Below are 115,343 nucleotides of genomic sequence, written 5' to 3'. Positions count from 1 at the left end.
GATGGCGAGTGACGATGCATATCTGGAGAAGGCCATCGAAGGATTCGCTATGTTCGCCTTCAATCAGGGAGAGGTATGTACCTGCCCAAGTCGGGCGCTGGTTCAGGAATCGATTTATGAGCGTTTCATGGAGCGTGCTCTGAAGCGAGTAGCGGCGATTCGGGGAGGCAATCCTCTGGATGAAAAGACGCAAATAGGCGCCCAGGTATCAAAGGGACAATTGGAAGCCATTCTGAATTATATTGATATCGGCAAACGTGAAGGCGCTAATTTGCTACTGGGCGGTAAAGTGCGCCGTCAGACCGGAGCGCTGGAAGGGGGCTTTTATCTGGAGCCGACGGTCATGAGTGGTCACAATAAAATGCGAATCTTTCAGGAGGAAATCTTTGGCCCCGTGCTTGCGGTGACGACTTTTAAAACGCCGGAAGAGGCCCTGGCTATCGCCAATGACACGCAATATGGTTTGGGGGCCGGTGTCTGGAGCCGGAACGGCGCTCTGGCTTATCGCATGGGGCGTGGTATTCAGGCCGGGAGAGTCTGGACTAACTGCTACCATGCTTATCCTGCCCATGCCGCCTTCGGTGGATATAAACAATCCGGTATTGGCCGGGAGACTCATAAAATGATGCTGGAGCACTATCAACAGACCAAATGCCTGCTGGTAAGTTACTCAGAAAAGCCGCAGGGGCTCTTTTAAAACAGCCGGTCCTGTTACGCTCGGGCGACTTCCAGCCGTTCCGGGCGTTTTTTTACATTAAGGGAAGAAAAATCGCCAGCACGACTACCGGGATCAATAACGCTCTCCGTCACTGTGAGTATGTTACAGGCAATCCAGAAACGGAGAGATAAGGATGATGAACCGTTTTATTTTCGCCGATGCGGCAAAGTGCATCGGTTGCCGGACCTGTGAAGTGGCCTGTGCGGTGGCTCACCGGGCGGAGCACAGCGTACAGGGATTAACTGCACAGACGCTGCTGTCGCGCATTCAGGTGGTGAAAGAAGGGAAGGTGTCTGTGGCGCTGGCCTGTCGTCAGTGCGAAGCGGCGCCTTGTGCCGGCGCTTGCCCCACCGGCGCTTTGTGGCGCGAAGGCGGCGCAATCCGTATGCGTGATGCGGATTGCATTGGCTGTAAGCACTGCATGGTAGTTTGCCCGTTCGGCGCCATTAATATCGTGGCAGCCCCGGCAGGTGAGGGGATGCAGATAGTGAAGTGCGATCTGTGCCACGAACGGGCAGGCGGCCCGGCCTGCGTTAGCGTCTGCCCTACCGGGGCGCTCGGCTGTCTGGATGACCGGGCGTTAACCGCCGCTGGCGTACGCAAACGACAGCGAACGGCCTGCGTGCCGTTGGCTATGGAGTAGCTTCGCGCCAGGCTCGCTCGACCTCTTCCGCCAGAATCTCAACCCCTTTCTCAATCTGTGCCGGTTCCGGCACATAGTTCATTCGCATGCACTGATGAGTATGGGGCCAGGGTTTATCCAGCCCGGGGAAGAAGTGGTTACCCGGCACCATCAGCACCCCGCGTTTCTTCAGGCGCTGGTAAAGCTGTTCGGTGGTGATGGGCAGATCTTTAAACCAGAGCCACAGGAAGATGGCGCCTTCCGGTTTATGGATAAGACAGCGTTCCGGCGACAGCCAGCGGCGCAGAATCGCGATGGTCTCTTCGACCCGCTGCTGGTAGAAGGGCTTAATCACCGTTTCTGACAGGCGCAGCAGATCGTTACGCTTAATCATTTCGCAGGCGATAGCCGGGCCAACTCCGCCCGGGGCCAGGCTGATAATGCCGTTCATGTTGCTGATGGCGCTAATCAGCGCTTCGTTGGCGATGATAATACCGCAGCGGCTTCCCGGCAGGCCGAGCTTGGAAAGGCTCATGCACAGAATGATATTGGGATTCCACAGTGGACGTGCCTCGCTGAAGATGATCCCCGGGAAGGGCAGGCCGTAAGCATTATCGATGACCAGCGGCACATTGTGCTGATTAGCCATAACGTCCAGCTTGCGCAGCTCTTCGTCGGTAATCACGTTGCCCGTGGGGTTGGTGGGGCGAGATACGCAAATCATCCCGGTATCTTCGCCGATATGCAGATGTTCAAAATCGACGTGATATTTAAACTGGCCGTCTGGCAGCAGTTCGATATTGGGGCGGTTAGAGACGAACAGACCGTCTTCCAGTCCGGATTCGGCATAGCCGATATATTCCGGCGCCAGCGGGAACAGAACCTTCTTCACGCTGCCGTCTGCCCGACGGCCAGCGAACAGGTTGAATAAGTAGAAAAACGCGCTCTGACTGCCATTTGTCAGTGCAATATTCTGCGGCCCGATATCCCAACCTTCGCTTTCTCTCAGCATCGACGCCAGGGTTTTCAGCAGTTCATCCTTCCCCTGAGGCCCGTCGTAATTGCACAGCGAGCGGGTCAATTGACCACTGGCGAGCATCTCGTCCAGCAGTCCCTGGAAGTAGTCATTCATCGCCGGGATTTGTGCCGGGTTACCACCGCCAAGCATGATGGCGCCGGGGGTTTTTAAGCCGTCGTTGAGATCTTCCATCAGGCGGGTAATGGCGGAGGGACGGGTAAATTTGTTGCCGAAAAGTGAAAACGTCATAGCGGTCAGTCAGTCGAAAGCCAGGGGAAGGAGCTAACCATAGCGCCAGAGTTCTCGCTCTGCAAACTGTGCGCTGCCGTATGGTCTGGTGTATTATGCTTTTTAATTTGCTTTTTTTGGATTAAAAGACTGATTTTGTCGTTTGGATATAGAAAGAGGAAGATTGAGTCGCTGCATGCGGTCACGATTTTTCTGGGATTTTAATTATTGAAATAACGGGAAAATAATCAAAATTAGCAATCTCGTACCCCATTATGGCGCTAATTTCGTGACACTGATTCGGATTTGGTTTATTCATTTAGTGTCCCGAAGCCGGTACTTTGATATACTTCTTCGGGTTTATTCCTGAATTTTACTTTTTAATAACAAAGGATGTATGACGCTGTCGCATCCGACCAGGAGACATAATGATATCGTCACGCTACCGACGCGTCGGGGCTGCGGTAATCCTGTCTCTCGCGTGGGGGTTTGCCGGCAACGCGCTGGCGAGCAAGCAAGAGACAGGAATAACGAGTCATAAAGCCCAGACTACACAAAGTAAGTTACTGACAAAAAATAATAAAGAGTATTCTCGCAATAGTGAAAGCGGACCACTTCCTGATTTGCGAAAATACCCTTCCGGAACGGCCAGGAAAAAGGCTTTTATCCGGACGGTGATGCCTTCTATCAAGCACCAGAATGCGGCGATTACCGCAGACCGTAACTGGTTGGTGCAAAAGCGTTACGACGGCCGTTGGTCGCCTTCCGAGAAGGCGCGACTGAAGGCGCTGGCGTCACGCTATAAGGTGTCCTGGAGCGGGAATACCCGTTCAGTGCCCTGGAACACGCTTCTGGAGCGCGTAGACATTATTCCCAGCAGCATGGTGGTGACCATGGCGGCGGTCGAGAGCGGGTGGGGAACCTCCAAACTGGCTCGCGCCAACACTAACCTGTTTGGAATGAAGTGCTCCAGCCGTAGCTGTAATCGCAGTGCGGGGAAGATTGGCGGATACCAGCACTTTGACTCGGTAAAGGAGTCTGTGACGGCTTACGTGAACAACCTGAACACGCATCCGGCTTACAAATCCTTCCGGCAGTCGCGTGCTCAGTTGCGCAAGTCGGATACGGAACTGACGGCGAGCAACATGATCCACAAGTTGAAGGGCTATTCCACCAAAGGAAAGAGCTACAACAACTACCTGTTCTCTCTGTATCAGAGCAACCAGCATCTGCTGACCGCATCAAACTGATACCGGTAGCCTGACAGGCAAAGCCCCCGCTTGCGGGGGCTTTGCCGTTTAGCGCCCTGCGCTATGTTTCGCCGCGCACACCCACCTCGTTATGGCGTTCCCGATAGTCCCGGGGCGTGGTCTGATATTCCTTACGGAACACCGAATAGAAATACTGTAGCGACGGATAGCCGCACATCCGTGAAATCTCATTAATCGACAGCGAAGTGGCGACCAGCAGGCTACGGGCCTTCTCCAGCTTTTCGGCATGGATCACGGCGTGGATGGTTTCGCCTGCCTCCTCCTTAAAGCGCTTTTCCAGATTGGAGCGCGAGATACCCACGGCATCCAGCACCTGTTCGACCTTAATGCCCTTGCAGGCGTGGTTGCGGATGTAGTGCATGGCCTGAATGACGGCGGGATCGTGCAGCGAACGATAGTCGGTGGAACGACGCTCCACCACCCGGGTGGGGGGCACCAGTATTCGCTGTAACGGCGGCTGTTCGCCTGCCAGCAGGCGATGCAGCAGGCTGGCGGCCTGGTAGCCCATCTGGCGGGCCCCCTGGGCAACGGAAGAGAGCGCCACCCGGGAAAGATAGCGGCTCAGCTCTTCGTTATCGATGCCGATGACGCACAGTTTTTCAGGCACCGGGATGTGCAGGTGATCGCATACCTGTAGCAGGTGGCGCGCCCGGGCATCGGTCACGGCGATGATGCCGGTCTGGGGCGGTAGCGTTTGCACCCAGTCCGCCAGCCGGTTCTGGGCGTACTGCCAGTTCTCCGGGGCTGTCTCCTGGCCCTGGTAAACCACGCCGCGATACTGTTCCCGCTCCATTAGCTGGCGAAAAGCGAGTTCCCGTTCTTCCGCCCAGCGTTTGCCGCTGCTGGCGGGCAGTCCGTAGAAGGCGAAGCGATGCAGCCCTTTTTCTTTCAGATGTAGAAAGGCGCGCTCGATCAGGGCGAAGTTGTCAGTCGCGATATAATGCACCTGTGGATAGAGTGCGGGATCGTGGTAAGAACCTCCCACACCGATGATGGGCACGTTGGTGCCACTGAGCAGGGTTTCAATTTCTTTATCATCAAAGTCGGCGATAACGCCGTCTCCCAGCCACTGGCTGATGTTATCGAGACGAGTACGGAAATCCTCTTCGATGAAAATATCCCACTCGGACTGAGACGCCTGCAAATATTCGCCTACCCCTTCCACCACCTGGCGGTCGTAGGCCTTGTTGGCATTGAATAACAGCGTAATGCGGTGACGTTTCTCAAACATATTTTTCTGTTACCTGGATGAATCTCCCTTTTCAATACCATAAACGGGCCTCCTGGAGGGAAACCATGGTCTGGAATTGCGATCGCGGCCGACAATCCTGTTTTTTATTTTTGAGTTACGTTTTTTGGTTTTATTTTTCCTCTGCGCAAACCGGCGATAAAACGTGCGGATTCGCGGTGCAGTAAGGCTTTTTGGGATCTGGCGCACGTTTGTGTATTCTCTTAATCGCGGTGTGAAATAACGTAATTGAGCCGGAAAAGCGGAAAATCCAGGATAAATAAACCATCACTACCTGATGCTGTTATTTTGAATCTGGAGCCGACTATGGAAGCTTATTTCGATAAACTCGACCGCGTACGTTACGAAGGGCCGAAAACCACCAATCCGCTGGCATTCCGCCACTACAATCCGGATGAGCTGGTACTGGGTAAGCGCATGGAAGATCACCTGCGCTTCGCCGCCTGCTACTGGCACACCTTCTGCTGGAACGGTAACGATATGTTTGGCGTGGGCGCGTTCGAACGCCCCTGGCAGCAGTCGGGCGATGCGCTGGCGCTTGCCGAGCGCAAGGCGGATGTCGCCTTTGAGTTTTTCCATAAGCTGAACGTACCTTACTACTGCTTCCACGATGTGGATGTCTCCCCCGAAGGCGGCTCGCTGCGTGAATACCGCAATAACTTCGCGCATATGGTTGAGGTTCTGGCCGCGAAGCAGCAGCAGAGCGGTGTAAAGCTGTTGTGGGGCACCGCCAACTGCTTTACTAACCCGCGCTACGGCGCCGGTGCCGCCACCAACCCGGACCCGGAAGTTTTCGCCTGGGCGGCGACCCAGGTCGTTAGCGCTATGGAAGCGACTCATAAACTCGGCGGTGAGAACTACGTGCTGTGGGGGGGCCGCGAAGGCTACGAAACCCTGCTGAACACTGACCTGCGTCAGGAGCGCGAGCAGATCGGCCGCTTTATGCAGATGGTGGTAGAGCACAAACACAAGATTGGTTTCCAGGGCACCCTGTTGATTGAGCCCAAGCCGCAGGAGCCGACCAAGCATCAGTATGACTATGATGCCGCCACGGTTTACGGCTTCCTGAAGCAGTTTGGTCTGGAAAAAGAGATCAAACTGAACATTGAAGCGAACCATGCCACTCTGGCTGGCCACTCTTTCCATCACGAAATCGCTACGGCTATCGCGCTGGGGCTGTTCGGCTCGGTGGATGCTAACCGCGGTGACCCGCAGCTGGGCTGGGATACCGACCAGTTCCCGAACAGCGTGGAAGAGAACGCGCTGGTGATGCATGAAATCCTTAAAGCGGGCGGCTTCACGACTGGCGGCCTGAACTTCGACGCCAAAGTACGCCGTCAGAGCACCGATCCTTATGACCTGTTCTATGGCCATATCGGCGCGATGGACACCATGGCGCTGGCGCTGAAAATTGCGGCAGGTATGGTGGAAGACGGTGAGCTGGATCGGCGGGTCGCGCAGCGCTATGCCGGGTGGAACGGCGAGCTGGGTCAGCAAATTCTGAAAGGACAGATGAATCTGGCGCAGGTGGCGGAATATGCGCAGCAGCACAATCTGGCGCCGCACCATAAGAGCGGTCACCAGGAGCAGCTTGAAAACCTGGTCAATCACTATATCTTTGATAAGTAAGGTTAGCGCGCCAGGGGAAACCCTGGCGCAGTACTAAGGAGCGCCTTATATGTATATCGGGATCGATCTGGGTACCTCCGGGGTGAAGGCGATTTTGCTGGGGGAAGAGGGCGAAGTCCTGGCATCCTGCACCCAGAAGCTAACGGTGTCGCGCCCCCACCCGCTCTGGTCTGAACAGGATCCGCAAGAGTGGTGGCAGGTCACCGATGCCGCTATGCGCGGACTGGCCAGTCAGCATTCGCTGACGGGCGTGAAAGCTATCGGGCTGTCCGGGCAGATGCACGGCGCCACGCTACTGGATAAACAGCAGCAGGTGCTGCGACCGGCGATTCTGTGGAACGACGGTCGCTGCGCCAAAGAGTGTGGCTGGCTGGAATCCCAGGTGCCTGCTTCGCGGCGTATTACCGGCAACCTGATTATGCCTGGCTTTACTGCGCCCAAGCTGGTGTGGGTCGCTCGTCATGAACCGGATATTTTCCGGCAACTGGATAAAGTTCTGCTGCCGAAGGATTATCTGCGGCTGCGGATGACCGGCGAATTCGCCAGCGATATGTCGGATGCGGCGGGCACCATGTGGCTCGATGTCGCAAAACGCGACTGGAGTGACGAAATGCTGGCGGCCTGTGATATGAACAGGTCGCAGATGCCCGCACTGTTCGAAGGTTGTGACGTCACCGGCTATCTGCGTAAAGCGGTGGCCGAGGCCTGGGGAATGGGCTGCGTGCCGGTGGTGGCTGGTGGCGGGGATAATGCCGCAGGCGCCGTGGGCGTAGGAATGGCCGATGCCGGCCAGGCCATGCTGTCGCTGGGCACCTCCGGGGTCTATTTCGCCGTCAGCGATGGGTTTCTGAGTAAACCGGAGCGGGCGGTGCACAGCTTCTGCCATGCGCTGCCTCAGCGCTGGCATCTGATGTCGGTGATGCTGAGCGCGGCCTCCTGTCTGGACTGGGCCGCGCGGCTGACGGGGATGGAAAACGTACCGGCCCTGCTGGCGGCGGCTCAGAAAGCAGACGAGCAGGCGGGGGATCTCTGGTTTCTGCCTTATCTGTCCGGTGAACGGACGCCGCATAACAATCCCGAAGCCAAAGGCGTATTCTTTGGTTTGACCCATCAGCACGGTCCGGCGGAGCTGGCGCGTGCGGTGCTGGAAGGCGTGGGTTATGGTCTGGCGGAAGGTATGGACGTGGTGCACGAATGTGGCGTGACTCCGCAGAGCGTCACGCTAATCGGCGGCGGCGCTCGTAGCCCGTACTGGCGCCAGATGCTGGCGGATATCAGCGGTCAGGTGCTGGATTATCGCACTGGCGGCGACGTGGGCCCTGCGCTGGGCGCTGCCCGGCTGGCGCAGATAGCGCTGTCCCCCGAACGCCCGCTCAGCGAACTGCTACCGCAACTGGCGCTGGAGCAGCGTCATGAACCGGATACGGCGCGCCATCAGCGCTATATCGAGCAGCGTAAGGTCTTTAGCGAGTTGTATCACCGCCTGGAACCGCTGATGTTGGGGGAATGATACCTCCGAGTCAGGTGAATACTCCCTCTCCCTGGGGGAGAGGGCCGGGGTGAGGGGGCGTTTTTACTAGCAGACGTATCGGCGGCTATCGATGCGCCGTAACCCCATCGCCAGTAGCACGCTGCCGCACAGCGTGGCGGCGAATATCCAGATGATATCCAGCGCTGGCCACTGCTTCATATCCAGATGATGGGTGCGCAGGAAGTGGATAAACAACGCATGGAAACCGTAGATGCCCAGCGAGTGGCGGGAGATAAACGCCAGCCCGGGCAGCGGACGGGCGTTGAGCCACTGTTTGGCCATCAACAGCGCGCAGAGCGCCGCCAGGAAGACCAGCGGCCCACAGTACAGGTACCAGGTGTCGGCGAAGTCCCCGCGCGCCAGCAATTCGCGCCAGGTTCCCCAGGCGATCGCCGCCACGCAGCCCACAAAACCGACAGCGGCAAGGGAAGCGGTACGCCCCTTGCCGGTCTCCATCATGCCGATAGCACGCCCCAGCACGCCATACAGCACGTAATAGAAGGTATCGCCGCTGATATAGAGATCGACCGGCAGCCATTGCAGCCTGGCGATGTTCTGCGCCGGCGTATTGGGGTTGGCGATAATACCCAGTACCAGCAGGAGGGGAATCAGCATCTTAACGGCGGGCTTTTTTACCTCGATCAGCGGTGACAGCAGGTAGACGGCAAACAGCGCGAAGAAAAACCACAGGTGATAGAACACCGGCTTCTGGAACAGGTTTGTCAGTGAAAGTCCTGGGCTGATGGGGGTTAACAGCCAGATATAGAGCAGCGCCACTGCGCTATAAAACAGCAGGCATAGCGTGATGCGTAGAAAGTGGCGCCCCTGGGCGCTGCGCTCGCCAAAGAACAGGTAGCCGGAGATCATAAAGAACAGCGGAACGCTGACCCGGGAGGCTGCATCAAGCAGGTTCGCCAGCCACCAGTTGGCGGTACTAATCATATCGGGGTTAGTGACATACCAGGTTGTGGTATGAATAATGATGACCATCAGGCAGGCAATACCACGCAGGTTATCAATCCAGTTTATCTTTTGCGGCATTCAGATCCTCTGTTCTATCTTTTTAGCTGTGCAGTGTGACTGCCGGAAGGGCAGATTGACTTCCCGGAACTGTCTGAGTTTTTAGGTTTATCTTGCTCAGGTTTGCCGGGCTTTGCAAAATGCGAATCCGCCGCCGGGCGACCAGGACGGAAAAAGGGATAAAGAATGGGCAAAAATGAGATCCGGGTAGTGGTTCTGACACTGATGCTGGTGGGGTGCAGTGTGCCTCAGCATGAACATGAGGAGGGGCGTACCCAGTATGCTCAGAAGGCGCGGATCGATTCGGCGCGGTCGGTGACCATGGAACAGCAGTGCCGGGATAAAGCCGCTCATCAGTACAATACGCGACCGGCCCGGATTCAGCTTGAAGGGGTTGACGCGTTTCAGGGCAGTTACGAATTGCGTGGCGCGACCGGCAGCCAGGAGCAGTTCACCTGTACTTTCGAAACAGATGGCCAGTTTCTGCACCTCTCCATGCGCTAGAGGATAATTTGTGAACAGCTTAACGATTTTAAGTATTCTTGTATGGTAGTTATATTATTCCATACCATTTTCGATTAAAACATTATTCGGGGGCAGTAAAACGGAGTGATGCATTATTAATGCTACGTTTTATGACTTCCAGTCATATTATTTCTGGCGCAAGGGCAGGTGCTGTTATTCAACGTAGGCGAACCTGGTATTCAAATTAAATAATTACTCATCTGATTTACCCATTATTTACTGGCATTTCTATGCCTGCCGGCACTTGCATGATGGATTATGTAAGAAAAAAAGAGGGAAAAAGTATGTTAAAGCGAATCGGGCGTGGTTCCCGCGCGGTGATGCTGGCGGCATTAATGGTGGCTTCCACAACGGCCATTGCGGGCCACACGTTGAATGTCAGTACTTCTCTGTCGCCTGACGATCCGGTGTTTAAAGGACTACAGCAGTTTAAAAAATCGGTGGAGTCACGCAGCGACGGTAAAATAAAAATTCGTCTTTTCTCCAGCGGTCAGTTGGGCGCCGATAATGAATTGTTACAGCACGCTCAGTCAGGCAGTAACGTTGGCGTTGTGGTTGATGGAGCGCGTCTCTCCTCTTTTGTGCCTGAACTGGCATTATTACCAGCCCCCTATATATTCCCTGATTATGCTGCCCAGAAGAAATTTGTCAGCAGCGACATTTTCCTGGGATGGCAGCAAAAACTCACCGAAAAATCTGGCCTGACGGCGCTGTCGTTTAACTGGTATCAGGGCGTGAGAATGCTGGTGACCCAGAAGAAAGTGACCACGCCAGCCGATCTGCATGGCGTGAAAGTGCGAGCGCTGGAAGCACCGGTCACTATCGAAGCGATAAAATGCCTGGGCGGTGAACCTACGCCCCTTTCCTGGTCTGAAATCTATTCTTCTATTCAGACCGGTATTGTGAATGCCGCCGAAGCGCAGCCTACGGCAATTTATGGCAGTAAGCTGTTTGAAATTACCAAATACATCACGAAGACCAACCATATCTACCTGACCACCGGCATCATTGTCTCCCGGAAATGGCTGGATACACTGCCGCCGGATCTCCAAAACCTGCTACGTGAAGAAGCGCAGAAACAGGGGGAAGTTGCCTCACAGAATGTACTGGCTGCGGAAGAAAGCCTGTTGCAGGAGATGGCTAAACAGGGCGTTACCGTGGAAGAGGTCGATCGGGCGCCGTTCCAGCAGGCTTGCGCCTATGTGCCCGGCAAACTGAACCTGCAAACCGCCTGGCAGCAGATCCAGGACGTTATCAACGAGTAATCCTACAGACATTCGAAGGGCTGCACCGTCGGCCCTTCGCCACCGTTGAGGTTTATCATGCTGTTGTTCCGTCAAATTGAGCTGGCGCTGACGCGTATTGGCCTGGCTGCTATCGTGGTGATTATTCTGGCGGGGGGCGTAGGCCGTGCGTTGGGGCATCCCCTGATCTGGTCGCTGGAGGTTGCGATGGTGATTTTTGCCTGGGTCAGCGTACTGGCTATCGATTATGCATTGCAGACCCGTCGCCATATTGGGATCGACGCCGTCGTGAATCTGATGCCGCCCCAGGGGCGTCGTCTTTGCGAATGGTTTAATGAATTACTGATTCTGGCCTTTCTGGGGTGTGGCGTCTGGTTCGGTTGGTCATTTACCTCCATGACCTCATCCGGCGTCTTGCCGGTCACGGAAATTTCCGTTGCCTGGCTGAACGGCGCCGTTCCCACGGGCTGTATGCTGATGTTCATTACCAGCGCGTTACACCTTCTTCGCGGCTGTCCGCGGCCACAGGGACAGGGAGATGCCTCATGATTATTGTTACCGCGATGGTATTCCTGCTGTTGCTGGTGATCGGTATGCCCGTCGGGTTTGTGATTGCTATCTCCAGCCTTTGCTACTTCTTTTTTGCCGACTTCCTGCCAATTGGTATCGCCTTTCAGAAGTTTACTGCGCCGACCCAGTCGTTTCCGATTATGGCGACGCCGCTATTCCTTCTGGTGGGCAATTTGCTGAATAAGACCGGCGTTACTCACCGGCTGCTGGATTTTGCTCGGGTGCTGTCGGGCTGGATGGTAGGGGGGCTGGCGCAGATTAATGTGCTGCTGGCCTGCCTGCTGGGCGGCGTTTCTGGTTCGGCAACCGCAGATGCGGCGATGCAGGCCAAAGTGCTGGGGCTGCCGATGATCGCCCGGGGCTACCCAAAGGCTTTCAGCGCGGTGGTGATCGCCTTTAGTTCGCTGATTACGGCCACCATTCCGCCCAGTATTCTGCTGATTCTCTACGGTTTTGTGGGGAACGTTTCGATCGGTAAGTTGTTTATTGCCGGTATCGTGCCGGGGTTGCTGCTGACCACCATTCTGATGGTCACTAATTTCCTGCTGGCGCGCCGCATGGGCATCCGGCCGGAAACGGAAAAGACGCCGACCCGCTACGAAGTGTGGCGCAGCTTCCGTGAGGGCTTCTGGGCGCTGATGTTTCCCGTGGTGCTGATTCTGGTGATCCGTATGGGCTTTTTCACTACCACCGAAGCGGGCGCTTTTATCGTGCTCTATGCGTTTGTTATTGGCCGCTATATCTACAAAGAGCTGGATAACCACGCGCTGTGGGAAGTGCTGAAAGAGACGGTGAACGACATTGGCGTGGTGATGCTGCTGATTATGTCGGCGGCGATTTTGGGCCATGTCACTATCATCGATCAGATTCCACAAACCCTGGCGGAAATGCTTACTAGCGTGACGGAAAACCGTTATGGCATTCTGATTCTGCTGCTCGCCTTTATCACCGTGGCCGGGATGATTTTTGACGGAAGCGTCATTATCCTGCTGCTGACGCCCATTTTGCTGCCCATCGCTATGCAGGCGGGGTTTGACCCGGTGCATTTCGGGCTGATCTTCGTGGTGCTGACGCTGTTGGGGGCTAATACGCTGCCGGTGGGGATCTGCATGTATACGGTATGCGGCATCCTGAACTGTAGCTCGGTGGCCTTTGTTAAAGCTTCTGTTCCCTATCTGGTGGCGTTCTTCCTGTTTATCGCCTTACTGGTTATCTTTCCGGGGTTGGTGTTGTTCCTGCCCTCCGTGCTGATGTAAACCTGACCGGGGCTTGCCCCCGGCTCAGAACATGCTGCGATTGGTGGCGATTCGGGCTGTATATCTGACGGTCAAAGGGTATACTGATCGTTTCCCAAATCCATCACTCGTATCGCACACGACATATTATGCAAAAGTTTGATACCAGGACCTTTCAGGGCCTGATCCTGACCTTACAGGATTACTGGGCCACGCAGGGCTGCACCATTGTTCAACCTCTGGACATGGAAGTCGGCGCTGGCACCTCTCACCCAATGACCTGCCTGCGCGCGCTGGGTCCGGAACCTATCGCTGCCGCCTACGTTCAGCCTTCCCGCCGTCCGACCGATGGCCGCTACGGCGAAAACCCGAACCGTTTACAGCACTACTACCAGTTTCAGGTCATTATCAAGCCTTCTCCGGATAATCTTCAGGAGCTCTACCTGGGCTCGCTGAAGGCGCTGGGCCTGGATCCGACCATTCATGATATCCGCTTCGTGGAAGATAACTGGGAAAACCCGACGCTGGGCGCCTGGGGTCTTGGCTGGGAAGTGTGGCTGAATGGGATGGAAGTAACGCAGTTCACCTACTTCCAGCAGGTGGGCGGCCTGGAGTGTAAGCCGGTAACTGGCGAGATCACCTACGGCCTGGAGCGTCTGGCCATGTACATCCAGGGCGTGGACAGCGTATACGACCTGGTCTGGAGCGACGGCCCGCTGGGTAAAACCACCTACGGCGATGTTTTCCACCAGAACGAAGTGGAGCAGTCCACCTATAACTTCGAATACGCCGATGTCGACTTCCTCTTCACCTGCTTTGAGCAGTATGAAAAAGAGGCGCAGCAGCTACTGGCTCTTGAGAAGCCGCTGCCGCTGCCGGCCTATGAACGAATTCTGAAAGCCGCGCACAGCTTTAACCTGCTGGATGCCCGCAAGGCTATCTCCGTGACTGAACGCCAGCGCTATATTCTGCGTATCCGTACGCTGACTAAAGCGGTGGCGGAAGCCTACTACGCTTCTCGCGAAGCGCTGGGCTTCCCGATGTGCAACAACAATAAGAAGTAAGGGGCGCGCATGTCTGAGAAAACTTTTTTGGTGGAGATCGGCACTGAAGAGCTGCCGCCGAAAGCGCTGCGCAGCCTGGCCGAAGCCTTTGCTGCCCGCTTCACCGCAGAACTGGACGCGGCCTCTCTTGCTCACGGTAAGGTTGAGTGGTTTGCCGCGCCGCGCCGTCTGGCGCTGAAAGTAGCGACACTCGCCGCCGCTCAGGCGGATCGTACTGTCGAAAAACGCGGTCCTGCGGTAGCGCAGGCTTTTGATGCCGACGGTAATCCGAGCAAAGCGGCCGAAGGTTGGGCGCGCGGCTGCGGTATTCAGGTTTCTGAAGCTGAGCGGATGGTGACGGATAAAGGCGAATGGCTGCTGTATCGCGCTCACGTCAAGGGCGAGAGCGTGGAAGCGCTGTTGCCGGATATGGTCAACCACGCGTTAGCGAAACTGCCGATCCCGAAACTGATGCGCTGGGGCGATAGCGACGAGCACTTCGTGCGTCCGGTTCACACCGTGACCCTGCTGCTGGGCGACCAGGTAGTACCGGCTAAAGTGCTGGGAATTGAATCCGATCGCGTTATTCGCGGTCACCGCTTTATGGGTGAGCCGTCGTTGACCATCGACAATGCCGATCAGTACCCGCAAATCCTGCTGGAGCGCGGTAAGGTGATTGCCGACTACGACACCCGTAAGGCGAAGATCAAAGCCGATGCCGAAGCAGCGGCGCGCCAGATTGGCGGCAATGCCGACCTTAGCGACAGCCTGCTGGACGAAGTGACCTCGCTGGTGGAATGGCCGGTGGTACTGACCGCGAAGTTCGAAGAGAAATTCCTGGCGGTGCCTGCCGAAGCGCTGGTCTACACCATGAAAGGCGACCAGAAATACTTCCCGGTGTATGACGACGCGGGCAAGCTGCTGCCAAACTTTATCTTTGTGGCTAACATCGACTCCAAAGATCCGCAGCAGATTATTTCCGGTAACGAGAAGGTGGTGCGTCCGCGTCTGGCCGATGCCGAATTCTTCTTCAACAGCGACCGTAAAAAGCGCCTGGAAGACAACCTGCCGCGTCTGGAAACGGTCCTGTTCCAGAAGCAACTGGGCTCCCTGCGCGATAAAACCGATCGCATTGAGGCGCTGTCTGGCTGGATCGCCCGGGAAATCGGCGCTGACGTCACTCACGCTACCCGTGCCGGTCTGCTTTCCAAATGCGACCTGATGACCAATATGGTGTTCGAATTCACCGACACTCAGGGCGTGATGGGGATGCACTACGCGCGCCACGACGGTGAAGCGGAAGATGTGGCCGTTGCCCTGAATGAGCAGTACATGCCGCGTTTTGCCGGTGATGACCTGCCATCCAGTCTGGTCTCCTGCGCGGTGGCGATCGCCGACAAAATGGATACCCTGGCGGGTATCTTCGGTATTGGTCAGCACCCGAAAGGCGACAAAGACCCGTTTGCGCTGCGCCGTGCCGCGCTGGGCGTGCTGCGTATTATCGTCGAGAAACAGCTGCCGCTGGATCTCCAGACCCTGACCGAAGAGGCGGTACGTCTGTACGGCGATAAGCTGACCAACGCAAAAGTGACTGATGACGTTATCGACTTTATGCTGGGTCGCTTCCGCGCATGGTATCAGGAAGAAGGACATGCCGTGGATACCATCCAGGCGGTGCTGGCGCGTCGTCCGACCCGCCCGGCTGATTTTGATGCCCGGGTGAAGGCGGTCTCTCACTTCCGCACCCTGGATGATGCCGAAGCGCTGGCGGCGGCTAACAAGCGTGTTTCCAATATTCTGGCGAAGAGTGACGAGCCGCTGAACGATGAGGTGCTGGCCTCGGCGTTGAAAGAGGACGAAGAGATTCGCCTGGCGCTCCAGGTGCGGGTACTGGGAGACAAACTGGCGCCGCTGTATCAGGAGGGGCGTTATCAGGAAGCGCTGGTAGAGCTGGCCGCGCTGCGCGAGCCGGTAGACGCCTTCTTCGATAAAGTGATGGTGATGGCGGAAGATAAAGATCTGCGCATCAACCGTCTGACTCTGCTGGCGAAGCTGCGCGAGCTGTTCCTGCAGGTAGCGGATATCTCCGTACTGCAGTAAGCCCTGTGGTTTGCTGATGAAACGCTCCCCTTGGGGAGCGTTTTTTTATGTTGCGTTGGGTTCTGCCCGCTTCCACGTCAGGTAAGGGATCACCTCTTTGCCGCCTGAAAGTATCGGCGTTGGACTACTTAATTTCAGTAGCGCGCCTTCGAACAGGAAGGCTCGCTGCTGAGTCTGACCGGTCCAGTTCGGATAAAGCGAAACAAACATGCTGTGGGACAGGGTTTGTTGGGCTTCATCGGTATAAAAGCGCCCGGAATAGGCGATATAGGTGCTTCCTTCTTCCGTAAACTCCTGCGGTGAGGCAGAAAACCAGTCGCCGGATGCAAACGGCGTTCGGTTCGGTTTCATCAACTGGGCAGACATATAGCCATCGGGCGTATACAGAATCAGCCCCATAGGAGCGTCTCCCATCGGATACACATCCGGTGATCCATCGAGCGGTTTTTCCACATAGGAGACTAACTGCCAGGCGCCCGTCAGCTTCTCTTTTAACGTCATCGTCATATCGGATTACCTTTCACGTTGGGAACACAGGCGGCAGATCATTCCGCGCATTACCTGGTGAAGAGAACGTTATGACGATCAAGTGTAATAGAGTTATCTCGTTCCGCTATTGGAAGCCGCGGCGGCCACCGACTCCCGCACAATCAGCTCACCTTCAAAACGCGCTGGCGTGCCGAGCTCACCGCCTTCCAGCATAAAAATCAGCTTATTAATCGTCTCCTGAATCATTTCACGAATCGGTAGCCGGACGCTGGAAAGCGAAGGAACCACCCAGGGGGCGGTGGGAATGTCGTCGAAACCGATAACCGACACCTGTTCCGGCACGGCGATGCCGGCTTCGTGAAGCTGCTTCAGCGCACCGATGGCCATATTATCGTTACTGGCGACCAGCGCGCTGAAAGCGACGCCATCCTGCAGTAGCGACGCTACGGCCTGAGCGCCGCAGGCGGGCGTCCACTTACCTTCCCGCACCCGGGTCTGACTGGCCGGAATGCCGTGCTGCGCCAGCGCCGCCTGATAGCCCGCCAGGCGATCGCGGCCGGTCGGGGAATCCAGCGCGCCGGTGACAAACGCAATATCACGGTGGCCCAGCTCAATCAGGCGGACAACGGCGTCACGAGCGGCGCTGAGCTGATCGGAATAGATACAGTGGCTGGGGTGTTTACGCAGGCGGCGATTAAGCACCATCACTGGCACCCGCTGCTCATCAATAATCGCATCCATCTCATCAGGGCTCAGGAAGCGGGGATAAATCATGATGGCGTCGCAGCGCAGATCCAGCAGATGCTGTAGCGCTTCCCGCTCCTGGGCCGCGCTGTGTTTGCCGTCCGCCAGCAGAAGCCGTCGGCCGCAGGCTTCGGTCATTTGTGCCGCCTGGGAAAGCAGGTCGCTAAAGTAGCTGCCGTGATACAGCGTGTTGGTCATCACCAGTCCCAGGGTTTGCGACTTGCGGGTGGCGAGTTGCCTGGCCAGCAGATTGGGGCGGTAGCCACTCTCTTCGATGGCCCGGAACACCCGCGCCCTGGTCTCTTCGCCGACGTAACCATTGCCGGACAGCACCCGTGAGACGGTGGCTTTGGATACGCCCGCCCTTTTTGCCACCTCAAGCATGGTTGTCATCTGTGTCTGCCGTCCCGTTTTGACCCACGATGGCAACAGTTTACTTCAGCGTTCACGCTTTTTCAGCCGCCTCCAGGGGGCGTTTTTCACTGCTAATAGTGATGATTATCTCAAATTTAAAATTACGTCATCGGAAATATGTTGCGATCACAATTTGATCTATCCATGATTTTGTGAAACCGGTTTCCTATGGTGTTTCATCGGATGATAGCGATTGGGGCACCGCGACTCAGCGCATTAAGCCGTGCGCAACTGTACCCAAAATAACAATGAGATAAGAGTCCATGGCAAAAAACTATGCGGCAGTATCCGGCGCCATCCTGAATGCGCTGGGCGGGGCTGACAATATCGAGGCGCTTACCCACTGTATGACGCGACTGCGATTTGTGGTGAAAGACCAGGGGCGGGTCGATGAACAGGCGCTACAGGCCATTGATGGCGTGTTGGGCGTGGTGCGTGCCGATAGCCAGTGCCAGGTGATTATCGGTAACACGGTGGGGCAGGCGTATGCGGAAGTGATGAAGCGGTTACCGTCGCTGGCGACGCCGAATGAAGCACCGACTTCGCCAACGCGAGGCGGTTTCAGCCTGCGGCGCATCGGCGCCGGTATCCTGGATGCGCTGATCGGCACCATGTCGCCGCTGATCCCGGCCATTATCGGCGGTTCGATGGTTAAGCTGCTGGCGATGATGCTGGAGATGGGCGGGGTACTGGAAAAGGGCGCATCGACGCTGATTATCCTCAACGCCATTGGCGATGGCGCTTTCTTCTTCCTGCCGGTGATGGTCGCGGCCTCGGCGGCCGTGAAATTCAAAACCAATATGTCGCTGGCCATCGCCATCGCCGGGGTGTTAATCCACCCGAACTTTATCGATCTGATGGCTAAAGCCGCCGAAGGGCAACCGGTGGAGTTCGTCGGCCTGCCGGTGACGGCGGTGAAATATACCTACACGGTGATTCCGGCGCTGTGTATGACCTGGATTCTGTCGTGGATTGAGCGCGGTATCGATCGCATTACGCCTGCGGTGACCAAAAACTTCCTGAAACCGATGCTGATCGTACTGACAGCGGCGCCGATCGCGATCCTGCTGATCGGCCCGTTGGGGATCTGGATCGGTAGCGGCATCTCCGCGCTGGTTTATACCATTCACGGTTATCTGGGCTGGCTCTCCGTCGCCATTATGGGGGCGCTGTGGCCGCTGCTGGTGATGACCGGCATGCACCGGGTATTCACCCCCACCATTATTCAGACCATTGCCGAAACCGGTAAAGAGGGGATGGTGATGCCGTCTGAGATTGGCGCCAACCTGTCGCTGGGCGGCTCTTCGCTGGCCGTGGCGGTGCGCACCAAAAATCCGGCATTACGTCAGACGGCGCTTGCCGCCGCGGCATCCGCCATCGTGGCTGGGATTTCCGAACCGGCCCTGTACGGCGTGGCGGTGCGTCTGAAACGCCCGCTGATTGCCAGCCTGATCAGCGGCTTTATCTGCGGAGCCGTGGCGGGTATTGCGGGACTTGCCAGCCATTCCATGGCTTCGCCCGGCCTGTTTACCAGCGTGCAGTTTATCGACCCCGGCAACCCGATGAGCATTGTCTGGATCGCGGGCATTATGGTGCTGTCGGTGGTGCTCTCTTTCATTCTTACCCTGATGCTTGGCTTTGAGGATATTCCCGTAGAGCCTCAGCAAAGCCCGGCCAGCGCGACCCGTGCAGGTTCGGCCCAGGCGACTCATTAACGATTAACGAGGTACAGATTTGATGTCAGAAACGGCATTCCCGGACGATTTTTTGTGGGGCGGCGCCCTTGCGGCGAACCAGGCGGAAGGCGCCTGGCAGGAGGGAGGAAAGGGGCTGGCGACGGTCGATATGCTGCCCCATGGTCCACACCGTATGCCGATTAAACTGGGGCTGGAGCGGCGCACGGCGCTGCGCGATGATGAGTTCTACCCCAGCCATCAGGCCATCGATTTTTATCACCGCTATAAAGAGGATATTGCGCTGATGGCGGAGATGGGGTTTCGGGTGTTCCGTACCTCCATCGCCTGGAGCCGTATCTATCCGAACGGTGATGAGAGTGCGCCGAACGAGGCCGGAATCGCCTTTTATCGCGACCTGTTTCAGGAGTGCCGGCGCCATAACATCGAACCGCTGGTAACGCTCTGTCATTTCGATGTGCCGATGCATCTGGTCACTGAGTACGGTTCATGGCGCAGCCGTGAAATGGTGACCTTCTTTACCCGTTACGCCCGCACCTGCTTTGAAGTCTTCGATGGTCTGGTGAAATACTGGTTGACGTTTAATGAGATCAACATCCTGCTGCACAGCCCGTTTTCCGGCGCCGGTCTGGCGTTTGAAGAGGGGGAAAACCCGGAGCAGGTGAAGTACCAGGCGGCACACCACGAGCTACTGGCAAGCGCCCTGGCGACCCGCATCGCCCATGAGGTAAACCCGGAAAACCAGGTGGGCTGCATGCTGGCGGGCGGCAATTTCTATCCTTACTCCTGTAAGCCGGAAGATGTCTGGGCGGCGTTGGAAAAAGATCGCGAAAATCTGTTTTTTATCGATGTTCAGGCGCGCGGTGCCTATCCGGCCTGGACGGCGAGGATGTTTAAAGAGAAGGGCATCTGTGTGCGGATGGAGCCCGGCGATGCGGAGATTCTGCGCCACACCGTCGATTTTGTATCGTTCAGCTACTACGCTTCGCGCTGCGCCTCTGCCGATATGAACGATAACAACAGCAGCGCGGCAAATGTGGTGAAATCCCTGAAAAACCCCTGGATTCAGCAGAGTCAGTGGGGCTGGGGTATCGATCCGCTGGGGCTGCGCATCACCATGAATATGATGTATGACCGCTACCAGAAGCCGCTGTTCCTGGTGGAAAACGGCCTGGGCGCCCGGGATGAGCCCGATGCTCAGGGGGAGATCAACGACGATTACCGCATCGGCTATCTGCGTGAACACATCCGGGCCATGGCCCAGGCCATAGAAGATGGCATACCGCTGATGGGTTACACCACCTGGGGTTGCATCGATCTGGTTTCCGCCTCGACCGGTGAAATGAGCAAGCGCTACGGCCTGGTGTATGTCGATCGCGATGACCAGGGGGGCGGCACCCTGGCGCGGCGACGTAAGAAATCGTTCTGGTGGTACAAGCAGGTGATCGCCAGCAACGGACGCGATCTGGGTTGATCCAGGCCATGCATCCGAAGCTGATTACTGCGAAGCTTTGCTGGCGTTCACCAGACCGCCCGTGTCCTGGCGGGCGGTCCTCAGGCTTGCCTGGTATTTCACCAACAGCGCCAGCGTAGAGAACAAGGCGGGGATCGCCAGCATCATAAAGATGGTGCGGAATGAGAGCTCGGCCTGCATCAGGAAGGCGCCGCTGAAGGCGCCCAGAATGCCGCCGAAGCGTCCCAACCCCAGCATCCAGGAAACGCCGGTGGCGCGCCCGCGGGTCGGATAGAAGCCCGCCGCCAGCGCAGGCATCGAAGACTGGGCGCCGTTCATAATGGTTCCGGCAATAAACACAGCGATGCCCATCAGTACCAGACTGCTGGTGGCAAAGCCGATCAGGCAGACAAAAAGGCCGGTCAGCAGATAGCTGACTGCCACCACTTTATTGGGCTCCAGGCGATCCATCAGCGCGCCAATAATCAACACTCCAATACCACCACCAAGCGGGAACAGCGCCGTTATCACTGAAGCCTGGGCCAGAGTGGCGCCGGTTTCGCGAATCAGCAGCGGTAGCCAACTGGTGAGCAGATAGAAGATCAGCAGCCCCATAAAGTAGGTGAAGCACAGCATCAGGGTGCCGACGATATAGCGCCGCGAGAAAATCACGCCGATGGCCGAGGTTTGCTGAGGCTTATCCGGCTCGTCCAACACCAGGCGCGCCCCTTCGGGCAGGGGGGCAATGCGCCTCATGATGGCGGCTATTTGCGGCTGGGGTTTGTTATGCACTACCAGATAGCGGGCCGATTCCGGTAGCCAGATAGCCAGTACCAGCGCCAGTATTAACGGCATCACGCCGCCCAGAATCAGTACGCTCTGCCAGCCAAAATGAGGGATTAGCCATGCCGAAATAAATCCCCCCATTGATGAGCCAATGGGAAAACCGACGAACATCAGATTCACCAGCAGCGCCCGCCGACGCTGCGGCGCATATTCGGACATCAGCGTGGCGGCATTGGGCATAGCGGCGCCCAGCCCTAATCCGGTCAGAAAACGCAGTAGCGCCAGCATGTTCAGACTGGTGGCGAAGGCGCTTAGCAGGCTGAAGCTACCGAAGGTGATAATCGACAGAATCAGCACCTTTTTACGGCCGATACGGTCGGCCATGGGGCCGGCGGTCAGGGCGCCGACCGCCAGACCCACCAGCGCGGCGCTCATCACCGGGCCGAGATCGGCTTTATTCACGCCCCATTCCTGAACCAGGTCGGAGGCAATAAAACCAATAATCGCCGTGTCGAAGCCGTCCATGGCAACGGTAATAAAGCAGAGAACAAGAATCAGCCACTGATATTTCGAAATACGGTGGTTATTTATCAGTGTCTGAATATCTACGGTTGTTGGTTGCGTCATAGGGACAATTCCTGCGGAATACCGGCGGGGCGTTTGATAATTCGCGCCGCCGCGTCAGTTGGGCGATGTTCGAACACTTTTCCGTTAATCGGCTTTTTAATTAAACAGAGCCCGGATGGAGCAGCAACCGGGAGGGCAGCGTTAGCGTGCGATAATCGGACGTTCCCGGGAAAAGCAGCAGGGTAAAAATTATTTTTTTAATAAAAATCAAAAAGTTAATTATTGTTTTTCTGCGCCAGAATTTCATCGGTTTTGTGATTTAAATAACAACTGGTTAACATGGCAGAGATCCACAGAAAAAGCGGTATCCGGGCTATGCTGTGACTGCGTGTTAGACTATTCTTGTGGTCATCAGGCGATAGCTAAAAATAACCAGGAGTTAAAAAGATGGTGACAGGTAAGTCCTGCTCCCGTTGGTTCGCGCCACTGGCGGCACTATTAATGGTCGTTAGTCTGAGTGGCTGCTTCGACAAAGAAGGGGATCAGCGTAAAGCGTTTATCGATTTTCTGCAGAATACTGTGATGCGTAGCGGCGAGCGTCTGCCGACGCTGACCACGGATCAGAAGAAGCAGTTCGGTCCGTTTACATCCGACTATGCGATTCTGTACGGCTTCTCCCGTCAGGTAAACCAGGCGGTGGATAACGGTATTAAGCCGGTGGTAGACAGCGTTAACGCCATTCGCGTACCTCAGGACTATGTGACTCAGCGCGAAGCGCTGCGCCAGGCTAACGGCAACCTTGGCGTCGTCGGGCAGCAGGTACAGAACGCAAAGGCGCAGGCCGACAGCGCCCGCTCTAATCTGAATCAGGCAGAAGAGCTGAAGAAGGTCTATGACCAGGCCTATCAGAAGGTCGTCACCCAGCCAGCGAATGCGCTGCAACCGCTGATTCCAGCGGCGCAAACCTTTACTCAGCAGCTTGTGCAGGTGGGTGATTTTATTCAACAGCAGGGCGATAAAGTGGGCTTTGCCGCCAACGGCATTCAGTTCCCCACCAGCCAGCAGGCCAGTCAGTACAACAGTCTGATAGCCCCCCTGGCGTCGCAGCATCAGGCATTCAGCCAGGCGTGGAACACGGCGTCTAACGCGATGCAGTAATGCTGGAACGATAATCCTGAAAGGCCGCTTACGCGGCCTTTTTTCATGACTAAAACATCGTTACCAGTTCTTCGATAACGTTATAGTCATCGTCCACCAGGTGTAAGGTCTGCCACTTATCGAAGGTCAGGCAGGGGTGAGAGGTGCCAAACACCAGAATATCGCCCACCTGCACGTCGCTGTCCGCCGCCAGGGTTAACATACAGTGTTGATCCATAATGCCGACGCTGGCGATCTCCCCACTCTTCAGCGCCAGCGCCTGTCCGTCACGATAGTGGGCGATGGGCTGCGGCAGACCGGCGTCGAAGGCGCTATCGCGCTTACCAAAGTTAACAATGGCGCGCCCGGGCTCTGGCACCGACTGAACAATAGCAATCAGCTCCAGCGCCGGGGTTAAATCCCCCCCCAGGTCACAGGCGACACTGTCGCGCGCCATTAGCTGCTGCTGGGCTTCATCATAGATTCCCAGGTCATGGGTGATGTAGCAGCCCGGACGAATGACGATGCGGCACTGCGGCGGCTTTTGGGCCGTGGTCCAGACATTGCACACCACGTCGTACCAGACACTGCCAGCACCGGTCAGAATAAACTCGCCGTCGACCTGGGGCGCCATCTGGCAGGCCAGCGCAGCGGCATTCTGCAACAGCGCTTCCACCTGAGGCTGCGGATTATCGCCGTGCAGTACGCCTTCATACAGCTCAAGCCCGCGCAGGCGCAGCCCCGGCATTTCGCTAACGGCCTGGGTGAGCGCCAGCGCTTCATCGGGCGTGCGACAGCCGCAGCGCCCGCCCTCCACACCGAGTTCAACCAGAACGTCCAGCGTCTGCCCGTAAGCGGTAAAAAAATGGGATAGCGCCCGGGCGTTGGTCAGACTGTCGATGCAGCACATGAAGTCCACGTCGTGGTAGTGCGCTTTCAGGCGGGATATCAGCTGCATATTGGCCTTACCAACCAGTTGATTCACCATCAGCACCCGATGGATGCCGCTGGCCATCGCCACGCTGGCCTGCCAGGCGCTGCCTACGCCAATCCCCCAGGCGCCCGCTTGCTGTTGGGCCTGAAATATCCATGGCGTCATCGTGGTTTTGCCGTGAGGCACCAGTGAAACGCCCCGCGTATCCGCATATTGCTGCATCCAGCGAATGTTATTTTCGAGGGCGGATTTTTTAATGACGGCGGCTGGCAGGCAGACATCTTCCGCCAGGATATTCGCCGGGGTGTTCATCACGGCGGATTTGTGAGGGACTAACGTATCGGGATGGTATTTCATAACTTTTTTCCTTCGTTTTCTTATAGCGAAAACAGTTGGGTATCATTTTTATATCATTGAAATATAGCCATTAAAGTTATGCTTTGTTGTTTTTATGCATAAAAGTATCAATAAATCATAACCTTTTTGCGTAGTCTTCCACTGTTTTTACCGCTTGTAAATGGTTTACTTTTTCACCATGAACTAAGGGGTGAAAGCATGAAGGTTGACTGGTTGTTTAAAAATGTCACGGTGATTGATGGAAGCGGCGGCCCGCAGTACCGCGCCGATGTCGCGGTAACAGGCGATCGCATTGTCGATATCGCGCCCGGGCTGGATGTTGAAGCCCATCAGGTTATCGAAGGTACAGGAAAAGTGCTGTCACCGGGGTTTATCGATGTTCACACCCATGACGATACCAATGTGATCCGCATTCCCGAATATTTGCCGAAAATAAGCCAGGGTGTTACGACGGTGATTGTCGGCAACTGCGGTATCAGTGCCGCAACGGCGAGTATAAAAGACGAAGTGCCGGACCCTATGAACCTGCTGGGTGAGCGCGAACACTTTATTTATCCCACCGTTAGCGACTATGCCCATGCGGTTGAAGCGGCTCGTCCGGCGCTGAATGTGGGAACCCTGATCGGTCATACTACACTGCGCAATAACCATATGGATTCGCTGTTCCGTGAGGCAACCGCGCAGGAGATTGCTGCCATGCGCGCGCAGCTGCGGGAAGGGCTGGAACAGGGAGCGCTGGGGCTGAGCACCGGCCTGGCGTATGCCAGCGCGTACCAGTCCAGCACCGAAGAGGTGATGGCGCTGGCGGAGGAGCTGGCAGCCTGGAAGGGAGTCTACACCACCCATCTGCGTTCTGAATTTGAACCCATTCTTGAAGCGCTTGATGAGGCATTTCGTATTGGCCGCCACGCGAAGGTGCCGGTGGTGGTATCGCACCATAAATGCGCCGGGGCGAAGAACTGGGGACGAACCCGCGAGACGCTGGCGTTCTTCGACAAAATGCGTCAGCGCCAGGATATAGGCTGTGACTGCTACCCTTATTCCGCCAGCTCTTCTACGCTGGACTTAAAACAGGTCACGGATGAGTTCGATATCATCATTACCTGGTCGGAGCCACATCCGGGGCAGGCAGGCAAGAGCCTGCAGCAGATTGCGGACGACTGGCAGATGAGCATGCACGATGCGGCGCAGCAGTTGATGCCCGCTGGGGCCATTTACTACAACATGGACGAGCAGGATGTCCGTCGGGTGATGCGTTATCCGGTGACCATGATAGGTTCGGACGGTCTGCCCAACGACCCGATGCCGCATCCCCGGCTGTGGGGCGCCTTCCCCAGAGTGCTTGGGCACTACTGCCGTGACGAGCAGCTATTCCCATTGACCACGGCGGTTCATAAGATGACGGGGCTGTCGGCAGCGCGTTTTCAACTGTCGCAGCGCGGCCTGGTCAAAACAGGCTACTATGCCGATCTGGTGTTGTTCGATCCTCAGACCATTCGGGACGTCGCCAGCTTCGACGATCCCCAACGGCCTGCCGAAGGCATTGAGGCAGTGATGGTTAATGGCGCGATGAGTTACGGGAAAGATCAATCAATTAGTGGGCGGGCAGGCCGTTTTCTGCGTCGCCACAGTGTGGAATAAAGGAGTGATGAATGAGCATTAAACGTTATGGCGCAGAGGGCGGTACGGGAACCGGCGGTCAGCGTCTGCCCTTTTCTCGCGCGGTAGAAGCCGGGGGCTGGCTGTATGTCTCCGGCCAGACGCCGATGAAGGATGGCGAAGTGGTTGAGGGCGGCATTGTCGAACAGTCACGACTGGCGATTCAGAACTGCCTGGATATCATGGCTGAGGCAGGCTACGCCCTTACGGATGTGGTGCATGTTTCCGTGATTCTGACTGACGCACGCTATTTCCAGTCTTTCAATAAAGTGTTTAGTGAAATTTTTGGCGATCACCCCCCGGCGAGAATTTGCTGCGTGGCGGATTTAGTGGTTGACTGCAAGGTGGAAGTCGATGTGACCTGCTATAACGCAGCGCGCGTCTGATCGTCATTAAAAAATAAAAAAGTAAAAAAATGAGTGTTGAATTTATTCAACACTCAGGAACCCCTTACCCTATTTTTAGCTAAGCGGCAGGATGTGAGTCATGAACAGTCCTATCTTTTTAGTCGGCTTTATTATTTATGCCATCGCCATGATCTGGCTTGGCTGGTATGTGTCACGGAATCAGAAAAGCGGGGAAGATTTTCTGTTGGGCGGGCGCTCCCTGCCGCTGTTTTTAACCCTTGGCTCCACGGTAGCGACCATGGTTGGTACCGGCTCCAGTATGGGGGCGGTGGGCTTTGGCTACAGCAACGGTTGGGCTGGCATGCTTTATGGTCTGGGGGGCGCAGTTGGCATTTTGCTGGTGGCCTGGTTGTTTGCGCCGGTGCGTAAATTACGCTTTATGACTATGAGTGAGGAGCTCTCTTATTATACTGGTGGCAGCCATTTAATTAAGAATATCGTTGGCCTGATGATATTTATTGCCTCTATTGGCTGGCTCGGAGCCCATATTCTTGGCGGCAGCTTATATCTGGCCTGGGCTACGGGTTTAAATCTGACGGTAGCGAAACTGATTATCGCTCTGGCATTTGCGATTTATGTCATCATCGGCGGTTATTCCGCAGTGGTATGGACCGATACTATCCAGGCGTTGATTCTGTTTTTTGGTTTTATCCTGATGGCGATTCTGGCGGTGGTACATGCCGGGGGCTGGGGAGCTATCGAACAGGCGATGGACCCTGCGGCGCTCAGTCTGTTTGCCATTGATAAGATGGGAGCAATCCCGGCGCTCTCGCTGGCGATGGTGATTGGCGTGGGGGTACTGGCGACGCCGTCTTACCGTCAGCGTATCTATTCCGGTAAGGATGTCTCTTCGGTGCGCCGTTCCTTCGTGTACACCGGTGTGCTGTATCTGTTCTTCTCCATACTGCCTGCGATTATTGGCATGGCGGCATTTGCCATGAACCCGGAACTGGCGAACAGCAACTATGCCTTCCTGTTTGCCACCAGCTTCCTGCCCCCTTTTCTGGGAATGATTGTACTGATTGCCGGGTTATCCGCCACCATGTCGTCTGCCAGTTCCGATGCCATTGCCGCAGTCGCCATCATGATGCGCGATCTCTACACCATGGTCACCGGAAGAATGCCGCCGGAAAATAAGGCAATACGCCTTTCACGTCTGATGCTGACGCTGGTGATTGGGCTGGCTTTAATCTTTGCCCTGACCTCGGATGACATCATTAGCTACATCACCAGGATGATCTCCATGCTGATGTCTGGCCTGTTTGTCTGCTCCATCCTGGGTCGCTTCTGGCGGCGTTTTAACTGGCAGGGGGCGCTGACGGCGCTGTTGGGCGGAATGCTAACCTCCATCGTCATTCTGGCGCGCGCCGACTGGCTGGCATTCTGGGGCAATCCCTGTATTCCTTCCGTGCTGGTGAGCCTGGTGTCCGCCGTGTTTGTTACGGCAATGACGCCTGCTAACAAACTCAGCCGCGAACAGGCGCTGGAGGCGATCACCCGCGAGCGCGAAGATCGGGGTGGATCGCTGGCAGTGGCGAAAACAACGCGTAACGCGGGGTGAGGGCGATGGCTGAAGAATATATTGCCGTTGACTGGGGCTCTACCCATCTGCGGGCCTGGCATATCCGCGGTGGGGAGTTCGTTAATACGCTGGCGCTTCCCTGCGGCGTAACCCGCATGGGCCAGGAGACGGCGGAAGAGATATTCCAGCGCCATCTGGCGCCCTGGCGTGGCAACGACGCCATACCGGTCGTGATGGCTGGCATGATTGGCAGTGAATCGGGCTGGCTGCCGGTGCCTTACCTGCCGTGTCCGGCAACGCTGGAAGCGCCAGGCGAACAGCGTTGTGCCGTGGCTAAAGGTGTGTGGATCGTGCCTGGCCTGAAAAGCGCCCGGCACGGGGTGTACAACGTGATGCGTGGGGAAGAGACCCAGTTGCTGGGCGCGTATGAACTGGCGCCTGCAAGCTGCTATGTGATGCCGGGCACCCACTGTAAATGGGTGCCGGTCGCAGAGCGTCAGGTGGCGGGTTTCGACACGGTCATGACCGGCGAACTGCACCATCTGCTGCTCACCCATTCCCTGGTGGGGCAGTCGCTTCCCGCGCAGAAAGAGGATGAACAGGCTTTTCACCGGGGCCTGGAAACGGGACTGGAGGCGCCCTCGGTACTGCCGCGCCTGTTTGAAACACGGGCGGCCTGGCTTCTGGGGGCGCTGGCGCGTGAATCGGTCAGTGATTACCTGTCGGGGCTATTGATTGGCGCCGAGGTGGCGGCGCAAAGCGCGCAACTGCGGCCGGAATCGGTGGTGGTGGTGGGTAGCGAAGCCCTGGTGGCGCGCTATCTTAAGGCGTTTTCCCTGGCCGGCATTACCGCATCTGCCTGTGATGGCGAGCGTGCATTTGTACGGGGGATTGGGAGGATAATGGATGCAGGAAAATAAACTGGTCGCGATTTTGCGGGGGATTCAGCCGACAGAGGTGGACGATCACGCAGTCGCGCTGTGCGATGCCGGGTTCCGTTATATTGAGATTCCACTTAATTCCCCTGACTGGCAGCAGAGTATCCGGCAGACGGTCGAGCGTTTTGGCGAACGGGCGATGATTGGCGCCGGTACTGTGCTTAACGTCGAACAGGTAGACAGACTGGCGGAGATGGGCGCCAGGCTGGTGGTCACGCCCAATACCCAGCCTGCGGTCATTCGCAGCGCGGTACGCCAGGGAATGCAGGTATGTGCCGGTTGCGCGACGGCGACCGAGGCCTTTAACGCGCTGGATGCCGGTGCGCACTGGCTGAAGATTTTTCCTTCATCGGCATTTGGGCCCGCCTATATTCGTGCGCTGAAGGCGGTGCTGCCGCCAGCGGTGCCGGTGCTGGCGGTTGGGGGGATCACGCCGGAAAACCTGGGCGACTATCTGCAGGCCGGATGTGCAGGGGCGGGGTTAGGCAACGATCTCTACCGCCCCGGGCAGAGTGCGGCAGATACCGCCGCCCGGGCGCGGCGTTTTATCGCAGCCCTGGAGGCGGCGTCTTAATCCCCCAGCGGCTGGCGATCGCCACCGCTGCTACGCTGGCCGTCCAGCGCCAGTTTAATTCGCCGCAGACGGTCTTTCGCCTGCGGCTTATTGGCCATGGCCAGTTCGGTCGCCAGCACGTCTACCATCGCTAGCATGGCATAGCGCGAAGTACTGGGTTTGAAAATGTAGTCGTTTTCCTGCACCACCAGCGGCAGTACCAGATCTGACTGCTTCGCCAGCGGCGTCTCCCTGGGCGTAATTGCTACCACTTTGGCCCCGTACTGTTGGGCGATGGCGGCGCTGTCGATAAGTTCCTGAGTGTAGCCTCCCAGCGACAGCGCAATCACCACATCCCGGGGCGCCACCGCGGCGCACATCATGCGTACCAGCATCCCGTCGCTCTGGTTGACGACCGGCAGCCCCAGCCTGAATAACCGGTGTTGCAGCTCCAGAGCGCAGATCGTCGAGCCGCCGCCCATGCCGATCGCCAGAATCTGGCGGGCGCGACTCATCCATCCCACGGCCTTACTCAGCGTTTCGCTATTCAGCGCCCGTCGGTTGATGTCCAGCACGCTGATGATCGATTCGTAAATGCCCTGCACGCCCTCCAGATCCGGCACATCCAGGATAAAGCGTTGCCCCACCGCCAGGGACTGAGCCAGCCGCATTTTCAGTTCGCGAACGTCCCTGCAACCCAGCGTTCGGGCAAAGCGCGTGACTGAGGCCTGGCTACTGTCAGTCAGGCGGGCAAGTTCGGCAATGGGCAGTTCCGCCGCTGCCGCGACATCGTCCAGAATAAAGCGGGCAATGCGCTTTTCAGTGGCGGTCAGCGACATAAAGCGGTCGGTGATACAGGAGATAATATCGATTGTATAAGATGCCATATTCTGTCGCGTTGAATTATCCATACCTGATACTTTGTATCATATTTTTTAACGGCAGGGTGGAAGGTGGGGATTCAGATACAAAAAAGCCCAACCGTGAAGTTGGGCTTTTTTATCCGGACTCAGAGTTGGTGCTCTGGTCGGAATGAGGCAATCTTTACCTGACAGTAGAGTAAACCGCCGTGACAGGCAGCGTAAGAGTAAGCGGTGGTCTCCTCACTCCATGTTATGGAGAAACGGGTGGTGGATATCGCCATCATCGTTCTGAAAGTGCTGCTGGTGCTTTTAGAGCTGATTCGCTATCTCCTGCCTTAACCGGCAGACGGCAGTGGAAACGTAACTAAGGCCGGGGCGCCACCCCGGCCTTTAATCGGTTACGACTTCAGTACCTGAGGATTAACGCAGTTTTGCTCCACCTTACCGGTCAGGGCGGCGATAAGGTTATCCACGGCGCAGGCGGCCATGTTGTAGCGGGTTTCAAAGGTGGCGGAGCCGATATGGGGCAGGGCGACCACGTTGGACATCTCCAGCAGCGGGGAGTCCACGGGCAGCGGCTCCTGTTCGAAAACGTCCAGCCCGGCACCGTGAATCTGACCTGCCTGAAGTGCTGCGATCAGCGCCTTTTCATCGACGACCGGACCGCGACCGCCGTTGATCAGAATGGCGGAAGCTTTCATCTTCGCCAACTGCGGCGCACTAATCAGATGGTGAGTTTCGTCGGTTAGCGGCAGCACCAGACAGACAAAATCCGACTCCGCCAGCAGCGTATCCAGGGAGCAGTGGCGGGCGTTAAAGCGCGCTTCGGCTTCCTGGTGGCGGCTGCGGGCGTGGTAGAGAATCGGCATACCGAAGCCCAGGTTAGCGCGCTGCGCCAGCGCCATACCGATGCGTCCCATACCGACAATGCCCATCGTTTTATGATGTACATCCACCCCGAACCAGTCCGGCGTGATACCGGAACGCCATTCGCCTCGCTTCACTCGTTGTGCAACGTCCACGGCGCGCCGCGCCGTAGTCAGCACCAGGGTCATCAGCGTATCGGCCACCGTTTCGGTAAGCACGGTAGGCGTGTGCATCAGCACAATGCCGCGTTCGGTAAGCGCCGGAACATCGTAGTTGTTATAGCCCACGGAAACGGTGGAAGCCGCGCGCAACGCGGGCATCTTTTCCAGCAGCTCGCGATTCACCGTCTGGCTGGAGCCCAGCATTCCCTCGGCATGCGCAAAAGCATCGGCGTTCTGGCTAACGGTTTGCGGGCTGAGATCCTTCACCTGCACCAGGTTGAAATGGGTCTCCAGCCGTTGTGTCAGGTCATCAGGTAGCGCTTTGTAGAGGATGACGGACGGCTTCATTGTTGATCTCTCCTTCATTCTTCAGGGCTATGCGTGGCTATGAGCGCCCGGCGTAATGGATTTCTGATTGTCTGCGGGTTTCACAATCAGAGTAAGCCACACAGAGGCAAAGAGCGCCACCCCCATAAACACGTAAGAGGCCGCCGGGCTGCCGGTTGCGCCGTTGAGGTAGCCGACGAACCAGGAGCCGAAGAAAGAGCCCAGCGCACCCATGCTGTTGATGAGCGCCATGGCGCCGCCTGCGACATTTTTCGGCAGCATTTCGGGAATGATGGCGAAGAACGGACCGTAAGGGGCATACATGGCGGCACCGGCGATCACCAGCAGAGACCAGGAGACCCAGAAGTGGTTTGCGCCCACCGCCCAGGAGGCGATAAACGCCAGCCCGCCAATCAGCAGCAGCGGCCAGACGAAGATCTTACGGCGCTGCATTTTGTCCGAAGCCCAGGAAACCACAATCATGGCGATAGTCGCGGCCAGATAAGGCACGGCTGAAAGCCAGCCCACTTCCACCATATCCATACCGGTGGCGCTGCCGCTGCGGATAATCGAAGGCAGCCACAGCACAAAGCCGTAAACGCCAATGCTCCAGGCGAAATATTGCAGGCACAGCAGCACCACGTTACGCGAACGGAAGGCTTCGCCATAGTTGCGCACCGCTTTAATCCCTTCCTGCTCTTTATCCAGTTGCGCCTGCAGTGCGGCTTTTTCACTTTCCGCCAGCCAGCCCACCTGCGACGGTTTATCTTTCACCAGTACCCACCAGCAGAAGGCCCAGATAACGGCCGGAATCCCTTCCAGAATAAACATTTCCCGCCAGCCGAAAGCGTTGATCAGGTAACCGGAAACGACGGACATCCAGAGCACGGTGACCGGATTCCCGAGGATCAGGAAGGTATTGGCGCGCGAGCGTTCCGATTTGGTAAACCAGTTACTGATGTAGATAAGCATGGCGGGCATCACCGCTGCTTCCACCACCCCAAGAATAAAGCGGATGGCCGCCAGCGCCGGGATATTGCTGATAACGCCGGTCAGCGAGGCGCAGCCGCCCCATAGAATCAGACAGACGAAGATCAGTTTGCGCACGCTACGGCGTTCGGCGTAGATAGCCCCCGGGATCTGGAAGAAGAAGTAACCCAGGAAGAATAGGGCGCCCAGCAGTGAGGAGATCCCTTTGGTGATGCCGAGATCTTCATTGATCCCTGCGGCGGAGGCGAAGCTGAAGTTTGCGCGATCGAGGTACGCCAGGCTGTACGTGATAAACACGATAGGCATGATGTACCACCAGCGTTTTACTGCATTAGTTGGACTTTTCATCGTTCTGTCCTCTGGTTGAGGCTAGCGCGCAGGGGTTGTAGGGTTAGAGGCCGATGCGCGATATTCTGGTGTTGAACTCTTTTTCACTATTCCGGAGTCGAGGCCGTTATTCGTCCAGCCCATCCCGGGTGGGTAAGCCTTCACTGTCACCACTGACCTGAATGGCCAAAGCGCCAATGTGATTACCGCGGCGGCACGCCTGCGCCAGGGATTTCCCTTCCAGCAGCGCGCTGATTGCGCCAACCGCGAAGCCGTCTCCGGCGCCTACGGTATCGACCACATTGTCCACTTTCACTGCCGCCACCGCGCCGCATTCTCCCTCTGCGGTTTTGTACCAGGCGCCGTCGGAGCCGGTCTTGATAATGACTGCCTTCACGCCGCGCTCCAGCCAGAAGTCGGCGATGCCCTGGGGCGTTTTGCGGCCGGTCAGAATCATGCCTTCCCTGAGTCCCGGAAGAACCCAGTCCGCCTGGCAGGCCAGATGGTTGAGCTTCTGCACCATTTCCGCCTCGCTTTTCCACAGCACCGGACGCAGGTTGGGATCGAACGAGATGGTTTTGCCGTTGGCCTTCATGGCCGCCGCGGCGTGGTTAAGCAGCGCCAGCGAGCTTTCGGAAAGCGCAGCGGCAACGCCGCTCAGGTGCAGATGGCGGGCGTTGTTAAACAGTGAAGGCGAATAATCCTCCACCGACAGATGGCTGGCTGCGGAGCCCTTACGGAAATACTCCACGCTGGGATCGGTTCCATCCTCGACTTTCGATTTAAGCTGAAAACCGGTGGGATACCTGGCATCAATGGAAACGCCGCGGGTATCGATCCCTTCCTGTTTCAGGACGTTAAGAACAAAGCGACCAAAGGAATCATCGCCCACCCGGCTGACCCAACTGACGTCGAAGCCCAGTCTGGCAAAGCCGGTGGCGACGTTCAGTTCCGCCCCGGCCGCTCGTTTAATAAAACTTTCGCAGTCGGCCAGATCGCCGGTTTCGCGTGCGACGAACATCGCCATCGCTTCGCCAATTGTGATGACATCGGGCATCCCTTACTCCTCGCGTAGCAGGTTGACGTAGTGGCGGGTGACGGCGGTCAGGTCGCGGCCCTCCAGCGGGAATTCAATGCCGCGCGGCACGTCCGTCGGCAGAAGGTTAAGCAGCGCCGCCCAGCGTTCACCGGCTTCATCCGGGGGCAGCGCCCGCCAGCCGTGATTGCCGGGCGCGGCGGCCTTCACATGAACGTAACCAACGGCCGGGGCAAGCTGGCGCGCTGCCTGTTCCGGAGATTCGTCCACCCACAGCCAGTTGCCCATATCAAAGGTGAGACTGACCGGTAGCTGATGCTGGCGGCAGGCATCGCGAAAACGCGCCATCGGCGCCAGGCGGCCGCCGGGAGTCTGGTCGTTTTCCACTACCAGTGCGACGGGGCTTTCCGCCAGCCACTGGCGCAGCCGATTGGCCGGAAAATTCTCCTGAAAATGGCCCAGCGAAAGCTTCAGCCAGCGGGCATTCAGACGGTGAGCTTCCAGCAGCAGTTCCGGGATTTGCGGATTCAGGCTGCCATCCAGCAGGCACAGCGTTTCGGGGGCCGAATAGCAGGCCATCAGGCCGTTGACGGCAATGGCATCCGCCAGTGAGGTCAGGTGGTCTGGCTGCGTGGAGGTAAGCAGTTCACGGCGGATTTCCACACCGTCGGCGCCGGCTTCGGCAATGATGGGCAGGACAGCGGATTGACCGCCCAACGCCTGGATACGGTCACGTCCATAGGCGGCGGTGACCACGATAATTTTTCTCTCCATCGGATTCTCCGGAGCGGCAACATCTTCTTTACACTTACGGTAAATGGAACCGGTTCCATCGAGAAGTCCTGGAGTGATAATTTATGATCGTCGTCACGAACATCGGGGTTAACGACGGGTGGAGCCCCTGACGATCAGTTCACCGGAAAATACCTGTTCGTGCACCGGATCGCTGACCCCTTCAATGCGCTTAACCACCTGTTCCAGCGCGGCATAGCCAATCTGCCAGGTGGGCTGTTTCAGCGTGGTGATGCCAACGCCTGCCAGCTCCGCCCACTCCAGTTCATCGAAGCCCAGCAGGCCGATATCGCTGCCCCAGTTAAGGCCCAGGCGTTTCAGAGAGCGGGCCACCTGAAGCGTCAGCGCGCCGTTGGCGGAGATAAGCGCTTTGCGCATGCCGCGACAGCGGCTGTTGAACTGATGCAGCAGGGCATCGAGCTGCGCGTTTTCATGCAGGGGAACTTCGGCGTTTTCCGCCACGATGCCCGGATAGCGGGAGAGAGTATGGCGGAAAGCGCGCAGCCGTTCACGGCGGGTGTTGACGGAACCCAGCGGCTCGCTAAGAAACAGAATGGCTTCGAATCCCTGCTCCACCAGATGTTCGGTGGCGGTACTGGCGGCCTGGGCGTTATCCAGCCCCACCACATCGCAGGCGAAGTCCGGTATCTTACGGTCGATAAGCACCATTGGTAGGGCTGACTGCTGCATGCGGTTGAGTCCCTCCTCACGCATACCGACGGCGTTCACCACAATCCCTTCCACCTGATAGCTGCGTAACAGATCGAGGTAATGCAGCTCCTGGTCTACTTCGTTATTGGTGTTACAGACCAGCGGCGTAAAGCCCCGCTCGCGGCAGGCGGCCTCAATACCGCTGAGCACGTCCACCGAGTAGGGATTGGTTATATCGGCGATGATAAGCCCAATCAACCGGGTACGACCGCGCTTCAGGCCCCGGGCCATTAAACTGGGGCGATAATCGAGATCGGCAATGGCCTGTTCAATACGGGCAAGAAGGGGATCGGAGAGCAGATGCTGTTCGCCGTTAAGATAGCGCGAAACGCTGGTTTTACCGGTGTTAGCCGCTTTTGCGACATCGCTGATGGTCGCTCGAGTTGATTTTTTCATCGCCGATTCCTTCGCTGAAGTGACAACACCTTAGCGCGAAAATCGGCGATGGCAAGTGGCCGGAGTTACTGCATCGGGCTTAAGGTAATCTCGACGCGGCGGTTCTGCGCCTTGCCCTGCTCGGTGCTGTTGCTGGCGATGGGGTTGGCCGGACCCATACCGCTGGTGCGAATGCGGTTAGCCTCTACGCCCTGGGTGATCAGTGAGCTGGCGACGGAGTCAGCGCGTTGTTGTGACAGGCGCATGTTCAGATCCTGCCCGCCGGTGCTGTCGGTATAACCCACCACATTAACGGCGGTCTTGTTGTACTCCTTGAGCACCATCGCCACGCCGGTCAGGGTATTGGCACCCGCCGGTTTCAGCGTTGCGCTGCTGCTATCGAAGGTGACGTTGTTCGGCATGTTGAGGATGATGTTATCGCCGTTGCGTGTGACGCTAACGCCGGTGCCTTTCATCTTGTCGCGCAGTTTGGCCTCCTGTACATCCATGTAATAACCCGCGCCGCCGCCTAATGCGGCACCTGCCGCAGCGCCAATCAGCGCGCCTTTGCCGCGATCCTTTTTCGAAGACGAGAGTACGCCTACGCCTGCGCCGACCAGCGAGCCAATACCTGCGCCAATGCCGGATTTACCCGCTTCTCGTTCGCCGGTGTAAGGGTTTGTTGTGCAGCCGGAAACCGCCAGAGCGCCGCTGACCAGAGCAGCAATATAAATAACACTACGTTTTTTCATTTTATTATTTCCTTCGTCCTTCTTTATTATGCCCCTATGGGCGTCGCGGGAGATTATGCCGTTTGATGACGCAAAACATTCCAGGCCAAATTCTGAATTTTGTGACAATTATTAACAGCATCAGAAAGAGCCCAGACATCCGGGAGCACAGACTTTGACCACTTCAACAAAAACGATTCTGACCGCGGCCCACTGGGGGCCCATGTTGGTTGAGACCGACGGTGAGCAGGTATTTTCCTCCACGGGGGCCCTGGCTTCGGTACATCCGAACTCGTTACAGAGCGCGGTGCGTGACCAGGTTCACAGTAAAACCCGCGTGCGTTGGCCGATGGTCCGTAAGGGATTCCTGACATCACCGGATAAACCGCAGGGCGTGCGCGGGCAGGATGAGTATGTGCGCGTAAGCTGGGAAGAAGCGCTGGATCTTATCCACGCGCAGCATCAACGCATTCGTGCCAGCCATGGCCCCGCCGCGATTTTCGCAGGCTCTTATGGCTGGCGATCTAACGGCATCCTGCACAAAGCGGCCACGCTACTACAGCGCTATATGAGTCAGGCGGGGGGCTATACCGGCCATCTGGGCGATTATTCCACCGGCGCGGCCCAGGTGATTATGCCCTACGTGGTGGGCAGCAATGAGGTATATCAACAGCAGACCAGTTGGCCGCTGGTGCTGGAGCACAGTGAGGTGGTGGTGCTCTGGAGCGCTAACCCGCTAAATACGTTGAAGATTGCCTGGAATGCATCAGACGAGCAGGGCATCGGCTTCTTCGAACAGCTTAAACAGAGCGGTAAGCGCCTGATTTGTATCGATCCCATGCGTTCGGAAACGGCGGCCTTCCTGGGGGATAGCGCCGAATGGGTAGCCCCACATATGGGCAGTGATGTGGCGCTGATGCTGGGTATTGCCCATACCCTGGTGGAAAACGGCTGGCACGACAGGGCGTTCCTGGACTCATGCACCCATGGTTATGACATCTTTGAGCGCTACCTGACAGGCAGGGATGACGGCGTGGCGAAAAATGCGGAGTGGGCGGCGGCCATCTGTGGTGTATCTGGCGATAAAATTCGTGAACTGGCAGATATCTTTCGCCATCATCGCACTATGTTAATGGCTGGCTGGGGCATGCAGCGCCAGCAGTATGGCGAACAGAAGCACTGGATGCTGATTACTCTGGCCGCCATGCTGGGCCAGATTGGGCTGCCCGGCGGCGGTTTTGGACTGTCGTACCACTTTGCGAACGGCGGTAACCCCACGCGTCGGGCCGCTGTACCGGCTTCGATGCAGGGCCGCGTGGCCGGGGGTAGCGATGCCGTGGAGCGCATTCCGGTAGCGCGTATTGTCGAAGCGTTGGAGAACCCCGGCGGCGTCTATCAGCATAACGGTGAAACGCGTCAGTTCCCCGATATCCGCATGGTCTGGTGGGCCGGTGGCGGTAACTTTACGCATCATCAGGATACCAACCGCCTGATTGCCGCCTGGCAGAAGCCGGAGCTGGTGGTGATCTCAGAATGTTTCTGGACGGCGGCGGCGAAGCACGCCGATATTGTGCTGCCGATTACCACTTCGTTTGAACGCAACGATCTGACCATGACCGGTGATTACAGTCAGCAGCATCTGGTGCCGATGAAGCAGGTCGTGGCGCCGCAATTCGGCGCGCGTAACGATTTCGATGTCTTCGCCTCTCTGGCCGAACGGCTGGAGCAGGGCGGTCGCGAGCGCTTTACCGAAGGGCGGGATGAAATGGCCTGGCTGAACTATTTCTACGACGTTGCACGTAAGCAGGGTGAAGCCCGCGGCGTTGCGCTGCCGGAATTCTCCGCATTCTGGGCGGCGAATCAGATTGTCGAGATGCCGGAAGATGAAAACAACGCCCGGTTTGTGCGCTTTGGCGACTTTCGGGCCGATCCCCAGGGTCATCCACTGAAGACGCCCAGCGGCAAAATCGAGATCTATTCTGAACGCATTGCCGCTTACGGTTACGCCGACTGCCCGCCTCATCCCCGCTGGCTGGCGCCGGATGAATGGCATGGCAACGCCCGGGAAGGGCAGCTTCAGTTGCTCTCTTCCCACCCCGCGCACCGGCTGCACAGCCAGTTGAACTACGCGCAGCTACGTGAACGTTATGCGGTGGCGGGGCGTGAGCCAGTCACGCTGCATCCTATTGATGCGGCAGCGCGCGGTATTGCCGATGGCGATGTGGTGCGGGTCTGGAACCAGCGCGGCCAGGTGCTGGCTGGCGCGCAGGTCACGGCGGATATTAAGCCGGGCGTCATCTGTATTCACGAGGGAGGATGGCCGGATCTGGCGCCGGAAGCCGGCAATCTTTGCCGACACGGCGCGGTCAACGTGCTGACCCTGGATATTCCTACCTCGCGGCTGGCGAACGGCTGTGCGGCTAATTCATCGCTGGTCTGGCTGGAAAAATATCAGGGGCCTGAGATGCCGGTCAGGGCGTTTGATCCGCCTGCCACTGCATAATCCAGGTGTGGTGGCGGGTGTCGCGCTGCCAGGCAGATTCCACCACGCGAAACCCCTGGGCCTGATAGAAAGCAACGGCTCGGGTGTTTTGCTGGTACACCTCCAGGCTCAGTCGCGGGTAGCGGCTCTGGGCATGGCGCAGTAGCGCGCCGCCAATGCCCCGGCGGGCGCATTCGGGGGCGACAAACAGCGCGCCGACGAAACGTTCATTCATCACGCTGACGAAGCCGCGCAGTGCGCCATCATCCCACACCCAGCTCCGGGCGTGGGGCAGATAGTCGTCGCGCACTGCGGGCAGGCTCTCGTGCCAGTAGCTGGCCGGGATAAAGGGGTGAGCCAGGGTGGTGCTCTCCAGCCATAGCGTCAGTAGCGGCGAAATATCCGCCTGAGGCACCAGGGGGCGAATCACACCTTCGATTCCGGATGGCAAAAGCAACTGGTCAGGTGGTCGTTAACCAGACCGCAGGCCTGCATAAAGGAGTAGCAGATGGTGGAGCCCACAAACTTGAAGCCGCGTTTTTTCAGTGCTTTCGACAGCGCATCGGAGGCCGGTGTGGTGACCGGAACCTCATCCAGGCTGGCGGCGTGGTTGATGATGGGCTGTCCGTCAACAAAGGACCAGACGAACTGCACAAAATCTTCGCCGTCCTGCTCCATGGCCAGCAGTGATCGGGCGTTACCGATAATCGCGGTCACTTTCCCCCGGTGGCGAATAATTCCCGGATCCTGTAACAGTCTTTCTATGTCATCGGGCGTCATTTGAGCGACCACTTCGGGGTTGAAGTGGTGGAAGGCCCGGCGGTAGTTTTCCCGCTTTTTCAGCACTGTTATCCATGACAGCCCCGCCTGCTGGCCTTCCAGGCAGATCATTTCAAACAGCTTCTGCCGATCTGTTTCCGGCATGCCCCACTCATTGTCGTGATAGGCAAGATAGAGCGGGTCCTGAGTCACCCATCCACAGCGTTGCATTGATTGCTCCTTAATCAGACCGGCGGAATCGCCAGTGGCGATAATAGCGCTTTTCGGCTGTAGCCGGTCAGGCATGACCAAAATTTGCAGCCCGGATCGCGGTGGGCGGGTAGCAGGAAAAATAAGTTAGTGCTTACTATCGTTTTGGCGAATTTCGCCGGGTGTGGTGGGAACCCGCTATTCCTGTGGTTTGCGCTCTGACACTGTGCGTCATGTGTTAACAATGGCGGAGATATGTTAATCATCAGATACTGATTTGTAATCGTTAAGGCCTTGTATAGCAAGGCATTAAAGAGAAGTGACTGCTTACTTTTTTGGTGGGTGGACAGGTGGCGCTGTCATTCATTCCCGTCCTGTGGCATTTCATTCCGCCTGAGCGGCATTTCATTCCTTTTTCCCCCTGGTCGTATTACGTGACGGATAAGGTAGCTGGCAGAGATTGACGATTTCATTTGTTGACCAGGACTTCTGCTATGAACATGACTACAACGAATCGTACCCGCTGGTTAACCCTTATCGGTACCATCATCACGCAGTTTGCGCTGGGCTCTGTCTATACCTGGAGCCTGTTTAATGGCCCGCTGGCGAATAAGTTGGGCGAACCGGTGAGCCAGGTGGCCTTTTCCTTCGGCCTGCTCAGCCTGGCGCTGGCGCTCTCCTCTTCGGTAGCGGGTAAGCTGCAGGACCGCTTCGGCGTGCGCCGGGTTTCTGTCGCTGCGGGTCTGATGCTGGGCGTGGGGCTGTGCCTGACCGCCTGGTCCAGTAACCTGATGCTCCTCTGGCTGTGCGCCGGGGTACTGGTGGGGCTGGCGGACGGGGCCGGATATCTGATGACGCTGTCGAACTGCGTTAAATGGTTCCCGGAGCGCAAGGGGCTGATTTCCGCCTTTGCCATTGGCTCCTACGGGCTGGGCAGCCTGGGCTTTAAATTTATCAACAGCCACCTGCTGGCGGCTTACGGCCTGGAAAACACCTTTATTATCTGGGGCGCGATGGCGCTGGCGATGGTACTGGCGGGCTCTGTCCTGATGAGCGATGCGCCGCAGCAGGAAGTCACCGCGGCCGATGGCAGTGCCGAACAGGATTTCACGCTGGCCGAATCCATGCGCAAACCGCAGTACTGGATGCTGGCGCTGATGTTTCTGACCGCCTGCATGAGCGGTCTGTATGTAATCGGCGTTGCCAAGGATATCGCCCAGGGGATGGTACACCTGGATGCGATGACTGCAGCCAGCGCTGTGACCGTTATCTCCATTGCCAACCTTGGCGGTCGCCTGGTGCTGGGGGTGCTGTCGGACAAAATAGCGCGTATCCGGGTGATTACCCTCGGGCAGGTGATTTCGCTGGTGGGGATGGCCGCGCTGCTGTTCGCGCCGCTAAACGCCATGACCTTTTTCGCGGCGATTGCCTGCGTAGCCTTTAACTTCGGCGGCACTATCACCGTCTATCCGTCACTGGTCAGCGAATTCTTCGGGTTGAATAACCTGACTAAAAACTACGGCGTGATCTACCTGGGCTTCGGTATCGGCAGCATCTGCGGTTCGATTATCGCGTCGCTGTTTGGCGGCTTCTATATCACCTTCTGCGTTATCTTCGCCCTGTTGATTCTGTCGCTGGCGTTCTCCACCACTATTCGTCAGCCGGGCAGCGAGCACCTGAAAGAGGTTCACGCCTGAGGTGCCAGATAGTGCGTTGCTCGTTTATCAAACCAGGCCGCCGGGACGTTATACGGCGGCCTCATTAATTGGGTAATCCCCTGTTCCACCACCTGCTGCGCCTGCTGGCGTAGTCGGGCATCCCCCAGCGTCATACTGTCCAACTGTAGTCGCTTTTCCAGCAGGTAAACCCGCGCGAAGTCGGGATCGAAATGTAATAGTTCCCGGGTGTTGTCGATAATGTCGGCCAGCTTAATGGTCTGGGCGCGGGAACAGGCGTGGGCGGTATGCTGAAAGTGCAGGCGCTTACGCTGGGCGCGGTTCATCTCTTCCGGTGTAGGCGGATTGGTCAGCATTTCTACCAGACGCGCCACTTCGGGGCCGAAATGGCTTTCGATATCGGCCAGGGTGGTATCGGTATCTTCTACGGTATCGTGCAGCCAGGCGGCGGCCAACGCGGGCTCATCTTCGGGCAGTACCAGACGTACCTGTTCCACCACCGCTGCGGGGTGGATGATATAGGGATCGTTGGTATATTTACGCCGTTGATCCTGGGCTGCATGGGCCCTTGTTGCAAAGCGGCGAGCGCGTTCTTCCAGTGACAGCATCCGTTTTCCTCCCGTGAAACCTGAGCCACTTACTCTGATGTTTTCCCATAACCTCTTATAACGCGTCCAGTTTTACCGAAAAAATTAAGCATATTCGCTCAGAATAGTCAGATACAGAATTGTCTAATTTTTATCCATTGCGAAACACCTTAAAGTATGTGCGACTTTTATTTTTCCACCTGCCTGGATTGTTGCAGATTAATCCTGTTTTACTTCGTGGGTATTCCCCTCAGAACTCTGGCGCGTTTTCAGGGTCAGATAAGTGTTTTAAGACCTTTTTATTTTTGCCGGGGCGGCTTGCATGAAATTTATAAAATCGATAACTCAGCAGAAACTCTGCTTTCTGTTGGCTATCTATATCGGCCTCTTTCTGAATGCATCGGTATTTTATCGGCGCTTCAGTCTGTTCGCACAGGACTTCACGCTGCTCGATGGCGTGACCGCCGTGGTAGAAGTGGCGGCGACAGTTCTGGTCACCTTCTTTTTGTTCCGGATTATTTCACTGTTTGGCCGTCGGCTCTGGCAGGTACTGGCCTCTTTTGTTGTGCTCTGTTCGGTGGGCGCCAGCTATTACATGACATTTTTAAATGTCGTGATTGGCTATGGCATTGTTGCCTCGGTAATGACGACGGATATCGATCTTTCGAAAGAAGTGGTCGGTAAAAATTTCATTATCTGGATGGTACTGGTCAGCGCGCTGCCGCTGCTGCTTATCTGGAGTAATCGCTGCCGTTTTACTCTGCTTCATCAACTGCGTACTCCCGGGCTGCGTCTGAAGAACCTGGCCGTGGTGGTTGTCGCCGGTCTGCTGGTTTGGGCGCCGCTGCGTTTTATTGATATCCAGATGAAAGAGATTGAAGAGGCCACCCGGGTTGATATGCCGAGCTACGGCGGCGTGGTGGCTAACTCTTATCTGCCTTCGAACTGGGTTGCGGCGCTGGGTCTCTACGCCTGGGCGCAGGTAGATGAATCAGCGGATCACAATTCGCTGATGAACCCGGCGCAGAAGTTCAAATATGAGGCGCCGAAGGGCATCGACGATACCTATGTGGTGTTTATTATCGGTGAAACCACCCGTTGGGATCATATGGGGGTGCTAGGCTATGAGCGTGATACCACGCCGAATCTCTCGCGCGAGAAGAACCTGGCGGCCTTTCGCGGTGAGTCTTGCGATACCGCAACCAAGCTTTCGCTACGCTGTATGTTCGTGCGGGAAGGGGGGGCGGAAGATAATCCGCAGCGTACCCTGAAAGAGCAGAACATTTTTGCGGTGCTGCGTCAGTTGGGTTTCAGCAGCGATCTGTTTGCGATGCAGAGTGAACTCTGGTTTTACAGTAACACCATGGCAGAAAATATTGCCTATCGTGAGATCATCGGCGCCCGCCATCAGGGCAAACGGGTGGACGATATGCTGCTGCTGGATGAGGTGAAAGATTCGCTGGCGAAACATCCTAAGGGGAAACACCTGGTGATTCTGCATACCAAGGGTTCTCACTTCTCCTACGCCCAGCGCTACACTCGTGATTACGCGAAGTGGAAGCCGGAGTGTATTGGCGGGGATAGGGACTGTAGTCAGGCAGAGCTGATCAACGCTTACGATAACTCCATCCTCTATGTGGACAGTTTTATCGATAAGGTTTATGACCAGTTCCGTGATAAGAAGGCGCTGATCTTCTATGCGTCGGATCACGGTGAGTCCATTAACGAACACGAGCGTCTGCACGGTACGCCGCGTGAAATGGCGCCGCCGGAGCAGTTCCGGGTGCCGCTGCTGGTCTGGGCTTCTGATAAGTATCTGGAGGATCCTGAGCGCGCCCGCGGCTTTGCGCATATGCAGGAAGAGGCAAAACGCGGCGTGAAGCATCGCCACGTGGAGCTGTACGACTCTATCCTGGGCTGTCTGGGCTACACATCGCCGGATGGCGGGATTCACGAGCAGAATAACTGGTGCCACATTCCGGACGCTTCGGCGGCGAAAGCAGTGGATTGATGGGATTTCAGGCGATCGATTCTCTTTTTCTTAAAAAGGATTGACGCCACAACAGGGGGGCAGTAATATGCGCCCCGCATTCGGTGATTGGCGCAGCCTGGTAGCGCACTTCGTTCGGGACGAAGGGGTCGGAGGTTCGAATCCTCTATCACCGACCAAATTCAGAAAAACCCAACCGTAAGGTTGGGTTTTTTGCTTTGTAAGGCAAGAGAGGATGAGAACCTCCGGGGGCAGAGGTTCGACTCGAGCGGAGCGAGAGAACGTTGCATAGCAACGGCCCGCAGGGCGAGCCACGGAGTGGCGAGTCATCCTCTATCACCGACCAAATTCAGAAAAACCCAACCGTAAGGTTGGGTTTTTTGCTTTCCGGGGCCCCTCAACGCCAACCGTTTGTCGGTGGCCCCCTCTCCCTTAGGGAGAGGGACGGGGTGAGGGTCCGACTCACCTTTTTTCTTCAATACCGCCATAGCATTTTCTTCTAAAACCGGAAGATTGTTCGCTATAAACCCACCATAAGCACATTGTCTGGGACAAATTTCACAGAAAAACGAACCTCATTGATGACTGATTCTTAACCTGTATTCAGCGTATTATTCTAATTAACTGGCGGTAGCATAATTTTCTGTACTGTGAATCGAGGCACAGGCTTTTTTTAAGCGTTGTTTCGTATGGCACACAATTTTGACAAAACCCCGACGACTATATTGACCTTTAGTCTGTCAGTTGACAGATTGTAGTGCGAGAAAGGGGGTAAACAGGTTCTTTGTCTGGATAACCGGGCCATAACCTCAGGGATTACCTCACTTATATTCCGAACGGGCCGGGTAAAAAATAAAAAAGGTCCGACGTTAATCCCTAAATAACGCAGGTTTTATTAACGTAGTCTGGCCTGACTCAGTGCATATACCCGTCATACTTCAAGCTGCGGATGCGTTGGCTGCACTCGCTCACCCCGGTTACATAGTACGGCTATGCTCCCGGGGATTCACGAGCCTGCCGCCTTTCTGCAACTCGAATTATTTAGGGTATAGACGACGATGTTGTCGGCGCTTTACGGCCAGCTACAGTGAAACAATCGGTGTTATGGCGGGGGAAAACAACGCACAACACACATCACACTGGAGCAAAATTGATGAGAAATTCCTTGCGAAAATCAGGGATGATAAAACTGGGTCTTGGCCTGCTGGCTATGACCATCGCCGCGAGCGTACAGTCAAAAACACTGGTTTATTGTTCAGAAGCTTCTCCGGAAGGGTTTAACCCGCAGTTGTTCACCTCTGGCACTACTAACGATGCCAGCGCGTTTCCCATTTATAACCGACTGGTGGAATTTAAGCTGGGCACCACCGATCTGCGGCCGGGCGTCGCGGAAAAATGGGACGTCAGCGAAGATGGTAAAACCTACACCTTCCATTTGCGCAAAGGCGTGAAGTGGCACACCACTAAAAACTTTAAGCCCACCCGCGATCTGAATGCCGACGATGTTATCTTCTCCTTCGATCGTCAGATGAATAAGCAGAATCCTTACCACAATGTCTCTGGCGGCAGCTATGAGTACTTTGAAGGTATGGGATTCCCGGCGCTGATTAAAGAAGTGAAGAAGGTTGACGACTATACCGTCCAGATAGTGCTGAACCGCCCCGAAGCGCCGTTCCTGGCCGATCTGGCGATGAGCTTCTCTTCCATCCTGTCTAAAGAGTATGCCGATGCCATGCTGAAGGCGGGCACGCCAGAGAAGTTGGATCTCAACCCGGTGGGAACCGGCCCGTTCCAGTTAGTGCAGTATCAGAAAGACTCCCGCATCCTCTACAAAGCCTTTAAGGATTACTGGGGAGATAAAGCGAAGGTCGATCGCCTGGTCTTCTCCATCACGCCTGACGCCTCGGTACGCTACGCCAAGCTACAGAAAAACGAATGCCAAATCATGCCTTATCCCAATCCGGCGGATATCGAAGGTATGAAGAAGGATAAAAATATCACCATGATGGAGCAGCCGGGACTTAACGTCGGTTATCTGTCCTTCAACGTTGAAAAGCCGCCGCTGGATAATGTGAAGGTTCGCCAGGCGTTGACCTGGGCGGTGAACAAAGAGGCGATTATCAAAGCCGTTTACCAGGGCGCAGGCCAGCCGGCTAAAAACCTGATTCCGCCCACCATGTGGAGCTACAACGACGATGTGAAGGACTACAGCTACGACCCGGAAAAAGCGAAGCAGTTGCTGAAAGAGGCCGGAATGGAAAAAGGCTTCACCATCGATCTGTGGGCTATGCCGGTACAGCGTCCTTATAACCCCAATGCCCGTCGTATGGCAGAGATGATCCAGGCCGACTGGGCGAAAATTGGCGTGAAGGCGAAGATTGTCTCCTACGAGTGGGGTGAATACCTCAAGCGCGCCAAAGATGGCGAGCATCAGACCGTGATGATGGGCTGGACCGGTGACAATGGGGATCCGGATAACTTCTTCGCCACTCTGTTCAGCTGCGCGGCGGCTAAAGATGGCTCCAACTATTCTCGCTGGTGCTATAAGCCGTTCGAGGATCTGATTCAGACTGCCCGTGCTTCAGACAACCACGATAAGCGTATTGAACTCTACAAGCAGGCCCAGGTGGTTATGCACGATCAGGCTCCGGCGCTGATCATCGCTCACTCCACCGTCTATGAGCCGGTGCGTAAAGAGGTGAAGGGCTATGTTGTGGATCCGCTGGGCAACCACCATTTTGATCAGGTTTCTTTAGACGAGTAATCCTGGCCCGTTCCGCTATGATGCGCCGCCTTCCTGCTCCCGTTTGGGAGCGGGAGGGTTTCGTATCTGTAACACATCCTATCCCGCCGGACGGTCGGTGGCGTTCGCCAGACGGCGCCAGCGCCGGGGGGAGATAACAGAGAATCCAGGATATGCTGCAGTTTATTCTCAGACGTCTGGGGTTGGTTATCCCAACGTTTATTGGTATCACGCTGCTGACCTTCGCCTTTGTGCATATGATTCCCGGCGATCCGGTGATGATTATGGCGGGCGAGCGCGGTATGTCTGCTGAGCGTCATGCTCAGCTTCTGGCGCAGTTGGGGCTCGATAAGCCGCTCTGGCAGCAATATTTCACCTATGTCTGGAACGTGCTGCATGGCGATCTGGGCATCTCCCTGAAAAGCCGCATCCCGGTCTGGGATGAATTCGTTCCGCGCTTTAAGGCCACGCTGGAACTGGGCGTGTGCGCCATGATCTTCGCCGTGGCGGTGGGAATTCCGGTAGGTGTACTGGCGGCGGTCAAACGTGGCTCAATCTTCGATCACACCGCTGTGGGGCTGGCGCTGACCGGCTACTCCATGCCCATTTTCTGGTGGGGCATGATGCTGATTATGCTGGTGTCGGTGCAGTTAGATCTGACGCCGGTTTCCGGGCGCATCAGCGATATGGTGTTTCTGGACGATACCATGCCGCTGACCGGCTTTATGCTGATTGATACCGCGCTCTGGGGCGAAGAGGGCGACTTCATTAACGCGCTGGGACATTTGGTGTTGCCCTCCATCGTACTGGGCACCATTCCGCTGGCGGTGATTGTGCGTATGACCCGCTCCTCAATGCTGGAAGTGCTGGGCGAGGACTATATCCGCACCGCTCGCGCCAAGGGGCTGAGCCGCCTTAGGGTGATCATCGTGCACGCCCTGCGTAATGCGATGCTGCCGGTGGTGACGGTGATTGGCTTGCAGGTCGGCACCCTGCTGGCGGGAGCGATTCTGACCGAAACTATTTTCTCCTGGCCGGGGCTTGGCCGCTGGTTGATTGAGGCGCTACAGCGCCGCGATTATCCGGTAGTGCAGGGCGGCGTACTGCTGGTGGCGACCATGATTATCCTGGTGAATCTGCTGGTGGATCTGCTGTACGGCGTGGTGAATCCGCGCATTCGCCACAGGAAGTAAGGGGAGCATCATGACGCAACTGACTGAAAATAATCTGAGCGCGCCGGTGCCGATGTCTCCGCTGCGTGAATTCTGGTTCTACTTCCGACGCAACAAAGGCGCGGTAGTTGGCCTGGCCTATATCGTGATGATGTTTGCGATTGCACTACTGGCTAATTTTATTGCGCCGCATAACCCGGCGGAGCAGTTCCGCGATGCGCTGCTGCATCCGCCTGTGTGGCAGGAAGGAGGAAGCTGGCAGCATATTCTGGGGACCGATGACGTGGGGCGCGATGTGCTGTCTCGCCTGATGCACGGCGCCCGACTGTCACTGCTGGTGGGCTGTCTGGTGGTGGCGCTGTCGCTGGTGATGGGGATTATCCTCGGCCTGGTGGCAGGCTACTTCGGCGGCGTGGTGGATATTGCCATTATGCGCGTGGTCGACATTATGCTGGCGCTACCCAGCCTGCTGCTGGCGTTGGTACTGGTGGCTATCTTCGGCCCGTCTATCGTTAATGCCTCGCTGGCGCTGACCTTTGTGGCGCTGCCGCACTATGTGCGACTGACCCGCGCCGCGGTACTGGCGGAGGTTAATCGGGACTATGTGACCGCTTCCCGGGTGGCGGGCGCAGGCGCGCTGCGCCAGATGTTTATCAATATCTTCCCGAACTGCCTTGCTCCGCTGATCGTTCAGGCGTCGCTCGGTTTTTCTAATGCCATTCTCGATATGGCTGCTCTTGGCTTCCTGGGGATGGGGGCGCAGCCGCCCACGCCGGAATGGGGCACCATGCTCTCGGATGTTCTGCAGTTTGCCCAGAGTGCCTGGTGGGTCGTGACCTTCCCGGGACTGGCCATTCTGCTGACGGTGCTGGCGTTTAACCTGATGGGGGACGGCCTGCGTGACGCCCTCGATCCCAAACTCAAGCAGTAAAGAGGCATGAGATGGCGTTACTGAATGTTGATAATTTATCGGTGCACTTCGGCGACGAAGTGGCGCCGTTCCGTGCCGTGGACCGCGTGAGCTATAGCGTGGATCAGGGCGAAGTGGTGGGCATTGTCGGTGAGTCCGGCTCTGGCAAGTCGGTGAGTTCCCTGGCGTTGATGGGGCTTATCGACTTCCCGGGCAAAGTGATGGCGCAGGAGCTGATGTTCAGCGGCCAGGATTTGCAGCGACTTTCTTCACGGGATCGCCGCAATCTGGTGGGGGCCGATGTGGCGATGATCTTCCAGGATCCGATGACCAGCCTGAACCCCTGTTACACCGTGGGCTATCAGATTATGGAAGCGATTAAGGTGCATCAGGGCGGCAATCGCCGCACCCGGCGCCAGCGGGCTATTGACCTGCTGAACCTGGTGGGGATCCCCGATCCGGCATCAAGGCTGGAGGTGTATCCGCATCAGCTCTCTGGTGGTATGAGCCAGCGCGTGATGATCGCCATGGCGATCGCCTGCCGACCCCGACTGCTGATTGCCGATGAACCCACCACCGCGCTGGATGTCACCATCCAGGCGCAAATCATCGAGCTACTGTTGGACCTGCAGCAGAAAGAGAACATGGCGCTGATTCTGATCACGCACGATCTGGCGCTGGTAGCCGAAGCCGCCCACAAGATAATCGTCATGTATGCCGGACAGGTGGTAGAGACCGGAATGGCGGAAGAGATCTTCCGTGCGCCTCGCCATCCTTACACTCAGGCACTACTGCGGGCGCTGCCGGAGTTTGCGCACGACAAGGCGCGGCTGGCTTCACTGCCGGGCGTGGTTCCGGGTAAATACGACAGGCCGTCCGGCTGCCTGCTGAACCCGCGCTGCCCTTACGCTACCGATCGCTGTCGGGCAGAAGAGCCAGGACTTGCAAGCCTTGAAGAGGGCCGTCAGTCGAAGTGCCACTATCCGCTTGATGATGCCGGGAGGCCGACGCTATGAGCAATCAAGATAACCCCGGCCAGCCGCTGTTGCAGGCCACCGATTTGAAAAAGTACTACCCGGTGAAAACCGGGATGTTTGCGCCGGAACGCCAGGTAAAGGCGCTGGACGGCGTCTCTTTCACCCTGGATCGCGGTAAAACCCTGGCGGTGGTGGGCGAATCCGGCTGCGGTAAGTCCACTCTGGGGCGCCTGCTGACCATGATAGAGACGCCAACCGGGGGCGAGCTTTACTGGCAGGGCCAGGACCTGCTGAAGCATGACCCTCAGGCGGATAAGCTGCGGCGCCAGAAGATCCAGATTGTATTCCAGAATCCCTATGCTTCGCTGAATCCGCGTAAAAAGGTGGGCCAGATTCTGGAAGAGCCGCTGCTGATTAATACCGGGCTTGGCAAAGTGGAACGTCGGGAAAAGGCCATGGCGATGATGGCGAAAGTAGGGCTGAAACAGGAGCACTACGATCGCTATCCGCATATGTTTTCCGGCGGTCAGCGTCAGCGCATCGCGATTGCGCGCGGGCTGATGCTGGACCCGGACGTGGTGATTGCCGATGAACCTGTTTCGGCGTTGGATGTGTCGGTACGGGCGCAGGTGCTGAACCTGATGATGGATCTGCAGCAGGAGATGGGGCTCTCCTACGTCTTTATCTCGCACGATCTTTCGGTAGTGGAGCACATCGCCGATGAGGTGATGGTGATGTATCTGGGGCGCTGCGTAGAAAAAGGCACTAAGTCGCAGATCTTCGATAACCCGCGCCACCCTTACACCCAGGCGCTGTTGTCGGCTACGCCGCGTCTTAACCCGGAGCAACGCCGGGAGCGGATTAAGCTCGCTGGCGAACTGCCCAGTCCGCTGAATCCGCCGCCGGGTTGCGCCTTCAGCGCCCGCTGCCGCCGCTGTTTTGAACCCTGTACCCAAACCCCACCGCAGCTTAAGTCATACCAGGGGCAACTGGTGGCCTGCTTTGCCGTGGATAAGGACGAAGGAAATGACGGTGATTCCCCCTGCGCGGCTTGAGTGAGGTAGCAGTATGTTTCGAGAGCGCCCTGTGGCGCTCTTTTTTTGTTTGTTCACTGAATGGAAACGTCAGTAATATCTATTTTTGCGTGTACTTTTCTGTATTTTTATTTGATGCATTGTTAGAAATGTCCGAATCTAAATTGTATGCCGTTATATGGGTTGTGTTACCCCTCTTAAAATTTAAAATTCCGTGTGAAAAATCTCATTTTTAAGGAAAGTCTTTATAGGAAATTAATCCGGGAATAGTCTTAAAAATTGATTAGTTATCCTGGAGATAGATTTTCTGTCTGTGGCTTGGCGTACCCATCATTAGGAGATAGGTTGGTTTTAGCCAGACAGGAAATTATCTTCTTCGAAAGCGCTCCGTAGCGAAAGAACACTTTTGCCGGAGAAGATGGAAGCCCTGTATCAGGAAGAAACTTCATGCGGATTTTACCTGGAGTAAGGAAACGACTCGCTGTTCAGATAGCCCTGGCGCTGCTGCCTGCCTCTGTTTGTGCCAGTGATTTGGTGATTGATAACGGCAGCCAGGTCTCGGCGGTCTGGGCCATCAACGGCGTATCGGGTGGGCCCGGACAAGGTATTGTGCTGGGGGCAGGAAATATTGTTATTAATGGCGGTGCGACCATTGACAGCTCAAATGTATCGGCAGCGTTCGCCAGATATGTGGTTTACGCTAATGGCAGCGCTATTGATTTGGGCAGCGGGACCCAAATGATTTCTGGTAATAGCGCGAATGCGTTGACCGTTGAGAATGGCGGGATGGTGCGTGGCCAGGATCTCGATATTCAGGCTACAGATGAAAACTATGGTCAGAATATGGCGCAGTTATATGGTATAAACACGATTGCGAGGTCAGAAAATGCCAGTTCGCAATTCGTGAATTTAACTGGCTTATCTCAGATAAAACTTAATAATAGCTCGGGTGACATCACCGGGATATTGGCAAGCTGTACCCCGGCGGGGAACTGTAACACCAGCCAGAGCACCAATGTTCAACTTGAGAATCTGGGATTAAATATTATCGCGCAAGGCAATGCCACGGGCATTGAGGCCGCAGGGCAGAATATCGCGATGAATCAATCTTCGATCGTGGTGAACAGCGGTAGCCACGATGTGAATATCCAGGGACTGGTCACCAGCGGCGGCAGTATTACCGCTACCGGTTACACCGACCTGTCGGTTTCCGGCAATGGTCTGTTAACGGCGGTGTCTGCCAGCGGTCCCACGGCATCGGGACTGGCGAATATCGATCTGCAAGGTGGAGCCGTGCTGACGCTGGTACGTGATGCGGGAAATACCCATGGAATCAACGGCGTGGTGGCCAGTGACGGTGCGAACGTACAGTTAAGCGATACCTGGGTCATGCTTGACAGCAATGCCAGCGTCAGTGAAACCGATCGCTTTATCACCGCGCAAAACAGCCGGGATGATGTGGCTTCGACTATTGCGGTGGACGGCGAGCTGAATATTGCGGTGTCGGAAGGTTCGCCGTTGGGCAACGACCTGATTTACGTGGGGGCCGAAGGCAACAGCGCCATCGATCTGAACGGCAGCGTCAATCTGGGCGATCTGCGCACGGCAGATAACGCCACCGCTTTTTTTGCTCAGGACGGCGGTAAAGTGACGCTCAATGACCAGACGGTGAACGCCTGGGGCGCAGTGGTTGCCGATAGCGGGGATATCGATCTGCGCACGGCGGATAACTCCTATCTCTACAGCACCATGACGGCCATGAATGGCGGTACGGTGAATCTGGCGCTGAACGGTGCGGGCAGCGTCTGGGATATGACCGGTAACTCAACGCTGACCGGTTTGCAGCTTAACGGCGGCACCATTAACTTTCTGAATGATTCCGGTTCGGAATTTAAGACCCTGACGGTTAATGGTGATTATCACGGCGATGGCGGAACTCTGGTGATGAACGTCACCCTGAATAGCGACAATGACTCTCCGGGCGATCGTATGGTGGTCACCGGCGACACCAGCGGTAGCACCCAGGTAGAGTTCAATAATATCTATGGTCACGGCGAACACACCGATATTGGGATCGAACTGATCACCGTTGGCGGCGTATCCGATGGCGCATTTAATCTGGATCGACGGGTTGGTATTGGTCTGTACGACTACGCGCTGGTGCAGAAAGGAAGCAACTGGTATCTGAGTAACAGCGAAGAGGATGTGACGGGCGTTATTGCCGAACCGGAAACGCCCGCTTCAGACGTAGAGTCTGGGGATGATAACGGCGCTGGCGCGAATGTGCCGGAAGCCCCGGCGGAAGAAGAAACGGGCAACGATACCGGCAGTGCGGGCGGCGGCTCCGGCGAGTCAGGTAGCGGTGGCGCGGGTACGCCGGAAGAGGCCCCCGCTGAGAACGAAAGTGGTAATGGCAGCGATAATCCGGGAGAGTCCGGGAATGGCAGCGATAATCCGGGAGAGTCCGGGAATGGCAGCGATAATCCGGGAGAATCCGGGAATGGCAGCGATAATCCGGGAGAATCAGGGAATGGCAGCGATAATTCGGGAGAATCCGGGGATGGCAGCGATAATCCGGATGAGTCCGGGAATGGCAGCGGCGGCAGTGACGATGGCAGCACCCAGGGGCGTTACGACTACACCAAGGTGTATCGCCCGGAAAGCGGTAGCTATATCGCCAATATCGCGGCAGCCAATACGCTGTTCCTTACCCGTCTGCATGACCGGCAGGGGGAGCATGAATATATCGATCCTGTCACTGGCGAACGTCACTCCACTACGCTGTGGCTGCGTAACACCGGCTCTCACAGCCGCTTTGAAGAGGCGGGCGGTCAGTTGATTAGCCGCAGCAACAGCTATGCCGTACAGCTCGGCGGCGATGTGGCGCGCTGGAGCAGCAATGAGAGCGACAGCTGGCGGCTTGGCCTGATGGCGGGCTATGGGCATAACCAGAACAAAACCCGCTCGGAACTGACCGGCTACACCTCACGCGGTCAGGTAAACGGCTATAGTGTAGGACTGTACGGTACCTGGTTTGCTGACGATGCCGGGCGTACCGGTGCCTGGGTTGATACCTGGGTTCAGTACGGCTGGTTCCATAACCGGGTTTCCGGCGACGAATTCCGCGAAGAAAAATACCGCTCCCGAGGCGTGACGGCCTCGGTAGAGGCAGGCTATGCGCTGCCGGTCGGTAGCTCCGAACGCTTCAGCTTCTGGCTGGAACCGCGCGGTCAGGCTGTCTGGATGGACGTGCGGGCGGACTCGCTGGTAGAAGATCAGGGAACCCACGTTAGCAGCAGCGGGGCGGGCAATGTGATGACCCAGCTGGGTATGCGCGCCTGGATGAAAGGACGGACGGAAAAAGGGGGTTCTGACCGCTTCCGCCCCTACGTTGAAGCCAACTGGATACATAACACCCGGACCTTTGCGGTGAAGATGAACGGCGAGCGTAACGCCATGATCGGCACCCAGAATCTGGCGGAAGTTCGGATTGGCGCCGAAGGCCAACTGAACAGCAATCTGGCGCTGTGGGCCGATGTGGGTCAGCAGGTTGGGCGCAATAAGTACAGCGATACACGCGGTACTTTGGGGATTAAGTTGCAGTTCTGATTTTGATGGGTAGATAAGGCGCTTCTTTCTTTGTGAAAGGGGCGCTTTTTTTTGGGAGCATTGCAGATGAGTGTGGAGTAAAACTGGCGGAATATGATGATGTGGTGGGCTGTTCCGTTCACTTTGGGCAACAGCTTCTCTGTTGATTCACAGCCGGTGAACGGGCCAGGGGCTCAGTCGCCGCTCCCTGGCAACCCGGGCTTTCCGGCAGTAAAAAACGCCCTTCGGGGCCCCTTCGCTTATCACTCCGGGCTTTTCGGACCGGGCGAGAGCCGCCATTCCTGGCGGCCCCGCCCTGTCGCGACATCCTTGTCGCTCCTCCGGCCCTGCGTGAACGCTCCGGCGTTTTTTAAGCCGGAATAAAACCCTGCTGGCTCCGCTGTTTACATAAGCAAAATCACCTTAAGGTGAACGCAGCTTTCTCCGGCGCTGCATATTTATCTAAAAAATGGACTGTTCCAGCCCCACGCTAACCTTCGATAACCCTTTTCCATTACTGCGGATACGGCACCCAGTCGCCGCCGCCAAGCCGTACCCAGGGCTTACCCTGATACTGAATCACCACGGCATTGGCGTTTTCAGAGACCGGCGCCGTCTGCGGCAGATTGCTGGTCAGCGCATTCCAGTCCACCTGATCGGCCACAAAATTTTTGCCATCCACAGAGCGGGCGACCAGTTCGGAAATCGCCAGATAGCTGCTGGGCTGGCTAATCTCAATCGGGCTGCCCTGATGGGGCGCCTTCATGCCGATAAACTTCACCCCCACCGGAACATGGGTGATCGACGGGCTGGGAATGTCGCGCAGCCCGGAAACCTGCATTTTATCGCCCTTCAGCGCACCGCCGTGTTCCGGCGCCACCACCACCATCACCTTACGGCCTGACTTTTCCAGTTCGGTCAGGAAGTTGTCCAACTGGTCGAACAGCTTCTGGGCCCGCACCTTATAGTCCGCAGTTTTACTGATGCCCGGAAAATGGTTGCCGTCGTGCAACGGCAGCAGGTTAAAGAAGGTGGCGGAACGGGTGTTGGGATCGCGCCCTTCCTCAGAAAGCCAGCGCTGTAGCACCGCCGTATCGTCGTAGATGGGCGAATTATCAAACGACAGCAGATTCGTCGGCAGGCCATTCTGATTCATCAGCGGTGACTGAACGCCACCGTACTGGCGAATCTCCTTCAGGAAGTCGCCGAAGACGCCATCGTGATCCAGCATCAGATGCTGGCTAAAGCCGAGCGCCGCCAGGTTATCGAACAGATAGCACTGGTTACCGGCGGGCGAATAGAGATTCTTATGGGAAGACTGCCCACAGCTGGCGCGCAGCAGACGAATGGCTGCCGGGCCGCTGTAAGAGGTGGCAGAGTTAAACTCTTTAAACAGAATATCGAAGTGCGACCACAATGGGTGCGACGTCAGGCCGGTCGCTTCCATATCAGACCAGGCCAGAGAGCAAATATTGATCACCAGCAGTTCGAACGGTTGGGCATCCATGGGCAACGATGCCGGGAATTGGGTCTGGCGTTTGGCCTCGCTGGCGTAAAAGCTGTTCAGCCATGCGGTCAGATTCTGGGAACTGGCCGGAGCGGTCTGGGCCGGGATATCCCCCACCTGAGGCGTATTGGTATCGCCTGATGTGATGGCGGTGGTCACCGCCGCTGGCGCCGTATTGCCGCCGGGGGTCAGCGCAATAACCGGGCCGGAAACGGTCAGAACGTTAAGCCAGATCAGAGCCGCCACTACCAGTACCGTTATCCGCACCCACTGAGAGATAAACAGCCAGGCCACCAGCAGCACAAAGGCCGCGCCTACCATCTGCCAGTTAATAAAGCGGGCGGTGAGATCCAGAATATAATCCCAGCTGAAGCCCGCCACCTGGGAACCCTGGCTAATAATGCTGTCCAGACCCGGTAGCCAGGTGTCGTGCCAGAACAGGGTGAAGCCAATGGGCAGCCCCACCCAGTGGCGCAGGCGATGCAGTCGCAGGTTGGGCAGGGGAAATAGTAGATAAGCGGCAAAAACCAGATTTTCCAGGGCGTGGAAATTCAGGTAGCCGGTCCACAGCAGCGCGAATTTCGCCAGAAAGTAGAAATTCCAGCCAGAAAGCCCGCGCCAGTACTGCCAGAGCGGCATCGATAACGGAGACGTTGGTTTGTGTTCAGTCATGTTCTGAGTTTGCCCTGACAGCCTGTTGCCGACGCAGCGTACCGGCGGGTTTGACGAAACGGGGTTTAAAAAAGGTGATGCGCATCCATGCAGCCAGAGGCGTCAGCCAGCGCCGGGCATAAAAGCCCAGCGGCAGAAAGATGACGGCGCACAGCGCAATCAACTGAAGAATGTCACTGATGGTCATCATAAGCGGACTCCGGGGCCATAAGGGTAACGGGCTGCGGCTGGTGCTGTCGTGCGCTCTGCATCTCTTCAGCCCGGGCAATGGGGTGAGCGATGGCGGCAGGCATAATGTCGTGACGCGGCGCCTGAGTGCGCATCTGGACCAGCTCTGCGGCGATTTGCCGGTCTTCGAACCACACTACGCGGTTGGAAACCACCTCTTCCGGCGGCAGCGAAAAAATATTCTTCAGGGCGATGTCCAGACTGTTGACCTGGCAGTAGCTCAGGAACAGCACAATGCGTTGGTCGTTAGCGGCCATAATATCGCCCTGACGCTTAAGACGGCAGAGGGAGAGCGCCTGCCGGGTCGCGAGTCCCGGCACTGGCCGCAGCGCGACCAGCACGCCGCGATTATCTTCAGGAATCAGCGGGTTATGGAGCAATGCTTCAATGGCGGTGCAGAATTCGCCCCAGGGCTGCCAGCCGCGTAGCTGTAGCGGGCGCAGCGCGCCCACCAGCTCGGCGAGGCTTTCCGGTACCGGGCGGCTGTACTGCTGGCCCTGGACGCTCTCGATAAGCGTCAGGCTACGGGAAAGCGGCGTACTTCCCGGAATGACCAGACTGGCGCCGCTGCCCATAAGCAGACGTTCATCTACGGCGCGCAGGCTGGCCTGGCTTTCGCGAACGACAAGCTTCAGGGCGCTCCCACGCTGGCGCCGTAGCGCATGCAGGTCGTGGGCGATGGTTTCCACGTCGCGGTTATTGGTGAGCGAAAAGATAATGGTCGCGGCCTGGGCGCCGCGCGCCGCTTCGAACAAAGCCTGGTTGCTGTCGAACAATCGCCAGTGTTCTGACAGTGGCGGCGCGCCTTCCAGGACGGCCTGGTGGCTAAGGATGGTGCGCTCATCGCTGCGGGGCTGAGGCGCGCTCTGTACCGACTGGCATAATTCCCAGCGGCTCTGCTGCCAGCGAATGGTTAACTGCTGTCGGGCGCTGACCCCTTTTTCGTTGCACCAGAACGCGACATCGAAACACCAGGCATCATTCTGTGGGCGCAGGCTGGCCAGACCGTTCAGGCTACGGTGGGCATTGATCAGTGCAGAATATTGATCGTCGCTACGGTTTCCCGGGTTTATCACCAGCAATGTGCACTGATATTTCTGGCACTGGAGATTTATCTGGTTGGCAATTTTGTGAAGGGTTTCTGAGCTTATATTTCTAAAAAAATTGTCCTGGAGCAAGAAAATAATCAGATAATGCTTGGGTTTTATATTGCATGACATATCTGGCAATAGCGAGTATAGACTATTTTTCGTATTTTGCGCTTTATAGAGTAAGATCTCATCCGGCCCTTCTTCGGAAAGCGAAGTAAGAATCTTTTTCGGTGCCGTACCCATTGTGACGAGCGCGACTTTTGCGTCGTTTTTCTGGGCGGAGATGGTGCTGTTGGCCAGGCGCGCCGCGTCTTCGTAGCGTTCGGTGTTTACCCACCAGACGCCGCCTGTGGGCATATGCCGCAGCTCATTCCACAGTGCGTGTATTCCAACAGAAAAAATGGGGCCCATGTTCTCTCTCTTCGCTTACTCGCCAAAGTGCGGAAATAAACCTAACATTGAAAATAAACATCAGCGGTCTTAGCATTGTAAAACAAAAACTTTGTCGCAGCATGAGGAGTTTTTTTGTTGCGAATCTACCTGGTGCATAACAACACCAATGGATTATACCGGTGCAGGGTATGAATAAGCAAAATGATACATCTGATGATTTCCGGAATTTGCCTGGAATTGCCACCCAGAGTGATATTCAGACGCTGTTTCGGGCATTTGCTTTGCCGGATATTGATTATACCGACATCTCCCGGCAGGAAAGGCTGAATATCGCGCTCCAGCGCTGGCCACTGCTGGCCGAGCTGGCGCAGGATCACTAAAGGGAGCAGGCCAGATGGCAGTGATAGGGTTACAGGGGCTACGCGGCGGCGTGGGAACGACGTCGATCGCCGCGGGGTTGGGCTGGTCGCTGCAACAGCAGGGCGAGTCGGTACTGGTGGTGGGCGCCGCTCCGGATAACCTGCTGCGTCTTTTGTTCAATATCGGGTTTGCGCAAAGCGCGGGCTGGGCGTATGCCCTGCATGAGGGGCTGGCCTGGCAGAGTGCCGCCTGGCGCTATACGCCGCGTCTCGACGTTCTTCCATACGGGCAGTTAAACGCCATGCAGAACAGCGAACTGCTGGCGCGCCCGGAAGGTGTTGCGCATTTTCTGGATGCCCTGAAAACCCTGAAACAGAGCGGCCGCTACCGCTGGATACTGGTGGATATTCCCGCCGGTTTCAGCGCTTTTGCTCTGGAAACCCTGGCGGCGGTGGATAGCCGCATTGTGGTGGCGACGCCAGACGCCAATTGTCATGCCCGCCTGCATCAGCAACCGCTGGCTCAGGACGCTTACCTGCTGGTCAACGGATTACGGGTCGCCAGCCATCTTCAGGATGATATTTATCAGCTCTGGCTCCAGAGTCAGCGCAGTCTGGTTCCGGTGATTCTGCACAGTGATGAAGCCATGGCGGAATCGATGGCGGCTAAACAGCCGGTGGGCGAGTACAGCCCGGCTTCGCTGGTGGCGGAAGAGCTGATGACCCTGGCGGGCTGGTGCCTGCTCAATCTGGCGGAGCCGCAGCCATGAGCCTGCTTCTGCGTTGCCTGCTGGCGCCCGGCGTTAGCCAGCGCCTGCGAACGCGCTATATGGGCTGGCGGCGTAACGGCGCTACGCCGTTCAGCGCCGGACTGTGCTGCCTGATGGTGGCGCTGGGCTGGACCTTGCTGCGGCTGGAAAGCGAAAGCTGGCAGCGCATCAGGGCCCAGCGCCAGCGCCTGTATCCGCAAATCGATCCTCAGCGCCCGCGACCGCTCGATCCACTGCGCTATCTTATTCAATCCCTCTGGCTGTTGCTGATGCTGCCAGGTCGCGGGCTGGCAGCGCCGGTAACCTCGCGGCTGGCGCGTATTCAGGCATGGCGGGAAAATTACTATCAGTGGATGAAGGCGCTGCCGCAGCGGGTAGAGCGCAGCCAGGGCTTTCGGCGCAACGTTCAGGATCTGAGTCAGTTCAGCGTGCTGGCAAGGCGTATTCTGCTGGGGGTGGTCGTTGTGGTGGCGCTGATTATGGCGGTACTGTGCGTCACCCAGCCCTTCAGCCCGCTGGCGCAGTTTATTTTTCTGATGCTGCTGTGGGGTATTGCGCTGGTGGTACGGCGCATTCCCGGGCGTTTCCCCGCGCTGGTGATGGTGGTGCTGTCGCTGACCATCTCCTGCCGTTATATCTGGTGGCGTTATACCTCTACCCTGAACTGGAACGATCCGGTCAGCCTGGTCTGCGGCCTGATTCTACTGTTTGCTGAAACCTACGCCTGGCTGGTACTGGTGCTGGGGTTCTTCCAGATTATCTGGCCGCTGCATCGCCAGCCAGTACCGCTGCCCGCCTCAACGGCGCAGTGGCCGGTGGTGGATGTGATGATTCCCACCTATAACGAAGAGCTTAGCGTGGTGAAAGGTACGGTCTATGCCTCGCTGGGCATGGACTGGCCGAAGGATAAGCTCAATATCTGGATCCTCGATGACGGTGGGCGTGAAGCGTTCCGACGCTTCGCCGATGAAGTCGGGGCGAATTACATCGCCCGCACCACCCACGAGCACGCCAAGGCGGGGAATATTAATAACGCCCTCAAGCAGGCCCGGGGCGACTTTGTGGCGATTTTCGACTGCGACCATGTGCCGACCCGCTCGTTCCTGCAACTGACCATGGGGTGGTTCTTTAAGGATCAGAAACTGGGGCTGATTCAGACGCCGCACCACTTCTTTTCGCCAGACCCCTTTGAGCGCAACCTGGGGCGTTTTCGCAAAACGCCGAACGAAGGCGCGCTGTTCTACGGCCTGGTGCAGGACGGCAACGATATGTGGGATGCCACCTTCTTCTGCGGCTCCTGTGCGGTTATCCGCCGACAGCCGCTGGATGAAATTGGCGGTATCGCCGTAGAAACCGTCACTGAGGATGCCCACACCTCGCTGCGCCTGCACCGGCGCGGCTACACCTCGGCCTATATGCGCATCCCCCAGGCCGCCGGTCTGGCGACCGAAAGCCTGTCGGCGCACATTGGTCAACGCATCCGCTGGGCTCGCGGCATGATTCAGATCTTCCGGCTGGACAACCCGCTATTGGGCAAGGGGTTGAAGCTGGCTCAGCGCTTGTGTTACGCCAACGCCATGCTGCACTTTCTTTCCGGCCTGCCGCGCCTGATCTTCCTGATCGCGCCGCTGGCCTTTCTGCTGCTGCATGCCTATATCATTTACGCCCCGGCGCTAATGATAGCGCTGTTCGTCCTGCCCCATATGATTCACGCCAGCCTGACCAACTCGAAAATTCAGGGGCGCTATCGCTACTCTTTCTGGAGTGAAATTTACGAAACGGTGCTGGCCTGGTACATCACGCCGCCCACCATCGTCGCGCTGATAAACCCGCGCAAAGGGAAGTTTAACGTCACGGCGAAAGGGGGGCTGGTGCCCCATGAATATGTCGATTGGGTGATTACCCGACCCTACCTGATGCTGGTTCTGCTTAACGTGCTGGGGCTGCTGTTCGGCGTCTGGCGCTTTTTCGAAGGGCCGGAACACGAAATGCTGACCGTGCTGGTGAGCATTGCCTGGGTGACCTACAACCTGATTATTCTGGGGGGCGCGGTGGCGGTTTCGGTAGAAAGCAAGCAGGTGCGCCGGGCTCACCGGGTCGAGATCGCCATGCCTGCGGCGCTGGCCCGGGAAGACGGCCATCTCTACCCCTGCACGGTACGCGACTACTCCGACTACGGTGTCGGTATTCGTCTGCATGGCTCGCTGTCGCTGCGCCACGGCGAGCGCATTCAACTGCTGCTGCGCCGTGGTCAGCAGCAGTTCTTCTTCCCGGCGCAGGTAGTTCGCGCTGCCGGAGAAAGCGTTGGCCTGCAACTGGCGGAGATGACCACCCGACAGCATATCGATTTTATTCAGTGCACCTTTGCCCGCGCCGATACCTGGGCGCTATGGCAGGACAGTTTCCCGGAAGATAAACCGCTGGAAAGCCTGCTGGATATTCTGAAGCTGGGACTGCGCGGCTACCGCCATCTGGCGGAGTTCGCCCCGGCGTCGCTGAAGTATGTGTTCCGGAGCATCACGCTGGTAGTGGACTGGGTGGTTTCCCTGATCCCCCGCAGACCAGCGCGCGGCGTCGGCGATCGGCAACCGGATTCGGCCATGACTCAACAATGATGATAATGCGATGAAAAGAAATCTCTTCTGGATCTGTGCAGTGGTTTTGGGGCTGAGCGCGCTGCCGTATCGGCCTGGCATGGCGGCCCCGGCGGACCCCGGCGCGGTTCCGGCGCCGATGGTGCCGACGGTGGCTCCGGCAACCGAAGGCGTGGTGACTCAGGGGCCGACCAGTAATGACCTGGAGGCGGTCGTGCCGCAGGCGCCGGAAGAGGGGACAGGGCAGGTGATGCCGGGCGTACCTGGCGCCGGAGCGCCGGTCGTTGCCGAAAATGCACCGGCCCGCGAAGTGACGCTGAACTTCGCCCAGATTGCACCGCCGCCCGGCAGCATGGTGCTGCGCGGCGTGCATCCCAACGGTTCGGTGGAATTCGGCATGCGCAGCGGCGAAGTGGTCTCCCGCGCGCTATTAAACCTGGAGTACACCCCGTCTCCGGCGCTGATTCCGGTTCAGTCGCAGCTTAAGGTGTACCTGAACGATGAGTTGATGGGGGTACTGCCGGTCACCAAAGAGCAGTTAGGTAAGAAAACGCTGGCCCGGCTGCCCATCGACCCGCTCTACGTCAGCGACTTTAACCGGGTGCGGCTGGAGTTCGTCGGTCACTATCGCGACGTGTGCGAAAACCCGGCCAACAGCACGCTATGGATGGATATCGGGCGCGGCAGCTCCCTGAGCCTGCTGTATCAGAAACTGCAACTGCGTAACGATCTCTCCCACTTCCCGGTGCCGTTTTTCGACTCCAGAGATGACCGACCGCTGACGTTGCCGATGGTTTTTTCCGCAGCACCTGACGTGGAGCAGCAGCGCGCAGCCGGGATTATCGCCTCCTGGTTCGGTACCCGTTCGGTGTGGCGCGGCCAGCGCTTCCCGGTGCTCTATAACCAGTTGCCGGAAAGTAACGCCATCGTCTTCGCCACCAACGACAGGCGCCCGGATTTCCTGCGTGAGCACCCGCCGGTGAAAGCGCCCACCATCGAGATGATCAACCACCCGGATAATCCTTACGTGAAGCTGCTGGTTGTCTTTGGTCGTGACGACAGCGATCTGCTTCAGGCGGCTCAGGGGATCGCCCGGGGCGATATCCTGTTCCGCGGCGATGCCGTTACCGTGGATGAAGTGGATCCGTTACTGCCGCGTAAGCCTTATGACGCACCGCACTGGGTGCGTACCGACCGGCCCGTCACCTTTGGCGAACTGAAAACCTACGAGCAACAACTTCAGTCGAGCGGCATTGAGCCCGGATCCGTGGCTCTGACCCTTAATCTGCCACCGGATCTCTATCTGCTGCGTAGCAACGGCATCGATATGGATCTGAAATATCGCTATACCGCGCCGCCGGTGAAGGACAGTTCGCGGATGGATATCAACCTGAACAATCAGTTCCTGCAATCTTTCAGCCTGTCGCCGAAGAGCCGGGAAGGCAATCTGCTGATGCGCCTGCCGGTGGTGCAGGGGCTACTGGACGGTAAGAACGATGTCTCGATTCCGGCGCTGCGCCTGGGGGCCGCTAACCAGCTACGCTTCGACTTCCAGTACATGAACCCAATGCCCGGCGGCTCTGTTGAAAACTGTATTACCTTCCAGCCGGTGCAAAACCACGTGGTGATTGAAGATGAATCGACCATCGACTTCTCCAACTATCATCACTTTATCGCCATGCCGGACCTGCGCGCCTTCGCCAATGCGGGCTTCCCCTACAGCCGGATGGCGGATCTGTCGGATACCCTGGTAGTGGTGTCTAAGCAGCCGACGCCTGCCCAGGTCAGCACCCTGCTGGATACCCTGGGCATTATCGGCGCCCAGACCGGGTTGCCTGCCGTGAAGGTGGCGCTGACGGACAGCGCCGACGAAATTAAAAAGCGCGACGCCGACCTGATGGTAATCGGCTCCCTGCCCGAAAAATTGAAGGATGATAAGCGCCTGGATCTGCTGGTGGAAGCGGCGCTGAGCTGGGTGAAAATGCCGTATCGCCAGACGCCGCTGCCGTCGATTATGGCAAGTCCGGCGGACCGGGAACCCGATGTTCGAACCACCATCAGTTCCCGGGGACCGATGGCGGCCATTGTCGGCTTCCAGTCGCCGTTCCACAGCCAGCGCAGCGTTGTTGCTCTGCTGGCGGACAGCCCGCGCGGTTATGAGCTGCTGAACGGCGCCCTGAACGACAGCGGCAAGCGTGCCGCCATGTATGGTTCGGTGTCGGTGATTCGTGAATCTGGCGTCAACAGCCTGCGGGTCGGGGATATTTACTATGTCGGCCACCTGCCGTGGTTTGAGCGCATCTGGTATGCCCTGGCGAACCACCCGGTATGGCTGGCTATCTGCGCCGCCATCAGTGTGGTGCTGCTGGCCTGGGTACTGTGGCGGGTGTTGCGAATGCTGAGCCGCCGCCGTCTGGATCCGGAGGATGAATAACATCATGGGATGGCGTTCTGCATTAGCTCTGGGCCTGCTGCTGGCGGCGATGACCGCCAGCGCCGCCTGCGACTGGCCTGCCTGGCAGCAATTTAAGCAGCACTATATCAGTGATGAAGGGCGGGTTATCGACACCAGCGATTCGCGCAAAATTACCACCTCCGAAGGGCAGAGCTATGGGTTGTTCTTCGCGCTGGTAGCGAACGATCGCCAGAGTTTCGACCAGTTGTTGACCTGGACCCGCAATAATCTTGGCGCAGGCGATTTAACCACGACCCTGCCCGCCTGGCTTTGGGGCAGGCATGAAGACAATCAGTGGCGGGTGCTGGACAGCAATACCGCTTCGGATTCCGATGTGTGGATTGCCTGGGCGCTGCTGGAAGCTGGCAGACTCTGGAAGAACGAGGATTACACCACCCAGGGGCGGGCGCTGCTCGACCTGATTGCCCGTAAAGAGGTAGTGAAGATCCCAGGCCTTGGCGAAATGCTGCTGCCAGGGGCACAGGGCTTCGCTCATGATAACCGCTGGCGCCTGAACCCCAGCTATCTGCCGCCCCAGGTTATCGCCCGTTTCGCCCGTTATCCCGGCCCCTGGAAAGCGATGCGCAAACCTATGATGCGACTGCTGCTGGAAACCGCGCCCAAAGGATTTTCCCCCGACTGGGTGAGCTGGAACAAGGGAAGCGGCTGGCAGATGCAGGATAAGCCCACGCTCACGGGCAGCTACAATGCGATTCGCGTCTACCTGTGGGTGGGGATGCTCAGCGATCGCTCCCCCGATAAAGCGCGGCTGCTAAATCATTTCCAGCCGATGGTGGCCGCCACGGAACGGCGCGGCGCGCCGCCTGAAAAAATCGATACCATGACCGGTAAGTTGACCAACGATGGTCCCGGCGGTTTTTCCGCCGCCATGCTGCCCATGCTTCAGGAGAGCCCGGCGCTCTATGCTCAGCGTCAGCGGCTGACGAAAAACTTCCCCGACCATGAGTCCTACTACAGCTTTGTGCTGACGCTGTTTGGCCAGGGCTGGGATCAGCAGCGCTTTCGTTTTAATGCCCAGGGTGAGCTGGTGCCGGACTGGGAGCGGGTATGCGCGGATCCTCGTTAACGTTGATTGCCGTCGCGCTGGGACTGGCGCTGACCGTACCTGTCCAGGCGGCGAACCCCGCCCGGCTGCACCTGCTGGAACAGGTACGGCTGGGCGAAGCGACCCATCGTGACGATCTGGTGCGTCAGTCGCTCTACCGGCTGGAACTTATCGCCCCGGATGACCCGGAAGTCATTGCCGCCCGGGTGCGTTATCTGCTGCGCCAGGGCGACAGCGCTGGCGCCCTGGCGCTGATGAACAAACTCAAAACCACGGCGGCGGATTCCACGGCATACCGACGTTCGCAACTGGAGATGAAACTCGCCACCCCGGCCGGAAGCCAGGCGCTGCAACAGGCGCGGCTGCTGGGCACCACCGGCCATACCGATGAAGCCATCGCCGCGTATCAGGCGCTGTTTGAGGGAACGCCTCCTGATGGCGACCTGGCGGTGGAGTACTGGCTGCTGGTGGCGAAAAAGCCGCAACGACGCGTCCAGGCGATTGAACAGCTTAAAGCGCTGAATGCCCGAATGCCCGGCAACGATACGCTGCGCGCCAGCCTGGCCGGACTGCTATTCGACAGTAATCGTCCCCAGGAAGGGTTCAGCGTGCTGGAACAGATGGCGCGCTCGGGAACCGGGCGCGGCCAGGCGGCGGATCTCTGGTATCAGCGCATTCAGGGGCTGCCGGTCAGCGCCGCCAGCGTGGCGGCGCTGGAGCGCTTCCTGACGCTGTTTACCGATGGCGAGACGGTGGATGATGCGAAAGCCAAACTGGCGGAACAGCGCAAGCAACTGGCCGACCCCGGTTTTCGGGCCAAAGCGACCGGGCTGGCGCAGGTGGCTGCAGGCGACGGCGCCCGGGCGGTTGCGCCGCTGAAAACGGCGCTGCGTGAAAATCAGAACGATGCCGAAACGGTGGCGGCGCTGGGCGAGGCCTGGTCCCAGGCCGGAAAACGCGCCGCCGCGGTACGCCAGCTTAACCGGGCGCTGCGTCTCGATCCCGATAACGACAGCAGCGGAAAATGGAAATCGCTGCTTAACACCAATCGCTACTGGTTGTTGATCGATGAAGGGGATATGGCACTCAAGGCTCAGGATACCGCGCTGGCAGAGCGTAAATTCCGCCAGGCGCGGGCCGTGGACGGTAGCGACAGCTATGCAGTGCTCGGTTTGGGAGACGTGGCGGTGGCGCGTAACGATGACGCCGAAGCTGAACGTTTCTACCGCCAGGCGCTGAGAATGGATCGCGGCAACAGCAACGCGGTACGCGGGCTGGCCAATGTCTATCGCCGTCAGTCTCCAGAGCGGGCGACGGCCTTTATTGACACCCTGAGCGCCAGCCAGCGCCGCAGCATTGACGATATCGAACGCGGTCTGGAAGACGATCGGCTGGAAGCCCAGGCAAGCGCGTTGGAATCGCAGGGGCGCTGGAATCAGGCTGCCGAACTGCATCAGCGGCGGCTACAGCTGTATCCCGACAGCGTCTGGACCCTCTACCGGCTGGCGAAGGCGCGCTATGCCGCCGGTCAACACGCCCAGGCCGACGCCCTGTTTCGCGATCTGGCCCGGCGCCAGCCGACGGATGCCGACCAGGTTTATGCCTATGGCCTTTATCTTTCCTCTTCCGGGCGGGATGAGGCGGCGCTACGCCACCTTGATACGCTGCCTCGCAGTCAGTGGAGCGACAATATTCAGGAGCTGGCGCAGCGGCTGACCCTGGACCGGATATTCGCCGAGGCACAGGAACTGCGAGAGTCGGGTCGCGAGCCAGAAGCTATCGCGCTGCTGAAACGCCAGCCCGCCGCCGACCGTATCGACCTGACCCTGGCGGACTGGGCCGTGGCGCGGGGAGACTACCCGGAAGCCACCAGCCGCTACCGGCAGGTGCTGGCCCGGGAGCCAGGCAATGAAGATGCGCTACTGGGGCTGGCGGAGGCGGCGCTGGCTCAGAACGATAAAGCGCAGGCCCGTCAGTGGCTAACGCAGCTTGAGCGTGCGCCTGCGCAGGAGGCGCCGTCGGTAAACAGCGAACGACGGCTGGCGAACGCCTGGATCGAGGCCGGAAAACCCGATCGCGCCCGTGCGATCTACCAGCGCATCGTCCCGGCGGCGAAAAGGCAGCCGCCTTCGATGGAGAGCGCGCTGGCGCTGCGCGACGCGGCGCGTTTCGAAGCCGCCAGCGGCGAACCGCAGCAGGCGCTGGAACGCTATCGCGATGCGATGGTGGCATCTGATATTACCGATAAGCGGCCTGAAGATAACGATACCTTTACCCGTCTGACGCGCAACGACGCCAGCGACGACTGGCTGAAGCGTGGTATACGCAGCGACGCGGCGGATCTCTATCGCCAGCAGGACGTGAACGTCACGCTCGATCACGACTACTGGGGCTCCAGCGGTACGCCGGGCTACTCGGATCTGCGGGCCCATACCACGATGCTGCAGGTGGATGCGCCGCTCAGCGACGGGCGCCTGCTGCTGCGTACCGATGTGGTGAATATGGATGCCGGCAGTTTCAGCGGCGGTAGCTATGACGAAAAATGGGGCACCTGCTACGACTTCACCTGTAGCAGCAACCACCAGCAGCGGGCCAGCGGCGCAAGCGTAGCGGTAGGCTGGCAGAATGAGACCTGGGCGGCGGATATCGGCACCACGCCGATGGGTTTTAACGTGGTGGATGTGGTGGGTGGACTGAGCTACAGCAGCGATCTGGGGCCGTTTGGCTATACCCTGAATGCCCACCGGCGGCCGATCTCCAGCTCGCTGCTTTCGTTCGCAGGCCAGCGCGATCCCAATACCCATAAGGTGTGGGGCGGCGTGCGCGCCGACGGTGGCGGTATCAGTATGAGCTATGACAAGGGCGGCGATCACGGCGTCTGGTCAAGCCTGAGCGCCGACCAGTTGACCGGGAAGAACGTGGCGGATAACTGGCGGGTACGCTGGATGACCGGCTACTACTATAAGCTGCTCAATGAAAATAATCGTCGGGTGACTGTAGGCCTGACCAATATGCTCTGGCACTACGATAAAGATCTGAGCAGCTATACCCTGGGGCAGGGGGGCTACTACAGCCCGCAGCGCTATCTTTCGTTTTCGGTGCCGATCATCTGGCGCCAGCGTACCGAAAACTGGTCGTGGGAGCTGGGGGGCTCCGTCTCCTGGTCCTATGCGAAGACCGACAACGAGCGGCGCTATCCTCTTCAGGGGCTGTTACCTGCCCGGGTTGATGCCATGGAAGAAGGGTCGTCATCCACCGGCGTGGGTTATACCGCCCGGGCGCTGGTGGAGCGGCGCCTGACGTCGCACTGGTCCATCGGGGCAGGGATTGATATTCAGGAGGCCAAAGACTACACGCCGAGCCACGCTCTGATCTTTGTGCGTTATTCGCAGGCCGGGTGGCAGGGGGATATGGATATGCCGCCGCAACCGCTGGTACCCTATGCGGACTGGTAAATTATGGGGATTACCGGAAGGAAAGCGGTTAAAACGCCATGCGATGCAGTATACTCTGCCCGCATCAGGCGTGGAAAGTTGAGTGCGGAGAGTGGGTTTGCGAGTCAGGCGTTCGTTAACGATAAAACAGATGGCAATGGTGGCCGTAGTCGCCGTGGCCTTTATTTTTGTTTTTGCCGTGATTCAGCTTTTCCACTTCGTGCAGCAGAGCCGTTATACCACCGCGGCGCAGATGGAGAGTATCGCTCACTCGGTGCGTAATCCGCTCTCCTCCGCCATTCTGAGGGCGGATATTCCGCAGGCCGAAGAGATTCTTAAAGGTATTCAGCCGGTTGGCGTTATCAGCCGCGCGGATGTGGTGTTGCCTAACCAGTTTCAGGCGCTGCGGGTGAGCTTCGCGCCGGAACGGCCCGTGCCGATGCTGATTTCGCGACTGTTCGAGTTGCCAGTACAGATAAGCCTGCCGCTCTATTCGCTGGAGCGGCCCGCGAACCCGCAACCGCTGGCCTATCTGGTGCTTCAGGCTGACTCCTGGCGCATGTACAAGTTTATTATCAGCACCCTCTCCACATTGATTACCACCTGGCTGCTGCTGGCGCTGGTACTGACGGTGGCGATTACCTGGTGCATTAACCGCCTGATTGTCCACCCCTTGCGTGATATTGCCCGTGAGCTGGATGGGCTGTCGCCAGGCGAAGCGGCGGAACATCAGTTGACGCTGTCGCGGCTGCACAACGACGATGAGATAGGCATGCTGGTGCGCAGTTATAACCGCAACCAGCAGCAGGTGCGTCGGGCCCAGGAAGAGATGAGCCAGCTTGCCACCCATATCCCCGTTACCGGCCTGCCCAATAAAGCGCTGTTACTGGCGCTACTGCGCGGTCAGGAAGAGCAGTCGATAGCGCCGCTGTTGATGATCTCCTGTGAAACATTGCAGGAAGCCGCCGAAGCCCTGAACGAGCAGCAGCGCGAGATTCTGCTGCTTTCGATGGTTGCCCGAATTCAGGCCGAACTGGGGCCTTCTATGGTGCTGGCCCAGATTAGCCACTTTGATTTCGCCATTCTGGCTAACGGCATCAGTGAATCCTGGCAGGCGGCTTCCCTGGCTAAGCGTCTGCTTACGGCGCTGAATGAGAAGCTGCCGGTGCAAAAGATACCGCTGTATCCGGCCGCCAGCATCGGGATTGCCATATGGGCGCCTGGCGTGAACGGCGAGCAGCACTATCAGCGGATGGTCTCGGCCGTCTATTCTGCCCGGCGTCTGGGTAAAAATCAGATTCAGTTCTTCGATCCTCAGCAGTTGGCCGTGGCCCAACAGCGGATGACCGAACAGCATGATATATTGCAAAGCCTGGAAAACGGCGAGTTTGCGCTGTGGCTTCAGCCCCAGGTGGATCTGGCCAGCGGAGAGGTGGTCAGCGCCGAAGCGCTGTTGCGTCAGCGCCAGCCGGATGGCGATTTTGCGCTGCCGGAAGGGCTGATTGAGCGTATCGAGCGCTGTGGGATGATGGCGCGGGTTGGCGACTGGATCCTTGAAGAGTCCTGCCGCCTGCTGGCGGAGTGGCAGAGCCAGGGCGTGATCCTGACGCTAAGCGTGAATGTCTCGGCGCTTCAGTTGCTTAATGATGACCTGCGCCATCGCTTTATGGCGCTGCTGACGCGCTGGCGCATTCATCCGGGCTCGCTGATTCTGGAAGTGACCGAAAGCCAGCGCATCGATAATCCGCAAAAAGTGCATGACATTCTGCGCCCGCTACGCTCCCTGGGGGTGCGCATTGCCATCGATGATTTCGGTATGGGGTACGCCAGCCTGCATCAGCTCCAGCAGATTAAGGGGTTGCCGGTGGATATTCTTAAGATCGACAAATCCTTTATCGACGCGCTGCCGGAAGACGACAGCATGGTGGCGGTGATCCTGTCGCTGGCGAAGCATTTGAATATGAAGGTGGTGGCGGAAGGGGTGGAAACCCCGGCCCAGCGCGACTGGCTGCGTCAGGCCGGCGCCGATATCGGGCAGGGCTTCCTGTTTGATAAGGCCCTGCCGCCGCACCGTTTTATGGCGCTTTACTGCGAGCCCGCCCGGCAATTGCCGAAAAGCCCTTAACCAAAAGTCATAGACTGTAGCGTTTCAGCTCAAAAACCTAATCATTTTGTTCCAAATAAGATACATGGATGTATCTGAGGTGTTTCTCTGGTGTTATTTTAGCGACGCAGACCCAACGCGGGTTTCTGCTTTTTACCGCTGCAAGGACACCCCCTGATGAAAACCTCTCTGTTTAAAAGCCTTTATTTTCAGGTACTGACGGCGATCGCCATCGGTATTCTGCTGGGCCACTACTGGCCGGAGCTGGGCGCGCAGATGAAGCCGCTCGGCGACGGGTTCGTAAAACTGATAAAAATGGTTATCGCCCCGGTCATCTTCTGTACCGTCGTCACCGGTATTGCCGGAATGGAAAGTATGAAGGCCGTTGGCCGCACTGGTGCCGTGGCGCTGCTCTACTTTGAAGTCGTCAGTACCGTGGCGCTAATTATCGGTCTGATTATCGTGAACGTGGTGCAGCCAGGCGCTGGCATGAACGTCGACCCGGCTACACTGGATGCCAAAGCGGTGGCGGTTTACGCCCAGCAGGCGGAACAACAGGGCGTGGTCGCCTTCCTGCTGGATGTGATTCCGGGCAGCGTGATTGGTGCCTTCGCCAGTGGCAATATCCTTCAGGTACTGCTGTTTGCCGTACTGTTTGGCTTTGCCCTGCATCGCCTGGGCGAGAAAGGACAGCTGATTTTTAACGTTATCGAAAGCTTCTCGAAGGTTATCTTCGGCATCATCAATATGATTATGCGCCTGGCGCCCATCGGTGCCTTCGGCGCCATGGCGTTCACCATCGGTAAATATGGGGTGGGAACGCTGCTGCAATTGGGGCAGTTGATCGTCTGCTTCTACATCACCTGTATTCTGTTTGTGGTACTGGTACTGGGTTCGATTGCCCGCGTCACCGGATTCAGCATCTTTAAATTTATCCGTTACATCAAAGAAGAGCTGCTGATTGTGCTGGGGACTTCCTCTTCCGAGTCGGCGCTGCCGCGTATGCTCGACAAGATGGAGAAGCTGGGCTGCCGTAAATCGGTGGTGGGGCTGGTGATTCCAACCGGGTATTCCTTTAACCTGGACGGCACCTCCATTTACCTGACCATGGCGGCGGTGTTTATCGCTCAGGCCACTAACAGCCATATGGATATCTTTCATCAGATTACGCTACTGGTGGTACTGCTGCTATCGTCGAAAGGGGCCGCCGGGGTGACCGGTAGCGGCTTTATCGTACTGGCGGCGACGATTTCGGCGGTAGGACACCTGCCGGTGGCCGGTCTGGCGCTGATCCTGGGTATCGATCGCTTTATGTCAGAAGCGCGTGCGCTGACCAATCTGGTCGGTAACGGCGTAGCCACCGTTGTGGTAGCGAAATGGGTAAAAGAGCTGGATGAAAAACAGCTCAAACAGACCCTGGATAATCCTAAAATCGCTGCCGCGAACACGGAAGCCTCCTCCTGACTCCTGTCAATTGCCCGCGGCTCCTTGCCCTTGCCGCGGGCTCCTGCGCATAATTATCTGATATAGTCCATGTATTTTCACATTGTTGAGTGACGTTTACCGTTATTTGCGGTCCAAGAAAAAAACGTTACCGCTATGGCGGGCGTCTGTGCGCGACGCGCCGCCTTTTCATCTTTTTTCAGGAATCTCATTCAGGGGTAGACATGCAGGGCACAAAAGTGGGTCTTATCGCCGGGGGAACGCTACTGGCGGCGATTAGCGGTCAGGGACAGGCCGCCATGCTCCAGCCGGACCCGGCCTGGCAGCAGGGAAAGTTGGATAACGGTTTTCAGTGGCAGGTGCTCGCCACCCCTCAACGGCCAGGCGATCGGATAGAAGTTCGACTGCTGGTCAACACCGGCTCTCTTACCGAAAGTACGCAGCAGAGCGGTTACAGCCATCTCCTGCCGCGCCTGGCGCTGAGTCAGCAGACATCGCCCGAGAAAAGTACCTGGCAACAGGGGATGACCGGCCACCCCCAGCCGCCCGCGATCGTCTCTTATAATCTCACGCAGTTTAACCTGAGTCTGCCCAGCACCAGCGGTCGTGGCGACTCGCTGAAAGAGGCGCTGAGCTGGCTGGCGGAAACGGCGGGTGAGCTAACCATTACGCCGGAATCTATCGATAAAGCGCTACAGGTGCAGGATGGCATAGCGACCTGGCCTGAAGATACGCGCGATGGCTGGTGGCGCTATCGTCTGAAAGGCTCAACGCTGCTGGGGCACGATCCGGCAGCGCAGGTTGGGCAGCCGGTGGATGCTGAGCATTTGAAAGCCTGGTACCAGCAGTGGTACACCCCGGACGCCATGACGCTGATTGTGGTGGGTAACGTAGACAGCCGCAGCGTGTCGGAACAGGTCAACAAACTGTTCGGCTCTCTGAAAGGCAAGCGCGAAACCCCGGCCCCGGTACCGACGCTATCGCCGCTTAAGCGTGATGCGGTGAGCATCATGAGCCCCAAGATTCAGCAAGACCGGCTGTCGATGATGTGGGATACCCCCTGGCAGCCGATTCGCTCTTCGGAAGGGTTGATGCGCTACTGGCGCAGTGAACTGGCCCGCGAGGCGCTGTTCTGGCACGTTCAGCAGAATCTTAACAAGAATAACGTTCGTGACGTTGAACTGGGTTTCGACTGCCGGGTGCTGTTCTTGCGTGGCCAGTGCGGTATCCATATCGACACCCCCAATGCCCGACTCGACGATAATCTGGGGCGGATTGCCCGCGATCTGGCCAATGTTCGCGATGGGGGACTCCCGGCGGCCGAGTTCGAAACGCTGATGGCCCAGAAAAAGCTGGAACTGGAAAAACTGTTCGCGACTTACGCCCGTACCAATACCGAAGTACTGGCCAATCAGCGCCTGCGTTCGCTACAGAATCAGGTGGTGGATCTCGCGCCGGAACAGTATCAGAAGCTGCGCCAGACGTTTCTGGACCAGCTGACGCCGGAAATGGTCAATATGGATTTGCGCCAGATTCTCTCTCAGGAGATGGCGCTGGTGTTGCAGCAGCCGGAAGGGGAGCCGGAGTTTAATATGAAGCAGCTTCAGGCGACCTGGGATAAAGGGATGAGTCCGACGGAAGGTGCGACAGGCCTGACTCCAGGCGCACATCCGCTGGGCGAGGTTTCGGATATTCCGGAACGGCAGTAATGTCGGTGCGCCGGAGCCAGGCCCCGGCGCGTAACCGTTTTACTGCGGCATCGCCTGCTTTGGAATAATGGCGCCGCGATACTGAATCACGGTGCTGGCCGTCAGGTGCCCGCGGGCCGCTGCATCTGCGGCATTGCCGCCACTCAGACGTACCGCAAGATAGCCACCGCCGAAGGAGTCCCCGGCCGCGGTGGTATCCACCACTTTCTCTTTCGGCAGTTTCACCGCCGGAATTTCCTGTAATGCTTCACCGGCAACCGCCACCAGGCAGCTTTCGGCGCCGCGCTTAATCACGACTTCCTGCACGCCAGCCGCCTGAGTACGGGCGATAACCTCTTCCACCGGGCGTTCACCCCACAGGGCGTCTTCATCATCCAGGGTCAGAAACGCGATATCGGTACAGGCAAGCATCTGCTGATAGACTTGCTGCGTCTCTTCCCTGCCGGACCACAGGCGCGGGCGATAGTTGTTATCGAAAATCACCTTACCGCCACGGTCGCGGCAGCGGCGCAGCAGTTCCAGCAGCATTTCACGACTGCGAGGGCTGAGGATGGCAAGGCTGATACCGCTAAGATAGAGGTAATCGAAGTCGGCGAGCTGTTCGATAATAGCCGGTGCCTGGTCGCTTTCCAGCCAGTAACGAGCGGCCGCCTCATTACGCCAGTACCAGAAGGTGCGTTCGCCGCTGTCATCGGTCTCGATGTAGTAGAGCCCCGGCAGGCGGTCGGACATGCGCTGTACCAGATCGATTTTGACGTTTTCCTGCTGCCAGGCGTCGAGCATCTGCTGACTGAAACTGTCCTGACCCAGCGCGGTAACGTAATGGACGCTGAGCGCGTTGGCATCCACCTGACGGGCGATATAGACTGCGGTATTAAGGGTGTCGCCACCAAAGCCGCGACTAACCAGAGCGCCCTTTTCCGACAGCTCGATCATGCATTCGCCGATAACGGCAATCTTCTGTGTAGACATAATAATGAAACCTGCATGTAAGACGACTGGCGCTAGTTTGGTCTGCCATACCAGCACAGTCAATCATTTTAAAACGCCGTTTTGATAAAACTTGCGCCAGAACGGGTTTTCGCGGGTAATTCGCTGGATGGCCGTGTCCCGGCGCCTCAACTATCTTTAAATCATGTCAGGGAACACAGGAACGGAATATGACAAGGTTGGGAAAAACAGGGCTGGGCTTGGTGGTGGCGATTGTGGTACTGGGCGTGGGCCTGGTGACCTTTATCGCGACCTTTGACTGGAACCGCCTGAAGCCGGTGATTAACGATAAAGTGTCCAGCGAGTTGCGACGCCCGTTTGCGATACGCGGCGATCTTAGCGTGGCCTGGGTTCGTCATCCGGAAGAGCCGGGCTGGCGGCGCTGGGTGCCATGGCCTCAGGTGACGGCTCAGGATGTGATGCTGGGGAATCCACCGAACATTCCCGATAAGACTATGGTGCTACTGCCAAAGGTGGAAGCGACCCTTTCCCCGCCAGCTTTGCTGACGAAAACCGTCTGGCTGCCGTGGCTGCGTCTGGTACAGCCCGATGTGCGGCTGATTCGCCTGTCAGAGCAGCGCTATAACTGGCGCTTTGATCTGGAGGATGATAGCGCGAAAGATAAAAAGCCCCCCTCTGGCTGGTCGTTCCGGCTCGACAATATCCTGTTTGACCGTGGACGCATTGTCATCGACGACCAGGTGACTAAAGCGCAGATGACCGTGATGGTCGATCCGCTGGGTAAGCCGCTGGCGTTTAGCGAAGTGACCGGCAGCGGCAAGTCCGGCGCTGTGAAGGTGGGGGATTATGTTTTCGGGTTACGGATTAACGGACGCTATAAAGAGCAGGATATCACCGGTAGCGGCAAGATTGGTGGCATGCTGGCGCTGCGTAGCGAAGGGACGCCATTCCCGCTACAGGCCGATGTGCGCGCCGGTCAGAGCCGACTGGCGGTCAGCGGCACCATCAGCAACCCCATGGATTTTGGCGGGGCCTCTCTGCGGCTGCGCCTTTCCGGCGATTCGCTGGGGGATCTCTATGCCCTGACCGGCGTTCTGCTGCCCGATTCGCCGCCCTATGAAACCGACGGGCACCTGGTCGCGCGTCTGGGGGGCAAAGAGGGCAACCGCTTTGACTACCGGGACTTTAACGGGCGCATTGGCGCCAGCGATATTCACGGCTCCCTGACTTACCGCCAGAGCCAGCCGCGACCGAAGCTTGAAGGGGATCTGGTTTCGCGCCAGCTGCGGCTGGCAGATCTGGGGCCACTGATTGGCGTGGAGTCCGGCGGTGCGAAATCGGAGCCCGGGCAGACCGTGCAGCCGTCAGATAAAGTGCTGCCGGTGAATCGCTTCGAAACCGATAAATGGCGGGTAATGGATGCCGATGTGCGCTTCAGAGGTCAGCGTATTGAGCACGGCAGTACCCTGCCGCTGCGCGACCTTAACGTGCAGTTGAATCTGCGCGATGGCGATCTGCGTCTGACGCCGCTGCGCTTTGGTATGGCGGGGGGCAATATCGATGCTGACATTCGCCTGCAGGGCAACCGGCAGCCGATGCAGGGAGAGGCCAGAATCAAGGCGCGGCGTTTGCAGCTCAAGCAGTTAATGCCGAACATTCAGGAGATGCAGAAAACCCTGGGCGAGCTGAATGGCGATGCCACATTGCGCGGCAGCGGTAACTCGGTGGCGGCGCTATTGGGCAGTAGTAACGGTAATCTTAAGCTGCTGATGAACGATGGCTTGATCAGCCGTAACCTGATGGAGATTCTGGGGCTGAACGTGGGGAACTACGTGGTAGGGCAAATCTTTGGCGATGACGAAGTGCGGGTGAACTGTGCCGCTGCGGGTTTGCAACTGACTAATGGACTGGTCAGGCCCGATATCTTCGCCTTCGATACCGAGAATGCGCTGGTCAATATCACCGGTAACGCGAATCTGGCCAGCGAGCGCCTCGATCTGACCATCACGCCGGAAAGTAAGGGAATTCGTATTATCACACTGCGATCGCCGCTCTACGTGCGTGGTACCTTTAAGTCACCGGATGCGGGAGTCAAACCGGGACCGCTGATCGTACGTGGTGCGGTAGCGGCGGCGCTGGCAACTCTGGTGACGCCCGCTGCGGCGCTGCTGGCGCTGGTTTCACCATCGCAAGGCGGTGCGGATAACCAGTGTCGTACTATTCTGTCGCAGTTGGGGAAATAGCTGTTCCTGAAAGGGTGTGCCAGCCAGTTCCCTCTCCCCCTTTTATATAGGGGGAAAACCGCGCCAGCCCTAACCCTCTCCCCTTTGGGGAGAGGGTTAGGGTGAGGGGATGGGATGGGAAGGGGTGATCACAGCGTGTCGTGGCGGGTTTCCCGGGCGCACAGCAGCGCCACCAGGGTTATGGCCGCCATCACGGCCAGATAGACTCCCACCCAGAACAGCCCGTAGCTGGTTTGCAGCCAGGCGGCGATCCACGGGGCCACAGAGGCGCCCAGAATCGAGGCCACATTATATGAGAAGGAGGCCCCGGTATAGCGGACTTCGGTCGGGAACAGCTCTGGCAGTAGCGCGCCCATCGGGCCGAAAGTCAGGCCCATCAGGCTCAGCCCCATCAGCAGGAACAGCATCACTTCACCCTGATTACCGGAGCCCAGCAGCGGCTGGAACAGGAACAGCGCGAACAGCAGAATCAGGCTGGTAATCACAATCATGCAGCGGCGGCGGCCATAGCGGTCTGCCAGCAGTCCGGCAATGGGCACCATCACGCCGAAGCCGATCACTGCCATCATCAGCATCCACAGTACGTCATTACGCGGGAAACCCAGCCCGTTGGGCGCGGGTGCGGTACTGAACGACATGGAATAGACCGTAGTGATATAGAACAGCGTATAGGTCGCCAGCATGATAAAGGTGCCGAGCACGGTGGCCTTCAGGTGGCGGCTGAGCAGAGTGCCGAGCGGTATCTTAACCTGTTTACCCTCTTTGGCGACTTTAGCAAACACCGGCGTTTCATGAAGCGAAACCCGCACATACAGGCCAATCAGCACCAGCACCGCCGAGAAGATAAACGGAATACGCCAGCCCCAGCTCATGAACTGTTCGTCGCTCAGCAGCCAGGAGAGTAGCAGGAAGGTGCCGTTGGCAAAGAAGAAGCCTATAGGCGCACCAAGCTGCGGGAAAGAACCGTACAGCGCGCGTTTGTGTGCCGGGGCGTTTTCGGTTGCAAGCAATGCTGCGCCGCCCCATTCGCCGCCCAGCCCCAGCCCCTGGCCGAAGCGAGCCAGCGCCAGCAGCACCGGCGCCATAATCCCGATGGTTTCATAGCCTGGCAGCAGGCCAATCACCACGGTGGAAATGCCCATGGTCAGCAGTGAGGCGACCAGCGTGACTTTACGCCCCACCCGGTCACCGAAGTGGCCAAACAGCGCCGAGCCGACCGGCCGGGCGATGAAGGCGATGGCGAACGTCGCCAGCGACTGTAGCGTGGCAGCGGTGGCATCCCCCTGGGGAAAGAAAATATGGGGGAAGACGATGACCGCCGCGGTGGCGTAGATGTAAAAATCGAAGAATTCGATGGCGGTCCCGATAAGTGACGCGACCACCACTTTACCGCGTGAGTTAACGGGCGTTTGTTGTTCGGTATCGATAGCTGTGGCGATTGATGCTTGCATAAGTTTTTATGATTTTTAGACTGACGAAAGGCCATATTAGGCATAGCAAAAGTGACATTTCAACGCGGCGCCAAAGCCGCTCACGGGTAAAAAAGCGGCGAAAAGTGGATAATTTGTGCCCTGAGTAAGCTGGTTGCTGGTTGTTCTGAGTCTGGTGAAATATGCAGTGGATAAAACTGGTTTTCAGTTAAAAAAAAGTTAACGAATGGATTGTTGCTCTGGTGTCAGGTTCGCGCCGCATGGGGCGGCGCGAAAAGAGGGTCTATCTGGGGCGCTTGCCCGGCATCGGTTTATCGTCCTTAAACTGGGCGGTGGCGATCCAGGCGGCGCAGAACAGGATCAGACGCGCGAAAAAGTAGAAGAAGGCCATCAGCCCCAGCACCGAACCGAAGGCGGCGCCAGAAGGGGATTTTACCAGTGCTGGCAGGGTCCAGGTCATCACGATCTTAATCACCTCGAAGCCGACGGCGGCGATAAGCGTACCGCGAATCAGCGCTTTCTTGCGCGGGCGGTGGCGCGGCAGGCGCCAGAAGATCCAGAAGAACAGAAGATAATTAGCGAAAATCGAAATCGCCAGGCCGATCAACCGCCAGGCGGGCTTCAGCCAGGTCAGCTCGTCCAGATGTAGCAGGCTGATAATGAGCGCCTGTGCCGATCCCGCGATCGAGGTGATAGACAGAGTGACCACCAGCGCCACCAGCAGACCAATCAGCGCTACAAAGTCGCGCAGGTATTTAACCCAGAACTTCTCTTTATCCTGAGGCGCGCGCTCCCAGACTTCCCGGGACTGGGCGCGAACCGCTTCCCGCAGATTGCCCATCCAGTTAATACCGGAGTAGAGCGCGATCAGCAGACCGACCAACCCGACCGTGGTGCGCTGCTGAACGGCGGTATTGATGGTGTTCTTTAGCGTCATCGCCAGGGTTGGATCGCTGACGTTGGCCAGAATTTTCGCAAAGATATCCTGTAGCAGGGTAGGATGCGACGCCAGCACATAACCTCCTGCGGCGAAGCTGACCATCAGAATCGGAATCAGCGATAAAAACGAAAAGTAGGTGATCGCCGCGCCAAACTGATTACCAAGCCGGTCATTAAAACGCTCGGCGGCGCGCAGCAAGTGCGCGATAAATGGGTTACGTTCGATACGCTTTACGGTATGGGTGACGCTTTCCAGCGCGTTTGCCGCTTTTCCCTCATTCTCATCGGCATTCTGGTTTTTTGGCGATTCCTGATCCAGTTTCACTACCGGATCGTAATCCAGATCCCGGGTTGGACGCTTATGATTATCCTCGGTACTCATTGATTCCGTCGTCCTTTTTAACTTTATGCCTGTGATGTTAAGGAAATTATAGCTGCGACGCTAATCGACATACTCTTTCATTATCTCGCTGAGCCAGGCCATAAACAGATGCACCCGGCGCGACAGGTTGCGGCGGTGCGGCCAGATAAGGGAGACCGGCATGGGGCGGGCCCGGTACTGGGGCAGGATCTCCACCAGCTTTCCGCTGCGTAGCGCTTCACGCACGCCGACCCGCGGCGCCTGAATAATGCCTAATCCCGCAAGACAGGCGGCATGATAACTTTCGGTACTGTTTACCGTGACCACGCCGCCGGTTTTTATCCACTGGCTTTGGCCGTCGTGCCAGATCTCAAAGCCCTGGGGGCGAATGCCCATGGTGGGCACATAGTGAACCAGCGCGTGAGAGGCTAAATCTGCCGGACTTTCCGGCCAGCCGAAGCGCGTCAGATAGTCGGGGCTGGCGCAGTTCAGCACGGTAAGCTGTCCCAGCGACCTGGCGACCAGGCCGGAGTCGCTCAGCTCCCCGATGCGCACCACGCAGTCGAACCCCTCCTGAATCACATCCACCAGCCTGTCGCTGCTGCTTAGCTCCAGCTCAATGCCGGGGTGCTGCTGTAAAAAGGCGGGCAGCCGGGGGAGCACCATTTTCGTCGCCACCGGCACCGGCATATCAACCCGCAGGCGACCGCTGATACTGGCCGGATCGCGCTGGAACAGCGTATCCAGTTCGTCGAGGTTCGCCAGCAGATCCCGGGCCCGCTCATAGTAGACCATGCCATCCTGGGTGAGCTGCACCCGCCGGGTCGTGCGGTGAAGCAGCCGGGTGCCCAGTTCATCTTCCAGCGCCTGAATCTGGCGTGAAACGCTGCCCCTGGGCAGGCTCAGGCTTTCCGCCGCCCGGGAAAAACTGGCCAGTTCCGCTACTCTCACAAAGAACTGCATTGCGTGTATTTTGTCCATACCAAAGTCTTATTGTTGTTGTAATTGAAACAGTGAAGCGTATTTAAACCTGTTTATTGTTTTACTAGCAGCTAATAAGCTTAATCTCAACATTAATAGCAGTGAATGAGGTGAATGATGACGCAGACTATCGCATTAGTGACCGGTGGAAGCCGGGGTTTGGGGCGAAATGCCGTGATGAAGCTGGCGCAGCGCGGCGTGGATACCATCTTCACATATCGCAGCCAGCGCCAGGAAGCGGAAGAAGTTGTCAGTATCGTTGCCGCCATGGGCCAGCAGGCGGTAGCGATACCGCTGGACGTGGCTGACTGTGGCGTATTTGCTGCGTTTGGCGACGAGGTGGCGAGACAGCTGCGTGAACGTTGGGCGCGCGAAAACTTCGACTATCTGGTGAATAATGCGGGGTTCGGAGAGGATGCCGATTACGCTGAAGCCAGCGAAGCGCTGTTTGACAGGATGCTGAACGTACACTTTAAGGGGCCATTTTTCCTGACTCAGCAACTGCTGCCGCTCATTAAGGACGGTGGCCGTATACTGAACGTCTCCAGTGGCTTGACCCGCTTTGTGCATAGCGGTAAGGCGACTTACGCCGCCATGAAAGGGGCGATGGAGGTATTGACCCGCTATCAGGCCCAGGAGTTGGGCAGCCGCGGTATTTCCGTCAATATTATTGCGCCAGGCGCGATTGCTACCGATTTTGGCGGCGGCGTAGTGCGTGACAATCCCCAGGTCAACCAGGCCATTTCTGCCATTACGGCACTGGGGCGCCCGGGTCTGCCGGACGATATCGGCGACGCTATCGCGGCGTTATTGAGCGATGACCTGGCCTGGATGAACGGCCAGCGCATCGAGGTATCGGGCGGGATGCATCTGTAATTCAGGGGGCTTTGCCCCTGCCATTACGGTTTTTCCAGATAGCTGACCCGTAGCCGGAAGGGTTCCTGTTTTTTATCCAGCGCGCCAGTCACAATTACCTGGTCCGTGGCGGCAATGGACGCGTCGCCCAACACCGTGCCGGGAATCACCGCGTTCAGGGTTCCGCTGTCGTCACGTAGCCGGTAGATATCTTCCCCCAGCTTTTGTTCCAGTACGCCCTGAATCTTCACCGAGGCGCCGTCCTCCATTTGCTTCGCTCGGGCGATGGTGGTTCTGTGGGCCTCCTGCTCAGCCGCCGCCTGCGGTGCGTTGTCGCTAAGCTGGTGGGGCGTCGGCGCGCCCGGGGCCGCTATGGACCAGAACAGCGCGACGGGCGCGGCAATCAGTATTCGCTTGTTCATTGCTCACTCCTGCCAGAGGGTCTGCCTGTAAGCCTGGCACAGGCGGGCGCCGTCTGCTAACGCCAGTGGCTAACATCCTCACGACTCAGTCCCAGGTCGCGCAATTGTTCGTCGTTCATGGCGGACAGTATCCGACGTGTACGACGCAGCTCCCACCAGCGCTTCAGCCAGCGCGCCACCAGAACAAAGCCGATAAAGGGGTTAGAGTGTCTGTTTTCGTGGAATTCCATACGCGCCTCCTCATCTGAATGAGCCACCAGTTTGCGCGTCGTAGCTGAAACCATACAGATTCAGAAATTACTTTTATTTAACATACAGAGGCGGTAAAAATGTGAACTGTACCGTTTTTAAACGGGCAATCTGTACCGATCGCGGGCGTATTGGAGATTTATCAGGGGATACAGAATGACGCGCTATGAACATCTGGCCCGGCTGCTGGCCGAACGTATTGAGCAGGGGCTTTATCAAAGCGGCGAGCGGCTGCCGTCGGTGCGTAGCCTCAGTAGCGAGCACGGCGTCAGTATCAGCACCGTCCAGCAGGCGTACAATCATCTGGAGGATCGCGGTCTTATCCAGCCCCGGCCGCGCTCCGGCTACTTTGTGGCGCCGCGGCGCGCGCAGCCGCCATTGCCGCGCCTGACCCAACCGGTACAGCGTCCGGTGGAAGTCACCCACTGGGATGCGATTCGCGAACTGCTCGACGCCCGTCATTCACCTGAGATGATCGCCCTTGGGGGCGGCACGCCGGATCTGACTCAGCCCACCATTCGCCCGCTGTGGCGCGAAATGCAGCGCATCATCCAGCATGAAGAAACATGCCTGTCCGGTTACGACGATATGGCCGGCACCCTGGCGTTGCGTCAGCAGGTGGCCCGCCTGATGCTGGATGGCGGCAGCGCGCTCACTACGGATGACATCGTGATTACGAGCGGCTGCCAGGAGGCGATATCCGTGGCTGTGCGGGCCATCTGTCAGCCTGGCGATGTGGTGGCGGTGGAGTCGCCGTCGTTTCACGGTACCATGCAGATCCTGCGTGGGTACGGCGTTAAGGTGCTGGAGGTCCCCACAGATTCTCAGTCCGGCATTAGCCTGGAAGCGCTGGAGATGGCGCTGGAGCAGTGGCCGGTAAAGGCGGTGATTCTGGTTGCCAGTTGTAATAATCCCCAGGGCTTTATTATGCCGCCAGCGCGTAAGCAGGCGCTGCTAAGCCTGGCGCGTCGCTTTGATATCGCGATTATCGAAGACGATGTTTACGGTGAACTGGCTTTCAGCTATCCGCGGCCGGAAACTATCAAGTCGCTGGATCATGAAGGGCGCGTGGTGCTGTGCAGTTCGTTTTCCAAGACCCTGGCGCCAGGCCTGCGGGTCGGGTGGATAGTGCCGGGCCGCTGGCGGGACAGAGTGCTGCACATGAAGTATATCGGCACCGGCAGCACCGCGGTGGTGACCCAACTGGCGGTGGCTGCGTTTATCCGCAACGGACACTATCATCGCCACCTGCGGCGCCTGCGCCAGCACTATCAGCGCAACTATGAGGATTTTCGCTGTCGTATTCGTAGCGACTTCCCTTGCGGCGTCTGCGTCAGCCGCCCGCAGGGTGGTTTTCTGATGTGGCTGGAGTTGCCGGAAAGCCTGGATAGCGTCTGCATCAGCCGCGAGCTGCGGGCGCAGCAGGTGCAAATCGCGCCGGGGACCATCTTTTCGGCCTCCGGCAAGTACCGCAACTGCCTGCGCCTAAACTACGCCAGCGCCTTTAATGAGCAGACCGCTCGTGCGCTGCGACTGATTGGCAACGTTATTGCACATCACCTGGCGGCGCAGGCTGGCGCTTAATCTTACCGGTTTGGCTGCGCGGGGGCGATGGCGACCCCGTTATTGCGAAAACCGCTCAGCCAGTAGTGATTGCCGGTCTGGATAATGCCTGTGCTGGCTCTGATGCCCTTAAAGTGCGTGGCGGGGATCAGGGTGGCGGGTTTCATGGTTTTAGGATCGACCCGGGCGGCCTCCTGGCTGATGTCGTTACAGCTTTCTTTGCGGCCCACCACGCAGTCCAGCAGGGAGTTGCCAGAGGCTGACTGCCCGCCAGCATATAGCTGCTTGCCGTCCGGCGACCAGCTCAGATTATCGGGATGAAAATCGAGAGGGATCTTCAGAATCTGCGGCTGGCTGCCGCCATTGGTAATGCGGGCGATGTACTGGCCTGCCCAGGCGGCCACCCAGACATTTTTTTCATCCGCAGAGGTGACAATGCCGCTGGGACCGGAAAGCTGTTCCGTGCCCGGCATCTTGTTCAGCCCCTTTTGCGGGCTCCAGGTATAGAGCGCGCCGGAAGGCTGCCCCGCTTCCAGCTTGCGGGTGCGCCAGGGGTCATCGTCATTCCAGGGGCTGCTGATAATCAGGCGATTATCGCTCAGTCCGGCCACCGAACTGAAACGGACGCTTTCCGGGCCGATGATGCAGCCTTGCCAGCTCAGGGTCGGGCGGCCATTTTTATCGGGCGAAACAGAAAAGGCTTCAACGGATTCACGCTCGCCGTGGTTAACGATATACAGCCGGTTATCCTCACGGTAGTAGTCCATGCGTTCGGGAGAGAGGGTGGCAAAATTGGGGGCGCCGGGACAGTGGGGAAAGGCTTTTGGATCAGGCTTCACGGCGATATGTTCTGGATCGATACGCTGTGGTTTGCCATTGGCAATGCTGAACAGCCAGAGGCCACCGGTTTTTTCGCCGTCAGACAGGCTGCTGCCGATAATCCAGTCGCCGTTAAGCTGCACCAGATCTTCGATATTGCTCACCTGCTGAATCACCCTGGCCTGTTTAATATCCGGCGGTGCGGCGGCAAACGCGCCGGTGGCGATGAGCGCCGTCGCCAGCGTTATCGCCTTATGGTTGTACATACTGCCTCCTCCCCCTAATTTTGCGCCTTCTATTAGGATAGGGAGAGCGAGGCGCGGGCGCCACCCCGTAAAGACCAGGTTTTTTCAGGCCCGGGCCTGGCGATACTCGCGCCAGCAGGCATAACCGCACGCCAGCGTGGTTAACAGTACCGTCAGGACATGAACCGACCAAAGCCGTACCGCCAGGCGGAATAGCAGATCGCTGAGGGTCTCAGACCAGGGCGGCGCCAGACCAAAGCGAGTGATGACGATACCCGCGATGATTGCCAGCGCAAACTGGCACAGTAGCCAGGCGACGGGGGGCAGTACCAGCCAGGGCCACAGCGCGCTCTGCCCCCGGTGCGCCAACGCCATAAAGCATAACAGCGGCATCAGCGCTGGCAGAGCCGTGACCAGCCAGCCGATCGCTATCTGCGATACCGGAATACCGTACTGATGCATAAGCTGCACCGACAGTACCAGATCGGCAGGTAACGTTCGGTACAGCAATATAAAGCAGAGTCCGCCCCAGATCGGGGCAACAGAGGTTTGGCGCGCTATCGGCATGCGTGTTCCTTCGCGATCGTGATTGCCTGAAATTAGCATAAGCGACCAGAACGGGAGCGGGAAGATTCGCAGGACATTCCCGTTTTTTCGTAGCGGGTTGTCATCGCAGCGTCATATTGTGATCTTAACCTCATTTTTTATATTAATCGTTTGTCAGTTCTACGCGGGTAGATAATGCTAAACGCCATAAAAACAGAAAGTCTACGCGAGTAGATATTGCATTTGTACAATTCGTCATTCCTGTTAGACAACACCAGGGAGCTTCGCTATGAGTATTGATACCATCGGCGTATCTTCTGCCGATGCGCCGCATGCGGCGCAGGAGCGGTTGGCCACGGAAGAAGGGCGGCGAGATTTTCGGCGCGCGACCTTCTCCTGCTGGTTAGGCACCACCATGGAATACGCGGACTTCGCGCTCTATGGCCTGGCCGCTGGCATCATTTTTGGCGATGTCTTCTTTCCGGAGGCAACGCCAGTAATGGCGTTGCTCTCCAGTTTTGCCGCCTGGTCGGTGGGCTTTATCGCCCGCCCCATCGGCGCACTGTTATTCGGCTGGATAGGCGACCGCCATGGTCGCAAGGTAGTGATGGTGGCGACCATTGCGCTGATGGGGCTATCCACCACCCTTATTGGCCTGATTCCCGGTTACAACTCAATCGGCGTCTGGGCGCCCGTCTGTCTGGTTATTCTACGTTTTTCTCAGGGGCTTGGCGCTGGCGCCGAGCTTTCTGGTGGCACGGTGATGCTGGGCGAATACGCGCCGGTTAAACGGCGCGGCCTGGTCTCTTCCATTATCGCGTTGGGCTCCAACAGCGGCACGTTGCTGGCCTCGTTAGTGTGGCTGTTGGTGCTTCAGCTCGATAAAGAGAGCCTGATGAGCTGGGGCTGGCGTATTCCTTTTCTGGGCAGCATGCTGATTGCGGTGGCCGCGCTGATTATTCGCCGCCATATTCGCGAAACGCCGGTATTTGAACGGCAGAAGGCGCTACTGGAAGCCGAACGTCAGGAAGCCATGGCGCGCGGTCTGGCGCAGCAAAGTCAGGATACGCGCAGCTTCTGGCGCCGTACCCGGGCTTTCTGGACCATGGTGGGCTTGCGCATTGGCGAAAACGGCCCTTCTTATCTGGCTCAGGGCTTTATTATTGGCTATGTGGCGAAGGTGCTGGCGGTGGATAAATCCGTGCCCACCACGGCGGTGTTTATCGCTTCGCTGCTGGGCTTTGCGATTATTCCTCTGGCGGGTTGGCTTTCCGACCGCTTCGGGCGACGCATTACCTATCGCTGGTTCTGCCTGCTGCTGATCCTCTACGCCTTCCCGGCCTTTATGATGCTGGATTCCCGTGAACCCTGGGTGGTGATTTCAACGATTGTGGTGGGCATGGGGCTGGCGTCGCTTGGGATCTTCGGCGTACAGGCGGCCTGGGGGGTTGAGCTGTTCGGCGTCACTAACCGTTACACCAAAATGGCCTTTGCCAAAGAGCTGGGCTCCATTCTTTCCGGTGGTACTGCACCGCTGGTGGCCGCCGCGCTGCTCTCATGGGCGGGACACTGGTGGCCGATCGCGACCTATTTTGCCCTGATGGCGGCAATCGGGTTTGTGACGACCTTCTTTGCGCCGGAAACCCGGGGGCGTGACCTGAATCTGCCGGAAGATGCGATTTAAAACCCCCTGTCCGATAAAGGGATTTTTGCGGCGCAAACCGCTATGCTGTTGGACTGCAATTTTGCTCTGAATCAGGCAGGTATGTTGTGAGCTCATCCCGTTCCCGGCGCGTGACGCGCACCGATGTCGCTCGTGAGGCAGGGACCTCGGTGGCGGTTGTCAGCTATGTTATCAATAACGGCCCGCGCCCGGTGGCGCCAGCAACCCGGCAACGGGTACTGGCGGCGATAGAAAAGACCGGTTACCGACCGAATGGCGTGGCGCGCGCGCTGGCATCCGGCTCTACTCAGACCTACGGTCTGGTAGTACCGAATATCGCCAACCCCTTTATCTCTTCGATGGCCCACGCGCTGCAGCAGGAAGCCTTTGCCGACGGTAAGGTACTGCTACTGGGGGATGCCGGTGACGATCGCCTGCGGGAACGCGAGCTTATCAACAACCTGTTGCACCGCCAGGTGGATGGACTGATTTATACCAGCGTCGACCGCCATCCCTGTATTGATGTGATTCAGGCCAGCGGCACGCCCTGTGTGATGATCGACAGGATCGAGCCCGGGTTAAACGTCAGTTCGATTCAGGTCAACGAACAGCAGGCGGCTTATCAGGCCACCCGCCACCTGGTGGCGCACGGCTACCGGGAGGTCGCCATTATCTGTGGACCCATGGCGATGCTGAATACGCAGGATCGCCTGCGCGGCTGGCGTCAGGCGCTGGATGAAGACTCCCTGGCGGTGAACGAGCGCTGGATTTTTTCCACCGATTACACCCGCGCTGGCGGCTATGAAGCGACCCGGCGCATGCTGGCAGGGCCGTTGCCGCGCGCGCTGTTCGCCACCAATGAGCAACAGGCGTTTGGTTGCCTGAGAGCGCTGGCGGAGCAGGGGCTGAAAGTCCCGGAAGATGTGGCGCTGGTCTGCTTTAATGCCACGCAGGAGTCATATTACAGCGTGCCGTCGCTGACTGCGGTGCGCCAGCCGGTGGTCCAAATGGCGCAGGCGGCTATCGCGATGTTACGGGAGTGGGACGGTACGGCGCATCGTCTGGAGTTCGATTTTGAGTTGCAGCCTGGGGAGTCCTGCGGTTGTCGGCCGTCGGGAACCCCCGATAACTGAAGTGAGTATATGCGTGTAATTATTGACTGCGATCCCGGCAATGGCGTACCGGGCGCTAACGTAGACGACGGCCTGGCGCTGGCGCTGGCGCTGAGCGCGCCTCAGATAAGCCTGGAACTGATCACCACCGTGGCAGGTAATACCGCCAGTGAGGTGGGCTATCGTGTAGCCTGCGATCTGGTGAGCCGCCTGGGGGCCAGTGTGCCGGTCCGGCGCGGCGCTTCCCGGGCGCTGATGGAGCCGCCGGAGCCCTGGCGGGCGCGGCTGGATGGCGCGGTCGATAGTTACGGGTTACGCGAGTTGTGGCGCGATACGCCGTCGCCTGCGACTGTACCGAAATCAGCGCCGCTGGCGCCCTACGCCATGGGCGAGCTGATTTGTCAGCACCCCGGTGAAATCACGCTGATCGCCATTGGTCCGCTAACCAATATTGCGTTGGCGCTGCGCCTGTTTCCCGACATGGCGCAGGCGGTCAGGCGGATTGTGATTATGGGGGGCGTTTTCCATGTCCCTGGCTATCTGAAAGATACCAACTTCGGCCTGGATCCTGAGGCGGCGCACATGGTGCTGACCAGCGGAGCACCCATTACCCTGGTGCCGATGGATGTGACGACCCGTACCCAGATGGTGCATGCCGATCTCGACAGGCTGGCCGCGGTGGAAAATCCCTGTACCCGCTATCTGGCGCAAACCCTGCGTCCGTGGCTCGACTATTCCATGAAGACCCGCGGTCTGCCGGGTTGCTGGATCCACGATGCTTTAACCGTCGCCTGGCTGCTGGAGCCTGGATTGTGTGATAGCGAACAGGCGTATCTGGATGTGGCGCTGGAAGGCGTGGCGCGCGGCATGACCTGCCGCCGTGGCGCGCTTAAGCTGGATGTCGGCGTTGCGCCTCCCGCTGGCGCGCCGGTGCAGATCCTGACCACGGTGGATAATGTGCGGTTGCTGGCGCTGCTTGAGCGTTATTTGCAGGGAGGCGCCGCTCCCTGAAAGCGTTATGCCAGTTTAAGCTGCATAAACAGATCGCAGCCGCCATGGCCGGTGTTCCCCTGTGGGGTTTCAAGATATTCAAAGCCGAACTTTTCGTATAGCTGCACGGCGCTTTGTAGTTCGCTCAGCGTTTCCAGGTAGCAATAGTCGTAGCCAAGACGGCGGGCTTCCTGGAGCGACAGGGCGATCAGGCGTCGCCCCAGACCGGTTCCCAGCGCATTGGCGCTCAGAAACAGCTTCTGCATTTCACAGGTTTTTTCTGCGGACCCGGCCAGCGGCGCGATCCCCACGCCGCCCAATACCCGCCTGTTTGCTCTGGCGACCCAGTATCGACTGCCCGGCTGCTGGTAAGTCTGGTACAGATTGTTCAGTTCGGGATCGTGCAGGCTAACGCCTTCCAGGTGCTCGATTTTATTATCCCGAAAGCTCTGACGAATAATTTCTGCCATCGCACTGTTATCGTCCGGTGCGATCTCCGTGATGACAATCTCCTGTTCACGTTGGCTGCGGGCATTTTTCAGCGCGCTGTTCAGACCCTGAATCGCCCGCGAGAAATCGCGACATTCGCGTTCGGAAGCCAGCTCAAGCGCCTGATCGATAAAGCGATTGGCGTTCTCTTCAATCTGTGCCAGCAGCGACGTCCCCTGGGGCGTAAGGCAGAAAGTGGAAGCCCGGCCGTCCTGGCTATCCTGACGGCGTTCCAGTAGCGCATTTTCCGTCATTCCCCGAATCGTCCGGCTGATACTGGCCTTTTCACAGCCCAGTTTTCTGGCAAGCTCTGTCACGCCAAGAGGGGCCTTATCGAGTTCAATCAGGATATGGCTTTGCAGCGGCGACAGACCGGTGCCGCTACTTTTCCGACTTAACATGCCTAATTCCCTGACCAGTTCGCGCAGGGAGGCCCTGAATGTCTGTATCTGGCTAAGATCCATAGAAAGCTCCTGAATGGGGATGGGGTAACGACAAAAAAGTTATCACTGTTAACTGAATGTCGGGAGTATAGCCAGGAATGTTATCTGTGTTAACTATTTTTATGTTCCGGCGACCCGGGTGGGACGCCGGTGTCCATTATCGGGGAATAACGGCAATGGCATTATTTTTGAAGCTACTCAGCCAGTACTCTCCGTTGGCCAGAATAGCGCCGGTACCGGCATTCATCCCCTGAATTGGGGTAGCGGAAAGTAATGGAGTGGTCTTCATGGTGGCGGGATTGAGCACATCGAGCCGCTGGTTGATGCCAGGGCAGACCGGCGCCGAATCTTCCAGGCAGGCAAAGAGGGTATCCAGGCTGGTAGCCTGACCGCCGGCGATGATTTGCCTGCCGTCCGGTGACCAGCGCAGATTGTCCGGGTGGTAATCCACCGCCGTTTTGTGTACCCGCGGCGCGCTGCCGTTGGTATCGATACGGACCAGCGCTTTTTCGGCCCAGGCGGCTATCCATACCCTTTTGCCATCCCGGGTCGCCAGCACGCCATTAGGGCCGGAGAGCGACTCACTGCCTTTTACAGGCTGAAACCCTTCTTGCGGACTCCAGCGGTACAGTCCGCCTACCGGTTTCCCTGCGTTGAGCTTCGGGTTACGCTGTGCGTCGGTGGGATCCCACAGGCTGCTGATAATCATCTGATTATCGGATAATCCGGCGACAGCGTCGAACCAGGCGTTATGCGGCGCCACCACGCAGCCCTGCCAGCTCAGGGTCGGTCTGGCGTTGTTTTCGGCGCTAATGGCAAACACTTCCACCGACTCGCGACCACCGTGGTTAACGATATACAGACGACCCGCGTCCCGGTAATAGTCCAGCCCGTGGGTGGAGAGCCGGGCGAAGTTCGGCGCGCCAGGGCAGTCAGGGAAGACCGCTTTATCCGGCGTTACCCTGACCTGACGCCAGTCCACTTTCTGCGGTTTACGATCGTGAATATTGAACAGATACAGCCCTGTCGGCTTATTTTCGATGGAAAAACTGCTGCCGATAATCCAGTTATCGTTAATCTGGACCAGGTCCTCAACGTTAATGGCGTTGCGGATTATTTGCGCCTTACCGGCATCCAGCGGTTCACTGGCTGCCCCTGCTGTTGTGCTCAGGAGCAGCGCGGACAGCGCAGCACTGGTGGCACCCTTGCATGTTTTCATTGTCGTCTCCTGTTCTTTTTGGCTTATTAAGCTTAGCGAACGGAGCGGACGTTATTGCAGGCGTATTAAATCGGGTCCGATAATTGCGATGATGTCGTTACGGCTGATGAGTTTTAGCGTTTTTGCTGTTGAGATCCCGTAGCAGCGTTTTTATATCCTGGCTGTGGGTGATATCAAGGCAGTGGTGGAGTGCTTCTGGCTTTATATAACTCAGTAAACCATTTCGGGATGCAAGTGTGGTGAATCTCTGCTGATGCCCTTCGCTTAAAAAGGCGGTATAGCGTAGCGGATTGATCCAGTAGAGCGCTTCCAGCATATCTTTCCAGGCGGTTTGTAGCAGTTGCAGTGATGCATTAATTCCGTAGATCGGGCGTCGATAGTCGGATTTTCCTGTTTCAGGATCCCGGTAGTGAAATTTCCAGATAGCTTCATGATGGAAGAGCCTGTTGCGTAGTTCTCTGATTTGAATAAATTTCTGCTCGATTACCCAGCGAGGTATATCACCAGGTTTGCAAGGAAATACATCGCAGAGCAGATGTGGCCAGAGTAGAGAATTATTGCGTGGCTCTTCATAGCGAAAAGAGAGCAAACTGGTCCAGAAACCAAATCCCAGACCGGAAAGTATTCGTGTTGCAGTTACTCTTTTCCCTGTGCTCTTAATTCGATGGCTGACCTTACGAATACATTCCTCTTCCCACACCGTATTAAGGTATAGCGGTTGCCCATTGTGATGAAGGATGTTGCCGTGCACATCTGTTTTGTAGCGTTTTCTCTGGCGAATAAAAGCACGATCGCCGATATAGCGCGGGAGATCGAATATCCAGGCTTGATCGGTACGCCATAAGCCAGTGGCTCCCGGAGGAGGGTTATGGCGAATGGCACAGTCAATGCTGTTACGTAGTGTGACTTCAAGGCAGTGTAAAAGCGGTTGCATGGAACTACATAATGCTTTGTTCCAGTTATAGGCTCCCAGAACTTCTTCTTGCTTAAGCTTAAGTATATCCGTGTATATATGTAATCGACCGGGTGAAATAGCATCTTCCAGATTCATATCGCCCTCCATGGTAAAAATAGATTGACCAAAAAATCAGCACTTGTTAGAGTTTTTCCCGTTAAGGCTCAGATTTTTTCGGACCTGAGCGCTCGAGTTAGTACTGGAAAAGCCACCGTCAGGGTGGCTTTTCTCGTTTCAGTAGCCTGAAAATGGTTCATGATTACCATAAAGAAGCGCAGTTCGGGGAACTGAGCGGTTATTTTCCGATGTAGCTCGAAGAAACAAAAAACGCGCCCCCGAAGGTGCGCGTTGCTGATAGCGGTGCAGGCGCGTTAGCGCATGGTCACAAACTCTTCCGCCGCAGTGGGATGAATGGCGACGGTGTTGTCGAAGTCCTGCTTGGTGGCGCCCATCTTCAGCGCGACGGCGAAGCCCTGCAGCATTTCGTCCATACCGAAGCCGATACCGTGAATGCCGACAATCTTCTCTTCCGGCCCCACGCAGACCAGCTTCATACGGCACGGCTGGCGGTGACTGGTGACCGCGGTATACATGGCGGTGAACGAGGATTTATAGACCTTCACCGCGTCGTCGCCATACTGTTCGCGGGCCTGGGGTTCAGTCAGCCCAACGGTGCCGATTGGCGGATGGCTGAAGACCACGGTGGGTACATTGCTGTAGTCCAGGTGCTCTTCCGGCTTATTGTTAAACAGCCGTTCAGACAGGCGACGCCCGGCGGCGACGGCGACCGGCGTCAGTTCGATATGGCCGGTGTTGTCGCCCACGGCGTAAATGCCATCAACATTGGTATTCTGGTATTTATCGACGACGATGTAGCCTTTTTCGTCAGTTTTCACACCGGTTACCGCCAGGTTAATGTTGTCGTTGGCAGGTTCGCGACCGATGGCCCAGATCAGGGTATCGACGGTGAGAGTACGTCCATCTTCCAGCGTCAGGGTCAGACTGCCGTCGCCGTTTTTCTCTACCGATTTCGGCACCGCGTGGGTGTGCAGGTTGGGTCCTTCGGCCTCCATCACTTCCACCAGGGTTTCCACCAGTAGCGGATCGAAGCTGCGCAGCGGCGCATGCTTACGCACCAACAGGTGGGTTTCCGCCCCCAGTCCGTTAATCACGCCAGCCAGCTCTACGGCGATATAGCCCGCGCCGACCACCGCAACGCGCTTCGGAAGCTCAGACAGTTCAAAGAAGCCGTCGGAATCGATGCCGTATTCGGCCCCCGGAATGGCCGGATGGCTCGGGCGACCGCCGGTGGCAATCAGAATATGGTCTGCGCTGATGGTTTCGTCATTAACGATGACGGTGTGGGCATCAACAAAGCGGGCGAAACCGTGGATCACATCCACCTTATTCTTGCCCAACACGTTGTCGTAGGAGGTGTGGATGCGGTCGATATAGGCGCTACGGCTGGCGACCAGCTTCTGCCAGTCCAGTTTATTCAGGGTGGCGTCAAAGCCGTAGTCCGGGCCGTACAGGCGAATCGCTTCGGCGATCTGCGCCGCATGCCACATCACTTTCTTCGGTACGCAGCCTACGTTCACACAGGTGCCACCCAGTTCCTTTGCTTCGATCAGCGCGCATTTTTTACCGTACATGGCGGCGCGGTTGATGGAAGCGATGCCGCCGCTGCCGCCACCGATGGCGATATAGTCGTAATGTTTAGTCATGGCCGTTACCTTGTGTGAATCTGGAGGTTAAATTGTAGCGAGCGATGTGAGATTGCATACAGCTATTGCTGTGATTGGCCGTTATTCCGGCACAATCCATTCCAGCCTGGTGTGTCCGATGCCTTCGGGAACCAGTCTGGCGTGGAGCCAGGGCAGTAGCTCTGCCATCTGCTGCTCCAGCTTCCAGGGCGGGTTAATCACAATCATTCCCGATGCGCTCATCCCGCGCTGGTCGCTGTCCGGACGGACCGCCAGTTCGATTTGCAGAATTCGGCGGATGCCGGTCTCCTCCAGATCGTGAATCATGCGTTTTATCTGCTGGCGCAGCACCACCGGATACCAGAGCGCGTAAACGCCGGTGGCAAAACGTTTATAGCCATCGCTGATGCCCTGGACCACAGCCTGGTAGTCGGTCTTAATTTCATAGGGCGGGTCGATAAGAATCAGCCCGCGTCGGGAAACTGGCGGCAGTTTGGCTTTGAGCTGCTGGTAGCCGTCGCCGCGGCTGACCATGGCGCGCTTATCTTTGCTGAATTCGCCGCGCAGCAGCGGGTAGTCGCTGGGGTGCAGTTCGGTCAGTTGCAGTTTGTCCTGAGGGCGCAGCAGATGGCGGGCGATCAGCGGCGAGCCGGGGTAGTAGCGCAACTGGCCGCCGGGGTTAAAGGCTTTTACCGCGTCCAGGTATGGGGTCAGCGTTTCGGGAATGTCGTCGCACTGCCAGAGGCGGGCGATTCCTTCCAGGTATTCTCCGGTACGTTCGGCATGTTCGCCAGAAAGCTGATAACGCCCGGCGCCAGCGTGGGTGTCCAGGTAAAGAAAGGGTTTCTCTTTCTCTTTTAGCGCCTCGATAATCAGGCTCTGGACGGTGTGTTTTAAAACGTCGGCATGGTTGCCGGCGTGAAAGCTGTGGCGATAACTGAGCATTGCCTGATGATTCCTGAGGGGTAAATGGCTAATCCCGCCAGTATATCGTAAAGCGGCGGCTTCCGGGATGGCATTGAAATTCCGCTGCTTCACCCCCATGCTTAATCGTATTGCGCCGTGAGATGCGTTTAACGAACAACAATTCAGGACCGAGCTTATGACAAATCCATTATTGACCCCGTTTGCCCTGCCGCCGTTTTCCAGTATCCAGCCCGAACATGTGGTGCCCGCCGTCAGCGAAGCGCTGAAGGCCTGTAAGGAGAAAGTGGAAAGCGTGGTGGCGCAGGGGGGGCCGTATAGCTGGGATAACCTCTGTCAGCCGCTGGCGGAAGTGGACGATCGTCTGGGGCGGATCTTCTCGCCGATAAGCCACCTGAACTCGGTTAAAAACAGCCCCGAGCTGCGTGCTGCCTACGAACAGACTTTGCCGCTGCTGTCCGAATACAGCACCTGGGTTGGTCAGCATGAGGGGCTGTATCAGGCATATCGCAACCTGCGCGATGGTGAAAATTACCCGCAGCTGGATGTGGCTCAGAAGAAGGCGGTGGATAATGCGCTGCGCGACTTCGAACTGTCTGGCATCGGTCTGGAAAAAGAGAAACAACAGCGCTATGGCGAAATCGCCGCCCGCCTGTCGGAACTGGGCTCCGCCTACAGCAATAACGTGCTGGACGCTACCATGGGCTGGACCAAACTGATTACCGACGACGCTGAGCTGGCCGGTATGCCGGAAAGCGCCATGGCCGCCGCCCGCGCTCAGGCCGAGGCCAAAGAGCAGGAAGGCTGGCTGCTGACCCTGGATATTCCGAGCTATCTCCCGGTAATGACCTATTGCGATAACCAGGCCTTGCGGGAAGAGATGTACCGCGCTTACAGCACCCGTGCTTCCGATCAGGGGCCGAACGCCGGTAAATGGGATAACACGCCTGTCATGAATGAGATCCTGGCGCTGCGTCATGAACTGGCGCAACTGCTGGGCTTTGGCAGCTACGCCGAGAAATCTCTGGCCACAAAAATGGCGGAAAACACCGCTCAGGTGCTGGAGTTCCTGACTGACCTTGCGAAGCGCGCTCGTCCCCAGGGTGAAGAAGAGCTGGCTCAGCTTCGCGCTTTTGCGAAGCAGGAGCACGGGGTGGACGAACTTCAGCCCTGGGATATCACTTACTACAGCGAAAAGCAGAAGCAGCATCTTTACAGCATCAGCGACGAACAACTGCGGCCTTACTTCCCTGAGCAGCGTGTGATCAACGGCCTGTTCGAGGTGGTTAACCGTATTTACGGCATTACGGCGAAGGAGCGTAAGGATGTGGATGTCTGGCATCCGGATGTACGTTTCTTCGAACTGTATGATGACAGTAACGCGCTGCGCGGCAGCTTCTATCTGGATCTCTACGCCCGCGAACACAAGCGCGGCGGCGCCTGGATGGACGACTGCGTAGGGCAGATGCGTATGGCCGACGGCAGCCTGCAAAAGCCGGTGGCTTATCTGACCTGTAACTTTAATCGCCCGGTTAACGGTAAACCGGCGCTATTCACCCACGATGAAGTGACCACCCTGTTCCACGAATTTGGTCACGGCCTGCACCATATGCTGACCCGCATTGAAGCAGCGGGTGTGACCGGCATCAGCGGGGTGCCGTGGGATGCGGTCGAGCTGCCGAGCCAGTTTATGGAAAACTGGTGCTGGGAACCGGAAGCGCTGGCGTTTATCTCCGGCCATTATGAGACCGGCGAGCCGCTGCCTCAGGCGCTGCTGGACAAAATGCTGGCGGCGAAGAACTACAACGCGGCGATGTTTATTCTGCGTCAGTTGGAGTTTGGCCTGTTCGACTTCCGTCTGCATGCGGAGTTTAACCCCGAGCAGGGCGCGAAGGTGCTGGAAACTCTGCGCGAGATTAAAAAGCAAGTGGCCGTGGTGCCTGGTCCCGAGTGGGGCCGTTTCCCGCACGCTTTCAGCCATATCTTTGCCGGTGGTTATGCGGCGGGTTACTACAGCTACCTGTGGGCCGACGTACTGGCGGCAGATGCATACTCTCGCTTCGAAGAGGAGGGTATCTTCAATCGCGAAACCGGTCTTTCCTTCCTGGATAACATCCTGAGCCGTGGCGGCTCTGAAGAGCCGATGGAACTGTTCAAACGCTTCCGCGGCCGCGAGCCGAAGCTGGATGCCATGCTGGAACACTACGGCATCAAGGGCTAATCGCTTCGTGAAAATCTGTTTACTCGATGAGTCGGGCGCCGGTGACGGCGCCCTGTCCATTCTGGCCCAGCGCCAGGGGCTGGAACACGACGCTGACAGCCCGCTGGCGCTGGTGCTTACGCCGCATCATCTGGAGCTACGCAAGCGCGACGAGCCAAAGCTTGGCGGTATCTTTGTCGATTTTGTCTCCGGTGCCATGGGGCACCGCAGGCGCTTTGGTGGCGGGCGCGGTGAGGCGGTCGCCAAAGCCGTAGGCGTGAAAGGGGACTATCTGCCGGATGTGGTGGACGCCACCGCCGGGCTGGGACGCGATGCTTTTGTACTGGCGGCCGTGGGCTGTCGGGTACGGATGCTGGAACGTCATCCCGTGGTGGCGGCGCTGCTGGAAGATGGCCTGCGCCGCGGCTACGCCGATCCCGAAATCGGCGGCTGGCTGCGCGAGCGGTTGACGCTGATTCACGCCACCAGCCTGACGGCGCTGGATGATTTACGGCCGCGGCCGCAGGTGGTTTATCTGGATCCCATGTTTCCCCATCGCCAGAAGAGTGCGCTGGTGAAGAAAGAGATGCGGGTATTTCAGGCGCTGGTGGGGGCCGACGAAGATGCCGATGGACTGCTGTCGCCCGCGCTGCGTCTGGCGACGAAGCGGGTGGTGGTCAAGCGCCCGGACTACGCGCCGCCGCTGGCCGGTAAAGCGACGCAGTCGGCGGTCACCACCAAAAGTCACCGTTTCGATATCTACCCCGGTACGCCCGAGTAACAGACGCTACCCGCCTCACTCAGAGGCGGATAATCTTAAATAAGATTAACTTATATAATCATCCCGCCGTTATTTTTCTCCTTGTTGTTTTCTGTTATTCATTTGTTTTTAAATAATTTTATTTAAAGGCATGATAAGTTGTCATTTGCAGTAGCGTTTGAATGATAAATTTTATTTAAGATTTCGTTAAGAAAATTCTCCCAGATTGACGGATACACGTTCACTGACAGGGGAGCCTTATCGTGAATCCAGTCAAATCGCTTGTTGTCCTGATTGTTTCGTTACTCAACACCGGCACTATGCTGCCCTTCATAGGGAGGGCGGCCTGATGAACGGAACGACAATCCGTAGTGATATCCTGGCCGGGATTATCGTATTTCTGGTGGCGCTGCCGATGAATCTGGGGATCGCCCAAGCATGTGGGTTGCCGCCGGTAGTTGGGGTCGTGACGGGTATTACCGGAGGGCTGCTGGTGACGCTGCTGAGTCCGTCGCGTTATGCAGTGAGCGGCCCGGAAGCCAGTATGGTGACCATTATTCTGGGCGCTTCCGCAAGCCTTGGCTCCTGGCCGTTGCTGCTGACCGCCATCGTGCTGGCCGGTGTAATGCAACTGTTGATGGGCTGGCTTAAAGCCGGGCGCTGGATCACGCTGACGCCAGCCCCGGTGATCGCCGGGATGCTAATGGCGATTGGCATTATGCTGGTTACTCAACAGATTCCGGTTGCGATGGCGCTAAATACCACAACTTTTAGCCTGTCGCCCGGCTCGCTGCTGCTGGCGGCCCTGGCGCTGATTATCCTGTTTGGCTGGGAGTTGCCCATGATTAAACGCCAGCGCATTATCTCAATGGTACCGGCGGCGTTGATAGCCGTACTGGCTGGCGCATTGGGACTGGCGTTGATGAAGGCCTGGACGACGCTTGGCGACGGCGTAAAAACGGTGACGTTGCCTGAGCTCTCGAGTCCAGGAGCCTGGAGTAACGTGCTGTCACATCCCGACTGGCATGGCGCGTTGACCAATCCACAGGTCTGGTTAACGGCGGTGAATATTGCGCTGGTGGCGAGTCTGGTGACGTTGCTAAGTCAGGAGGCGCTGAAGAAGCTTAAAACTCAGACGCCGCCGCCATCCTCCGATCGCGAGCTTTATGCTCAGGGGGCGGGCAATATCCTCAGTGGCTTGTGCGGAGGCCTGCCGGTCACGTCGGTGATTGTACGAAGCTCGGTTAACGTTAACGCCGGTGCCCGCACCCGTCTGTCAGCCATTGTTCACTGTTTACTGCTGATGGTAGCGCTGTTCTGGCTTAGCGGGCTGATTAGCCTGATTCCCATGCCAGTGCTGGCGTCAATTTTGATCGCCAGTGGTCGCAAACTGGCGGCGCCCGGAGTGCTGAAACAGCAGTGGCGACAGGGCGTATTTGATTTTGCTTCGTTCCTGGCGACGCTGGGAGGCATTATCTCGTTGGGGGTGCTGAGCGGCATTGCGTTGGGCGTGGGAGTTCAGGTGCTGGGATATACGCTACGTAGCCAGCTCGGAAGTCTGACGGCGGGGCGTCTTGAGCGTGAGCGTTAAAAATGAGCGGGGCCCCCAGAGGCCCCGCTCATTCTGGCTGGTTATTCTTCGTCGTCGTCGCGCAGCGGCACAATGAGCATGTCGACGTGGACGGTATTAATCAACTGGCGGGCAGAGGACATCAGCTTACTCCAGAAGTCCTGATGATGACCGCAGACCACCAGGTCCATATCGTATTGCTTAATGGCATCGACCAGTACCTGGCCAAGATCGCCACTACCGCTCAGGGTTTCGGTAATTGGGTAACCGGCGTTGTTGGACAGTTCAGATAAAGCGTTATGAGTTTCTTCTGAGATACGCTTCTGCATATCGCCCAGGTTCACATCGATCAATCCGGTGTAAAGATCGGAGTAATTCACATCGACATGAATCAGGGAAACTTTCGCGTCGTAGGGTTTCGCCATTGAAACCGCTTTTTCTACCAGTACTTTACTCTCGGGGGAGAGGTCTACCGCGATCAGAATGTGTTTGTAAGCCATGGTGTTACTCCTTCCATAAGATGTCGATGACCAGATGGAGCGGATAGCGCGCCGTGATTGATGGCTATCCTCGCTCCCGCCTCCTGCGTTCCACATGTGCGGGAACTTTATGCACTCATTATAGATGCTATCAGTACCTTACTGCGAGCCAGGGCAAAGCGTCAACGTCATTAGCTTAGCTGTTCTTATTTCACGAAAAAGTGCGCAGAAATACCGTGATGAGGATTAACTATGTGGCAAAAAAATTAATGGATCTCCTACAATAATAATTAAACCGTTTGGATAGATATTTGTGACTCCGATCGGGTTTGTTGTGTCTCTTGTCATCACCGTAGTCTGGGTTATTGGGAAGCGGAAGCCCCGGAGCGCGGCTTCGTGGGCAGTACGTCGGGGAGGTGGTATGATCAGCACCGTCGCGCTGTTTTGGGCCTTGTGTGTGGTTTGTGTGGTGAACATGGCGCGCTACTTCTCATCATTGCGCGCACTTCTGGTGGTGCTTCGTGGTTGTGATCCCCTGCTGTATCAGTATGTCGATGGCAGCGGCTTTTTCACGTCTCACGGGCAGCCCAGTAAGCAAATGCGTCTGGTGCGTTATATCTATGCGCAGCGCTATCGCGATCATCACGATGAGGAGTTTATCCGCCGCTGTGAGCGGGTACGTCGTCAGTTTATTCTGACCAGTTCGCTGTGCGGTCTGGTTGTTATTAGCCTGGTTGGGCTAATGATTTGGCACTGAGACAAAAAAAACGGGCCATTGCTGGCCCGCCTGATTTATGGGTGACGTCTGCACGCTTAAATAAAGTGCAGCGAAATCCAGTAAAGACCGCTGGAAAGTCCAATCGCCGCCGGCAGGGTGAAGACCCAGGCCATCAGGATATTGGTGACGGTTTTGCGCTGCAGACCGCCGCCGTCCACGACCATGGTCCCCGCCACAGAGGAGGAGAGCACGTGGGTAGTGGATACTGGCATCCCAGTGTAGCTGGCGACCCCGATGGAAACGGCTGCCGTCATCTGGGCGGACATCCCCTGCGCGTAGGTCATGCCTTTCTTACCAATCTTTTCGCCGATAGTGGTCGCTACGCGCTTCCAGCCGATCATGGTCCCAATGCCCAGCGCCAGCGCGACAGCCATAATGATCCAGATAGGGGCGTACTCAATGGTAAACAGCAGATCCTTTTTCAGGTCTTTCAGGTAACGCTTATCTTCCGCTTTAGTTTCCGGCAGCGCAGCCGCTTTATCGGCGGTGTCGGAAACGCAGAGCAGCAGGCGGCGCAGATCGCCACGATGTTCGACGGAAAGTTGATCGTAGCTTTCCAGACCGTTGAGCATCTGCTTGGCGCGGTCCAGCGCCAGTACGGCACGCCCGGCGTCGCAGTGGAACTCGTGCGGCTTGCCTTCCACCTCTTCAGGCGTAGGAATGACCGGCGCCATATCGATAACGTGCTTAAGCGTATCGCCATGCTGCTGGAAGTACTGCTCTACGTGGTTGATAGCGTCACGGGTACGTGCAATATCGTAGCCGCTGGCATTCATATTAACCACGAAACCGGCCGGTGCCACGCCAATCAGAACCAGCATAATCAGACCAATGCCTTTCTGACCATCGTTAGCGCCGTGTGAAAAGCTTACGCCGATAGCGGAGATGATGAGCGCGATGCGGGTCCAGAACGGCGGTTTTTTCTTGCCGTCTTTCTTTTCGCGTTCAGCGGGCGTCAGGTGAATACGACGCCGTTTCTTGGTGCCGCTCCAGTAACGACGCAGCAGGAAAATCAGACCACCGGCAATCACCAGCCCCACCACCGGAGAGATGATCAGGGACATGAAGATGCCGATAACCTTGGGGATGTTCAGCGCATCGACGACGGAAGTGCCGGTCATCAGTGCGTTAGTGAGGCCGATGCCGATAATAGCGCCGATAAGGGTGTGGGAGCTGGAGGCTGGCAGCCCAAAATACCAGGTGCCGAGGTTCCAGATAATAGCGGCCAGCAGCATGGAGAAAACCATGGCAAGACCGTGTGCGGAACTGACGTTAAGCAGCAGATCGGTCGGCAGCATATGCACAATGGCATAGGCTACGCTCAGGCCGCCAAGCAGAACGCCAAGGAAGTTAAACACCGCCGCCATGGCAACCGCAAGCTGCGATTTCATCGCTCGGGTGTAAATCACCGTTGCTACTGCGTTTGCGGTGTCGTGGAAGCCATTGATTGCTTCATAAAACAGTACAAATCCCAGAGCAAGTAACAATAAAAGGCCGGTATGAAGATCCAGCCCGGCAAACAGATGTAGCATAGACGTTACGCCATTTTGTGGACATGAACGCGGCGCATTATCCAGGACAATTGCGGCGCGGGCCAAGTGAAATATAGACTTTTTTTGACATAACCTGATTCTTTCTGGGTAGTCTCAAAAAATTAGTTGTTTATTTTCAACGCGTTACTTTTGATATTCTTTCTTTGTCTGGTGTGACCAGCGAGGAATCTTTACAATTCGCCACCTCAAAGAAGCGGGGAAACGGCGTGAAAAAGTTTGATGTCATCGTGATAGGAGCAGGCGCAGCGGGTCTTTTTTGCGCAGCCCAGGCGGGCCAGGCCGGGCTGAAGGTGCTGCTTGTCGACAACGGTAAAAAGCCCGGACGCAAGATCCTGATGTCCGGCGGCGGGCGCTGCAATTTTACCAACCTCTATGTCGAGCCTGGCGCTTATTTAAGCGCGAACCCGCATTTCTGTAAGTCCGCGCTGGCCCGTTATACCCAGTGGGATTTTATTGACCTGGTGGGACGCTACGGCATTGCCTGGCATGAAAAGACCCTGGGTCAGCTGTTCTGCGACGATTCGGCCCAGCAGATTGTCGATATGCTGATGGCGGAGTGCGAAAAAGGTCAGGTGACGCTGCGGCTGCGCAGTGAAATTCTGGATATTGCGCGTGATGATGACGGCTATACGCTTTCCCTGAATGGTGATGAAGTCCGGGCACCTGCGCTGGTGGTCGCCAGCGGCGGCCTTTCCATGCCGGGCCTTGGCGCTTCGCCCTTCGGCTACAAAGTGGCGCAGCAGTTTGGCCTGGCGGTTCTGCCTACCCGCGCCGGGCTGGTGCCTTTTACCCTGCACAAGCCGCAACTGGCGCAGTTTCAGACCCTGTCAGGGGTGTCGGTGGCGGCGGTTATCAGTGCGGAAAACGGCGTCAGCTTCCGGGAAAACCTGCTGTTTACCCATCGGGGATTGTCTGGCCCGGCTGTCCTGCAAATCTCCAGCTACTGGCAACCGGGGGAGTGGGTGACGGTGAATCTGGTGCCGGACGCCGATCTGGCGGCTTTCCTGGATGAGCGGAGGTCTGCCCAACCGGATCAGAGTCTGAAGAACGCGCTGGCACAGCAGTTGCCGAAGCGGCTGGTGGAGATCCTGCAAAGCGAAGGCCAGATACCGGATGTTACGCTCAGACAATTGAACGTGCGCCAGCAGGAGGCGCTGGTGGATCTGCTGGCCAACTGGCGTGTGCAACCGAATGGCACCGAAGGGTACCGCACTGCCGAAGTGACCCTGGGAGGCGTGGATACCCATGCGCTTTCATCACGCACTATGGAAGCGCGGGAGGTTCCCGGGCTTTATTTCATCGGCGAGGTGGTGGATGTCACTGGCTGGCTGGGGGGGTATAACTTCCAGTGGGCCTGGAGCTCAGCCTGGGCTTGCGCCCAGGCGTTGCAGGAACGCCATAGCGCGGCATAAGGTGCGCTATGGCGTCGGCCATCAGAAGGTAAAGCGGTAGCCCGCGTTCACCTTCCGGTGGTCGTAACGATTACCGGTACTGGCATCGAACTCCAGCCAGATATGGTGATCGTCAGCAAGGGTTGCGTTTACCCCCAGTCCGCTATTCCAGGTGTTGCTGCTAAGACTTTCGGACTCGGGCGAGCCGTTCAGACGGTAACTGATATCCCCTTTGAATTCCCGCAGGTAGCCCGTTTTCAGGTAGATTTCCGTCGGGATGCTCCCCTGATTCAGAGTATAACCGGCCTGGATTTCGGCGCGGCCGAGCAGCGACTGTAAGTTATCGAAATCCACCCTCAGGCCGTTACTGGCATGGGCGGATCTGACTAACTGATAGCCCCAGCTTAACTGACCCTGGGGCTCCAGCCAGAAACCTTCACGGGCCTCGCTGAACCAGAAGCGTTTGCCGGATTCAATAGAGAGGTTATAGCCCCAACTGCCCGCCATACCGCTGACGTTATCTCCTGCGCTGTCCTGCACGCTAAAGCTATTCTTCATACGCGAGGCTTTGGCGATGGTATCGATGTACCAGCCGTCGTCGGAAAGCCAGGTCAGGTAACCGCCGAGGCTACTACTGGTGACGGTACCGTCGCCGCCGCGTAGGCTCTGGGTGCCCCGGGTATAGCCCATCATCACGCCAAGTCGGGCGTTGCCCTGGCTGACCGGAATCTGGCGGTCGGCGCCAATTTGCCAGCCGCTGTAGTCCATGGTGAAACTGCTGAGTTTTCCGTTACTGAAACTGTCGAAGCGCCCACCGATACCGCGGATCCACATATTGCCGAGTTGCTGGCTCTGGCGAACCTCTCCCATGCGCTGCATCAGCGTTTCGTTTTCCGCCAGATTCAGCAGATAGGTACTGGTGAGTATCCCCGCTGCGGCGTTGGCGGTCGTAGTGATCTGCCCTGGTGACGGTTGTGGCGTCGGTATGGGTTGTGGTTCCGGTTCCGGTGTGGGTTCAGGTGTGGGTTGAGGTTCCGGTTCCGGTGTGGGTTCAGGTGTGGGTTCAGGTTGAGGTTCCGGCTGGGGTTCCGGCTGGGGTTCCGGCTGGGGTTCCGGCTGGGGTTCCGGCTGGGGTTCTGGCTCAGGTTGCGGCTCCGGCTCCGGGACTGTTTCGCTGTACAGCTCCCAGTTGGTAGCATTCTGGCGCAGGCGGTACTCGTAGCCCCCCAGTTCAACATTATGATTCAGGCTAAAACCCGCTGCGCCATCGGCAGTTTTTACCAGCGTCAGTACTTCGCTGCCATTGGTGGTGGCTGCGCCATTGTTCTGCACGCTCAGGCTGTGGCTACCGGCACTGCTGCCGGTAACGACCAGCCGATCGCTGCGCAGCCCGGCAATATCGGTCTGCATAGCGAAGGCGCCATTGCCGGTAAGGTCGGTGACGGTCAGCGTGGTGGGCGTCCAGACACCGTCGGCTGCACTGCTGATAACGACGGTACCGTTATTGGTCAGGGTAGTAACATCGCTGTCGCCAGTCAGGGACCAACGGCTGGTTGCGTCCAGATCCAGAAGGCTCAGATTTTGTGTACGACCGGTGAGCGTTGCGCCGTTACTGAGCGTCATATCCAGCGCGCTGCCGTTTTCCACGGTGATATCTCCCATCAGTGTGGAGGCATCGGCCAGAATCTGCGCGTTACTGGTGGTGCCTGCCGTTGTATCCGCGCTTGCGCTGATGTTGCCATTCACCATACTGCCTTCGCTCAGATTCACGGTGGTGCTGGTGCCGGCTAAAGCAATCGCATCGCCATGACTGGCGCGTAACTGACTGGCAGTAATCTCAATAGGATGATCCGCTTCGCTACCCACGGCCAGGGCGCTGGCGTCGGGGCCGCTCACATCCACCGTGCTGTCACGCATGGAGAAGGTTCCGGCGCGAATCAGCAGGCCGTGCGCCTGCTCCCCGGTGGTCGTAATGCCTGCATTCTGTAACGACAGCGTACCGCCGGAGCGCACCGTTGCTCCCACGCCGTAATAACCGCTGGTATTGACGGTGGTGTCGGTGACAGTCAGGGTTCCGTTATCCGAAACCAGCCCTACACCGGTATTGCCATCGGTGGCAATAGTACTGTTGTTGATAGCGACCACTCCCTGGTTATAGGCGAAGACGCCGTAGCCCAGTTCTCCATGGGTGACAATGTTGCTGCCATTAAATTCCACGCTGGAGGCGCTGCCTCTGTAAGTTCCTGTTGAGAAAATCCCAGCGGCGCCATAACCATGGGTGGTGATGGTACTGTCGTTCTGTACCACGATACGACCGCCGAGCTCTGCCGCCAGGCCGTGTCCGCTCTCTCCCTCTGTAGAGACCGTGCTGGCATCAAGCGTGACCAGCGACGCCACGCCGTTTAGCGTCTGATAACGTGCCCAGGCGCCATAGACCATGGTGCCGCTGGTGGTGAGCTGGCTCTGTTTCAGGTTCAGGGTGCCGCCATAGGTGCTGTGGGCCGCTGCGGCGTTGTAAAGGTTTGAACTTAGGGTCAGGCGCTGGCCGTTAACGGTGGTGTCGCTGTTAACCCATATTGCGGAGTTATTGGAGCCGGTTGCGGTACTTGAATAGCTGGCATCGCTCAGGTCGTGAACCTGTTTGTCACTGGCCACATAACTGGCCGCCCAGCCGGAAGAGGTGACCATAATCGAACCGGTGGCAATAGCCAGTAACGGTTTTGATAATAAGCGCGTTGTCATAAAAACACTCCCTGTTATCGTCTGTTATTCATTAACAGGCGGGGAATAATCGATAAAGATGGCGAGATAAATAACGAGTTAAATTATAATGAAGAGTCTTTAAGAATGAGCGCAGGATTATTTCCTGAGTGAGATGTGGTTTCGGTAATATTCTTATTTTTAAGATGATGGGTTATTAAGTTGATTTATGTAAGTGAAGTATTCTGATAAAGCCGAAAATAATATTGTTTTCGGCTTTTAATATATGGCTATTTATGTAAAGCGATACCTTTAATTGCTTTATCGACCAGCTTCTTTGGCCCCTGAATGGCGAGCCCGACCAGATTTAAATTATCGGCATCTTCCGCCAGAAAAACTTCCCGGTTGGCGGCGTCGTGGCCGGTGGAGAACATGGCTTCTACATAGGGCACCAGCGTTAAGTCACGCTCCAGCCCTTTACGGTGTGCCGACTGGAGCGTGGCCAGATCGCCGGAAAAGATCAGCATGGGTTGCCCGGAAATTGCAGGATAGCGCCGCTGGCGGGCATCAATATAGGGGGCACCGATAATTTCCGGCGCCGCAGAGGCAACGCCAGTCGCCAGGAAGGCCACTACGTTCAGGCGTTGCCAGGTAGCCAGATCGTCGCGCACGATAAAAGCGATTTTAGTATCGAACATCGGTCATTCTCTTCATTAAGTCCTGAGGGAAGGACCATCTTAGAAGCGGCGATCAGGCAAGTCTGGAACCTTTGTGCACAGACGCTGCCAGGCTGCGGGCGTCAGGCGGTAAGCGCGCTGGAACCAGCGCCCAAGGTGGCTCTGGTCGGCAAAACCCACCTGGGCTGCGACCAGCGCGGGTTCCAGACCCTGAGCCAGCAGCCTGCGCGCCGTGCGCAGTCGTAACCGGACCAGATAAGCATGGGGCGGCTGCCCGAAGGCGGCTTTAAACTGGCGGGTCAGGCGAAAGCGATCGATTCCGGCGCAGCGGGCAAGTTCGTCCAGTCCAATATTCAGCGCCATATTATCGTGGAGATAATCACGTACCAGCGCCATTCGCCCCAGAGGATGCTCCTGTATGGGGCGCGGATTGACATGCTGCGCCAGACGATCGATAAGCAGATCCATACTCTGATCGCGAGCCAGCCGACCTTCCTGATGGTGTATGGCAAAGAAGGCCTGCTGGATGGCGGTAATCAGCCGACTGTCTTCGGTTAGCGTGCTGCGAAATGCTCCCTGAAGAGCGGAAACATCTCCGGCGCCGCGCCGCTGCATATTGTCCGACACCCAGTCCTGGGGTAGATAGAGCATCGCGTAGGTAAAGCCTTCGGCCTCTGGCGCGTGGCCGTCGTGCACCGCGCCCGGTTCAATCAAAATGGCGCGCCCGGGGCTGCTGGTATGCAGTGAACGATGGCAGTGAAAGCGCTGCACGCCCTGCTGAGTGATGCCGACCAGCACTTCATCGTGATCGTGAGGATCGTAGGCGTGGCCGTTGAAATGAGCATGTACGCTTTCGATACCGGTTTCCGCATCGCGCTGTAATCTGAGCCAGTCGCCGCTGGTTGATGCCGTACCCATCAGAACGCTCCGTCTACTTATCTGGTCTGTCAGTTAAGCATATTCAGGTTTATGCCGAATACCGTTAGTGCTGACGTTTTTGTTCCAACTCCCGCACCAGCGTTTCCACCAGCTGCGCCGCAGGCATGGCGCGCGCGCGTGGGGCTCCGGTTCCGGCCCAGTGGGCTGCGTAGTCGTGGCATCCTTTGGCGCTGGCGGCCTGATGCAGTGCTTTGCCGATATCGTAAGCCACCGGGTAGTCGGCCACATCATTGGCAGGCGCATCGATATGCAGTCGGTTGATAATGCCGCGAGCCGGGCGCCCGGAGATGGTGCGTGTGAGGGCGGTATACTGCGCCCGTTCACTGCTGAGCGCTTCCCGGTAGTGGACATCGGCAGAGGATTCCGGGCAGGGGACAAAAGCGGTGCCGAGCTGGGCCGCGCAGGCGCCTGCTTCCAGCGCCCGGGCGATATCGGCGCCGTCCATCATGCCGCCGGCGGCGACGATCGGTAATTGGCAGCGCTGGCGAATGGCTTTCACCAGCGACAGGGTATCGGTCAGAGCATCGGGCGCGTCGGGGTCAAACATCCCGCGGTGGCCGCCTGCCTCGGCGCCCTGAGCGATAACGGTGTCGATACCCGCTTCGGCGATTAGTACTGCCTCTTCCACGCTGGTGGCGCTGGCAAGGGTGTGGACACCGGCCTGGCGCAGCGCCTCAAGGGCACGCTGGTCTGGCAGTCCAAAGTGGAAGCTCACCACGGCGGGAGGCGTTTCCAGCAGCACGGCCAGCATTTCCGGGTTATCGATAAAGCTCTGGTAGATTTCGCGTAATTCGCCGGGGGGAAGGGCGTTGAAGCGGCTAAATTCCGGGGTCAGGGCGTTAATCCAGCGCTGTTCGCGCCCGGCGTCGCGGCGTGCGGCAGCATGGCAGAACAGATTGACGTTAAAGGGCCTGTCGGTCAGCGCCCGGGTCGCCTGAATCATCTCTCTGGCTTTTTGAGGTGTAGCGGCGCCCAGACCAATGGAGCCCAGCGCCCCGGCATTACTCACCGCTGCCGCCAGCTCCGGTGTAGAGACCCCCGCCATCGGTGCCTGAATCAGCGGATGTGTTGCAAGTGAAAATGTTGCCATAACGTTAACCTTAAGCGGTATCTGGTAACGACATGGCAACATAAAGTGCATCTGAAAAGCAACTATTTGATGGCGCAGAGAATTTGGACGGTTGCTTTATGTTTGGTATCCATTTGATTATTAAATAGAAATTAAATTTAGTTGGTTCCATCCGTTAGCCAAAGATAAACCGGACTGATATCGCATGCCCTTATCTGGCTAAATTTATTCGTCATGGTTTTTATGTTATCCATTAACTTCTTTTTTATTTTTAATGTTCGATAGTCCTGAAAATAAAAAGATGAAAGGTCAACAAGAAAATGAATTAATACAGGAACCTTTAAAAGTATGATCGAATACAAAAAAAGGTTCCTGACTCTAATACCGTGACAATTTATTATTGTCAGGTCTGGTGAGTTATTCCCCCGCGAATGCGAATCCCTCGTCCGCCCAGCCGGTCAGGCCGCCAGGCATCACTTTAACCCGAAAACCGAGATCCGCCATTTTCATCGCCGCCCTGTCGGCACCATTACAGTGGGGGCCTGCGCAATAAACCACATAGAGTGCGTCTCTGTCCCAGTCGGCCAGATTCTTTTCGGTCATTAATCGATGTGGGAAGTGCATGGCGCCGGGAATATGCTTTTGACGAAAGGCTTCTTCACTGCCGACGGCGTGAATCAGGGTAAAGTCGATATCGCCATTGGCGAATGCGCTATGAACATCGGCGCAGTCGGTTTCAAATTGCAGTTTCTTTCTAAAGTATTGCGCGACTTCCTGGAGACTCTCTGCCTGATATTCAGAAACAATACTCATTTTTTATCCTTATTATATTGGGGGTTATCTATGACGCCCCGACTTCGGAGCGTCAGATATTATTCTTTACGGCTTGCTACCCAAATCGTCAAGCAGTCGCTGGTGGAACATTTGCGGATCTTCCATTTGCGGCGCATGGCCCATACCCTGGAATTCTACCAGTCGGGCATTGGGGATCATCTTCGCCACCTGTTTCCCCAGTACCTGGTAGTTGCCGAGCTGTTTTTTCACCTCTGGCGACGCAATATCGCTGCCAATGGCGGTGGTGTCACCGGTGCCAATAAACAGCGTGGTGGGTACTTTCAGGTCTTTAAATTCATACCAGACCGGCTGGGTGAAGATCATGTCGTAGATAAGCGCCGAATTCCAGGCGACCTTTTTATGCCCCGGCCCGGCGTTCAGCCCGGCCAGCATATCGACCCACTTGTCATATTCCGGCTTCCAGTTCCCCATATAGTAGGTCTTCTGTTCATAGGCTTTGATACCTTCCGCACTGGTTTTCAGTTCGCGCTCATACCACTGATCCACGGTGCGGTAAGGCGCCCCTTTTGCCTTCCAGTCCTCCAGCCCGATAGGGTTGACCATCACCAGTTTTTCGGTCTGCTGCGGGTACATCAGCGCATAGCGGGTAGCCAGCATTCCGCCGGTAGAGTGACCGATAACAATGGCCTTTTTCACGCCCAGTTTTTCCAGCAGGTGATGAGTGTTATCTGCCAGTTGCTGGAAGCTGTACTGGTAATAGTCCGGTTTGCTGGAGGTGCAAAAACCAATCTGGTCTGGCGCGATAACCCGGAAACCGGCGTCGGTCAGCGCTTTGATAGTGCCTTCCCAGGTGGCGCCGCAGAAGTTTTTACCGTGCATCAGCACGGCAACCCGGCCATTGGGCTTTTCAGGTTTGACGTCCATGTAGCCCATACGCAGCTCCTGCTGCTGGGACTGAAAGTCAAAGTGATGTAAAGGCCAGGGATAGTCGAACCCTTCCAGATTTTCGCCATAGGTGACGGCGGCCTGGCTTTGCGCCGCCAGCATCAGGCCCGCGGCCAGCAGGGAAACGCGTAACAGCTTTCGGGACATCGTGAATCTCCTTTAGCAATTCTAATAAAATCGGAGGGAAAATAAGTACGGCTGATAATTCCCACCGGAAAGGGTGTTAATGGTTTTTATACTGAAAATTGGGTTCGGGTGAAACTGTCGCGAGCAATAACCATAAAAGTGAAGGTGAAATAAGATTATCTAATGATTGGTTATTTAAATAAATTTACGAAAGTCATTTTTATAACGAATGATAATTAATTTTTAGTTAAGAAAATACTTTTAACTATATGTTTTTAAAGTGCTGGTAGAGCGTTCAGTGATAACGATTGCAGTTTTGTGAATTTACGAAAAATAGACATTAAATTTAAGTAAAATGACATAAATAAATTAATTTTGTTTATAGGATAAATCTTAGGCTAATTGATGATCGAAAGATGCTACACCTTATTTTTCGCAGTTGTGGCCTGGTGGAAATGCACGTTGTAGTCAATGTGCCATGCATTATCGCATGACCAGGCCGAAGAGGTATTTCCGAATTAAAGAGGCACGCTTTGACGACGTTAAAACCCCTGTTAGCCAGAAACCGTAGTTGGGCGCTTCAGTGCCGTCAACGGGACCCGAACTATTTTGAGAAATATGTGCATCAGCAGCAGCCGCATTCACTGTGGATTGGTTGTTCCGACAGCCGGGTACCGGCAGAGGTTCTGACCGGCTCTCATCCCGGCGAGCTGTTTGTCCATCGCAATATCGCCAATATGGTCGATAGTTCGGACGATAATTTTATGAGCGTACTGCAGTACGCGTTGTACAACCTGAAAGTGGAGCGGGTGGTGCTGTGCGGCCACTACGGTTGTGGCGGCGTTCAGGCGGCGCTGGCCCTTCCCGAACTGCCGCTGGCGAATGAAGATTCGGCGCTGTCCCGCCGTATCGCCAGCCTGCGCGGCGCTCTGGGTGACGATATCGATCAGTTTCATCGCTCGGAAGATGAAGAGGCCGAGCGCCATAAACGGCTGGTGGAGGCAAATGTCCTTATCCAGTTTGCCCGACTGGCGGCCTGCGAACCGGTGCGTGAGGTCTGGCGCAGCGGTCGGGCGCTGGGGCTGTACGGCTGCGTCTACGAGCTGGGCAGCGGCCACCTGAAAGACCTGATAGAACAAACCGCAGAGGAGTCGTCCCCATGAACTTGAGTACGCTGCGTCAGGATATTCCCGCCGGGCTGGTCGTCTTTCTGGTCGCGCTGCCGCTCTGTCTGGGCATCGCGCAGGCCAGCGGCCTGCCCCCCTTCGTCGGTCTGCTGACCGGGGTGATCGGCGGTCTGGTGGTGACGGCTATGAGTCCGTCGCGCTTCGCGGTCAGTGGACCGGCCGCCGGGCTGGTCACCATTGTGGTCGCTTCGCTGGAGACTCTGGGATCATTTTCCGCCTTCCTGCTGGCGCTGGTGCTGGCCGGGGTGATTCAGTTTGCGCTGGGTGTGGCTCGTGCCGGGCGCTTTATTTCGCTGGTGCCGGGAAGCGTGATTAAAGGAATGCTGGCGGCGATAGGCATTCTGTTGATTATTCAGCAGATCCCCGTGGCGCTACGGGCTTCGGGCGAACACGGCTGGCGAGAGCTGCTGACCGGCAGCTTCGCCTTTTCGCTGCCTGCCATTCTGGTGGGCGGAAGCGGGCTGCTGATCCTCTGGCTGTGGTCCACGCCGTTTATCCGCCGCGCGAAGTCGGTTAACTGGATCCCGGGGCCGTTGATCGCGGTGCTGGTAGGGGTGGTGACGACGCTGGTGACCCAGCGCGTGGCGCCGGAGTGGTTTGCCGCGCTGCCGCGTATCTCACTGCCTGAATTCGCCAGCCTGGGCGGGGTGATCGGCGAACTGGAAGGCCCGGACTGGGCGGCCTGGCAGAATCCATCGGTCTATGTGGTGGCACTGACCCTGGCGCTGGTGGCGAGCCTGGAAACACTGCTCAGCCAGGAGGCGCTGAATAAGCTGCGTCCCCAGCATCCGTCGCCGTCGCCCAATAAAGAGCTACGCGCTCAGGGGGTGGGTAATCTGCTGTCCGGCCTGTTGGGCGCCATGCCGATTACCGCGGTCATTGTCCGCAGTTCGGTAAACGTCAGTTCCGGGGCGCAGTCGAAGCTTTCTATTCTGATACATGGCGGGCTGCTGTTGATCTGCGGTCTTTGGTTCAGCGGTCTGCTTTCCCTGATCCCGCTGGCGAGTCTGGCGGCGGTGCTGCTGCATACCGGCTATAAGCTGGCGTCGCCGCGGCTGTTTGTCGACCATGCCCGCATGGGCGCCCAGCAGTTTGTTCCCTTTATCACCACCATTGTCGGCATCATTCTGTTTGGCATGCTGGCGGGGATCGGGCTGGGGCTGGCGACGCAGATTCTCTACAGCATCTATAAGAGCCATCGTAACGCGCTGCAGCTTACCCGCTACGATGACCACTATGTGCTGCGCTTTCAGCAGAACCTGACCTTCATGCACAACCCGCGCCTGCAGAATCTGCTGGCGGAGATCCCGGAAAACAGCGTGGTGATCGTCGAACACGATAATGCCAGCTGGATGGATCCCGACGTAAAGGCGGTTCTGGCCGACTTTGGCGAGAACGCCCGCCAGCGCGGCATCAGTCTGAATCAGTGGCCGGTGGCGCTCTCCTGAGTCAGACGATATCGTCCACCACGCCGCCGTCCACCCGCAGGGCGGCGCCCGAGGTGGCGGAGGCCTGGGGTGAGCAGACGTATACCACCATATTCGCCACTTCCTCTACCGTGGCGGCCCGCTGAATCACTGAGGCGGGCCGCTCGGCCATTACGAACGCCTTTGCCAGTTCTTCCAGCGACTTACCGGTTTTGGCCATCTCTTCCTGCATCATTGCTTCGAATCCATCCGACATCGTTGGCCCGGGCAGTACGCTGTTGACCGTGACGCCGCTGCCCGCGGCATATTTCGCCAGCCCGCGGGACAGCGCCAGTTGCGCCGTTTTACTAACGCCATAGTGGATCATATCGACGGGGATATTGCGGGCCGATTCGGAGGAGATAAACACCACCCGGCCCCAGCCTTTGGTCATCATGGCCGGGAGCAGGGCTCGGGAAAGGCGCACGCCGGACATCACGTTGGTCTGCCAGAAGCGATCCCAGGTGGCGTCATCGACCTCATCAAAGGGTTGCGGGCCGTAGATACCGGCGTTATTCACCAGAATGTCTACTCCGGCGACCTGTTTCAGCAGGGTTTCAACGCCCTGTGCGCTGTCCAGATTCGCCGCCACGCCGCGTAGATTCGCGGCCGGAAGCGCCGAGCGCAGCGTCTCCAGACCGTGGTTCACCGAGTCATCGCTGCGTCCGTTAATGATCACTTCGGCGCCGCTTTCCGCCAGCCCGTGCGCAATCGCCAGGCCTATTCCGCCAGTAGAGGCAGTGACCAGGGCGCGCTTTCCGGAAAGGTCGATATACATGTTGCTGCTCCTCATGTCTGATGAATTATCACCACTAA

At 57.4% G+C, this 115,343-nt stretch carries 93 protein-coding genes, 1 tRNA gene and 1 other RNA gene (1 of these 95 cut by a window edge); 53 read left to right on the top strand and 42 right to left on the bottom strand.

Features of this window, described 5'->3' with window-relative positions; translation table 11 throughout:
• Positions 1-697 carry the final stretch of an aldehyde dehydrogenase family protein gene (locus SCU88_RS23990; protein ID WP_138094864.1) on the top strand. 830 nt of this gene lie to the left of the window's left edge, so 697 of the gene's 1,527 nt are visible here — the last part of the coding sequence; its start codon lies beyond the left edge, outside the window; the stop codon is at positions 695-697.
• 157 nt (positions 698-854) lie between these two features.
• Positions 855-1,361, top strand: coding sequence for a 4Fe-4S dicluster domain-containing protein (locus tag SCU88_RS23985; protein ID WP_175340221.1), 507 nt, complete (start codon positions 855-857; stop codon positions 1,359-1,361).
• Here the strand turns inward: SCU88_RS23985 and avtA are convergent.
• A complete protein-coding gene (gene avtA / locus SCU88_RS23980; RefSeq protein WP_138094863.1) occupies positions 1,351-2,607 on the bottom strand; it encodes a valine--pyruvate transaminase in 1,257 nt (418 codons plus the stop codon). The genes SCU88_RS23985 and avtA overlap by 11 nt on opposite strands.
• Before the next feature lie 407 nt (positions 2,608-3,014).
• Between avtA and SCU88_RS23975 the strand changes: the two genes are divergently transcribed.
• A complete protein-coding gene (locus SCU88_RS23975) occupies positions 3,015-3,836 on the top strand; it encodes a protein bax (RefSeq protein WP_138094862.1) in 822 nt (273 codons plus the stop codon).
• 61 nt (positions 3,837-3,897) lie between these two features.
• Here SCU88_RS23975 and xylR read toward each other — a convergent pair whose 3' ends face one another.
• Complete coding sequence (gene xylR / locus SCU88_RS23970) at positions 3,898-5,088, bottom strand: D-xylose utilization transcriptional activator XylR (protein ID WP_138094861.1); 1,191 nt, start codon at positions 5,086-5,088, stop codon at positions 3,898-3,900.
• Positions 5,089-5,412: 324 nt separating this feature from the next.
• Here xylR and xylA point away from each other — a divergent pair, with 324 nt between their 5' ends.
• Entirely contained in the window at positions 5,413-6,735 is a 1,323-nt protein-coding gene (xylA, locus tag SCU88_RS23965) for a xylose isomerase (RefSeq protein ID WP_138094860.1), read from the top strand.
• Positions 6,736-6,784: 49 nt separating this feature from the next.
• On the top strand, positions 6,785-8,245 hold the full coding sequence (gene xylB / locus SCU88_RS23960) for a xylulokinase (protein ID WP_138094859.1): 1,461 nt from the start codon (positions 6,785-6,787) through the stop codon (positions 8,243-8,245).
• A gap of 66 nt (positions 8,246-8,311) precedes the next feature.
• On the opposite strand, the gene SCU88_RS23955 is transcribed toward xylB, so the two are convergent.
• Complete coding sequence (locus tag SCU88_RS23955) at positions 8,312-9,307, bottom strand: acyltransferase (RefSeq protein ID WP_138094858.1); 996 nt, start codon at positions 9,305-9,307, stop codon at positions 8,312-8,314.
• Between the two features lie 165 nt (positions 9,308-9,472).
• Here SCU88_RS23955 and SCU88_RS23950 point away from each other — a divergent pair, with 165 nt between their 5' ends.
• From SCU88_RS23950 to glyS, 6 genes are all read left to right on the top strand, one after another.
• Positions 9,473-9,790, top strand: a complete 318-nt coding sequence (locus SCU88_RS23950) for a YsaB family lipoprotein (protein ID WP_175340106.1) — start codon at positions 9,473-9,475, stop codon at positions 9,788-9,790.
• A gap of 305 nt (positions 9,791-10,095) precedes the next feature.
• Positions 10,096-11,076, top strand: a complete 981-nt coding sequence (locus SCU88_RS23945; RefSeq protein WP_175340105.1) for a TRAP transporter substrate-binding protein DctP — start codon at positions 10,096-10,098, stop codon at positions 11,074-11,076.
• A 57-nt stretch (positions 11,077-11,133) separates the two neighbouring features.
• A complete protein-coding gene (locus SCU88_RS23940; protein WP_175340104.1) occupies positions 11,134-11,604 on the top strand; it encodes a TRAP transporter small permease subunit in 471 nt (156 codons plus the stop codon).
• Positions 11,601-12,881, top strand: coding sequence for a TRAP transporter large permease subunit (locus tag SCU88_RS23935; protein WP_175340103.1), 1,281 nt, complete (start codon positions 11,601-11,603; stop codon positions 12,879-12,881). Before SCU88_RS23940 ends, SCU88_RS23935 begins: the two co-directional genes overlap by 4 nt.
• Before the next feature lie 128 nt (positions 12,882-13,009).
• On the top strand, positions 13,010-13,924 hold the full coding sequence (gene glyQ / locus SCU88_RS23930; RefSeq protein ID WP_138094856.1) for a glycine--tRNA ligase subunit alpha: 915 nt from the start codon (positions 13,010-13,012) through the stop codon (positions 13,922-13,924).
• 9 nt (positions 13,925-13,933) lie between these two features.
• A complete protein-coding gene (glyS, locus tag SCU88_RS23925; protein WP_175340102.1) occupies positions 13,934-16,003 on the top strand; it encodes a glycine--tRNA ligase subunit beta in 2,070 nt (689 codons plus the stop codon).
• 45 nt (positions 16,004-16,048) lie between these two features.
• Here the strand turns inward: glyS and SCU88_RS23920 are convergent, their stop codons facing one another.
• Both SCU88_RS23920 and SCU88_RS23915 read right to left on the bottom strand, forming a co-directional pair.
• A complete protein-coding gene (locus tag SCU88_RS23920) occupies positions 16,049-16,510 on the bottom strand; it encodes a lipocalin-like domain-containing protein (protein WP_138094854.1) in 462 nt (153 codons plus the stop codon).
• Between the two features lie 93 nt (positions 16,511-16,603).
• Entirely contained in the window at positions 16,604-17,629 is a 1,026-nt protein-coding gene (locus tag SCU88_RS23915; RefSeq protein ID WP_175340101.1) for a substrate-binding domain-containing protein, read from the bottom strand.
• A 284-nt stretch (positions 17,630-17,913) separates the two neighbouring features.
• Here SCU88_RS23915 and ascF point away from each other — a divergent pair, with 284 nt between their 5' ends.
• Together ascF and SCU88_RS23905 are read left to right on the top strand one after the other, a co-directional pair.
• Positions 17,914-19,365 (top strand): PTS cellobiose/arbutin/salicin transporter subunit IIBC, encoded by a 1,452-nt coding sequence (gene ascF / locus SCU88_RS23910; RefSeq protein ID WP_175340100.1) that lies wholly within the window; start codon positions 17,914-17,916, stop codon positions 19,363-19,365.
• A 22-nt stretch (positions 19,366-19,387) separates the two neighbouring features.
• The gene (locus tag SCU88_RS23905; protein ID WP_175340099.1) at positions 19,388-20,818 is read left to right on the top strand and encodes a 6-phospho-beta-glucosidase; all 1,431 of its coding nucleotides are present in this window, start codon (positions 19,388-19,390) and stop codon (positions 20,816-20,818) included.
• Between the two features lie 24 nt (positions 20,819-20,842).
• Here the strand turns inward: SCU88_RS23905 and SCU88_RS23900 are convergent, their stop codons facing one another.
• Complete coding sequence (locus SCU88_RS23900; RefSeq protein WP_175340098.1) at positions 20,843-22,210, bottom strand: aromatic acid/H+ symport family MFS transporter; 1,368 nt, start codon at positions 22,208-22,210, stop codon at positions 20,843-20,845.
• Positions 22,211-22,597: 387 nt separating this feature from the next.
• Here SCU88_RS23900 and SCU88_RS23895 point away from each other — a divergent pair, with 387 nt between their 5' ends.
• Positions 22,598-23,308 carry a DUF3053 domain-containing protein gene (locus tag SCU88_RS23895; protein WP_138094849.1) on the top strand — a complete coding sequence of 237 codons (711 nt, stop codon included), beginning with the start codon at positions 22,598-22,600 and terminating at the stop codon, positions 23,306-23,308.
• Between the two features lie 49 nt (positions 23,309-23,357).
• Here the strand turns inward: SCU88_RS23895 and SCU88_RS23890 are convergent, their stop codons facing one another.
• A complete protein-coding gene (locus SCU88_RS23890; RefSeq protein WP_175340097.1) occupies positions 23,358-24,578 on the bottom strand; it encodes an alanine racemase in 1,221 nt (406 codons plus the stop codon).
• A gap of 198 nt (positions 24,579-24,776) precedes the next feature.
• Between SCU88_RS23890 and SCU88_RS23885 the strand changes: the two genes are divergently transcribed.
• The 5 genes from SCU88_RS23885 to SCU88_RS23865 all read left to right on the top strand — a co-directional run bounded on the left by SCU88_RS23885 (position 24,777) and on the right by SCU88_RS23865 (position 29,678).
• Positions 24,777-26,219 (top strand): amidohydrolase family protein, encoded by a 1,443-nt coding sequence (locus SCU88_RS23885; RefSeq protein WP_175340096.1) that lies wholly within the window; start codon positions 24,777-24,779, stop codon positions 26,217-26,219.
• An 11-nt stretch (positions 26,220-26,230) separates the two neighbouring features.
• Positions 26,231-26,623, top strand: coding sequence for a Rid family hydrolase (locus SCU88_RS23880; protein ID WP_175340095.1), 393 nt, complete (start codon positions 26,231-26,233; stop codon positions 26,621-26,623).
• 100 nt (positions 26,624-26,723) lie between these two features.
• Positions 26,724-28,205 carry a sodium:solute symporter family protein gene (locus SCU88_RS23875; protein WP_175340094.1) on the top strand — a complete coding sequence of 494 codons (1,482 nt, stop codon included), beginning with the start codon at positions 26,724-26,726 and terminating at the stop codon, positions 28,203-28,205.
• Positions 28,206-28,210: 5 nt separating this feature from the next.
• A complete protein-coding gene (locus SCU88_RS23870) occupies positions 28,211-29,086 on the top strand; it encodes a 2-dehydro-3-deoxygalactonokinase (RefSeq protein WP_175340093.1) in 876 nt (291 codons plus the stop codon).
• Entirely contained in the window at positions 29,073-29,678 is a 606-nt protein-coding gene (locus tag SCU88_RS23865) for a 2-dehydro-3-deoxy-6-phosphogalactonate aldolase (RefSeq protein ID WP_175340092.1), read from the top strand. Before SCU88_RS23870 ends, SCU88_RS23865 begins: the two co-directional genes overlap by 14 nt.
• On the opposite strand, the gene SCU88_RS23860 is transcribed toward SCU88_RS23865, so the two are convergent.
• A complete protein-coding gene (locus tag SCU88_RS23860) occupies positions 29,675-30,544 on the bottom strand; it encodes a MurR/RpiR family transcriptional regulator (RefSeq protein WP_431810067.1) in 870 nt (289 codons plus the stop codon). The genes SCU88_RS23865 and SCU88_RS23860 overlap by 4 nt on opposite strands.
• 207 nt (positions 30,545-30,751) lie before the next feature.
• On the opposite strand from SCU88_RS23860, the gene dinQ reads away from it, so the two are divergent.
• Positions 30,752-30,859 (top strand): damage-inducible type I toxin DinQ, encoded by a 108-nt coding sequence (dinQ, locus tag SCU88_RS23855; protein WP_431810066.1) that lies wholly within the window; start codon positions 30,752-30,754, stop codon positions 30,857-30,859.
• 59 nt (positions 30,860-30,918) lie between these two features.
• Here the strand turns inward: dinQ and ghrB are convergent, their stop codons facing one another.
• From ghrB to SCU88_RS23825, 6 genes are all read right to left on the bottom strand, one after another.
• Positions 30,919-31,896, bottom strand: a complete 978-nt coding sequence (gene ghrB, locus SCU88_RS23850) for a glyoxylate/hydroxypyruvate reductase GhrB (RefSeq protein ID WP_175340090.1) — start codon at positions 31,894-31,896, stop codon at positions 30,919-30,921.
• Positions 31,897-31,923: 27 nt separating this feature from the next.
• On the bottom strand, positions 31,924-33,213 hold the full coding sequence (locus tag SCU88_RS23845; protein ID WP_175340089.1) for an MFS transporter: 1,290 nt from the start codon (positions 33,211-33,213) through the stop codon (positions 31,924-31,926).
• Positions 33,214-33,319: 106 nt separating this feature from the next.
• On the bottom strand, positions 33,320-34,249 hold the full coding sequence (locus SCU88_RS23840; protein ID WP_138094835.1) for a sugar kinase: 930 nt from the start codon (positions 34,247-34,249) through the stop codon (positions 33,320-33,322).
• A 3-nt stretch (positions 34,250-34,252) separates the two neighbouring features.
• Positions 34,253-35,002 (bottom strand): sugar phosphate isomerase/epimerase family protein, encoded by a 750-nt coding sequence (locus SCU88_RS23835; protein ID WP_138094833.1) that lies wholly within the window; start codon positions 35,000-35,002, stop codon positions 34,253-34,255.
• Between the two features lie 108 nt (positions 35,003-35,110).
• A complete protein-coding gene (locus SCU88_RS23830) occupies positions 35,111-36,127 on the bottom strand; it encodes a substrate-binding domain-containing protein (RefSeq protein ID WP_175340088.1) in 1,017 nt (338 codons plus the stop codon).
• A 65-nt stretch (positions 36,128-36,192) separates the two neighbouring features.
• Entirely contained in the window at positions 36,193-36,858 is a 666-nt protein-coding gene (locus SCU88_RS23825; protein ID WP_175340087.1) for an OmpA family lipoprotein, read from the bottom strand.
• Between the two features lie 202 nt (positions 36,859-37,060).
• Between SCU88_RS23825 and SCU88_RS23820 the strand changes: the two genes are divergently transcribed.
• The gene (locus SCU88_RS23820; protein WP_431810189.1) at positions 37,061-39,340 is read left to right on the top strand and encodes a molybdopterin guanine dinucleotide-containing S/N-oxide reductase; all 2,280 of its coding nucleotides are present in this window, start codon (positions 37,061-37,063) and stop codon (positions 39,338-39,340) included.
• Here SCU88_RS23820 and SCU88_RS23815 read toward each other — a convergent pair.
• Both SCU88_RS23815 and tag read right to left on the bottom strand, forming a co-directional pair.
• Positions 39,309-39,746 (bottom strand): N-acetyltransferase, encoded by a 438-nt coding sequence (locus SCU88_RS23815; protein WP_241666609.1) that lies wholly within the window; start codon positions 39,744-39,746, stop codon positions 39,309-39,311. The two genes, SCU88_RS23820 and SCU88_RS23815, sit on opposite strands and share 32 nt — an antisense overlap.
• Positions 39,746-40,309: a DNA-3-methyladenine glycosylase I gene (gene tag, locus SCU88_RS23810; protein ID WP_175340220.1), complete on the bottom strand. Its 564-nt coding sequence runs from the start codon at positions 40,307-40,309 to the stop codon at positions 39,746-39,748. The genes SCU88_RS23815 and tag overlap by 1 nt, the downstream gene beginning before the upstream one ends.
• A gap of 473 nt (positions 40,310-40,782) precedes the next feature.
• Between tag and SCU88_RS23805 the strand changes: the two genes are divergently transcribed.
• Positions 40,783-41,985, top strand: coding sequence for an L-lactate MFS transporter (locus SCU88_RS23805; RefSeq protein ID WP_175340085.1), 1,203 nt, complete (start codon positions 40,783-40,785; stop codon positions 41,983-41,985).
• On the opposite strand, the gene SCU88_RS23800 is transcribed toward SCU88_RS23805, so the two are convergent.
• Entirely contained in the window at positions 41,976-42,572 is a 597-nt protein-coding gene (locus SCU88_RS23800) for an HD domain-containing protein (RefSeq protein ID WP_175340084.1), read from the bottom strand. The two genes, SCU88_RS23805 and SCU88_RS23800, sit on opposite strands and share 10 nt — an antisense overlap.
• Positions 42,573-42,873: 301 nt before the next feature.
• Here SCU88_RS23800 and eptB point away from each other — a divergent pair, with 301 nt between their 5' ends.
• The 9 genes from eptB (at position 42,874) to SCU88_RS23755 (ending at position 54,986) form a co-directional block, all read left to right on the top strand.
• Complete coding sequence (gene eptB, locus SCU88_RS23795; RefSeq protein WP_175340083.1) at positions 42,874-44,562, top strand: kdo(2)-lipid A phosphoethanolamine 7''-transferase; 1,689 nt, start codon at positions 42,874-42,876, stop codon at positions 44,560-44,562.
• Between the two features lie 81 nt (positions 44,563-44,643).
• A tRNA-Pro gene (locus tag SCU88_RS23790) sits at positions 44,644-44,720 on the top strand.
• 35 nt (positions 44,721-44,755) lie between these two features.
• Positions 44,756-44,887: non-coding RNA, RtT sRNA (locus SCU88_RS23785), on the top strand.
• A gap of 807 nt (positions 44,888-45,694) precedes the next feature.
• Complete coding sequence (dppA, locus tag SCU88_RS23780) at positions 45,695-47,305, top strand: dipeptide ABC transporter periplasmic-binding protein DppA (protein WP_175340082.1); 1,611 nt, start codon at positions 45,695-45,697, stop codon at positions 47,303-47,305.
• A gap of 152 nt (positions 47,306-47,457) precedes the next feature.
• The gene (dppB, locus tag SCU88_RS23775; RefSeq protein ID WP_138094817.1) at positions 47,458-48,477 is read left to right on the top strand and encodes a dipeptide ABC transporter permease DppB; all 1,020 of its coding nucleotides are present in this window, start codon (positions 47,458-47,460) and stop codon (positions 48,475-48,477) included.
• Positions 48,478-48,487: 10 nt separating this feature from the next.
• Positions 48,488-49,387, top strand: coding sequence for a dipeptide ABC transporter permease DppC (dppC, locus tag SCU88_RS23770; protein ID WP_138094815.1), 900 nt, complete (start codon positions 48,488-48,490; stop codon positions 49,385-49,387).
• A gap of 11 nt (positions 49,388-49,398) precedes the next feature.
• Positions 49,399-50,382 carry a dipeptide ABC transporter ATP-binding protein gene (dppD, locus tag SCU88_RS23765; protein ID WP_175340081.1) on the top strand — a complete coding sequence of 328 codons (984 nt, stop codon included), beginning with the start codon at positions 49,399-49,401 and terminating at the stop codon, positions 50,380-50,382.
• Complete coding sequence (dppF, locus tag SCU88_RS23760) at positions 50,379-51,398, top strand: dipeptide ABC transporter ATP-binding subunit DppF (protein WP_175340080.1); 1,020 nt, start codon at positions 50,379-50,381, stop codon at positions 51,396-51,398. The genes dppD and dppF overlap by 4 nt, the downstream gene beginning before the upstream one ends.
• A gap of 426 nt (positions 51,399-51,824) precedes the next feature.
• The gene (locus tag SCU88_RS23755) at positions 51,825-54,986 is read left to right on the top strand and encodes an autotransporter outer membrane beta-barrel domain-containing protein (RefSeq protein ID WP_175340079.1); all 3,162 of its coding nucleotides are present in this window, start codon (positions 51,825-51,827) and stop codon (positions 54,984-54,986) included.
• 493 nt (positions 54,987-55,479) lie between these two features.
• Here the strand turns inward: SCU88_RS23755 and bcsG are convergent, their stop codons facing one another.
• Genes bcsG through bcsE form a run of 3 tightly spaced genes read right to left on the bottom strand, consistent with a single transcriptional unit; the run spans position 55,480 to position 58,874 of the window.
• Positions 55,480-57,144 carry a cellulose biosynthesis protein BcsG gene (gene bcsG, locus SCU88_RS23750; protein WP_175340078.1) on the bottom strand — a complete coding sequence of 555 codons (1,665 nt, stop codon included), beginning with the start codon at positions 57,142-57,144 and terminating at the stop codon, positions 55,480-55,482.
• Positions 57,137-57,334 carry a cellulose biosynthesis protein BcsF gene (bcsF, locus tag SCU88_RS23745; RefSeq protein ID WP_175340077.1) on the bottom strand — a complete coding sequence of 66 codons (198 nt, stop codon included), beginning with the start codon at positions 57,332-57,334 and terminating at the stop codon, positions 57,137-57,139. The genes bcsG and bcsF overlap by 8 nt, the downstream gene beginning before the upstream one ends.
• Positions 57,318-58,874, bottom strand: coding sequence for a cellulose biosynthesis protein BcsE (gene bcsE / locus SCU88_RS23740; RefSeq protein WP_175340076.1), 1,557 nt, complete (start codon positions 58,872-58,874; stop codon positions 57,318-57,320). The genes bcsF and bcsE overlap by 17 nt, the downstream gene beginning before the upstream one ends.
• A 170-nt stretch (positions 58,875-59,044) precedes the next feature.
• Between bcsE and bcsR the strand changes: the two genes are divergently transcribed.
• The 9 genes from bcsR to SCU88_RS23695 all read left to right on the top strand — a co-directional run bounded on the left by bcsR (position 59,045) and on the right by SCU88_RS23695 (position 74,790).
• A complete protein-coding gene (bcsR, locus tag SCU88_RS23735; protein WP_175340075.1) occupies positions 59,045-59,236 on the top strand; it encodes a cellulose biosynthesis protein BcsR in 192 nt (63 codons plus the stop codon).
• A gap of 14 nt (positions 59,237-59,250) precedes the next feature.
• On the top strand, positions 59,251-59,985 hold the full coding sequence (gene bcsQ, locus SCU88_RS23730) for a cellulose biosynthesis protein BcsQ (RefSeq protein WP_175340074.1): 735 nt from the start codon (positions 59,251-59,253) through the stop codon (positions 59,983-59,985).
• Entirely contained in the window at positions 59,982-62,600 is a 2,619-nt protein-coding gene (gene bcsA / locus SCU88_RS23725; protein ID WP_175340073.1) for a UDP-forming cellulose synthase catalytic subunit, read from the top strand. Before bcsQ ends, bcsA begins: the two co-directional genes overlap by 4 nt.
• 10 nt (positions 62,601-62,610) lie before the next feature.
• Entirely contained in the window at positions 62,611-65,013 is a 2,403-nt protein-coding gene (gene bcsB, locus SCU88_RS23720) for a cellulose biosynthesis cyclic di-GMP-binding regulatory protein BcsB (RefSeq protein ID WP_175340072.1), read from the top strand.
• Positions 65,006-66,121 carry a cellulose synthase complex periplasmic endoglucanase BcsZ gene (gene bcsZ / locus SCU88_RS23715; RefSeq protein WP_175340071.1) on the top strand — a complete coding sequence of 372 codons (1,116 nt, stop codon included), beginning with the start codon at positions 65,006-65,008 and terminating at the stop codon, positions 66,119-66,121. Before bcsB ends, bcsZ begins: the two co-directional genes overlap by 8 nt.
• Positions 66,103-69,555 carry a cellulose synthase complex outer membrane protein BcsC gene (gene bcsC / locus SCU88_RS23710; protein WP_175340070.1) on the top strand — a complete coding sequence of 1,151 codons (3,453 nt, stop codon included), beginning with the start codon at positions 66,103-66,105 and terminating at the stop codon, positions 69,553-69,555. The genes bcsZ and bcsC overlap by 19 nt, the downstream gene beginning before the upstream one ends.
• 97 nt (positions 69,556-69,652) lie before the next feature.
• Positions 69,653-71,659 (top strand): biofilm formation regulator HmsP, encoded by a 2,007-nt coding sequence (gene hmsP / locus SCU88_RS23705; RefSeq protein ID WP_175340069.1) that lies wholly within the window; start codon positions 69,653-69,655, stop codon positions 71,657-71,659.
• Positions 71,660-71,815: 156 nt separating this feature from the next.
• Positions 71,816-73,102 (top strand): C4-dicarboxylate transporter DctA, encoded by a 1,287-nt coding sequence (locus tag SCU88_RS23700; protein ID WP_175340068.1) that lies wholly within the window; start codon positions 71,816-71,818, stop codon positions 73,100-73,102.
• A gap of 203 nt (positions 73,103-73,305) precedes the next feature.
• Entirely contained in the window at positions 73,306-74,790 is a 1,485-nt protein-coding gene (locus tag SCU88_RS23695) for an insulinase family protein (RefSeq protein WP_175340067.1), read from the top strand.
• A gap of 39 nt (positions 74,791-74,829) precedes the next feature.
• Here the strand turns inward: SCU88_RS23695 and SCU88_RS23690 are convergent, their stop codons facing one another.
• Positions 74,830-75,762: a sugar kinase gene (locus SCU88_RS23690; protein ID WP_138094783.1), complete on the bottom strand. Its 933-nt coding sequence runs from the start codon at positions 75,760-75,762 to the stop codon at positions 74,830-74,832.
• A 188-nt stretch (positions 75,763-75,950) separates the two neighbouring features.
• Here SCU88_RS23690 and SCU88_RS23685 point away from each other — a divergent pair, with 188 nt between their 5' ends.
• Positions 75,951-77,984: an AsmA family protein gene (locus SCU88_RS23685; RefSeq protein ID WP_175340066.1), complete on the top strand. Its 2,034-nt coding sequence runs from the start codon at positions 75,951-75,953 to the stop codon at positions 77,982-77,984.
• Between the two features lie 128 nt (positions 77,985-78,112).
• Here the strand turns inward: SCU88_RS23685 and SCU88_RS23680 are convergent, their stop codons facing one another.
• From SCU88_RS23680 to SCU88_RS23670, 3 genes are all read right to left on the bottom strand, one after another.
• A complete protein-coding gene (locus SCU88_RS23680; protein ID WP_175340065.1) occupies positions 78,113-79,435 on the bottom strand; it encodes a metabolite/H+ symporter in 1,323 nt (440 codons plus the stop codon).
• 262 nt (positions 79,436-79,697) lie between these two features.
• Positions 79,698-80,735: an inner membrane protein YhjD gene (gene yhjD, locus SCU88_RS23675; RefSeq protein WP_138094777.1), complete on the bottom strand. Its 1,038-nt coding sequence runs from the start codon at positions 80,733-80,735 to the stop codon at positions 79,698-79,700.
• Between the two features lie 60 nt (positions 80,736-80,795).
• On the bottom strand, positions 80,796-81,695 hold the full coding sequence (locus SCU88_RS23670; RefSeq protein ID WP_175340064.1) for a LysR substrate-binding domain-containing protein: 900 nt from the start codon (positions 81,693-81,695) through the stop codon (positions 80,796-80,798).
• A 117-nt stretch (positions 81,696-81,812) separates the two neighbouring features.
• Between SCU88_RS23670 and SCU88_RS23665 the strand changes: the two genes are divergently transcribed.
• Complete coding sequence (locus SCU88_RS23665) at positions 81,813-82,571, top strand: SDR family oxidoreductase (RefSeq protein ID WP_175340219.1); 759 nt, start codon at positions 81,813-81,815, stop codon at positions 82,569-82,571.
• A 23-nt stretch (positions 82,572-82,594) separates the two neighbouring features.
• Here the strand turns inward: SCU88_RS23665 and SCU88_RS23660 are convergent, their stop codons facing one another.
• Positions 82,595-82,972, bottom strand: a complete 378-nt coding sequence (locus tag SCU88_RS23660) for a YgiW/YdeI family stress tolerance OB fold protein (protein ID WP_138094773.1) — start codon at positions 82,970-82,972, stop codon at positions 82,595-82,597.
• 56 nt (positions 82,973-83,028) lie between these two features.
• Positions 83,029-83,202, bottom strand: coding sequence for a DUF1127 domain-containing protein (locus tag SCU88_RS23655; RefSeq protein WP_138094771.1), 174 nt, complete (start codon positions 83,200-83,202; stop codon positions 83,029-83,031).
• A 175-nt stretch (positions 83,203-83,377) separates the two neighbouring features.
• Between SCU88_RS23655 and SCU88_RS23650 the strand changes: the two genes are divergently transcribed.
• Complete coding sequence (locus SCU88_RS23650; RefSeq protein WP_138094769.1) at positions 83,378-84,805, top strand: PLP-dependent aminotransferase family protein; 1,428 nt, start codon at positions 83,378-83,380, stop codon at positions 84,803-84,805.
• Between the two features lie 2 nt (positions 84,806-84,807).
• Here the strand turns inward: SCU88_RS23650 and SCU88_RS23645 are convergent, their stop codons facing one another.
• Entirely contained in the window at positions 84,808-85,869 is a 1,062-nt protein-coding gene (locus SCU88_RS23645) for a hypothetical protein (protein WP_175340063.1), read from the bottom strand.
• An 84-nt stretch (positions 85,870-85,953) separates the two neighbouring features.
• A complete protein-coding gene (locus SCU88_RS23640) occupies positions 85,954-86,415 on the bottom strand; it encodes a hypothetical protein (RefSeq protein WP_175340062.1) in 462 nt (153 codons plus the stop codon).
• Between the two features lie 268 nt (positions 86,416-86,683).
• Between SCU88_RS23640 and SCU88_RS23635 the strand changes: the two genes are divergently transcribed.
• The 3 genes from SCU88_RS23635 (at position 86,684) to SCU88_RS23625 (ending at position 90,180) form a co-directional block, all read left to right on the top strand.
• Complete coding sequence (locus SCU88_RS23635; protein ID WP_175340061.1) at positions 86,684-88,078, top strand: MFS transporter; 1,395 nt, start codon at positions 86,684-86,686, stop codon at positions 88,076-88,078.
• 86 nt (positions 88,079-88,164) lie between these two features.
• Complete coding sequence (locus tag SCU88_RS23630) at positions 88,165-89,190, top strand: substrate-binding domain-containing protein (protein ID WP_175340060.1); 1,026 nt, start codon at positions 88,165-88,167, stop codon at positions 89,188-89,190.
• A gap of 9 nt (positions 89,191-89,199) precedes the next feature.
• Entirely contained in the window at positions 89,200-90,180 is a 981-nt protein-coding gene (locus SCU88_RS23625; RefSeq protein ID WP_175340059.1) for a nucleoside hydrolase, read from the top strand.
• Positions 90,181-90,185: 5 nt separating this feature from the next.
• Here SCU88_RS23625 and SCU88_RS23620 read toward each other — a convergent pair whose 3' ends face one another.
• The 5 genes from SCU88_RS23620 to SCU88_RS23600 all read right to left on the bottom strand — a co-directional run bounded on the left by SCU88_RS23620 (position 90,186) and on the right by SCU88_RS23600 (position 95,913).
• Positions 90,186-91,049, bottom strand: a complete 864-nt coding sequence (locus SCU88_RS23620) for a bifunctional helix-turn-helix transcriptional regulator/GNAT family N-acetyltransferase (RefSeq protein WP_431810065.1) — start codon at positions 91,047-91,049, stop codon at positions 90,186-90,188.
• A gap of 199 nt (positions 91,050-91,248) precedes the next feature.
• Positions 91,249-92,310 carry a hypothetical protein gene (locus tag SCU88_RS23615; RefSeq protein ID WP_175340057.1) on the bottom strand — a complete coding sequence of 354 codons (1,062 nt, stop codon included), beginning with the start codon at positions 92,308-92,310 and terminating at the stop codon, positions 91,249-91,251.
• A gap of 97 nt (positions 92,311-92,407) precedes the next feature.
• Positions 92,408-93,361 carry an Abi family protein gene (locus SCU88_RS23610; protein ID WP_431810064.1) on the bottom strand — a complete coding sequence of 318 codons (954 nt, stop codon included), beginning with the start codon at positions 93,359-93,361 and terminating at the stop codon, positions 92,408-92,410.
• Positions 93,362-93,636: 275 nt separating this feature from the next.
• Entirely contained in the window at positions 93,637-94,989 is a 1,353-nt protein-coding gene (gene gorA / locus SCU88_RS23605; protein ID WP_175340056.1) for a glutathione-disulfide reductase, read from the bottom strand.
• A gap of 81 nt (positions 94,990-95,070) precedes the next feature.
• A complete protein-coding gene (locus tag SCU88_RS23600; RefSeq protein ID WP_175340055.1) occupies positions 95,071-95,913 on the bottom strand; it encodes a 23S rRNA (adenine(2030)-N(6))-methyltransferase RlmJ in 843 nt (280 codons plus the stop codon).
• A 157-nt stretch (positions 95,914-96,070) separates the two neighbouring features.
• Here SCU88_RS23600 and prlC point away from each other — a divergent pair, with 157 nt between their 5' ends.
• The 3 genes from prlC (at position 96,071) to SCU88_RS23585 (ending at position 100,443) form a co-directional block, all read left to right on the top strand.
• On the top strand, positions 96,071-98,113 hold the full coding sequence (prlC, locus tag SCU88_RS23595; RefSeq protein WP_175340054.1) for an oligopeptidase A: 2,043 nt from the start codon (positions 96,071-96,073) through the stop codon (positions 98,111-98,113).
• A gap of 7 nt (positions 98,114-98,120) precedes the next feature.
• The gene (gene rsmJ, locus SCU88_RS23590) at positions 98,121-98,873 is read left to right on the top strand and encodes a 16S rRNA (guanine(1516)-N(2))-methyltransferase RsmJ (RefSeq protein WP_175340053.1); all 753 of its coding nucleotides are present in this window, start codon (positions 98,121-98,123) and stop codon (positions 98,871-98,873) included.
• A gap of 328 nt (positions 98,874-99,201) precedes the next feature.
• Complete coding sequence (locus SCU88_RS23585) at positions 99,202-100,443, top strand: SulP family inorganic anion transporter (protein WP_175340052.1); 1,242 nt, start codon at positions 99,202-99,204, stop codon at positions 100,441-100,443.
• Between the two features lie 41 nt (positions 100,444-100,484).
• On the opposite strand, the gene uspA is transcribed toward SCU88_RS23585, so the two are convergent.
• Positions 100,485-100,922, bottom strand: a complete 438-nt coding sequence (gene uspA / locus SCU88_RS23580; RefSeq protein WP_138094741.1) for a universal stress protein UspA — start codon at positions 100,920-100,922, stop codon at positions 100,485-100,487.
• A 400-nt stretch (positions 100,923-101,322) separates the two neighbouring features.
• Between uspA and uspB the strand changes: the two genes are divergently transcribed.
• Positions 101,323-101,658, top strand: coding sequence for a universal stress protein UspB (gene uspB / locus SCU88_RS23575; RefSeq protein WP_175340051.1), 336 nt, complete (start codon positions 101,323-101,325; stop codon positions 101,656-101,658).
• 56 nt (positions 101,659-101,714) lie between these two features.
• Here the strand turns inward: uspB and pitA are convergent, their stop codons facing one another.
• Positions 101,715-103,211 carry an inorganic phosphate transporter PitA gene (gene pitA / locus SCU88_RS23570; RefSeq protein WP_175340050.1) on the bottom strand — a complete coding sequence of 499 codons (1,497 nt, stop codon included), beginning with the start codon at positions 103,209-103,211 and terminating at the stop codon, positions 101,715-101,717.
• Positions 103,212-103,438: 227 nt separating this feature from the next.
• Between pitA and SCU88_RS23565 the strand changes: the two genes are divergently transcribed.
• Positions 103,439-104,644, top strand: a complete 1,206-nt coding sequence (locus SCU88_RS23565) for an aminoacetone oxidase family FAD-binding enzyme (RefSeq protein WP_175340049.1) — start codon at positions 103,439-103,441, stop codon at positions 104,642-104,644.
• A 21-nt stretch (positions 104,645-104,665) separates the two neighbouring features.
• Here the strand turns inward: SCU88_RS23565 and SCU88_RS23560 are convergent, their stop codons facing one another.
• From SCU88_RS23560 to SCU88_RS23535, 6 genes are all read right to left on the bottom strand, one after another.
• Entirely contained in the window at positions 104,666-107,365 is a 2,700-nt protein-coding gene (locus SCU88_RS23560; protein WP_175340048.1) for an autotransporter outer membrane beta-barrel domain-containing protein, read from the bottom strand.
• 248 nt (positions 107,366-107,613) lie between these two features.
• Positions 107,614-108,021: a DUF2000 family protein gene (locus SCU88_RS23555; RefSeq protein WP_175340047.1), complete on the bottom strand. Its 408-nt coding sequence runs from the start codon at positions 108,019-108,021 to the stop codon at positions 107,614-107,616.
• A 39-nt stretch (positions 108,022-108,060) separates the two neighbouring features.
• Positions 108,061-108,918 carry an AraC family ligand binding domain-containing protein gene (locus SCU88_RS23550; RefSeq protein ID WP_175340046.1) on the bottom strand — a complete coding sequence of 286 codons (858 nt, stop codon included), beginning with the start codon at positions 108,916-108,918 and terminating at the stop codon, positions 108,061-108,063.
• Positions 108,919-108,982: 64 nt separating this feature from the next.
• Positions 108,983-110,029, bottom strand: coding sequence for a nitronate monooxygenase (locus tag SCU88_RS23545; RefSeq protein WP_175340045.1), 1,047 nt, complete (start codon positions 110,027-110,029; stop codon positions 108,983-108,985).
• 396 nt (positions 110,030-110,425) lie between these two features.
• Positions 110,426-110,821 (bottom strand): rhodanese-like domain-containing protein, encoded by a 396-nt coding sequence (locus SCU88_RS23540; protein WP_138094699.1) that lies wholly within the window; start codon positions 110,819-110,821, stop codon positions 110,426-110,428.
• 66 nt (positions 110,822-110,887) lie between these two features.
• A complete protein-coding gene (locus SCU88_RS23535) occupies positions 110,888-111,850 on the bottom strand; it encodes an alpha/beta fold hydrolase (protein WP_421805400.1) in 963 nt (320 codons plus the stop codon).
• 557 nt (positions 111,851-112,407) lie between these two features.
• On the opposite strand from SCU88_RS23535, the gene SCU88_RS23530 reads away from it, so the two are divergent.
• Entirely contained in the window at positions 112,408-113,037 is a 630-nt protein-coding gene (locus tag SCU88_RS23530) for a carbonic anhydrase (RefSeq protein WP_138094694.1), read from the top strand.
• Between the two features lie 2 nt (positions 113,038-113,039).
• Complete coding sequence (locus SCU88_RS23525) at positions 113,040-114,509, top strand: SulP family inorganic anion transporter (protein WP_138099105.1); 1,470 nt, start codon at positions 113,040-113,042, stop codon at positions 114,507-114,509.
• A 1-nt stretch (position 114,510) separates the two neighbouring features.
• Here the strand turns inward: SCU88_RS23525 and SCU88_RS23520 are convergent, their stop codons facing one another.
• A complete protein-coding gene (locus tag SCU88_RS23520; RefSeq protein WP_175340044.1) occupies positions 114,511-115,305 on the bottom strand; it encodes an SDR family NAD(P)-dependent oxidoreductase in 795 nt (264 codons plus the stop codon).
• Positions 115,306-115,343: the final 38 nt, after the last annotated feature.

The organism is Jejuibacter sp. L23, from assembly GCF_050815825.1.
Lineage (GTDB): Bacteria > Pseudomonadota > Gammaproteobacteria > Enterobacterales > Enterobacteriaceae > Jejubacter > Jejubacter calystegiae.
This window is presented reverse-complemented; position numbering and strand designations above follow the sequence as displayed.

Excerpts from the sequence above, each read along its gene's own strand:
- SCU88_RS23985 (WP_175340221.1), top strand. The coding sequence starts at position 855 with ATGAACCGTTTTATTTTCGCCGATGCGGCAAAGTGCATCGGTTGCCGG.
- avtA (WP_138094863.1), bottom strand. The coding sequence starts at position 2,607 with ATGACGTTTTCACTTTTCGGCAACAAATTTACCCGTCCCTCCGCCATT.
- SCU88_RS23975 (WP_138094862.1), top strand. The coding sequence starts at position 3,015 with ATGATATCGTCACGCTACCGACGCGTCGGGGCTGCGGTAATCCTGTCT.
- xylR (WP_138094861.1), bottom strand. The coding sequence starts at position 5,088 with ATGTTTGAGAAACGTCACCGCATTACGCTGTTATTCAATGCCAACAAG.
- xylA (WP_138094860.1), top strand. The coding sequence starts at position 5,413 with ATGGAAGCTTATTTCGATAAACTCGACCGCGTACGTTACGAAGGGCCG.
- xylB (WP_138094859.1), top strand. The coding sequence starts at position 6,785 with ATGTATATCGGGATCGATCTGGGTACCTCCGGGGTGAAGGCGATTTTG.
- SCU88_RS23955 (WP_138094858.1), bottom strand. The coding sequence starts at position 9,307 with ATGCCGCAAAAGATAAACTGGATTGATAACCTGCGTGGTATTGCCTGC.
- SCU88_RS23950 (WP_175340106.1), top strand. The coding sequence starts at position 9,473 with ATGGGCAAAAATGAGATCCGGGTAGTGGTTCTGACACTGATGCTGGTG.
- SCU88_RS23945 (WP_175340105.1), top strand. The coding sequence starts at position 10,096 with ATGTTAAAGCGAATCGGGCGTGGTTCCCGCGCGGTGATGCTGGCGGCA.
- SCU88_RS23940 (WP_175340104.1), top strand. The coding sequence starts at position 11,134 with ATGCTGTTGTTCCGTCAAATTGAGCTGGCGCTGACGCGTATTGGCCTG.
- SCU88_RS23935 (WP_175340103.1), top strand. The coding sequence starts at position 11,601 with ATGATTATTGTTACCGCGATGGTATTCCTGCTGTTGCTGGTGATCGGT.
- glyQ (WP_138094856.1), top strand. The coding sequence starts at position 13,010 with ATGCAAAAGTTTGATACCAGGACCTTTCAGGGCCTGATCCTGACCTTA.
- glyS (WP_175340102.1), top strand. The coding sequence starts at position 13,934 with ATGTCTGAGAAAACTTTTTTGGTGGAGATCGGCACTGAAGAGCTGCCG.
- SCU88_RS23920 (WP_138094854.1), bottom strand. The coding sequence starts at position 16,510 with ATGACGATGACGTTAAAAGAGAAGCTGACGGGCGCCTGGCAGTTAGTC.
- SCU88_RS23915 (WP_175340101.1), bottom strand. The coding sequence starts at position 17,629 with ATGACAACCATGCTTGAGGTGGCAAAAAGGGCGGGCGTATCCAAAGCC.
- ascF (WP_175340100.1), top strand. The coding sequence starts at position 17,914 with ATGGCAAAAAACTATGCGGCAGTATCCGGCGCCATCCTGAATGCGCTG.
- SCU88_RS23905 (WP_175340099.1), top strand. The coding sequence starts at position 19,388 with ATGTCAGAAACGGCATTCCCGGACGATTTTTTGTGGGGCGGCGCCCTT.
- SCU88_RS23900 (WP_175340098.1), bottom strand. The coding sequence starts at position 22,210 with ATGACGCAACCAACAACCGTAGATATTCAGACACTGATAAATAACCAC.
- SCU88_RS23895 (WP_138094849.1), top strand. The coding sequence starts at position 22,598 with ATGGTGACAGGTAAGTCCTGCTCCCGTTGGTTCGCGCCACTGGCGGCA.
- SCU88_RS23890 (WP_175340097.1), bottom strand. The coding sequence starts at position 24,578 with ATGAAATACCATCCCGATACGTTAGTCCCTCACAAATCCGCCGTGATG.
- SCU88_RS23885 (WP_175340096.1), top strand. The coding sequence starts at position 24,777 with ATGAAGGTTGACTGGTTGTTTAAAAATGTCACGGTGATTGATGGAAGC.
- SCU88_RS23880 (WP_175340095.1), top strand. The coding sequence starts at position 26,231 with ATGAGCATTAAACGTTATGGCGCAGAGGGCGGTACGGGAACCGGCGGT.
- SCU88_RS23875 (WP_175340094.1), top strand. The coding sequence starts at position 26,724 with ATGAACAGTCCTATCTTTTTAGTCGGCTTTATTATTTATGCCATCGCC.
- SCU88_RS23870 (WP_175340093.1), top strand. The coding sequence starts at position 28,211 with ATGGCTGAAGAATATATTGCCGTTGACTGGGGCTCTACCCATCTGCGG.
- SCU88_RS23865 (WP_175340092.1), top strand. The coding sequence starts at position 29,073 with ATGCAGGAAAATAAACTGGTCGCGATTTTGCGGGGGATTCAGCCGACA.
- SCU88_RS23860 (WP_431810067.1), bottom strand. The coding sequence starts at position 30,544 with ATGGCATCTTATACAATCGATATTATCTCCTGTATCACCGACCGCTTT.
- ghrB (WP_175340090.1), bottom strand. The coding sequence starts at position 31,896 with ATGAAGCCGTCCGTCATCCTCTACAAAGCGCTACCTGATGACCTGACA.
- SCU88_RS23845 (WP_175340089.1), bottom strand. The coding sequence starts at position 33,213 with ATGAAAAGTCCAACTAATGCAGTAAAACGCTGGTGGTACATCATGCCT.
- SCU88_RS23840 (WP_138094835.1), bottom strand. The coding sequence starts at position 34,249 with ATGCCCGATGTCATCACAATTGGCGAAGCGATGGCGATGTTCGTCGCA.
- SCU88_RS23835 (WP_138094833.1), bottom strand. The coding sequence starts at position 35,002 with ATGGAGAGAAAAATTATCGTGGTCACCGCCGCCTATGGACGTGACCGT.
- SCU88_RS23830 (WP_175340088.1), bottom strand. The coding sequence starts at position 36,127 with ATGAAAAAATCAACTCGAGCGACCATCAGCGATGTCGCAAAAGCGGCT.
- SCU88_RS23825 (WP_175340087.1), bottom strand. The coding sequence starts at position 36,858 with ATGAAAAAACGTAGTGTTATTTATATTGCTGCTCTGGTCAGCGGCGCT.
- SCU88_RS23820 (WP_431810189.1), top strand. The coding sequence starts at position 37,061 with ATGTTGGTTGAGACCGACGGTGAGCAGGTATTTTCCTCCACGGGGGCC.
- tag (WP_175340220.1), bottom strand. The coding sequence starts at position 40,309 with ATGCAACGCTGTGGATGGGTGACTCAGGACCCGCTCTATCTTGCCTAT.
- SCU88_RS23805 (WP_175340085.1), top strand. The coding sequence starts at position 40,783 with ATGAACATGACTACAACGAATCGTACCCGCTGGTTAACCCTTATCGGT.
- SCU88_RS23800 (WP_175340084.1), bottom strand. The coding sequence starts at position 42,572 with ATGCTGTCACTGGAAGAACGCGCTCGCCGCTTTGCAACAAGGGCCCAT.
- eptB (WP_175340083.1), top strand. The coding sequence starts at position 42,874 with ATGAAATTTATAAAATCGATAACTCAGCAGAAACTCTGCTTTCTGTTG.
- dppA (WP_175340082.1), top strand. The coding sequence starts at position 45,695 with ATGAGAAATTCCTTGCGAAAATCAGGGATGATAAAACTGGGTCTTGGC.
- dppB (WP_138094817.1), top strand. The coding sequence starts at position 47,458 with ATGCTGCAGTTTATTCTCAGACGTCTGGGGTTGGTTATCCCAACGTTT.
- dppC (WP_138094815.1), top strand. The coding sequence starts at position 48,488 with ATGACGCAACTGACTGAAAATAATCTGAGCGCGCCGGTGCCGATGTCT.
- dppD (WP_175340081.1), top strand. The coding sequence starts at position 49,399 with ATGGCGTTACTGAATGTTGATAATTTATCGGTGCACTTCGGCGACGAA.
- dppF (WP_175340080.1), top strand. The coding sequence starts at position 50,379 with ATGAGCAATCAAGATAACCCCGGCCAGCCGCTGTTGCAGGCCACCGAT.
- SCU88_RS23755 (WP_175340079.1), top strand. The coding sequence starts at position 51,825 with ATGCGGATTTTACCTGGAGTAAGGAAACGACTCGCTGTTCAGATAGCC.
- bcsG (WP_175340078.1), bottom strand. The coding sequence starts at position 57,144 with ATGACTGAACACAAACCAACGTCTCCGTTATCGATGCCGCTCTGGCAG.
- bcsF (WP_175340077.1), bottom strand. The coding sequence starts at position 57,334 with ATGATGACCATCAGTGACATTCTTCAGTTGATTGCGCTGTGCGCCGTC.
- bcsE (WP_175340076.1), bottom strand. The coding sequence starts at position 58,874 with ATGGGCCCCATTTTTTCTGTTGGAATACACGCACTGTGGAATGAGCTG.
- bcsR (WP_175340075.1), top strand. The coding sequence starts at position 59,045 with ATGAATAAGCAAAATGATACATCTGATGATTTCCGGAATTTGCCTGGA.
- bcsQ (WP_175340074.1), top strand. The coding sequence starts at position 59,251 with ATGGCAGTGATAGGGTTACAGGGGCTACGCGGCGGCGTGGGAACGACG.
- bcsA (WP_175340073.1), top strand. The coding sequence starts at position 59,982 with ATGAGCCTGCTTCTGCGTTGCCTGCTGGCGCCCGGCGTTAGCCAGCGC.
- bcsB (WP_175340072.1), top strand. The coding sequence starts at position 62,611 with ATGAAAAGAAATCTCTTCTGGATCTGTGCAGTGGTTTTGGGGCTGAGC.
- bcsZ (WP_175340071.1), top strand. The coding sequence starts at position 65,006 with ATGAATAACATCATGGGATGGCGTTCTGCATTAGCTCTGGGCCTGCTG.
- bcsC (WP_175340070.1), top strand. The coding sequence starts at position 66,103 with ATGCGCGGATCCTCGTTAACGTTGATTGCCGTCGCGCTGGGACTGGCG.
- SCU88_RS23700 (WP_175340068.1), top strand. The coding sequence starts at position 71,816 with ATGAAAACCTCTCTGTTTAAAAGCCTTTATTTTCAGGTACTGACGGCG.
- SCU88_RS23695 (WP_175340067.1), top strand. The coding sequence starts at position 73,306 with ATGCAGGGCACAAAAGTGGGTCTTATCGCCGGGGGAACGCTACTGGCG.
- SCU88_RS23690 (WP_138094783.1), bottom strand. The coding sequence starts at position 75,762 with ATGTCTACACAGAAGATTGCCGTTATCGGCGAATGCATGATCGAGCTG.
- SCU88_RS23685 (WP_175340066.1), top strand. The coding sequence starts at position 75,951 with ATGACAAGGTTGGGAAAAACAGGGCTGGGCTTGGTGGTGGCGATTGTG.
- SCU88_RS23680 (WP_175340065.1), bottom strand. The coding sequence starts at position 79,435 with ATGCAAGCATCAATCGCCACAGCTATCGATACCGAACAACAAACGCCC.
- yhjD (WP_138094777.1), bottom strand. The coding sequence starts at position 80,735 with ATGAGTACCGAGGATAATCATAAGCGTCCAACCCGGGATCTGGATTAC.
- SCU88_RS23670 (WP_175340064.1), bottom strand. The coding sequence starts at position 81,695 with ATGGACAAAATACACGCAATGCAGTTCTTTGTGAGAGTAGCGGAACTG.
- SCU88_RS23665 (WP_175340219.1), top strand. The coding sequence starts at position 81,813 with ATGACGCAGACTATCGCATTAGTGACCGGTGGAAGCCGGGGTTTGGGG.
- SCU88_RS23660 (WP_138094773.1), bottom strand. The coding sequence starts at position 82,972 with ATGAACAAGCGAATACTGATTGCCGCGCCCGTCGCGCTGTTCTGGTCC.
- SCU88_RS23655 (WP_138094771.1), bottom strand. The coding sequence starts at position 83,202 with ATGGAATTCCACGAAAACAGACACTCTAACCCCTTTATCGGCTTTGTT.
- SCU88_RS23650 (WP_138094769.1), top strand. The coding sequence starts at position 83,378 with ATGACGCGCTATGAACATCTGGCCCGGCTGCTGGCCGAACGTATTGAG.
- SCU88_RS23645 (WP_175340063.1), bottom strand. The coding sequence starts at position 85,869 with ATGTACAACCATAAGGCGATAACGCTGGCGACGGCGCTCATCGCCACC.
- SCU88_RS23640 (WP_175340062.1), bottom strand. The coding sequence starts at position 86,415 with ATGCCGATAGCGCGCCAAACCTCTGTTGCCCCGATCTGGGGCGGACTC.
- SCU88_RS23635 (WP_175340061.1), top strand. The coding sequence starts at position 86,684 with ATGAGTATTGATACCATCGGCGTATCTTCTGCCGATGCGCCGCATGCG.
- SCU88_RS23625 (WP_175340059.1), top strand. The coding sequence starts at position 89,200 with ATGCGTGTAATTATTGACTGCGATCCCGGCAATGGCGTACCGGGCGCT.
- SCU88_RS23620 (WP_431810065.1), bottom strand. The coding sequence starts at position 91,049 with ATGTTAAGTCGGAAAAGTAGCGGCACCGGTCTGTCGCCGCTGCAAAGC.
- SCU88_RS23615 (WP_175340057.1), bottom strand. The coding sequence starts at position 92,310 with ATGAAAACATGCAAGGGTGCCACCAGTGCTGCGCTGTCCGCGCTGCTC.
- SCU88_RS23610 (WP_431810064.1), bottom strand. The coding sequence starts at position 93,361 with ATGAATCTGGAAGATGCTATTTCACCCGGTCGATTACATATATACACG.
- gorA (WP_175340056.1), bottom strand. The coding sequence starts at position 94,989 with ATGACTAAACATTACGACTATATCGCCATCGGTGGCGGCAGCGGCGGC.
- SCU88_RS23600 (WP_175340055.1), bottom strand. The coding sequence starts at position 95,913 with ATGCTCAGTTATCGCCACAGCTTTCACGCCGGCAACCATGCCGACGTT.
- prlC (WP_175340054.1), top strand. The coding sequence starts at position 96,071 with ATGACAAATCCATTATTGACCCCGTTTGCCCTGCCGCCGTTTTCCAGT.
- SCU88_RS23585 (WP_175340052.1), top strand. The coding sequence starts at position 99,202 with ATGAACGGAACGACAATCCGTAGTGATATCCTGGCCGGGATTATCGTA.
- uspA (WP_138094741.1), bottom strand. The coding sequence starts at position 100,922 with ATGGCTTACAAACACATTCTGATCGCGGTAGACCTCTCCCCCGAGAGT.
- uspB (WP_175340051.1), top strand. The coding sequence starts at position 101,323 with ATGATCAGCACCGTCGCGCTGTTTTGGGCCTTGTGTGTGGTTTGTGTG.
- pitA (WP_175340050.1), bottom strand. The coding sequence starts at position 103,211 with ATGCTACATCTGTTTGCCGGGCTGGATCTTCATACCGGCCTTTTATTG.
- SCU88_RS23560 (WP_175340048.1), bottom strand. The coding sequence starts at position 107,365 with ATGACAACGCGCTTATTATCAAAACCGTTACTGGCTATTGCCACCGGT.
- SCU88_RS23555 (WP_175340047.1), bottom strand. The coding sequence starts at position 108,021 with ATGTTCGATACTAAAATCGCTTTTATCGTGCGCGACGATCTGGCTACC.
- SCU88_RS23550 (WP_175340046.1), bottom strand. The coding sequence starts at position 108,918 with ATGGGTACGGCATCAACCAGCGGCGACTGGCTCAGATTACAGCGCGAT.
- SCU88_RS23545 (WP_175340045.1), bottom strand. The coding sequence starts at position 110,029 with ATGGCAACATTTTCACTTGCAACACATCCGCTGATTCAGGCACCGATG.
- SCU88_RS23540 (WP_138094699.1), bottom strand. The coding sequence starts at position 110,821 with ATGAGTATTGTTTCTGAATATCAGGCAGAGAGTCTCCAGGAAGTCGCG.
- SCU88_RS23535 (WP_421805400.1), bottom strand. The coding sequence starts at position 111,850 with ATGCTGGCGGCGCAAAGCCAGGCCGCCGTCACCTATGGCGAAAATCTG.
- SCU88_RS23520 (WP_175340044.1), bottom strand. The coding sequence starts at position 115,305 with ATGTATATCGACCTTTCCGGAAAGCGCGCCCTGGTCACTGCCTCTACT.